The 113,005-nt window shown below is 67.6% G+C and carries 106 protein-coding genes and 5 tRNA genes (1 of these 111 cut by a window edge); 61 read left to right on the top strand and 50 right to left on the bottom strand.

Annotated elements, in window-relative coordinates; translation table 11 throughout:
* The 5 genes from infB to pnp form a co-directional block, all read left to right on the top strand.
* Positions 1–456 carry the end of a translation initiation factor IF-2 gene (infB, locus tag FHY09_RS04420; protein ID WP_166924576.1) on the top strand. 2,184 nt of this gene lie to the left of the window's left edge, so only the last 456 of its 2,640 coding nucleotides appear in the window; its start codon lies off the left edge, out of view; it ends in the stop codon at positions 454–456.
* Positions 457–546: 90 nt separating this feature from the next.
* Positions 547–939: a 30S ribosome-binding factor RbfA gene (rbfA, locus tag FHY09_RS04415; protein WP_166924574.1), complete on the top strand. Its 393-nt coding sequence runs from the start codon at positions 547–549 to the stop codon at positions 937–939.
* Positions 940–1,032: 93 nt separating this feature from the next.
* Positions 1,033–1,944 carry a tRNA pseudouridine(55) synthase TruB gene (gene truB / locus FHY09_RS04410; RefSeq protein ID WP_166924572.1) on the top strand — a complete coding sequence of 304 codons (912 nt, stop codon included), beginning with the start codon at positions 1,033–1,035 and terminating at the stop codon, positions 1,942–1,944.
* A gap of 169 nt (positions 1,945–2,113) precedes the next feature.
* A complete protein-coding gene (rpsO, locus tag FHY09_RS04405; protein ID WP_166924570.1) occupies positions 2,114–2,374 on the top strand; it encodes a 30S ribosomal protein S15 in 261 nt (86 codons plus the stop codon).
* A 212-nt stretch (positions 2,375–2,586) separates the two neighbouring features.
* A complete protein-coding gene (gene pnp / locus FHY09_RS04400; RefSeq protein ID WP_166924568.1) occupies positions 2,587–4,695 on the top strand; it encodes a polyribonucleotide nucleotidyltransferase in 2,109 nt (702 codons plus the stop codon).
* Between the two features lie 98 nt (positions 4,696–4,793).
* Here pnp and FHY09_RS04395 read toward each other — a convergent pair whose 3' ends face one another.
* From FHY09_RS04395 to FHY09_RS04380, 4 genes are all read right to left on the bottom strand, one after another.
* Entirely contained in the window at positions 4,794–6,173 is a 1,380-nt protein-coding gene (locus FHY09_RS04395; RefSeq protein WP_166924566.1) for an insecticidal delta-endotoxin Cry8Ea1 family protein, read from the bottom strand.
* A 332-nt stretch (positions 6,174–6,505) separates the two neighbouring features.
* A complete protein-coding gene (locus FHY09_RS04390; protein WP_166924563.1) occupies positions 6,506–8,092 on the bottom strand; it encodes a PepSY-associated TM helix domain-containing protein in 1,587 nt (528 codons plus the stop codon).
* Between the two features lie 10 nt (positions 8,093–8,102).
* Positions 8,103–8,366: a hypothetical protein gene (locus tag FHY09_RS04385; RefSeq protein WP_166924561.1), complete on the bottom strand. Its 264-nt coding sequence runs from the start codon at positions 8,364–8,366 to the stop codon at positions 8,103–8,105.
* Positions 8,366–8,764 carry a hypothetical protein gene (locus FHY09_RS04380; RefSeq protein WP_456362708.1) on the bottom strand — a complete coding sequence of 133 codons (399 nt, stop codon included), beginning with the start codon at positions 8,762–8,764 and terminating at the stop codon, positions 8,366–8,368. Before FHY09_RS04380 ends, FHY09_RS04385 begins: the two co-directional genes overlap by 1 nt.
* Before the next feature lie 291 nt (positions 8,765–9,055).
* Here FHY09_RS04380 and thrS point away from each other — a divergent pair, with 291 nt between their 5' ends.
* The 10 genes from thrS to FHY09_RS04330 all read left to right on the top strand — a co-directional run bounded on the left by thrS (position 9,056) and on the right by FHY09_RS04330 (position 17,222).
* Positions 9,056–10,957, top strand: a complete 1,902-nt coding sequence (thrS, locus tag FHY09_RS04375; protein ID WP_166924559.1) for a threonine--tRNA ligase — start codon at positions 9,056–9,058, stop codon at positions 10,955–10,957.
* A gap of 48 nt (positions 10,958–11,005) precedes the next feature.
* Positions 11,006–11,548 carry a translation initiation factor IF-3 gene (gene infC / locus FHY09_RS04370; RefSeq protein WP_166924557.1) on the top strand — a complete coding sequence of 181 codons (543 nt, stop codon included), beginning with the start codon at positions 11,006–11,008 and terminating at the stop codon, positions 11,546–11,548.
* Between the two features lie 254 nt (positions 11,549–11,802).
* A complete protein-coding gene (gene rpmI, locus FHY09_RS04365; protein ID WP_002811096.1) occupies positions 11,803–12,000 on the top strand; it encodes a 50S ribosomal protein L35 in 198 nt (65 codons plus the stop codon).
* Positions 12,001–12,011: 11 nt separating this feature from the next.
* A complete protein-coding gene (gene rplT, locus FHY09_RS04360; protein WP_166924555.1) occupies positions 12,012–12,371 on the top strand; it encodes a 50S ribosomal protein L20 in 360 nt (119 codons plus the stop codon).
* A 193-nt stretch (positions 12,372–12,564) separates the two neighbouring features.
* Complete coding sequence (pheS, locus tag FHY09_RS04355; RefSeq protein ID WP_166924553.1) at positions 12,565–13,560, top strand: phenylalanine--tRNA ligase subunit alpha; 996 nt, start codon at positions 12,565–12,567, stop codon at positions 13,558–13,560.
* A gap of 90 nt (positions 13,561–13,650) precedes the next feature.
* Positions 13,651–16,032, top strand: coding sequence for a phenylalanine--tRNA ligase subunit beta (gene pheT, locus FHY09_RS04350; RefSeq protein WP_166924551.1), 2,382 nt, complete (start codon positions 13,651–13,653; stop codon positions 16,030–16,032).
* 27 nt (positions 16,033–16,059) lie between these two features.
* On the top strand, positions 16,060–16,359 hold the full coding sequence (locus FHY09_RS04345) for an integration host factor subunit alpha (protein ID WP_166924549.1): 300 nt from the start codon (positions 16,060–16,062) through the stop codon (positions 16,357–16,359).
* Positions 16,340–16,696, top strand: a complete 357-nt coding sequence (locus tag FHY09_RS04340) for a MerR family transcriptional regulator (protein ID WP_166924546.1) — start codon at positions 16,340–16,342, stop codon at positions 16,694–16,696. The genes FHY09_RS04345 and FHY09_RS04340 overlap by 20 nt, the downstream gene beginning before the upstream one ends.
* Before the next feature lie 68 nt (positions 16,697–16,764).
* Positions 16,765–16,841 (top strand) — tRNA-Pro (locus tag FHY09_RS04335).
* A gap of 144 nt (positions 16,842–16,985) precedes the next feature.
* A complete protein-coding gene (locus FHY09_RS04330) occupies positions 16,986–17,222 on the top strand; it encodes a hypothetical protein (RefSeq protein WP_166924544.1) in 237 nt (78 codons plus the stop codon).
* A 24-nt stretch (positions 17,223–17,246) separates the two neighbouring features.
* Here FHY09_RS04330 and FHY09_RS04325 read toward each other — a convergent pair whose 3' ends face one another.
* The gene (locus tag FHY09_RS04325) at positions 17,247–18,461 is read right to left on the bottom strand and encodes a sensor histidine kinase (protein ID WP_166924542.1); all 1,215 of its coding nucleotides are present in this window, start codon (positions 18,459–18,461) and stop codon (positions 17,247–17,249) included.
* A gap of 355 nt (positions 18,462–18,816) precedes the next feature.
* On the opposite strand from FHY09_RS04325, the gene FHY09_RS04320 reads away from it, so the two are divergent.
* Positions 18,817–20,157 carry an MFS transporter gene (locus FHY09_RS04320; RefSeq protein WP_166924540.1) on the top strand — a complete coding sequence of 447 codons (1,341 nt, stop codon included), beginning with the start codon at positions 18,817–18,819 and terminating at the stop codon, positions 20,155–20,157.
* Positions 20,158–20,467: 310 nt separating this feature from the next.
* On the opposite strand, the gene FHY09_RS04315 is transcribed toward FHY09_RS04320, so the two are convergent.
* Both FHY09_RS04315 and FHY09_RS04310 read right to left on the bottom strand, forming a co-directional pair.
* A complete protein-coding gene (locus tag FHY09_RS04315; protein ID WP_456362707.1) occupies positions 20,468–21,247 on the bottom strand; it encodes a transporter in 780 nt (259 codons plus the stop codon).
* Between the two features lie 79 nt (positions 21,248–21,326).
* On the bottom strand, positions 21,327–21,560 hold the full coding sequence (locus FHY09_RS04310) for a DUF1653 domain-containing protein (protein ID WP_166924538.1): 234 nt from the start codon (positions 21,558–21,560) through the stop codon (positions 21,327–21,329).
* A 387-nt stretch (positions 21,561–21,947) separates the two neighbouring features.
* Here FHY09_RS04310 and FHY09_RS04305 point away from each other — a divergent pair, with 387 nt between their 5' ends.
* The 3 genes from FHY09_RS04305 (at position 21,948) to FHY09_RS04295 (ending at position 23,189) form a co-directional block, all read left to right on the top strand.
* Positions 21,948–22,151 carry a hypothetical protein gene (locus FHY09_RS04305; protein ID WP_166924536.1) on the top strand — a complete coding sequence of 68 codons (204 nt, stop codon included), beginning with the start codon at positions 21,948–21,950 and terminating at the stop codon, positions 22,149–22,151.
* A gap of 120 nt (positions 22,152–22,271) precedes the next feature.
* Positions 22,272–22,475, top strand: a complete 204-nt coding sequence (locus tag FHY09_RS04300) for a hypothetical protein (protein ID WP_166924534.1) — start codon at positions 22,272–22,274, stop codon at positions 22,473–22,475.
* Between the two features lie 123 nt (positions 22,476–22,598).
* Positions 22,599–23,189: a DUF3011 domain-containing protein gene (locus FHY09_RS04295; protein ID WP_166924532.1), complete on the top strand. Its 591-nt coding sequence runs from the start codon at positions 22,599–22,601 to the stop codon at positions 23,187–23,189.
* A 96-nt stretch (positions 23,190–23,285) separates the two neighbouring features.
* Here the strand turns inward: FHY09_RS04295 and dxs are convergent, their stop codons facing one another.
* Both dxs and FHY09_RS04285 read right to left on the bottom strand, forming a co-directional pair.
* The gene (gene dxs / locus FHY09_RS04290; RefSeq protein ID WP_166924530.1) at positions 23,286–25,187 is read right to left on the bottom strand and encodes a 1-deoxy-D-xylulose-5-phosphate synthase; all 1,902 of its coding nucleotides are present in this window, start codon (positions 25,185–25,187) and stop codon (positions 23,286–23,288) included.
* A 111-nt stretch (positions 25,188–25,298) separates the two neighbouring features.
* Positions 25,299–25,964: an HNH endonuclease gene (locus FHY09_RS04285; RefSeq protein ID WP_166924528.1), complete on the bottom strand. Its 666-nt coding sequence runs from the start codon at positions 25,962–25,964 to the stop codon at positions 25,299–25,301.
* 121 nt (positions 25,965–26,085) lie between these two features.
* Here FHY09_RS04285 and FHY09_RS04280 point away from each other — a divergent pair.
* Positions 26,086–26,161: transfer RNA gene (locus tag FHY09_RS04280), tRNA-Ala, on the top strand.
* A gap of 70 nt (positions 26,162–26,231) precedes the next feature.
* Here the strand turns inward: FHY09_RS04280 and FHY09_RS04275 are convergent.
* Positions 26,232–26,405 (bottom strand): hypothetical protein, encoded by a 174-nt coding sequence (locus tag FHY09_RS04275; protein WP_166924526.1) that lies wholly within the window; start codon positions 26,403–26,405, stop codon positions 26,232–26,234.
* A 277-nt stretch (positions 26,406–26,682) separates the two neighbouring features.
* On the opposite strand from FHY09_RS04275, the gene FHY09_RS04270 reads away from it, so the two are divergent.
* The 4 genes from FHY09_RS04270 to FHY09_RS04255 all read left to right on the top strand — a co-directional run bounded on the left by FHY09_RS04270 (position 26,683) and on the right by FHY09_RS04255 (position 29,965).
* Positions 26,683–26,758 (top strand) — tRNA-Phe (locus FHY09_RS04270).
* 134 nt (positions 26,759–26,892) lie between these two features.
* On the top strand, positions 26,893–27,438 hold the full coding sequence (locus FHY09_RS04265) for a lipocalin family protein (RefSeq protein WP_166924524.1): 546 nt from the start codon (positions 26,893–26,895) through the stop codon (positions 27,436–27,438).
* 206 nt (positions 27,439–27,644) lie between these two features.
* Positions 27,645–28,121 (top strand): LEA type 2 family protein, encoded by a 477-nt coding sequence (locus FHY09_RS04260; protein WP_166924522.1) that lies wholly within the window; start codon positions 27,645–27,647, stop codon positions 28,119–28,121.
* A gap of 56 nt (positions 28,122–28,177) precedes the next feature.
* Complete coding sequence (locus tag FHY09_RS04255) at positions 28,178–29,965, top strand: acyl-CoA dehydrogenase C-terminal domain-containing protein (RefSeq protein ID WP_166924520.1); 1,788 nt, start codon at positions 28,178–28,180, stop codon at positions 29,963–29,965.
* A 28-nt stretch (positions 29,966–29,993) separates the two neighbouring features.
* On the opposite strand, the gene FHY09_RS04250 is transcribed toward FHY09_RS04255, so the two are convergent.
* The 9 genes from FHY09_RS04250 to FHY09_RS04210 are packed head-to-tail and all read right to left on the bottom strand — an operon-like array spanning position 29,994 to position 37,302.
* Positions 29,994–30,431: a hypothetical protein gene (locus tag FHY09_RS04250; protein ID WP_166924518.1), complete on the bottom strand. Its 438-nt coding sequence runs from the start codon at positions 30,429–30,431 to the stop codon at positions 29,994–29,996.
* A 10-nt stretch (positions 30,432–30,441) separates the two neighbouring features.
* Complete coding sequence (fdxA, locus tag FHY09_RS04245; RefSeq protein WP_166924516.1) at positions 30,442–30,780, bottom strand: ferredoxin FdxA; 339 nt, start codon at positions 30,778–30,780, stop codon at positions 30,442–30,444.
* Positions 30,781–30,808: 28 nt separating this feature from the next.
* On the bottom strand, positions 30,809–31,555 hold the full coding sequence (locus FHY09_RS04240; RefSeq protein ID WP_208407557.1) for an SDR family oxidoreductase: 747 nt from the start codon (positions 31,553–31,555) through the stop codon (positions 30,809–30,811).
* A gap of 34 nt (positions 31,556–31,589) precedes the next feature.
* Complete coding sequence (locus FHY09_RS04235; protein WP_166924512.1) at positions 31,590–33,149, bottom strand: phytoene desaturase family protein; 1,560 nt, start codon at positions 33,147–33,149, stop codon at positions 31,590–31,592.
* Positions 33,149–34,039 carry a diiron oxygenase gene (locus FHY09_RS04230; protein ID WP_166924510.1) on the bottom strand — a complete coding sequence of 297 codons (891 nt, stop codon included), beginning with the start codon at positions 34,037–34,039 and terminating at the stop codon, positions 33,149–33,151. Before FHY09_RS04230 ends, FHY09_RS04235 begins: the two co-directional genes overlap by 1 nt.
* 48 nt (positions 34,040–34,087) lie before the next feature.
* The gene (locus FHY09_RS04225) at positions 34,088–34,354 is read right to left on the bottom strand and encodes an acyl carrier protein (protein ID WP_166924509.1); all 267 of its coding nucleotides are present in this window, start codon (positions 34,352–34,354) and stop codon (positions 34,088–34,090) included.
* Positions 34,341–35,171, bottom strand: a complete 831-nt coding sequence (locus FHY09_RS04220) for a MaoC/PaaZ C-terminal domain-containing protein (protein ID WP_166924508.1) — start codon at positions 35,169–35,171, stop codon at positions 34,341–34,343. The genes FHY09_RS04225 and FHY09_RS04220 overlap by 14 nt, the downstream gene beginning before the upstream one ends.
* Positions 35,172–35,173: 2 nt before the next feature.
* Complete coding sequence (locus FHY09_RS04215; protein WP_166924507.1) at positions 35,174–36,442, bottom strand: beta-ketoacyl-[acyl-carrier-protein] synthase family protein; 1,269 nt, start codon at positions 36,440–36,442, stop codon at positions 35,174–35,176.
* A gap of 56 nt (positions 36,443–36,498) precedes the next feature.
* Positions 36,499–37,302 carry a ferredoxin--NADP reductase gene (locus tag FHY09_RS04210; RefSeq protein WP_166924506.1) on the bottom strand — a complete coding sequence of 268 codons (804 nt, stop codon included), beginning with the start codon at positions 37,300–37,302 and terminating at the stop codon, positions 36,499–36,501.
* 623 nt (positions 37,303–37,925) lie between these two features.
* Here FHY09_RS04210 and FHY09_RS04205 point away from each other — a divergent pair.
* The gene (locus FHY09_RS04205; RefSeq protein WP_166924505.1) at positions 37,926–40,460 is read left to right on the top strand and encodes a Cache 3/Cache 2 fusion domain-containing protein; all 2,535 of its coding nucleotides are present in this window, start codon (positions 37,926–37,928) and stop codon (positions 40,458–40,460) included.
* A 119-nt stretch (positions 40,461–40,579) separates the two neighbouring features.
* Positions 40,580–42,877, top strand: a complete 2,298-nt coding sequence (locus FHY09_RS04200; RefSeq protein ID WP_166924504.1) for a TonB-dependent receptor domain-containing protein — start codon at positions 40,580–40,582, stop codon at positions 42,875–42,877.
* 48 nt (positions 42,878–42,925) lie between these two features.
* Here FHY09_RS04200 and rnd read toward each other — a convergent pair whose 3' ends face one another.
* The gene (gene rnd, locus FHY09_RS04195) at positions 42,926–43,999 is read right to left on the bottom strand and encodes a ribonuclease D (protein ID WP_166924502.1); all 1,074 of its coding nucleotides are present in this window, start codon (positions 43,997–43,999) and stop codon (positions 42,926–42,928) included.
* A gap of 81 nt (positions 44,000–44,080) precedes the next feature.
* Here rnd and FHY09_RS04190 point away from each other — a divergent pair, with 81 nt between their 5' ends.
* Entirely contained in the window at positions 44,081–45,958 is a 1,878-nt protein-coding gene (locus tag FHY09_RS04190) for an SUMF1/EgtB/PvdO family nonheme iron enzyme (protein WP_456362706.1), read from the top strand.
* A gap of 84 nt (positions 45,959–46,042) precedes the next feature.
* Entirely contained in the window at positions 46,043–46,939 is an 897-nt protein-coding gene (locus FHY09_RS04185) for a M48 family metallopeptidase (protein ID WP_166924500.1), read from the top strand.
* A gap of 525 nt (positions 46,940–47,464) precedes the next feature.
* Here the strand turns inward: FHY09_RS04185 and xseA are convergent.
* Both xseA and queG read right to left on the bottom strand, forming a co-directional pair.
* Positions 47,465–48,811: an exodeoxyribonuclease VII large subunit gene (xseA, locus tag FHY09_RS04180; RefSeq protein WP_166924498.1), complete on the bottom strand. Its 1,347-nt coding sequence runs from the start codon at positions 48,809–48,811 to the stop codon at positions 47,465–47,467.
* A gap of 57 nt (positions 48,812–48,868) precedes the next feature.
* Complete coding sequence (gene queG / locus FHY09_RS04175) at positions 48,869–49,942, bottom strand: tRNA epoxyqueuosine(34) reductase QueG (protein ID WP_166924496.1); 1,074 nt, start codon at positions 49,940–49,942, stop codon at positions 48,869–48,871.
* Positions 49,943–49,966: 24 nt separating this feature from the next.
* Here queG and FHY09_RS04170 point away from each other — a divergent pair, with 24 nt between their 5' ends.
* The 6 genes from FHY09_RS04170 to FHY09_RS04145 all read left to right on the top strand — a co-directional run bounded on the left by FHY09_RS04170 (position 49,967) and on the right by FHY09_RS04145 (position 57,565).
* Positions 49,967–51,454, top strand: coding sequence for an NAD(P)H-hydrate dehydratase (locus FHY09_RS04170; protein ID WP_166924494.1), 1,488 nt, complete (start codon positions 49,967–49,969; stop codon positions 51,452–51,454).
* A complete protein-coding gene (gene tsaE, locus FHY09_RS04165; protein ID WP_166924492.1) occupies positions 51,447–51,935 on the top strand; it encodes a tRNA (adenosine(37)-N6)-threonylcarbamoyltransferase complex ATPase subunit type 1 TsaE in 489 nt (162 codons plus the stop codon). The genes FHY09_RS04170 and tsaE overlap by 8 nt, the downstream gene beginning before the upstream one ends.
* 75 nt (positions 51,936–52,010) lie before the next feature.
* Positions 52,011–53,609 (top strand): N-acetylmuramoyl-L-alanine amidase, encoded by a 1,599-nt coding sequence (locus FHY09_RS04160; protein WP_166924490.1) that lies wholly within the window; start codon positions 52,011–52,013, stop codon positions 53,607–53,609.
* A gap of 159 nt (positions 53,610–53,768) precedes the next feature.
* Positions 53,769–55,640 (top strand): DNA mismatch repair endonuclease MutL, encoded by a 1,872-nt coding sequence (gene mutL, locus FHY09_RS04155; protein ID WP_166924488.1) that lies wholly within the window; start codon positions 53,769–53,771, stop codon positions 55,638–55,640.
* A gap of 39 nt (positions 55,641–55,679) precedes the next feature.
* The gene (locus FHY09_RS04150) at positions 55,680–56,618 is read left to right on the top strand and encodes a DUF1684 domain-containing protein (protein WP_166924487.1); all 939 of its coding nucleotides are present in this window, start codon (positions 55,680–55,682) and stop codon (positions 56,616–56,618) included.
* A 2-nt stretch (positions 56,619–56,620) separates the two neighbouring features.
* Complete coding sequence (locus FHY09_RS04145) at positions 56,621–57,565, top strand: TraB/GumN family protein (RefSeq protein WP_456362705.1); 945 nt, start codon at positions 56,621–56,623, stop codon at positions 57,563–57,565.
* A gap of 92 nt (positions 57,566–57,657) precedes the next feature.
* Here FHY09_RS04145 and phaR read toward each other — a convergent pair whose 3' ends face one another.
* The 3 genes from phaR to gluQRS all read right to left on the bottom strand — a co-directional run bounded on the left by phaR (position 57,658) and on the right by gluQRS (position 60,053).
* The gene (phaR, locus tag FHY09_RS04140; protein ID WP_166924486.1) at positions 57,658–58,230 is read right to left on the bottom strand and encodes a polyhydroxyalkanoate synthesis repressor PhaR; all 573 of its coding nucleotides are present in this window, start codon (positions 58,228–58,230) and stop codon (positions 57,658–57,660) included.
* A gap of 147 nt (positions 58,231–58,377) precedes the next feature.
* A complete protein-coding gene (gene phbB / locus FHY09_RS04135; RefSeq protein WP_166924485.1) occupies positions 58,378–59,118 on the bottom strand; it encodes an acetoacetyl-CoA reductase in 741 nt (246 codons plus the stop codon).
* On the bottom strand, positions 59,115–60,053 hold the full coding sequence (gene gluQRS / locus FHY09_RS04130) for a tRNA glutamyl-Q(34) synthetase GluQRS (protein ID WP_166924484.1): 939 nt from the start codon (positions 60,051–60,053) through the stop codon (positions 59,115–59,117). Before gluQRS ends, phbB begins: the two co-directional genes overlap by 4 nt.
* A gap of 92 nt (positions 60,054–60,145) precedes the next feature.
* Between gluQRS and htpX the strand changes: the two genes are divergently transcribed.
* Positions 60,146–61,012, top strand: coding sequence for a protease HtpX (gene htpX, locus FHY09_RS04125; protein WP_166924483.1), 867 nt, complete (start codon positions 60,146–60,148; stop codon positions 61,010–61,012).
* Positions 61,013–61,216: 204 nt separating this feature from the next.
* On the opposite strand, the gene FHY09_RS04120 is transcribed toward htpX, so the two are convergent.
* Positions 61,217–62,044, bottom strand: coding sequence for an inositol monophosphatase family protein (locus FHY09_RS04120; RefSeq protein ID WP_166924482.1), 828 nt, complete (start codon positions 62,042–62,044; stop codon positions 61,217–61,219).
* Positions 62,045–62,159: 115 nt separating this feature from the next.
* Between FHY09_RS04120 and FHY09_RS04115 the strand changes: the two genes are divergently transcribed.
* The 3 genes from FHY09_RS04115 (at position 62,160) to FHY09_RS04105 (ending at position 66,057) form a co-directional block, all read left to right on the top strand.
* Positions 62,160–62,930, top strand: a complete 771-nt coding sequence (locus tag FHY09_RS04115; RefSeq protein ID WP_166924481.1) for an RNA methyltransferase — start codon at positions 62,160–62,162, stop codon at positions 62,928–62,930.
* An 80-nt stretch (positions 62,931–63,010) separates the two neighbouring features.
* On the top strand, positions 63,011–63,943 hold the full coding sequence (locus FHY09_RS04110; protein ID WP_166925485.1) for a phosphate/phosphite/phosphonate ABC transporter substrate-binding protein: 933 nt from the start codon (positions 63,011–63,013) through the stop codon (positions 63,941–63,943).
* Positions 63,940–66,057, top strand: coding sequence for a GGDEF domain-containing phosphodiesterase (locus FHY09_RS04105; protein WP_166924480.1), 2,118 nt, complete (start codon positions 63,940–63,942; stop codon positions 66,055–66,057). The genes FHY09_RS04110 and FHY09_RS04105 overlap by 4 nt, the downstream gene beginning before the upstream one ends.
* A 70-nt stretch (positions 66,058–66,127) precedes the next feature.
* Here the strand turns inward: FHY09_RS04105 and epmB are convergent, their stop codons facing one another.
* Positions 66,128–67,156 (bottom strand): EF-P beta-lysylation protein EpmB, encoded by a 1,029-nt coding sequence (gene epmB, locus FHY09_RS04100; protein WP_166924479.1) that lies wholly within the window; start codon positions 67,154–67,156, stop codon positions 66,128–66,130.
* Positions 67,157–67,253: 97 nt separating this feature from the next.
* Here epmB and efp point away from each other — a divergent pair, with 97 nt between their 5' ends.
* The 5 genes from efp (at position 67,254) to FHY09_RS04075 (ending at position 71,488) form a co-directional block, all read left to right on the top strand.
* Positions 67,254–67,820 (top strand): elongation factor P, encoded by a 567-nt coding sequence (gene efp / locus FHY09_RS04095; protein WP_166924478.1) that lies wholly within the window; start codon positions 67,254–67,256, stop codon positions 67,818–67,820.
* Between the two features lie 128 nt (positions 67,821–67,948).
* Positions 67,949–69,292 (top strand): TRZ/ATZ family hydrolase, encoded by a 1,344-nt coding sequence (locus tag FHY09_RS04090; protein ID WP_166924477.1) that lies wholly within the window; start codon positions 67,949–67,951, stop codon positions 69,290–69,292.
* A gap of 54 nt (positions 69,293–69,346) precedes the next feature.
* A complete protein-coding gene (gene ubiG, locus FHY09_RS04085) occupies positions 69,347–70,078 on the top strand; it encodes a bifunctional 2-polyprenyl-6-hydroxyphenol methylase/3-demethylubiquinol 3-O-methyltransferase UbiG (protein ID WP_166924476.1) in 732 nt (243 codons plus the stop codon).
* A complete protein-coding gene (locus tag FHY09_RS04080; RefSeq protein ID WP_456362704.1) occupies positions 70,075–70,770 on the top strand; it encodes a phosphoglycolate phosphatase in 696 nt (231 codons plus the stop codon). Before ubiG ends, FHY09_RS04080 begins: the two co-directional genes overlap by 4 nt.
* Before the next feature lie 10 nt (positions 70,771–70,780).
* Complete coding sequence (locus FHY09_RS04075) at positions 70,781–71,488, top strand: squalene/phytoene synthase family protein (RefSeq protein WP_166924474.1); 708 nt, start codon at positions 70,781–70,783, stop codon at positions 71,486–71,488.
* A 31-nt stretch (positions 71,489–71,519) separates the two neighbouring features.
* Here the strand turns inward: FHY09_RS04075 and FHY09_RS04070 are convergent, their stop codons facing one another.
* The 3 genes from FHY09_RS04070 to yidD are packed head-to-tail and all read right to left on the bottom strand — an operon-like array spanning position 71,520 to position 74,045.
* Entirely contained in the window at positions 71,520–72,374 is an 855-nt protein-coding gene (locus FHY09_RS04070; RefSeq protein ID WP_166924473.1) for a peptidoglycan DD-metalloendopeptidase family protein, read from the bottom strand.
* Complete coding sequence (locus tag FHY09_RS04065) at positions 72,374–73,720, bottom strand: dihydroorotase (protein ID WP_166924472.1); 1,347 nt, start codon at positions 73,718–73,720, stop codon at positions 72,374–72,376. The genes FHY09_RS04070 and FHY09_RS04065 overlap by 1 nt, the downstream gene beginning before the upstream one ends.
* A gap of 1 nt (position 73,721) precedes the next feature.
* Complete coding sequence (gene yidD, locus FHY09_RS04060; RefSeq protein WP_208407555.1) at positions 73,722–74,045, bottom strand: membrane protein insertion efficiency factor YidD; 324 nt, start codon at positions 74,043–74,045, stop codon at positions 73,722–73,724.
* A gap of 278 nt (positions 74,046–74,323) precedes the next feature.
* Between yidD and dksA the strand changes: the two genes are divergently transcribed.
* The gene (dksA, locus tag FHY09_RS04055; protein ID WP_166924471.1) at positions 74,324–75,685 is read left to right on the top strand and encodes an RNA polymerase-binding protein DksA; all 1,362 of its coding nucleotides are present in this window, start codon (positions 74,324–74,326) and stop codon (positions 75,683–75,685) included.
* A gap of 142 nt (positions 75,686–75,827) precedes the next feature.
* Positions 75,828–76,808 (top strand): alpha/beta hydrolase-fold protein, encoded by a 981-nt coding sequence (locus tag FHY09_RS04050; protein ID WP_166924469.1) that lies wholly within the window; start codon positions 75,828–75,830, stop codon positions 76,806–76,808.
* 20 nt (positions 76,809–76,828) lie between these two features.
* Here the strand turns inward: FHY09_RS04050 and FHY09_RS04045 are convergent, their stop codons facing one another.
* The 3 genes from FHY09_RS04045 to cysS are packed head-to-tail and all read right to left on the bottom strand — an operon-like array spanning position 76,829 to position 79,942.
* Positions 76,829–78,076 (bottom strand): MFS transporter, encoded by a 1,248-nt coding sequence (locus FHY09_RS04045; protein ID WP_166924467.1) that lies wholly within the window; start codon positions 78,074–78,076, stop codon positions 76,829–76,831.
* Entirely contained in the window at positions 78,073–78,525 is a 453-nt protein-coding gene (locus FHY09_RS04040; protein WP_166924465.1) for a SufE family protein, read from the bottom strand. Before FHY09_RS04040 ends, FHY09_RS04045 begins: the two co-directional genes overlap by 4 nt.
* Before the next feature lie 40 nt (positions 78,526–78,565).
* Positions 78,566–79,942 carry a cysteine--tRNA ligase gene (gene cysS, locus FHY09_RS04035; protein WP_166924463.1) on the bottom strand — a complete coding sequence of 459 codons (1,377 nt, stop codon included), beginning with the start codon at positions 79,940–79,942 and terminating at the stop codon, positions 78,566–78,568.
* A gap of 184 nt (positions 79,943–80,126) precedes the next feature.
* On the opposite strand from cysS, the gene FHY09_RS04030 reads away from it, so the two are divergent.
* The 10 genes from FHY09_RS04030 (at position 80,127) to FHY09_RS03985 (ending at position 91,236) form a co-directional block, all read left to right on the top strand.
* Positions 80,127–80,687, top strand: a complete 561-nt coding sequence (locus FHY09_RS04030) for a hypothetical protein (RefSeq protein WP_166925481.1) — start codon at positions 80,127–80,129, stop codon at positions 80,685–80,687.
* A 315-nt stretch (positions 80,688–81,002) separates the two neighbouring features.
* Positions 81,003–82,013, top strand: coding sequence for an N-acetylornithine carbamoyltransferase (locus tag FHY09_RS04025; protein ID WP_166924461.1), 1,011 nt, complete (start codon positions 81,003–81,005; stop codon positions 82,011–82,013).
* A gap of 57 nt (positions 82,014–82,070) precedes the next feature.
* On the top strand, positions 82,071–83,267 hold the full coding sequence (locus FHY09_RS04020; RefSeq protein ID WP_166924459.1) for an argininosuccinate synthase: 1,197 nt from the start codon (positions 82,071–82,073) through the stop codon (positions 83,265–83,267).
* 140 nt (positions 83,268–83,407) lie between these two features.
* Positions 83,408–84,496 (top strand): acetylornithine deacetylase, encoded by a 1,089-nt coding sequence (locus FHY09_RS04015; protein WP_166924457.1) that lies wholly within the window; start codon positions 83,408–83,410, stop codon positions 84,494–84,496.
* Positions 84,497–84,570: 74 nt separating this feature from the next.
* Positions 84,571–85,899 (top strand): acetylglutamate kinase, encoded by a 1,329-nt coding sequence (locus FHY09_RS04010; protein ID WP_166924455.1) that lies wholly within the window; start codon positions 84,571–84,573, stop codon positions 85,897–85,899.
* Between the two features lie 5 nt (positions 85,900–85,904).
* On the top strand, positions 85,905–86,504 hold the full coding sequence (locus FHY09_RS04005) for a GNAT family N-acetyltransferase (RefSeq protein WP_166924453.1): 600 nt from the start codon (positions 85,905–85,907) through the stop codon (positions 86,502–86,504).
* The gene (gene argC, locus FHY09_RS04000; protein WP_166924451.1) at positions 86,501–87,454 is read left to right on the top strand and encodes an N-acetyl-gamma-glutamyl-phosphate reductase; all 954 of its coding nucleotides are present in this window, start codon (positions 86,501–86,503) and stop codon (positions 87,452–87,454) included. Before FHY09_RS04005 ends, argC begins: the two co-directional genes overlap by 4 nt.
* Positions 87,455–87,496: 42 nt before the next feature.
* Complete coding sequence (argH, locus tag FHY09_RS03995) at positions 87,497–88,795, top strand: argininosuccinate lyase (protein ID WP_166924449.1); 1,299 nt, start codon at positions 87,497–87,499, stop codon at positions 88,793–88,795.
* Between the two features lie 15 nt (positions 88,796–88,810).
* Positions 88,811–89,968: a glutamate 5-kinase gene (proB, locus tag FHY09_RS03990; RefSeq protein WP_166924447.1), complete on the top strand. Its 1,158-nt coding sequence runs from the start codon at positions 88,811–88,813 to the stop codon at positions 89,966–89,968.
* A gap of 20 nt (positions 89,969–89,988) precedes the next feature.
* Positions 89,989–91,236 carry a glutamate-5-semialdehyde dehydrogenase gene (locus FHY09_RS03985; RefSeq protein WP_456362703.1) on the top strand — a complete coding sequence of 416 codons (1,248 nt, stop codon included), beginning with the start codon at positions 89,989–89,991 and terminating at the stop codon, positions 91,234–91,236.
* 37 nt (positions 91,237–91,273) lie between these two features.
* On the opposite strand, the gene FHY09_RS03980 is transcribed toward FHY09_RS03985, so the two are convergent.
* The 6 genes from FHY09_RS03980 to FHY09_RS03955 form a co-directional block, all read right to left on the bottom strand.
* Positions 91,274–92,485 (bottom strand): CynX/NimT family MFS transporter, encoded by a 1,212-nt coding sequence (locus tag FHY09_RS03980; protein ID WP_166924442.1) that lies wholly within the window; start codon positions 92,483–92,485, stop codon positions 91,274–91,276.
* 241 nt (positions 92,486–92,726) lie between these two features.
* A tRNA-Pro gene (locus FHY09_RS03975) sits at positions 92,727–92,803 on the bottom strand.
* 82 nt (positions 92,804–92,885) lie between these two features.
* Positions 92,886–92,962, bottom strand: a tRNA-Pro gene (locus tag FHY09_RS03970).
* 62 nt (positions 92,963–93,024) lie between these two features.
* Positions 93,025–93,141, bottom strand: coding sequence for a cytochrome bd-I oxidase subunit CydX (gene cydX, locus FHY09_RS03965; RefSeq protein ID WP_166924440.1), 117 nt, complete (start codon positions 93,139–93,141; stop codon positions 93,025–93,027).
* Positions 93,142–93,184: 43 nt separating this feature from the next.
* Positions 93,185–94,336, bottom strand: a complete 1,152-nt coding sequence (gene cydB / locus FHY09_RS03960) for a cytochrome d ubiquinol oxidase subunit II (protein ID WP_166924438.1) — start codon at positions 94,334–94,336, stop codon at positions 93,185–93,187.
* Positions 94,337–94,351: 15 nt separating this feature from the next.
* The gene (locus FHY09_RS03955; protein WP_166924436.1) at positions 94,352–95,941 is read right to left on the bottom strand and encodes a cytochrome ubiquinol oxidase subunit I; all 1,590 of its coding nucleotides are present in this window, start codon (positions 95,939–95,941) and stop codon (positions 94,352–94,354) included.
* Positions 95,942–96,208: 267 nt separating this feature from the next.
* On the opposite strand from FHY09_RS03955, the gene cydD reads away from it, so the two are divergent.
* The 3 genes from cydD to FHY09_RS03940 all read left to right on the top strand — a co-directional run bounded on the left by cydD (position 96,209) and on the right by FHY09_RS03940 (position 101,299).
* The gene (gene cydD, locus FHY09_RS03950) at positions 96,209–97,948 is read left to right on the top strand and encodes a thiol reductant ABC exporter subunit CydD (protein WP_456362702.1); all 1,740 of its coding nucleotides are present in this window, start codon (positions 96,209–96,211) and stop codon (positions 97,946–97,948) included.
* Positions 97,945–99,642 (top strand): thiol reductant ABC exporter subunit CydC, encoded by a 1,698-nt coding sequence (gene cydC, locus FHY09_RS03945; RefSeq protein ID WP_166924432.1) that lies wholly within the window; start codon positions 97,945–97,947, stop codon positions 99,640–99,642. The genes cydD and cydC overlap by 4 nt, the downstream gene beginning before the upstream one ends.
* 139 nt (positions 99,643–99,781) lie before the next feature.
* Entirely contained in the window at positions 99,782–101,299 is a 1,518-nt protein-coding gene (locus FHY09_RS03940) for a S8 family serine peptidase (protein WP_166924430.1), read from the top strand.
* Positions 101,300–101,318: 19 nt separating this feature from the next.
* Here FHY09_RS03940 and FHY09_RS03935 read toward each other — a convergent pair whose 3' ends face one another.
* The 11 genes from FHY09_RS03935 to ccmA all read right to left on the bottom strand — a co-directional run bounded on the left by FHY09_RS03935 (position 101,319) and on the right by ccmA (position 109,653).
* Positions 101,319–101,645: a DUF1294 domain-containing protein gene (locus FHY09_RS03935; RefSeq protein ID WP_166924428.1), complete on the bottom strand. Its 327-nt coding sequence runs from the start codon at positions 101,643–101,645 to the stop codon at positions 101,319–101,321.
* A gap of 5 nt (positions 101,646–101,650) precedes the next feature.
* A complete protein-coding gene (metX, locus tag FHY09_RS03930; RefSeq protein WP_166924426.1) occupies positions 101,651–102,763 on the bottom strand; it encodes a homoserine O-acetyltransferase MetX in 1,113 nt (370 codons plus the stop codon).
* A 69-nt stretch (positions 102,764–102,832) separates the two neighbouring features.
* Complete coding sequence (locus FHY09_RS03925) at positions 102,833–103,855, bottom strand: c-type cytochrome biogenesis protein CcmI/CycH (protein ID WP_166924424.1); 1,023 nt, start codon at positions 103,853–103,855, stop codon at positions 102,833–102,835.
* Positions 103,852–104,286: a cytochrome c-type biogenesis protein gene (locus FHY09_RS03920; protein WP_456362720.1), complete on the bottom strand. Its 435-nt coding sequence runs from the start codon at positions 104,284–104,286 to the stop codon at positions 103,852–103,854. Before FHY09_RS03920 ends, FHY09_RS03925 begins: the two co-directional genes overlap by 4 nt.
* Before the next feature lie 49 nt (positions 104,287–104,335).
* Positions 104,336–104,953: a DsbE family thiol:disulfide interchange protein gene (locus tag FHY09_RS03915; protein WP_166924420.1), complete on the bottom strand. Its 618-nt coding sequence runs from the start codon at positions 104,951–104,953 to the stop codon at positions 104,336–104,338.
* A gap of 2 nt (positions 104,954–104,955) precedes the next feature.
* Positions 104,956–106,905, bottom strand: a complete 1,950-nt coding sequence (locus tag FHY09_RS03910) for a heme lyase CcmF/NrfE family subunit (protein ID WP_166924418.1) — start codon at positions 106,903–106,905, stop codon at positions 104,956–104,958.
* Positions 106,906–107,367, bottom strand: a complete 462-nt coding sequence (gene ccmE, locus FHY09_RS03905; protein WP_166924416.1) for a cytochrome c maturation protein CcmE — start codon at positions 107,365–107,367, stop codon at positions 106,906–106,908.
* Positions 107,364–107,552 (bottom strand): heme exporter protein CcmD, encoded by a 189-nt coding sequence (locus FHY09_RS03900; protein ID WP_166924414.1) that lies wholly within the window; start codon positions 107,550–107,552, stop codon positions 107,364–107,366. The genes ccmE and FHY09_RS03900 overlap by 4 nt, the downstream gene beginning before the upstream one ends.
* On the bottom strand, positions 107,549–108,298 hold the full coding sequence (locus FHY09_RS03895) for a heme ABC transporter permease (RefSeq protein WP_166924412.1): 750 nt from the start codon (positions 108,296–108,298) through the stop codon (positions 107,549–107,551). Before FHY09_RS03895 ends, FHY09_RS03900 begins: the two co-directional genes overlap by 4 nt.
* 33 nt (positions 108,299–108,331) lie before the next feature.
* The gene (gene ccmB, locus FHY09_RS03890; RefSeq protein ID WP_166924409.1) at positions 108,332–109,027 is read right to left on the bottom strand and encodes a heme exporter protein CcmB; all 696 of its coding nucleotides are present in this window, start codon (positions 109,025–109,027) and stop codon (positions 108,332–108,334) included.
* On the bottom strand, positions 109,024–109,653 hold the full coding sequence (gene ccmA, locus FHY09_RS03885; RefSeq protein ID WP_166924407.1) for a heme ABC exporter ATP-binding protein CcmA: 630 nt from the start codon (positions 109,651–109,653) through the stop codon (positions 109,024–109,026). Before ccmA ends, ccmB begins: the two co-directional genes overlap by 4 nt.
* Positions 109,654–109,813: 160 nt before the next feature.
* Here ccmA and FHY09_RS03880 point away from each other — a divergent pair, with 160 nt between their 5' ends.
* The 3 genes from FHY09_RS03880 (at position 109,814) to FHY09_RS03870 (ending at position 112,335) form a co-directional block, all read left to right on the top strand.
* Positions 109,814–110,962, top strand: a complete 1,149-nt coding sequence (locus tag FHY09_RS03880) for a pyridoxal phosphate-dependent aminotransferase (RefSeq protein WP_166924405.1) — start codon at positions 109,814–109,816, stop codon at positions 110,960–110,962.
* Positions 110,959–111,795, top strand: a complete 837-nt coding sequence (locus tag FHY09_RS03875) for an amidohydrolase (RefSeq protein ID WP_166924403.1) — start codon at positions 110,959–110,961, stop codon at positions 111,793–111,795. Before FHY09_RS03880 ends, FHY09_RS03875 begins: the two co-directional genes overlap by 4 nt.
* A gap of 102 nt (positions 111,796–111,897) precedes the next feature.
* Positions 111,898–112,335 carry a hypothetical protein gene (locus tag FHY09_RS03870; RefSeq protein ID WP_166924401.1) on the top strand — a complete coding sequence of 146 codons (438 nt, stop codon included), beginning with the start codon at positions 111,898–111,900 and terminating at the stop codon, positions 112,333–112,335.
* Positions 112,336–113,005: the final 670 nt, after the last annotated feature.

Below are 113,005 nucleotides of genomic sequence, written 5' to 3'. Positions count from 1 at the left end.
TCGAAGGCCACGGTCATCGGCTTCAATGTGCGTGCGGACGCCTCATCGCGCCGCATCATCGAGTCCAACGGCATCGACCTGCGCTACTTCTCGATCATCTATGACGTGATCGACCAGGTGAAGCAGGTGGCCTCCGGTCTGCTGGGCGTGGAGATCCGCGAAGAGATCATCGGTATCGCCGATGTGCGCGATGTCTTCCGCAGCTCCAAGCTGGGCGCCATCGCCGGCTGCATGATCATCGAAGGCGTGGTCAAGCGTAACAAGCCGATCCGCGTGCTCCGCGACAGCGTCGTGGTGTTCGAGGGCGAACTGGAATCGCTGCGCCGCTTCAAGGAAAACGTCGAGGAAGTCCGCAATGGTACCGAGTGCGGTATCGGCGTGAAGGCGTACAACGACGTCAAGCCGGGTGACCAGATCGAGTGCTTCGAGCGTATCGAAGTGCCGCGCACCCTGTAAGGCTGCAAGGGACCGGGCCGAAAGGCCCGGTCCTGCTTTGAGACCCACCCGCTAGACTGCTGTCATCATCCCCATAAAGAGCCAGACCGCGTGCCCAAGACTTTCCACCGAACCGACCGTGTCTCCGCCCAGCTCCGCCGTGAACTCGGCACCCTGGTGCACAGCGCCGTGCGCGTGCATGGCCTGCCCTCGGTAAGCGTGTCCGACGTGGAAATCACCCGCGACATGGCGCATGCCAAGGTCTTCGTGACGGCGCTGATGCCGGAGCGTTCGAAAGAGGCGATGGAAGGGCTCAAGGAGCTGGCCTGGTCGCTGCGCATGGAACTGGCCAAGGCCATGAAGCTGCGCCATGTACCCGAGCTGCACTTCCATTACGACGAATCCGTCGATCGTGGCGAACACATCGACAACCTGCTGCGGGCCCTGCCGGACACCGTCGCAGCAGAGAAGAAGCGCGAAGAAGGCGAGACGGGCGAAGAATAAGCCTGCCGCGTGTCCAGGGGCAGTGGCCGGGCGTCACCCGGAGCGGCCCGTTTCCAGCGCTGCGTCGAGCGCACCGATTGCTGATGTCTTTTGATGAAACCACGTATCCCGTTCCGTCGTCTCGACGGCATCGTCCTGCTCGATAAACCGGGCGGCATGAGTTCCAATGCGGCGTTGCAGATCGCGCGCCGCCTGTTCCGTGCCGAGAAGGGCGGCCACACCGGCAGCCTGGATCCGCTGGCGACCGGCCTGCTGCCGCTGTGCTTTGGCGAGGCGACCAAGATCGCCGGGCTGCTGCTGGGCTCGGCCAAGGCCTACGACGCCGAGATCGTGCTGGGACAGACCACCGACACCGACGATGCCGAGGGCCAGGTGCTGCTCCAGCGCCCGGTCCCGGCCATCAGTGCCGAGCAGCTGCAGGCGGCTTTGGTGCCGCTCACCGGTGCCATCGTCCAGCGTGCGCCCATCTATTCGGCGCTGAAGCAGGGCGGGGAACCGCTGTATGTGAAGGCGCGGCGCGGTGACCTGATCGAGGCCCCCGAGCGCGAGGTGCAGGTTGAATCCATCGAGGTGCTTGAACAACAGCCCGAACGCCTGCGCCTGCGAGTCACCTGCGGATCGGGTACCTACATCCGCAGCATTGCCCGGGACCTGGGTGAGGCATTGGGCTGCGGCGCCCACATCAGCGCCCTCCGGCGGCTGTGGGTCGCGCCGTTCGAATCGCCCGCCATGGTCACAGTGGAGCAGCTGCAGGCGTGGGCCGCGGACGGTGACGAAGCCGCGCTGCAGGCCCATCTGCTGCCACTGTCGGCCGGCCTGACCCAGTATCCGCAGGTGCGGCTGGATACTGAACAGGCGCCCCGCTTCGGCATGGGCCAGCGCCTGCGCGACCCGGCATGGCCCGCGGGCCTGGTGGCCGTAACCGGCCCGGGCCGCGCGCTGCTGGGCCTGGGCCAGGTGGACGAGACCGGACGCTTGTCACCCCAGCGCTGTTTCAATTTCTGACCCGAACGCGTCCGGTTCACGCCGGGTCCTTGTCGCCGGGCCGCGCGCCCGGTACACTTTTACGGCCCTTTCACGGGCAGCCTGCGACCTGCAGGTTCATCATCAGCCTACGGCGAGCCAGGCGGTACGTGCACACGTTTCTGCGGGCCCCGCATCAAAAGAGAAAATCATGTCGATCGACACCCAGCAAGTCATTGAAAACAACAAGCGCAGCGACACCGACACCGGTTCCCCGGAAGTCCAGGTGGCCCTCCTGACCGCCCGCATCGAACTGCTGACCGGTCACTTCAAGACCCACAAGAAGGATCACCACAGCCGTCGTGGTCTGCTGCAGATGGTCAACCGCCGCCGCAGCCTGCTTGACTACCTGAAGAAGAAGGACGTCACGCGCTACAAGGCTCTGATCGAAAAGCTTGGCCTGCGTCGCTAAGCAACGAATCCCCCGCGGCGCAGCGATGCGCCGCGGTTTTGTTTTTGCAGCACCGTATTTCCCCGCACCGCCGTCCGCGGCAGCGCCGGCAGTGCCGGTTCCAGCCGTACCGTTGCGTTCAATTGTTTTCCGACCGGGATGACCGGTCACCCGCAGGCGGCACGGGTCGCCTCCGGTCCATTCGCAGACAGCATCCCCAAGGACACACCTCCGTGGCAAAAATCACCAAAACCTTCCAGTACGGCAAACACACCGTCACGCTTGAGACCGGCGAAATCGCGCGCCAGGCCGGCGGTGCCGTCATCGTCAAGTTCGACGACACCGTGCTGCTGGTCTCCGCCGTCGCCGCAAAGAGCGCGCGTGAGGGCCAGGACTTCTTCCCCCTGACCTGCGACTACCAGGAGAAGTTCTACGCCGGTGGCCGTATCCCGGGTGGCTTCTTCAAGCGCGAAGGCCGCGCGACCGAAAAAGAGACGCTGATTTCGCGCCTGATCGATCGCCCGATCCGTCCGCTGTTCCCGGAAGACTACAAGAACGAAGTGCAGATCATCGCCACGGTCATGTCGTTGAATCCGGACATCGACGGCGACATCGCCGCGCTGATCGGTGCCTCCGCCGCCCTGTCGCTGGCCGGCACCCCGTTTAAGGGTCCGATCGCCGCCGCCAAGGTGGGTTACAAGAACGGTGAGTACATCCTCAACCCGACTGTGACCGAGCTGAAGGATTCGGAGCTGGAGCTGGTTGTCGCCGGTACCGCCAATGCGGTGCTGATGGTGGAATCCGAAGCCGCACTGCTGTCCGAAGATGTCATGCTGGGCGCCGTGACCTTCGGTCACCGCGAGATGCAGAAGGTCATCAACGCGATCAACGAACTGGTCACCGAAGCCGGCACCAAGCCGTCGACGTGGACCGCCCCGGCCAAGAACGAAGCGCTGATCAGCGCCCTGCAGGAAGCCATCGGCCCACGCCTGGGCGAAGCCTTCCAGGTGCGCGACAAGCTGCAGCGTCGTGACGCCATCTCGGCGATCAAGAAGGACGTGGTCGAGTCGCTGGCCGGCCGCGTGGCCGCCGAAGGCTGGAACCCGGCCGAACTCTCGAAGGAATTCGGCGAGCTGGAATACAGCACCATGCGCAACTCGGTGCTCGACACCCAGGTCCGCATCGACGGTCGTGCCCTGGACACCGTCCGCCCGATCGCCGTGAAGACCGGCATCCTGCCGCGTACCCATGGTTCCTCGCTGTTCACCCGCGGTGAGACGCAGGCCATCGTGACCATCACGCTGGGCACCGCCCGCGACGGTCAGGTGATCGACGCCGTGTCCGGTGAGTACAAGGAGAACTTCCTGTTCCATTACAACTTCCCCCCCTATTCGGTGGGTGAGACCGGCCGCATGATGGGCCCGAAGCGTCGCGAGATCGGCCACGGTCGTCTGGCCAAGCGCGGCGTGCTGGCCGTGATGCCGTCGCTGGAAGCCTTCCCGTACACCATCCGCGTCGTCTCGGAGATCACCGAGTCGAACGGTTCCTCATCGATGGCCTCGGTCTGCGGCTCGTCGCTGGCCCTGATGGACGCCGGCGTGCCGGTGAAGGCACCGGTTGCCGGCATCGCCATGGGCCTGGTCAAGGAAGGCGATCGCTTCGTCGTGCTGTCCGACATCCTGGGTGACGAAGATCACCTCGGCGACATGGACTTCAAGGTGGCCGGTACGTCGGAGGGCATCTCCGCCCTGCAGATGGACATCAAGATTGAAGGCATCACCGAAGAGATCATGAAGCAGGCGCTGCAGCAGGCCAAGGCTGGCCGTCTGCACATCCTGGGCGAAATGGCCCACGGCCTGACCGCTCCGCGCGAAGAGCTGTCGGACTACGCGCCGCGCCTGCTGACCATCAAGATCCACCCGGACAAGATCCGCGAAGTGATCGGCAAGGGGGGTTCGACCATCCAGGCCATCACCAAGGAAACCGGCACCCAGATCGACATCCAGGACGACGGCACCATCGTCATCGCGTCGGTCAATGCCATCGCTGCGCAGGCTGCCAAGGCCCGCATCGAGCAGATCACCTCGGACGTCGAGCCGGGCCGCATCTACGAGGGCAAGGTCGCCAAGATCATGGACTTCGGTGCGTTCGTCACCATCCTGCCGGGCAAGGACGGCCTGGTCCACGTGTCGCAGATCTCCAGCGACCGCGTCGAGAAGGTCGGCGACGTGCTGAAGGAAGGCGATGTGGTCAAGGTCAAGGTGCTTGAGGTCGACAAGCAGGGCCGCATCCGCCTGTCGATGAAGGCCGTCGAGGAAGGCGAAGGAGCTGCCGCCGAGTAATCGGCCCAGGTGCGGCTGGTATAGCCGACCCTTTGCGTTTGTACGAAAAAGCGGGCTGTTGGCCCGCTTTTTCGTTATGCGGGAATCAGCGGGAGGCATCAGTCCAGGGGGCGTCGGACCCAGTCGACAAGGTGGGGTGCGATGACCGGAATGATCCGTGATTCGGCCTCAGGCTGGATGCGTGTCGGGCCGGGGAAATCCAGACCGAAGCCGAACACAAGCCCACTGATGGCGCCCTTGGCGGCACCGCTGTGGCTTCCTTTGCCTACGCTGCGTATGGATTGCATCCCGTGCTTGGCGTAGCCGCTTTCGACGGTGACCTCGTTGGGCTCTGGGTCGCGGCCGACCTTGTGCGTACGTCCATGGATGTCTTCCAGCGACAACAGGGCGACGCCTGCGCCAAAGCTTGTCCGGGCGCTCTTGAACCAGAATGAGGGGTCGATGCTCATCTCCGTGCGCTCGCCCCAGATTTCACCGGTCTGCAACGTCTGCTCCGTCTGGTCATAGTGCAGGGCGAGTGCGGAAAGCCACTCGGTCCGCCACTGCTCGCGGATCCAGACTTCCAGGCGGTTGATACGTGTTCCAGGCGTTTTCCAGTCCGGAATCTGATCAGGTGCACGCGACTCCAGGTCCCACCACCCGGCGATGGGTGAGAAGATTTCCCGGAGCAGCCAGACGCTCTTGCGATCCGGATACTTCTCCGCGTCGAAGGCATACCAGGTATCGCGCTGGTCGATCACTTCAAGCTGCAGCCTGGCTTTCTCGGCCAGCATGGCCGACAGCGGCTGGTTGCGCGTGGCCGGGGTATCCCGGTTCGGATTGTCCTGGCGCGCTTTGGCGATGGCCGCCTCAACGACCTGATCGACATGGCGCGTATAGGCGTCGATGCGGTTGCTGAGCTCGCGCTTGTAGCTCTGCACCGACTCCGCGCTGAAGCCCACCTCGCGACCCTTGAGGGCGATATCCCTGAGCAGTGCCAGATGGAGCGTCGCAGCCGTGGCGAAGAGTGGCAGAAGCGCTATCTTCTCTGCATTGAGCTGGAAACGCGGGATCAATGCGACGAACTCCGTATTGCAGGCGATGCTCTGGGAATGGATCGTCAGCGTGTCCTGTGCCGCCACCGCGTCCCGGTAGAGTCGTGAGACGTTGGTCAGTCCCTCAAGGTCCGCCTTCACCAGCTCGAACACGGTCTCGGAGATGCGCTTATCCGTGTATTCGCGCCACATCTGCTCGGGCGTTTTTCCTTGGGCGGGGAGAATCAGTGCGCCGATGTACGAGAGCAGGCCGCCGACCGCTGGCGCCTGGTAGAGGGCCCCCAGCGCGGATTCCCTCATCAGCTCATAGAGTTCTCCGGATGGATTTTCCGGATGCGGTGCGGTGAGTGCATGGCCTGTACTTTCGGCCGCCGCGGGCCACGGCGGGGACGCCAGCAGGTGGCCTGTTGCAAGCGATGAGCAGCCTAGTACGGCGGCGGCCATCAGTCGTCTGCGGGCGGGATCGTGCGGCCTGCAGGCCGCACCTGCAGTATGCCGGGGGATGCGATGTGTCATTGCCTGGCCTTGCGTTGGTGGGAGCGAGCTCCGGTGTGCCAATGCTCGGTCAGCTAAGGGATCGGCGGCAGGGGACAACCGCCTGTCCAATAGCGGGAGAAACGCGCGCTAATGGCTGGGGTGATGCCGACAGGCCGGTGGGCGGCTCCCGCGACAGCCGATGCGTCAACGCATGCGCCCGCGCCTCATGACCGCAAAGGTGGGCTGATCGGGACGTCATGTGGCGACAACGGGGCGTCGCCTCTGGTGTCGCCGGGTGCTCAGGGCGCGGACACTGACAGCCCGGCCGGGCGCGCCCATACGCTGTTGGGTTCGCCATGGAGGGCTCTTCGGTGGGTTGCGCGCGCCAAGGCGGCGAACCCGACGGCCATCGCCAGCGCCACCCCATCTACCCAGAACACGGGCCAGTAGCCCTGTTGCGCGCTCGTCCAGAGCCACAGCCCGCTCATGGCGCCGTGCGCGACCGGGACCAGCGCCGTGACCATTGCCGCCGCCCACGTCAATTCCCGTGCGGCCTGCCACGGCGCACGCACGGCCGCCCACAGCGCACAGCTGCCCCAGACCGTGAAGCAGGTCCAGCGCACGCCCGCATCCACCTGTCCCGGTGCCACTGACTCGAGCACCTGGGCACTCACGAACGCCGCCGACACGGCCACCACAAGTCCCATACAGACACCGACCGTGGCCCGCGCCATGTTGATCTGGGCCCGGCCCTGCTGCACCTGCCGGCGCTTGCGTCGCGACTCGATCCACAGCAGATTGCCGGAATAGAACAGGAAGGCCCCGCCCAAGCCCAGCAGGAAGTAAAGCCAGGCCACTGCGCCATTGCCGAACTCACCGAAATGCAGGGCATATGCCGCACTGAGCGTGGCGTGATTGGCGTCGCGCTGCCCGGGCAGCTGGCTGGCCAGGAGTTGGCCACTGGCGACATCGAACGCCACCGCGCCGGCGGGTCCAAGCGTACCCTCCGCCTCGCCGGTGATTTCCAGGGTGGCGTTGGCATCACCGGCATGGGCCAGTTTCAGATAGACCGGTTCGAAGCCCTGGACACCCTGCGCGCGCGCCACCTGCAGGGAGCGGGCATGCAGCGCGGCCAGGTCGACGCTGCCGCCAGGACGCTGGGCCGGTGCACGCACGGGCGCCGTGTCCATGGCCGACGGTACGGCCTGCAGCAGTTTGCCGTCATAGATCAGCGGATTCAGCAGGCTCATCTGGAGGAAGACCAGGCAGAGCAGGGCACCGGTGACTGCGAACAGCAGGTGGAAGGGCAGGCTGAGCACGCCGATCACATTGTGCGCATCCTGCCAGAACTGCTTGAGATTGCGGCCCGGTCGCAGTGCGAACAGGTCGCGCGTGAGCTGGGGCAGGTGGATCACCAGGCCACTGAGCAGGGCCACGCCGTACAGCAGGCTCACCACACCCATCAGGTAGATACCGACAACGGGCAGCCCCAGCGTGTAGTGCAGTTCGTTGACCAGTTCGGCAAGGCCGGTCTGCGGGGGTGTCACGCTGCCGTTGTAGTGGTCGAGCCACGCATACTGCCAGGTGCCGTGTGCGTCCTGCCAATAAGCCAGTGGCTGCGGGTGATCGGCGCCCGGGAAGGTCATGCCGACATGCGTCCTGGCAGCCGGGTGACGTTCAAGTACGCCGTCCAGCAGCCGCTGTGCATCGGCCAGGCTCGCCGCCGGCTGGTTGATCGCCGAGGGGGTCTGCCAGAGCGGGATATCGTGGTGGAAGACAGTCAGGGCACCGGCGTAGAAGGCCACGAACAGCGCCATGCCCGTGACCAGTCCGAGCCAGCGGTGCAGGGTGGTGAACGTGCGCAGGGTCTGTGAACTGAATTTCATGCCAGGCGCCTCAATGCACCGCGCCGGAGACGCGCAGTCCCCAGAGCAGCAGGAAACCCGCCACCGCACTGCCGCCCATGACGGCCCAGGCGCGCATGGCGGTGCGGAAGCTGAAGGCCCAGACGGCAGCGAGCATCCAGGCCGGGATGAAGGCGATCAGGCTCGGCACCAGTGCCGAGGTCCAGGGGCCGGGCGCCAGCCACGTGGCCAGGCCGGTGGCTGCGGCAGCGAGGAAAAATCCGACGAGCAGGCCTGCCCAGGCACGCGCCCACATCAGCGCGGCGACCGCGCCGGTACGGTCGCCGGGCGATGCCACGCGGCCAGCAGCGGCAGCAGCGTGGCCACCCCCATCCAGCCGCACAGCGCCACCACCAGGCCTGCGCCCACCCCGAGATCGGCCATCCACAGCCAGGCGGCCGCGACCGCCGCGACGGTACCCAGTTCGCGGCCAAGCTGTCCGGCGCGCCGCAGACGTGCCCAGCGACAGTGGGCCGAGGCGGCGTAGAAGCCGACCACGGACAAGGCCGTGCTCAGCAGCGCCAGGCAGCTGAAGCCGAGCGAGGACAGGCCGATCGAAGGGATGTGGATCACCGGGGCGAGGCCGGGAGCAGACGAGATCAGGAGCGGGAAAGGCACGGCAGTGACCGGCTTCAGGGCAGGGGTGCAGTGCATATGGTAATCATTGTCATTTCCGCGATCCAGCGTCGGCTGCGCCACATGCGTGCTGCCCTTGGGCTTTGCCGCAGGCTGGTTTAAGATCGCAGGCAGTCTTTCTCCATCGGATCCAGGTGGCCCGCGCCAAGCGCCGGCCGAGCGTGTGACATGAGTACTACCATCGCCCACTGCTGACCTGCCCCGACGGCTCCTGATCCAAGGCGCCCGCGTGGCGCTTTTTTATTGCCCGGGCGTTGCCCGGACCCGCATCCCAGCCCGCCCGCACGGGCCCCGCATGAAGCCATTCCGATGATCACGATCACCCTTCCCGACGGCAGCCGCCGTGAGTTCGAACAGCCCGTCAGCGTCATGGACGTGGCCCAGTCCATTGGTGCCGGCCTGGCCAAGGCCACCATCGCCGGTGCGGTGGATGGCGTGCTGGTGGATGCCAGCGACGTCATCGACCATGACGCCAGCCTGCGCATCATCACCGCCAAGGACGAAGAAGGCGTGGAGATCATCCGCCACTCGACCGCGCATCTGGTTGGCCACGCGGTCAAGCAGCTGTATCCGGACGTCAAGATGGTCATCGGTCCGGTCATCGCCGAGGGCTTCTACTACGACATCCAGTCCGATCGTCCGTTCACGCCTGAGGACATGGCGGCCATCGAAAAGCGCATGGGCGAGCTGATCGCGCAGGACTACGACGTCATCAAGAAGATGACGCCGCGGGCGGAGGTCGTGGAGATCTTCCGGGCCCGGGGCGAGGACTACAAGCTGCGCCTGATCGAGGACATGTCCGATGACATCCAGGCGATGGGCATGTATTACCACCAGGAATACGTGGACATGTGCCGCGGCCCGCACGTGCCCAATACGCGCTTCCTCAAGGCTTTCAAGCTGACCCGGATTTCCGGCGCGTACTGGCGCGGTGACGCGCAGAATGAACAGCTGCAGCGCATCTACGGTACCGCCTGGGCCGACAAGAAGCAGCTGGAGGCGTACATCAAGCGCATCGAGGAAGCCGAGATGCGCGACCATCGTCGCATCGGCAAACAGCAGGACCTGTTCCACCTGCAGGAAGAAGCGCCGGGCCTGGTGTTCTGGCACCCGAAGGGCTGGGCGCTGTGGCAGGTGGTCGAGCAGTACATGCGCAAGGTCTACCGCAGCACCGGCTACGGCGAAGTGCGCTGCCCGCAGATCCTGGACGTGTCGCTGTGGCAGAAATCGGGCCACTGGGACAACTACCAGGACGCGATGTTCTTCACCGAGTCGGAGAAGCGCACCTACGCGCTGAAGCCGATGAACTGCCCGGGCCACGTGCAGGTGTTCAACCAGGGGCTGCACAGCTATCGCGATCTGCCGATCCGCTACGGTGAGTTCGGCGCCTGCCACCGCAACGAGCCCTCCGGTGCGCTGCATGGCATCCTGCGCGTGCGTGGTTTCACCCAGGACGACGGCCACGTGTTCTGCACCGAGGGCCAGATCGAAGCAGAGGTGACGGCCTTCCATCAGCAGGCGCTGGCCGTGTACCAGCACTTCGGTTTCGAGGAGATCCAGGTCAAGATCGCGCTGCGCCCGGAATCGCGCCTGGGCGACGATGCGACCTGGGACAAGGCCGAGGCGGCACTGCGCTCGGCACTGGCCACCTGTGGCGTGGAGTGGCAGGAGCTGCCGGGCGAGGGCGCCTTCTACGGACCGAAGATCGAGTACCACCTGAAGGATGCGATCGGCCGCACGTGGCAGCTGGGCACCATGCAGGTCGATTTCATGATGCCCGGCCGCCTCGGCGCCGAGTACGTGGACGAGAACAGCCAGAAGAAACACCCGGTCATGCTGCACCGGGCGATCGTCGGCTCCATGGAACGCTTCATCGGCATCCTGATCGAGCACCACGCCGGCCAGTTCCCGGCCTGGTTGGCACCGACCCAGGTGGTGGTGGCCAACATCACCGACGCCCAGGCTGAATACGTAAGCGACGTCCGCAAAGCCCTTGCGGATCAAGGCTTCCGGGTGGCGGCCGATTTGCGTAACGAGAAGATCGGTTATAAGATTCGTGAGCATACCCTGCAGCGTGTTCCGTATCTGCTGGTCATTGGTGACCGCGAGAAGGAAAATGGCGCTGTGGCGGTGCGTACGCGTTCCGGCGAAGACCTCGGCAGCATGAGCCTCCAGGCCTTCATTGAACGGCTGCAGGCCGAGGGCGCGTAATCAAAGGTCCGGTCCGCGCGCAGTGGCGTGCGGGCCGGTTCGACACCCTTGGGAGATTGCAATATCAGTACGCCTGACAACAAACAGAACCGCAGGAATCAGGAAATCCGTGTGCCGCGCGTCCGCGTGATCGGCAGCGACGGTGAGATGATCGGCGTGCTCACGCGCGACGAAGCCCTGGCGATGGCCGAGGAAGAAGGCCTGGACCTGGTCGAGATCCAGCCGCAGGCCGATCCGCCGGTCTGCAAGGTCATGGATTTCGGCAAGTTCAAGTTCGAAGCGCAGAAGAAGGCCAGCGAGGCCAAGAAGAAGAGCAAGCAGGTCGAGATCAAGGAAGTGAAGTTCCGTCCGGTCACGGACGAGGGCGACTACCAGATCAAGCTGCGCAAGATGCGTGGTTTCCTTGAAGAGGGCGACAAGATCAAGGTCAACATCCGCTTCCGTGGCCGTGAGATGAGCCACCAGGAGCTGGGTCGCGAGATGGCGGGCCGGATCGAAGCCGATCTGGGCGAAGACATCGTGATCGAATCCCGTCCGCGTCTGGAAGGCCGTCAGATGGTGATGATGATCGCGCCGAAGAAGAAGACCTGAGGCAGGTCGGCTGCCCTGCGTGGGCGCCGGCGGCTGGAGGTGAAGGAGAAGGGCGCCACCGGCGCCTTTCTGCTTTTCCGGGGCCGTGCTTTTCCGGTAAACGCGCGCTACCCATCAGCAGCGATTGGCTGTATGATTGCCGGCTCGACCCATCAGGAGGGGTCGTACGCGGATCATGGCAGGACGGAAAGTGTGGCCCAGGCCACCGCCAGATCAGTCAGAAACCAGGGTCAAATCCCATCAAGGACATAGCAATGCCCAAGATCAAGACCAACCGGGCGGCGGCCAAGCGTTTCCGCAAGACCGCCTCGGGCAAGTACAAGTGCGGCCACGCCAACCGTAGCCACATCCTCACGAAGAAAGCGACCAAGCGGAAGCGTAACCTGCGTCAGACGAACCACGTCCGCGCAGAAGACGCCGGCCGTCTGGACCGCATGCTCCCTTACCTCTGAGGAACTGACACATGGCACGAGTAAAGCGTGGCGTACAGGCGCGTCGCCGTCACAAGAAAATCCTGACTCTCGCGAAGGGCTACTACAACGCCCGTCGCAAGGTCTTCCGCGTAGCCAAGCAGGCCGTCATCAAGGCGCAGCAGTACGCCTACATTGGTCGTAAGCAGAAGAAGCGTAATTTCCGCTCGCTGTGGATCGTCCGTATCAATGCTGCGGCCCGCATCAACGGCCTGAGCTACAGCCGCTTCATGAACGGCCTGCTGAAGGCTGGCATCACCCTGGACCGCAAGGTGCTGGCTGATATCGCCGTTCACGACGAAGCCGCGTTTGCGGCGCTGGCCGAAAAGGCCAAGGGCGCTCTGGCGGCGTAAGTCCATTCCCCTGCCGTTGCCGCGCAAGCGCAGCGGCCGTGGGTAAGGCACGTATGGGGAAGGGCGCAAGTCCTTCCCCATTCTTTTTTGTACGGTGGCCAGCGCAGCCTGCGCGGCGGCCGGACAGCGGTGGCGACGGGGGTCGGCCCTTCGCAGATCGCGAAGGCATTCCGACCCGAGGTTCCGGCACCCCATGAGCGACATCCAATCCCTGACGACCCAGGCGCTGGCCGACGTGGCCGCCGCGCAGAGCCCCGACGCGCTGGAGCAGCTGCGCGTGGCCCTGCTGGGCAAGAGCGGCCGCATCACGGCCCAGCTCAAGCAGCTTGGCACCCTGCCAGCCGACGAGCGCAAGGCCGCCGGTGAAGCCATCAACATCGCCCGCGATGCGCTGACCCGCGCGCTGGCCGAACGCAAGGGCGTGCTCGAAGGGGCCGCGCTGGACGCGCGCCTGGCCGCCGAGGCCATTGACATCACCCTGCCGGGACGGCGTGGCGAACGTGGCGGCCTGCACCCGGTCACCCGTACGCTGGAGCGCATCACCGAGATCTTCGGCCGCCTGGGCTACGAGCTCGCCGAGGGTCCGGAGATCGAAGACGACTGGCACAATTTCGAAGCGCTGAACTTCCCGCCGCACCATCCGGCGCGGGCGATGCACGACACCTTCTATTTCGGGGATGGTCGGCTTCTGCGGACCCACACGTCCGGCGTCCAGGTGCGTTACATGGGGGAGCACGCGCCGCCACTGCGCATGATCGCCGCCGGCAAGGTCTATCGCAGTGACAGCGACCAGACCCATTCGCCGATGTTCCACCAGGTGGAAGGCCTGCTGGTGGACGAGCATTCCAACTTCGCCGACCTGAAGGGCACGCTGTCCGAGTTCGTGCGTGCGTTTTTCGAGCGCGATTTCGAGATGCGCTTCCGGCCGAGCTATTTCCCGTTCGTCGAACCTGGCGCCGAGGTGGACATCGCCTGGCAGCAACCGGACGGCAGCACGCGCTGGCTCGAAGTGCTCGGCTGCGGCATGGTGCATCCCAACGTGCTGCGCAGTGTCGGTATCGATCCGGAGCGTTACACCGGCTTCGCATTCGGGCTGGGCGTGGAACGCTTTGCGATGCTGCGTTATGGCGTCAACGACCTTCGCGCGTTCTTCGAGAACGACGTGCGGTTCCTGAAGCAGTTCGCCTGACCCCCGCCACGCCGCACCGGACCCTTCTGCCCGGCGGCAGGCATGACACATACGGCCCAGGCGCCTGCGCCGGCCCTCCAGGAAAACATCATGAAGTTCTCTGAAAACTGGCTGCGCAGCCATGTCCCCACCCCGGCCAGTCGCGACGAACTCAGCGCCGTGCTGACCGCCATCGGACTGGAAGTGGAGGACGTGACGCCGCTTGGCGGCGGCCTGGACAAGGTCGTGGTGGCGCGCATCGTGGAGGCGGTGCGCCATCCCGAAGCCGACCGGTTGCAGATCTGCCAGGTTGATGCAGGGCAAGAGACGCTGCTGCAGATCGTCTGTGGCGCACCGAATGCGCGTCCGGGCCTGTTGGCGCCCCTGGCGCTGGTGGGGGCGCGCATCGGCACGCTCGACATCGCGCCGGCCCGGCTGCGCGGCGTCGAATCCAACGGCATGCTGTGCTCGGCCAGGGAGCTGGGCCTGGACAGCGACGCGTCAGGCCTGTTCGAGCTGCCGGACGACGCGCCGGTGGGGCAGGGACTGGTCGACTATCTCGGACTGCCTGACGCCAGCATCGAGATCAAGCTGACCCCTAACCGTGCCGACTGCTTCAGCCTGCGCGGAATCGCGTTCGATGTGGCCGCCGCGACGCGCTGCGAGGTGCTGCCGCTGGTGGACGAGGCGATGAGGGCGGTGGGCAGTCGTGAACTCGCCATCGACCTGCAGGCGGGCGCCGAAGCACCGCGCTACCTCGGTCGCGTGATCGAGGGCGTCGATGCCCGCGCGAAGACCCCGCTGTGGATGGCCGAGCGCCTGCGCCGCAGCGGCGTGCGCCCGGTGTCGCTGCTGGTCGACATCACCCAGTACGTCATGCTGGAGCTGGGCCAGCCGATGCACGCCTATGACCTGGACACGCTGCAGGGACCGATCGGTGTACGCCGATCGCGCGCTGGTGAGCGCCTGACGCTGCTCGACGGGCGCGATGCCGCGCTGGATGAAAGCTTCCTCGTGGTGACCGACGCCGACCGTCCGGTCGGCCTGGCGGGCCTGATGGGGGGCATGGACACCCGCGTCACCGATGCAACCACCGCCGTGTTCCTTGAGGCGGCCCACTTCGCGCCGGCCGCGATCATGGGGCGGGGCCGCAAGCTGGGCCTGCACACCGATGCCGGCCATCGTTTCGAACGCGGCGTGGATCCGGCCCTGCCGCGCACCGCGATCGAACTGGCGAGCCGGCTGGTGCTGGAACTGGCCGGCGGCACGCCGTCGCCGGTGACCGAGGCCGTGCGCGAAAGCGACCTGCCGCAGCCCGCGCTGATCACGCTGCGTCGTGCGCGTATCCAGCGCGTGCTCGGGATCGCCATCGCCGATGCGGAAGTCGAGCGCATCCTGCGCGCGCTGGGCATGGAAGTGGACGCGGTGGCCGAGGGCTGGCGGGTAACGTCGCCAAGCCGCCGCTTCGATATCGCCATTGAAGAGGATCTGATCGAGGAACTGGCGCGCATCCATGGCTATGACCAGATTCCGACCACGCTGCCCGGTGGCGCCTCCCGCGTGGCGATGCCCACCGAAACCCGCCTGGACGAGCTCAGCGTGCGTCGCCAGCTGGTCGCGCGCGGCCTGCAGGAAACGCTGAACTTCGCCTTCGTCGACGCCCAGCTGTTGACCCACTGGCAGTTCACCGAACACCTCGTGCCGCTGGCCAATCCGCTCTCGGCCGAACTGGCGGTGATGCGCCCGGCGCTGCTGCCGGGTCTGGTCGCCACCCTGGGCCGCAATGCGGCGCGCCAGGCGGGCCGGGTGCGGGTGTTCGAGCTCGGACGGGCGTTCTCGGCGCAGGCTGGCGAAGGCCAGCCGGCGCCGCTGGAAACCCAGCGCGTGGCGGCCGCCGTCTGTGGCGACGCCGATGCCGAGCAATGGGGCCTGCCGGCACGCAAGGTCGATTTCCATGACCTGAAGGGTGACCTTGAAGCCTTGGCCGCCGCCTCGGGCGCGGAGCTTGAGTTCCGGCCCTCGTCACGCCCATCCGGTCATCCGTCGCGTTCGGCCGACATCCATCGCGATGGCGTCTGTATCGGATGGATCGGCCAGATCCACCCGCGTCTTGCAAAGGCCATGGATATCGATGTCGAGGTCTATGGCTTCGAACTGGATCTGGCGCCGCTCACCGCCCGGGCTTTGCCGCGCGCTGGGGAGCTGTCGCGCTTCCCCGCCGTCCGTCGCGATCTGGCGGTCCTTGCGCCCGAAGCGGTGGCATGGGCCGATCTGGCGGCCTGCGTCCGGCGCGCGGCCGGCCCGCTGGTGCGTGAGGTGAATCTGTTTGACCGCTACGTGGGCCAAGGGGTCGAACCGGGCTTCAGGAGTCTCGCTATGGGCTTGATTTTGCAGGACAAGTCGCGCACTCTGACGGACCGCGACGTGGACGCGGTGGTGGCCGAGGTGGTCGCCGCCATCGAGCGTGAACACCACGCCCGGCTCCGCAGCTGAGCGGATGCATCCAGGGGTAAGCAGGCGATGGCACTGACAAAGGCCGAAATGGCTGAAAAACTGTTCGACGAAGTCGGGCTCAACAAGCGTGAGGCCAAGGAATTCGTCGACGCGTTCTTCGATGTGCTGCGCGATGCCCTGCAGCACGGACGTCAGGTGAAACTGTCCGGCTTCGGCAATTTCGACCTGCGGCGCAAGAACCAGCGCCCGGGTCGCAATCCCAAGACCGGTGAGGAAATTCCGATTTCAGCGCGGACGGTGGTGACGTTCCGTCCGGGCCAGAAGCTCAAGGAGAGGGTGGAAGCCTATGCTGGATCCGGGCAGTAACCGCGAACTACCGCCGATTCCGGCCAAGCGCTACTTCACCATCGGTGAGGTGAGCGAGCTGTGCGACGTCAAGCCGCACGTGCTGCGTTACTGGGAGACCGAATTTCCCAGTCTCGAACCGGGCAAGCGCCGCGGCAACCGACGCTACTACCAGCGCCATGACGTGCTGATGGTGCGGCAGATCCGCAGCCTGCTCTACGAACAGGGCTATACGATCGGTGGGGCGCGCCTGCGGCTTGAAGGGCCCGACGGGCGCGAGCAGGCGCAGTTGAGCCAGCAGATCGTCAAGCAGGTGCGTGTGGAACTGGAAGAAGTGCTGCAACTGCTCCGTCGCTGATACTTTTTTCCCGCCAATCAGCTATACTTCACGGCGCGGCTTGAACGGCGGGACACATCGCAGACATTCGGGGCGTAGCGCAGCCTGGTAGCGCATCTGCCTGGGGGGCAGAGGGTCGTCGGTTCGAATCCGGCCGTCCCGACCACTGTGATGGAGATCAAAGGCTTGCACCTCGGGGTGCAGGCCTTTTTCTTTGGGCGCCTGCAATGCGCTGCCGCGATTGGCGCCCAGTCAGCTGGCGTTGCCTGCGTATCCCTTCGTGCGACGCGCGAAGCGGATCATGGCCGGCATGACAAAAACAGACGGCGGCAAGGCACGCTGGGCGCAGGCGCGCAGCGCGTCACTCGAGGAGCAGGCACGGATCCTGGTGCAGGAACGCGGCGGTGATTGGCAGGCCCGCGAGCGACGGCGGCGTGCGGCCGACGGGCTGCGCAACCAGGCGGCGCACATGCGGCAGATCGCGCGTCGTCTTCTTCCCGGGGCCGAGCACGGCGACGACCTGTCTGCCGTCGATTTCGTGTTCTGAGTAGCCCCGTGGGCTGCCGTCTGCTCAGGCCGGCAACGGAAGCCGCAGCGTGAAACAGGTGCCGTCCACGACGTTGGAGGTGACGCTCAGCTCACCCTCGTGCGCGCGGGCGATCTCCGAGGCGATGTAGAGACCCAGTCCGAGGCCGCTGTCCAGACGCTGGGCAGGCGTGCGGTGGAAGGGCTCGAACAGCACGGCGAGGGTCTCGTTGGACATGCTGCCCGCGTTGGATAGGTGCAGCTCGAGCGCATCGTCGGTGCAGTGTCCACGCAGGCGGATCGGCTCGCCGCGCTGGCCGTGGATCGCTGCATTGATGACCAGGTTGCTCACCAGCTGGCACAACCGGTCGGCATCGCAGGTGACCACTTGCGGCAGCGCCATCGCATCGACCTGCAACGGTGTTTCAGGATAGGGCAGGAGGGCCTGCTCGCAGGCACGGACCAGAATGCCGGCCAGATCGGTCCAGGGCTGCAGGCGCAGGGCGACCCCGGCGCCGAGACGCCCGCGGGCGAAATCCAGCGTGGTGTCGATCAGTTCGGCGATGCGCTGGGTACTGTCCTCCACGTGCCGCAGCAGATTCTGCTGGGCCGGTGCGGTGGCACTGAAGGACAGCAGCTCGGACGTCACCCGGATCGTCTGCAGCGGGTTGCGCAGGTCATGGGCGAGGACGGCGATGAACTCCTCGCGCTGGCGACGTTCGCGCAGCAGCTCGGCATTGTTGGACTCCAGGGCCTGCAACTGCTGCTGGGAGGCGGTCGGCCCGGCACTGCCGTTCTGGGCGTTGACGCGGTCATGCTGCCGGGCGAGCAGACCATCGATCTGCGTGGCGACCAGTCCGGACAGCGTGGTGATCATGCGCACCATATCCTCGGTCACCTCCCGCACGGCCGGATCCAGCGTGCACAGCGTGCCGTAGACACTGCCATCGCCCAGTACCACCGGCACGGAGATGTAGCTGCGGAATCCATACAATGCAGGGATCGGACTGTCACGCAGCTGCGCATCCACAGCGTGGTCCCCGAAGGCGACCGGTTCCCGTCGCGCGCACACGTCGCGGCAGAAGGTGGTGGCCAGATCAAGTTTCAGCCCGGCGCTGAGTCCCAGGCCGGAGCGGTCGAGCACATGCATCGCTTCGTAGGTGGTGGCATCCACGCGTCCGAGCAGCGCGACCCGCATGCCGGAAACGGCACACGCCAGCTCCAGCGTCGAGCGGAACGGCGCTTGGCGAATATCGGGCATCCTGCAGCAACCTCTTGCCAGTGACATCGGGCCCAGGCACACGGCGGCCAGGCAACACCGTCATAGTGACATGTGACAAGGCCTGCCGCCATCTGCTTCGATGGTGCGGTGGCGCCGGCCGTGCATGCAGAGACGTGCCAGCCCCCTCCTGCAGTCGGGCGACACCCGGAGTCGTCCCGCACCTCATGCACCGGCAGACCGCCATAGCCCGATGGTGTAACAGTGTTTCACGCCCGCCTCAGGTAAGGTACGTCCCTCGGCAACCATCGGCCGCTCACGCCCCCGCGCGTCAGTGCCCGCTGCCGGTTCCATGTCCCCGTTTCAAGGGACTCAACCCGAGGGCCCCGTTTCCCCCATGAGTACTTCCCACACCTTCGCCAAGGCGGACGCCACCGAGCGCGCCGCGCTGAAGCGTTCGATCTCCAATACCCTGAAAGGGTCTGCCGGCAATCTGGTCGAGTGGTACGACGTCTATGTCTACTCGGTCTTCGCCAAATACTTTGAATCGCAGTTCTTCTCGGCCGACGACAAGAATTCCACCCTGTACATCTGGGCGATCTTCGCCGCCACGTTCCTCATGCGCCCGATCGGTGCCTGGTACTTCGGCCGCTTCGCCGACCGGCATGGCCGCCGCCTGGCGCTCACCGTCTCTGTCAGCGTGATGGCGGCCTGCTCGTTCCTGATCGCCATCGCGCCCACGGCGGCATCCATCGGCATCTGGGCGGCGGTGATCCTGCTGATGGCCCGCCTGCTGCAGGGCTTCGCCACCGGTGGTGAATATGGCGCCAGCGCGACCTACATGTCCGAGACGGCCGTGCCGGGCTGGCGTGGCTTCCTGTCCTCGTTCCATTACGTGACCCTGGTGGGCGGCCACGTACTGGCCCAGGCCGTCCTGCTGGTCATGCTGCTGACGTGGGATACCTCGCACGTGACCGAATGGGGCTGGCGCGTGGCGTTCGGCATCGGCGGCATCGGCGCGCTGGTGGTCTTCTACCTGCGCCGGACCATGGATGAAACGCTGGAAACCAGCTCGATCGAGGCGGTGAAGGACGGCAAGGCCAAGGCGTCCGGGTCCATGCGCGAGTTGTTCGTGAACCAGTGGCGCCCGCTGCTGCTGTGCTTCCTGATCACCGCCGGCGGCACGATCGCGTTCTATACGTACTCGATCAACGGCCCGAAGATGATCCAGACGGCATTCGCCGGCGATGACGTGATCACTGGCACGATCCTCAACCTGGTACTGCTGACCTTCCTGATGGTGCTGCAGCCGGTGGGGGGCTACCTGTCCGACCGCATCGGCCGCAAGAGCCTGCTGGTGTTCTTCGGTGTGGGTGGCGTGCTGTACACGTGGTACCTGGTCACCGCCCTGCCGCAGCAGACCAATGCCTGGTCAGCCTTCCTGATCCTGGGCATCGGGTTCATCATCCTCACCGGCTATACGTCGATCAATGCGGTGGTGAAGGCCGAGCTGTTCCCGACCCACATCCGCGCACTGGGTGTCGGCCTGGGCTACGCGTTGGCCAATTCGCTGTTCGGCGGCACCGCGCCGCTGCTCTACCAGGGCGCCCTCAGCGGCGGTCACGTGGATCTGTTCATCATCTACACGACGGCGGTCATCGCGTTGTCGCTGGTGGTCTACATCTTCTTCCTGAAGAACAAGGGCCCCAACTGGCTTGACGGCACGCGCTCGCACTGACTCCGCGCCGCAGGACAACGACCCGAGGCCCGCATGGCGACATGCGGGCCTTTTTTCGCCTCGTCATCTTCGTGACGCGCCCTGCACAACCCGTGCACGGCGTCGATGCTGCCGTACGGGCAGGCTGAACACGTCCGCCAACCCCATGGCGCCCATCTATCCAGGAGTCCACATGAACACACCCGGCAAACCCAAGCCTACGTCCCGCCAGGGGCGCTACCTCATCATCGCCTTCGCGGTCATCCTGGTGATCCTGTTCATCACCCTGTTCGCGCCCTGGTGAGGCTCGGCCGAGGCACGTCGGCGTGCCTCAGCGCAGGTAGAACGACACGCCCAGCCCTGCCTGAAGGTCCGGGCTGTCGGCGTCCAGGCCCAGGTCAACGGATGCATCGAACTGCAGCCCGGCGCGTGGTGCCCAGATCACACCGCCTCCTGCGACCGATGTTTTCGGCTGTCCCCGTTCGCGGGTGAAGCCCGCCTCGAGGAAGCCTGACCAGCGCGGGTTGAACGTCATCGTCAGGCTGGGCGACCAGACCCCGGTCCAGTCACCATCGCCGCGGCTGTATCGTCCGTACAGGGCGCCGGTGATGCGTTCGCTGAAGGGGTACTCATAGGTGGCGGCCAGACTGTAGCGGCGACCGTCCGAAAATGCAGCCTCGCCCTTTGCCAGCGTCGTGCTGGCCAGCGCGGCCCAGCGTCCCGTATCGCCACTACCGGGCGCCCATTTGACACCGATTTCGCTGTCCCCGGCGCCCTCGATGTGCTGGCGTCCCGGGCCGCGCGCGTGCTCGCGCAGGCGCTGCCATGGCGTCAGCATCAGCTGCAGCTCCAGGGTCTGCGAAAGGCCTGTGCGCAGGGTCGCATCGGTTCCCAGCAGATCGCTGCGCACGCCGTCGCGATCACGGTCCCGCTCCCAGTCAGGCAGCCCCATTTCCACGGCCCAGGCGCCGCGCGCAACGGTGTCGGTGCCGATGCCCAGGCCGGGCCTGTCGAAGGACGGTGTCGCGTCAGCATCCTGCGCGGCGGCAGCGCAGGGAAGCAGGGGGGCGATCACCATCATGAGGCGGAGCAGAGGGGCGTGTGGGTGCATGTCGGTGCCTGTGGGCCAGCCGGGCCCGTGGGCGCCGAGCATGGTCCGTAGCGGAGCATGCGTCAACGCGCGTCCGTTTTCAGCCGGCGACAAGCGCGAAGCGTGGCTGTGGGCCATCCGGCCCGGTCACGGTTTCCACGAACATGGCGTAGGGGCGGACCCAGAGACCGCCCTCCCCGTAGAGTGCGCGGTAGAGCACCATCGGCTGCAGGGTTTCACTGCTGCGGACGATATCCACCACCTCGTACAGGCCGCCTTTGAAATGGCGATAGCGGCCGGGTTCGAGGTGGGGCAGGGGAGTCAGGTCGGACATGGCATGGACGCGCGTGGGGAACGAGGCCGGATTATTGCCGGCACCGCGCACGCGGTCCATCCGCGCACCGGGTCAGAACAGCGTGGCGCGCAGCAACTCTTCCATCAGGATCAGGTAACTGGCGACAAAGTAGAACTTGAGCAGCGAAGGACGCTGGAGCAGGTACGTACGCATGTGGAAGGGCCCCCTGTGTGACAGCAGTGTGAAGCGAGATTCTCACTGTGACAAGCGTCACGCAAGGGCCGTTCGGTGAACGCGTCAGCGAGGTGAGGACGCCGGCCGCCTTGACGTTTCCGACCCGTCCGATGGGGCCCACGCGGGCGGGTCTCTAGGCTGGATCCACGGTCGGAACGATTGGTCCACCTGCTTACCTACAAGGAGATTGCCGTGAATGTCATCGTTGAGCTCGTAGGCCCCTGCTGGCATGTCGTCGAAGCAGGCACGGACAGCCCGAGGCCGTTCAATTCCGGCGCCGAGGCGTTCGAAGCCGCGTCGCGCCTGGTGCGCGCAACCCCGCATCCGGCTGACAGCGGCGGTCGGATCACCGTTCGCGCATTCGGCGCCTCGGTGGAGGCGCTGGCAGTTGTCTGAGCATGTGATCAGAAAAACCTGATGGCGGTCACAAGTTGGGAGAGTTAGTGTTCGCTGCGGGCGCCGTGCGAGGCGCACGTATCCGCCCCTACTCCAACTCAATGCTCAAGGAACGAGACAATGCTGATCAGGGTCTGCAGTGAGGAGCGCCACTGGCGCGTGATGCATCCGGATCGCCCGGAAAGCCTCTCTTTCCACGATGGTACGGTCGCCTTTGACTTCGCTGACGCGATGGCGCGGACGCTGCACGAGCAGACCGGGCAGGCATGCGCTGTGCGCGTGGAAGTTAGCGAAGCGTACGTGGACACCGTCTGCTACGGGTGATGCCGGGGCCCATTCAGGTTCGGATCGGCTAGTTGAATGGCGGACGACCAGCGACCGATGTCGCGCTGGGCGTCGGGCGGAAGATCGTAGATGCTTTGCGCACTCTCCACGAAGGACGTTCCGATGCTCAAGGACATTGTTTCCCAACCTCGCCGCCCACACCTGCTGCCGGCACTCGCCGTGTCCCTCGTGGCCGGACTGGGAGCTGTCGGCGCGGCGCACGCGCAGTACTACGGCGGCGACCGCCATTACCAGGACGATCGGGACGGCGCGGTGCGCTGCGAATCGGTCGACCGCCGTACCCGTGAATGTCAGCTTGCAGGGCGTCCGCGGCTGGTGCGCCAGCTTTCGGGCACACCGTGCGTGGAGGGGCAGAGCTGGGGCTCCACGCGCAACGGCGTGTGGGTCAGCAATGGCTGCCGCGCGGAGTTCGTCGGTGAAGGGCGTGGGCGGCCCGGCCGTCCGGGACACGGCAACGGCTGGGGCGGCGGTCACGGTGGCAATGGCTGGGGCGGTGGCAACGACCGGGTGCAGCTGATCGACTGCGATTCCAATGACCGGCGCCAGCGCCGCTGCGGCGTCACCATCCGACAGGATGCCCGGCTGGTCCGTCAGAAATCCGGTTCGCCCTGCATCGAAGGGCAGACCTGGGGCTGGAACCGGGATGGCGTCTGGGTCAGCAATGGCTGCCGCGCGCAGTTCCAGGTGCGCTGAGCCGCGCCTCGCCTCGATCCGCCACTCCTACGGGCCGCGCGGTGCGGCCCGTTTCAGTTGCAGCGAAAGGCCGGTCCTCCTGGACCGGCGGGATCTTCAGCCTGCCGCGCTGAGAGGCACCTGCTGCAGCACCGGCCAGCGTTTGAGCACCGCCGCGCGGATGCCGGCTTCATCGATGCCCGCCTCCGCAAGAAGGTCCTCACGGCTGGCATGCGGCTGGTAACTGTCGGGCAGGCCCAGGTGCAGGAACGGCCGCAGCACGGCTTCGGCGCTGAGCAGCTCGGCCACCGCCGAACCGGCACCGCCGGCCACCACGTTGTCTTCGATGGTCACAAAGCCTTCGTGGCGCTCGGCAAGCGACAGCACGAGCGCGCGATCAAGCGGCTTGATGAAGCGCATGTTGACCACGGTCAGGCCCAGTTCGCGGCCGACTTTCTCGGCTGCCGGAACGGCACTGCCGAAGGCCAGCAGGGCCACCCGGCTGCCCTCGACCCGCAGTTCGCCCTTGCCGATCGGGAGGGTGGACAGATCGGTTCCGGCAGCCACGCCGGTGCCACTGCCCCGCGGATAGCGGACCGCGGCAGGACCGGGATACTGCAGTCCCGTGCTGAGCATCTGCCGGCACTCGCGTTCATCGGCCGGCGCCATGACCACCATGTGCGGCACGCAGCGCAGGTAGCTCAGATCGAGGTTGCCCGCGTGCGTGGAGCCGTCCGGGCCGACCACGCCCGCGCGGTCGATGGCGAACAGCACATCCAGCTTCTGCGTGGCGACATCGTGGATGAGCTGGTCGTAGGCGCGCTGCAGGAACGTGGAGTAGATCGCCACCACCGGCTTGCCGCCCTGCGTGGCCATGCCGGCGGCCAGGGTCACGGCATGCTGCTCGGCAATCGCCACGTCGAAATAGCGCTCGGGGTATTCCTTGCTGAAACGCACCAGGCCAGAGCCTTCGCGCATGGCCGGCGTGATGCCGAACAGGCGCGGCTCGGCGGCAGCGGCATCACACAGCCAGTCACCGAACACATCGGTATAGGTCGGCTTCTTCACGCCGCCCTTGGCGACCAGGCCCTTGACCGGGTCGAACGGCCCCACGGCGTGGTAGCCGATCTGGTCCCCTTCGGCCGGCTCGTAGCCTTTGCCCTTGGTGGTGAGGATGTGCAGCAGCTTCGGGCCCTTCAGGGTCCGCAGCGTTTTCAGCGTGGACACCACCGCCTGCATGTCGTGGCCATCGATGGGCCCGGTGTAATGGAAGCCCATTTCCTCGAACATCGTGGACGGCACGAACATGCCTTTCCAGTGTTCTTCCCAGCGCTTGACGAAGCGGGCGGGGTTGTTCCGTTTGTCACCGAGGATTTTCTTGCCACCCTCGCGCAACGCATTGAGCGTACGGCTGCCGGTGGCACGGCCGAGCACCTTGGTCAGGCCGCCGACCGCCTCGCTGATGGACATGTTGTTGTCGTTGAGGATCACCAGCAGGTTCGGCTCGGGCTCCATGCCGCCGGCGTGCATCAGCGCTTCGAAGGCCATGCCGGCGGTCATCGCACCATCGCCGATCACCGCCACCACGCGTCGCTCGTCGCCTTCACGCTGGCGGGCGATGGCCATGCCCAGCGCGGCTGAAATCGAGGTGGATGAATGACCGACGCCAAAGGTGTCGAATTCGCTTTCCTCGCGCTTGGGGAAGGGCGCCACGCCGTCCTTCTGCTTGACGGTGTGGATGGTGTCGCGACGACCGGTCAGGATCTTGTGCGGATAGGTCTGATGGCCCACATCCCACACCAGCTGATCGTGTGGTGTCTGGTACAGATAATGCAGCGCGACGGTCAGTTCGATCACGCCGAGCCCGGCGGCAAAATGCCCGCCGCTCTTGCCGACCGATTCGATCAGGTAAGCACGCAGCTCGTCGGCGATCGCCCGAAGCTCGGTTTCTTCGAACGTGCGAAGGTCATCCGGCGTCTGGATGCGCGAAAGGCGGGGATAGCGGGCTGAGTCGATCATTGGCTTCGGGCGGTAACTGACGACCCATTTTCACCGTCATTGGAGAGTGGGGCAAGCAAACGCCTGCGCGCGTGAGTACGCGGTGAGGAAACGCGGTTTTCAACGCACGATCTAGCGCTGCAGCTTGGAGCGCTTGGGCAGCTGGGCTTTCAGGAAGGCCATCTGGTCGGCAAGGATGTTTCGATTCGACAGAATCAGGTGCTCGATCCAGCTGGGCCTGAACGGCACGGCAAGCAGGGGCATGCCGGCCTGCTGCGGCGTGCGGTTGCTCTTGCGCGAGTTGCAGTGGAAACAGGCGGTGACCACGTTCTCCCAGACGTCGAGCCCGCCTTTGGAAAGCGGCATCACGTGATCGCGCGTGAGCACGGGGCGGGTGCCCTGCTGGCCGCAGTAAAGGCACAGGTGGGCATCGCGTGCGAACAGCGCCGTGTTGGTCAGCGTGGGCGTGGGATCCGGCGCCCGCGAGCGGGCGTGTCCCCGGGCAGCGATGATCGGATGCAGGTCCAGGCCGCTGCGCAGGCCACTGAGCCGGTTGGTGCCCCCGTGGATGTGCAGGCAAGGGTCGCCCAAGGTCCAGGCCACCGCATCGCGCGCGTAGAGGCAGGAGGCATGCTGCCAGTTGATCCAGTCCAGAACGCGACCGTGGGCGTCCAGGGAGAGCAGCCGCACGGTGCCGGGGGCATGGAGCGCGCCCGGGTCGGGCGAAGCGTCGGCGTCCGGAGCGGGAAACGCAGCTCCGGTATCGATCAGACCTGCTTGCGAGGTGTCTGTCTCCATCGGGAAAACAGCTTATACCTGATCCGTGACACTTTGTATAACCACCGCGTTGGCGCCTGCGTGCGGCGTGCAGGAGCACTTGGCAATGCGTGGGGGCTTGGTTATCATGGTTGCCTGCCGCGGGGCCATAGCTCAGCTGGGAGAGCGCGTCGTTCGCATCGACGAGGTCAGGAGTTCGATCCTCCTTGGCTCCACCACGGCACACAGTCAAGGCCCCGGGATCCCTCCCGGGGCTTTTTCATTTCCAGCGTGCCGGCGCCGCCTGGCTCAGGCCGGCTCGCCGCTGCCGTCCTTGCGATCCGGCCTCTTGGAATGCTCGTCGATCACGCGCTGGTCTTCCTGTCCGGGGCGCTGCTTGGCGACGTCCTGGTGATCCTGTGTCTGGCGGCTTTCCTGCACGCCGGCTTCGGCTTCTTCCTGGTTGTGCTTTTCATCGGGCATGGGAGATTCCTCGAGGTGCGGCGACCGGATGCCGCCGCAGGGTCCCGACGCTAGCGGGCCGAGCGTGATGCGGTGATCATGGCGACTGCGCGATCCGGCTGCGGTGATGCACCGCCGGCGTAGTCCGCGTGCAGAGGCGCAGGATCAAGCACTTGCCTTCAGCGCGCGGGCGCGAAGACACGGATGTGAAATTTTTTGTTCAAAAGGCTTGCCCAATCTGCGCAACCTCCGTAATATGCGCGTCCTCGGCAGCGACATCGCTGCCTGCAAAACAAGTGGCCGAGTAGCTCAGTTGGTAGAGCAGGGGATTGAAAATCCCCGTGTCGGCGGTTCGATTCCGTCCTCGGCCACCATCGTTTTTGAAGGGTCTGCAGAAATGCAGGCCTTTTTTTTTGCCTGCATGCCTACAGCTCTGCGTGCTGTCTTTCACGCATCGTGGCCGGTCCCGCGCCTACGCTCGATCCACCGGTTCCTGGAGCGCCCTGCGATGGACAACACACGCCTTTCCGCTCGCCTGGCGGCTGGGTTTTTCGTGGCAGCATGCAGCGCGCACGCGGCCGGCCCGGTGCGTTCGGTCGAGTCGCTGCAGATGGATCGTTACGCCGGGCAGTGGCATGAGATTGCCCACCTGCCGGTCTCGTTCCAGAAGAAATGCGTCGGTGACATCACCGCGACCTACAGCCTGCGCAGCGATGGGCGCATCACCGTGCGCAACGGCTGTCGCGTGGAAGACGGCGGCCGCGTAGAGGCCGAAGGCGTGGCGCGCCCGGTCGCCGGTGCGCCGGGCCAGCTGCAGGTGCGTTTCGCACCGCAATGGTTGTCGTGGGTGCCGCTGGTGTGGGCCGATTACTGGGTCATCGCGCTCGATCCCGAGTACCAATGGGCGATGGTCGGCGAACCGGACCGCAGATACCTGTGGATCCTCTCACGCGCACCGCGTATGCCGCGTGCCCGGTTGGACGCTTTGAAAGCGCGCGCTGAGGCAATGGGCTATGACCTGGCACCGCTGCGCGTCATGGCGCCGATCGACTGAGCCCGCCTGCGGGGCGCGATACCGTACAGAACGGCCTACGGTCCCAGCCGCCGATCCTGAGCGCACGCCGCGTCGCGCGCCGAGGCACGCACTGCTGCGGCGATCGCCCGAGTTACCCTTGAGCGACCTCCAGCGGTATCCGTGCAAGTCACCATACGCCGTAGTATCTTTCCCCCACGCACCTTCGTTCCAAAGGAAATGCGCCCATGTTCCACCGTGTCCGCACTGCCCTGTTCGTCCTCTCCGTGCTTGCACTGGCTGCGTGCAGCCAGGGGGTGGTCAAGCGGGTCTCAGAGCCCGCCGCCAGCCTGCAGCAGCTCACCGTCAATGCCGATGGCAGCTGGCAGGTGGCGCTGCGGCTGCAGAACTTCAGTTCCATGCCGATGCGCTTCGATGACGTGGCGCTGCAGCTGCGGATCGGCGACAGCCCGGCCGGCACCCTGGCAACGCGGCCGGACGTGTCCATCAGCGGGGTGTCGGCCGATGTGGTCCAGGTCACCTTGACGCCCAGTTCGGCCGCGCGCCTGGTGGTCGCCGACGCGCTGGCGGGCAACCGCACCCTGGCCTATTCGCTGGTGGGCACCGTGGCGGCCACGCCGGAAGATCGCAAGCAGCGCACCTTCCAGATCAGCAGCCGCAGCACCCTGAACCAGGCACCGGGCCTGCCCGGCGTACTGCGCTGACCCACGCACCGCCGCGGCGATCGGCCGCGCACCCACCTTTACCGAGGCACCTTCCGATGAGCAGTTACACCGCCCCGCTGACCGACCTCCGTTTTGCCCTGCATGACGTGCTGGAGGTCGAGCCGCTGTTTGCCCGCCTGGGTTTCACCGATGCCACCGCCGATGTGGTCGACGCGGTGCTGGAGGAAGCCGGGCGCTTCAGTGCCAGCGTGCTGGCGCCTCTCAACAGCATCGGCGATGAGATCGGCTGCGTGCTCGACCAGGCCACCGGGGAGGTCACTACGCCGGCCGGATTCAGGCAGGCCTACGATCAGTTCGTCGAAGGCGGCTGGACCGGGCTGACCGCGGCGCCGGAACTCGGCGGGCAGGGCCTGCCGCATACGCTGGGCGTGCCGCTCAACGAAATGATCAACGCGGCGAACCTGGCGTGGGGCAACTTTCCACTGCTTTCCCACGGCGCCATCGAGGCGCTCAAGCACCACGGTGAAGCCTGGCAGCACGAGGCCTTCCTCAAGCCGCTGATCGACGGGCGCTGGACCGGCACCATGTGCCTGACCGAGCCGCATTGCGGAACCGATCTGGGCCTGCTGAAGACCCGCGCCGAACCCAACGCCGATGGCAGCTACGCGATCACCGGCACCAAGATCTTCATCACCGCCGGCGAGCATGATCTCACTGAAAACATCGTGCATCTGGTGCTGGCCAAGCTGCCCGACGCACCGGCGGGCGCCAAGGGCATTTCGCTGTTCGTGACGCCGAAGTTCAAGGTCGACCGCGACGGTCGCGTCGGGGACCGCAATGCGCTGCGCTGCGGGTCCATCGAGCACAAGATGGGCATCAAGGGATCAGTGACGTGCGTGATGAACTTCGACGGCGCCGAAGGCTACCTCGTGGGCGAGCCGCACAAGGGTTTGCAGGCGATGTTCACCATGATGAACACAGCGCGCCTGGGCGTGGGTCTGCAGGGTATCGGCCTGTCCGAGCGCGCGTATCAGAATGCGCTCAAGTACGCCCGCGAGCGCCTGCAGTCACGCGCGCTGAGCGGTGCCAGATTCCCGGACAAGCCGGCTGACCCGATCCTGGTGCATCCGGACGTGCGGCGCATGCTGCTGACGATCAAGTCGCTGGTGGAAGGCAGCCGGTTGCTCGCACTGCACGCGGCCACGCTGATCGATGTCGCCCAGCGTGCGGAGGATGCCGAAGAGCGCCTGCGTGCGGACACGCTGGTGAGCTTCCTGACGCCGATTTCCAAGGCCTGCCAGACCGAGTGGGGCATCGAGAACACCTACAACGCGCTGCAGTGCTTCGGTGGCCACGGCTACATCCGCGAGCATGGCATGGAGCAGCTGGCCCGCGATGCGCGCATCACCACGTTGTACGAAGGCACGACCGGCATCCAGGCTCTGGACCTGATCGGGCGCAAGACTGCCGCCAGCCAAGGTGCGGGACTGAAGCTGTTCCTGGCCGAGATCGAAACGTTCGCGCAGGCGCACGCAGGCGATGCGTCGCTGGCCGAGTTCATCGCGCCGCTGCGGGAAAAAGCGACCGAGTGGGCGGCGCTTACGCGGCAGACCCTGCAGCGGGCCGCCACCAACCCGGACGAGCTGGGCGCGGCAAGCCACGATTACCTGTTCTATTCCGGCTATGTGGTGCTGGCGTACTGGTGGGCCCGCAGCGTAGCCGCCGCCGATGCCAGCGCACAGCCGGAGGCTTTCCGGCAGGCCAAGCGGGAGACGGCGCGCTTCTACTTCGCGAGGGTGCTGCCACGCACGCTTGCCCACGCGGCGGCGATCCAGGCCGGCGCCGAGAGCCTGATGGCCATGGACGACCTCCGTTTCGGCTGAGCCGCCGGTGCGCAGCTTCCTGGCCGCATCAGCCCGGAAGCTGCGCCCATCGGCCGACGACGCCGATCAGGAACACCCCGCCATACAGCAGGCAGACCGCCGAGCTGGTCCAGGCGAAGCGTTTGCTGCGTCCGTTGCCTGCCAGCACGAACGGCCCGATGACAGCGCGCAGCAGGAACACGCCGGTGATGGTCACCAGCACCGGCCGCAGGAAGGGTAGCGGGGCGATGAGCCCGGCCCCGGACAGTGCGTACGCGGACCACACGGCGAGCACCAGCGCGATCAGCGTGGTGGCCACCGCAGGGTAGCAATGCCCCGCCCGTGCCGCCGCCACGATTCGGTCGCCGGCGCCCGCCCACTGATAGCCGCGGGGACCCTGCAGGATCACCACCAGGTGCAGCAGCGCGGCGGCTGCGGTCAACGTGGCGGCGAGCACGAGTGCGGTTGCGCCAGGCAACAGGATCATCTGCGTGCCCTCAGTCCTGCATCGGCCCGTCATCGAGCAGCGCGAGGCGATCGCTGCGCCCGTGCCATTCCGCGTGTCCCGGCAAGGGCGCGAGGCGCTCCAGGATCACCGGCCAGCGTTGCGCCAGCGCCGCATTGAGCGCGAGGAACGGCTGGTTGCCGGCGTGCAGCGCGGTATCCGGCACGATCGCCTCTTCCGGGCACTCCGGCACGCACAGGGCACAGTCGATGCACTCGCGCGGATTGATGGCGATGAAGTTGGGTCCGATGTGGAAGGCATCGACAGGGCAGATGTCCACGCAGTCGGTGTGCCGGCACTGGATGCAGTTTTCGGTCACGACGTGGGTCATGGGCACTCTCCTGGACGTGGACGGTTTCTCATGCGGTCAGGCCTCCATCGATCACGAACGTCTGTCCGGTCAGGTAGCCGGCATTGGGCGAGAGCAGGAAGCTGGCCAGGGCTGCGACTTCGCTCACCTGGCCCAGGCGCTTGAGCGGAATGGAGGCGGTGATCGACTTGCGTATCGCAGGATCGATCTGTTCGACCATCTCGGTTGCGATGAACCCGGGGGCGATCGCATTGACGGTGATCCTGAAGCGCGCCAGTTCCACGGCAAGGGTGCGGGTGATGCCGATCATCGCGGCCTTGGTCGCCGCATAGCCGACCTGTCCCTTGTTGCCCTTCAGGCCGGTGACCGAGGACATCTGGATGATCCGGCCCGCGCGCGCCGGGGCCATGGCCGGCGCCATGCAGCGGCTGAAGAAGATCGCCGAATCCAGGTTGGTTGCCACTACATCGCGGTAGCGGTCGGTATCGAGCGTGAACAGCAACTGGTCACCGGTGATGCCCATGTTGTTGATCAGTCCGTAGGGCTCGCCGAAGCGTTCGATCAACTGGCTGCACGTGTGCTCGACGACGGCGGGATCGCGGCCGTCGCACCGCACGCCATGCGCTGTGCCGCCGGCCGCGGCCACCTCGTTTTCAAGGTGTCTGGCGGTGTCTTCGGAGGCATGGTAGGTGAAAACGACGCGGTAGCCTTCGGCGGCAAGCGCCTTGACCATGCCGCTGCCGATGCCCCGGCTGCCGCCGGTGACCAGCACCCATCGGGTCTCTGCTGAAGTCATGTCTTGCATCTGGATTTCCTGGTTGGACGCTGGATCAAAGCGGGGTGCGCGGCGCCTGGCGTGCGCCCGGGTCTGGCCGCACCCATTGCCCGGCTTTCATTTCGGCGTAGCCGAAGGCGGCTTCGTAGCTGGGACCGGCCACCCAGGCGCTGAGGAAGTGCACGCCCTGCACGGGGAAGCCATGGTGGAAGGTGTGGCCGGTCAGGCGGGTGCCGACCATGGCCCCGTAACCCGAACCGTCGGTGTTGTTGGTGAAGCGGGTATAGGTGTGCGGCGTGGCGACCTCGGTGTGCAGCACGCGGCCGCGCAGGCCGGGCGCGTGCTGCAGGAGGCGCTCGACCAGCACGGCGGCGGCACGGGCCTTTTTTTCCCGATAGGCCGGCGTGCGCCGTTGCGGCCAGTGGGCCGCCATGTCCAGGACGTTCAGGCAGAGCACGTTGCCGCCCGCCGGATCGAGGGCTTGATAGTTGGTCACCTCCATCGGTGAGCACGCCCAGAACGCATGCTCGCTGGCCGCTTCGGGCGCATGCGGAGCACGGGCCGCACTGCGCGCGGCGGCCGCCGCGCCCGGGTCCTCGGCGAACAGCATCGATTCGGTGTGCGGCAGGCCCAGCTCTCCCGGTGCCACGTCGGTGACCAGGTAGACCGTCGTGGTGGAGCGGGCGGGCGTGAGGGCCTCCAGCCTCGCGCGCGTGGCGTCCAGCGCCACCTCGTCACCGAACAGGCGGGCGACGGAGTAATGCGGGCAGGCGTTGACGTAGACCCGGTCGGCATGGAAGGTGCCGCGGCGGGTGCGGACCCCGGTGACCTGGCCGCCGCCTTCGGTGAGGATCTGTTCAACCGCCGTGCCGAGCAGGATCTGGCTGCCTGCATCGGTGATCTGTCGTGCCAGCAGATTGGACAGGTGCTGCGAGGCGCCGGTGACGTAGGCATTGCCGCGGCACAGCGTGGCGTACACCACGTGCAGGTAATACAGATAGCCGAGATCTTCCGGATGGCCGCCGACATAGATGCCCGGGGCAGCCAGCACTTCGATCAACAGGGGATCATCGACCAGGGCACGCAGCCCCTCGTAGACCGTCCTGGACTTGAGGTGGCGGTGGGCGTAGCGCAGTTGCGCCATGTCCGGCTCGAAGCTGCCGTCCTGGATCTGGAACTGATGGTAGCCTGTGCGACCGTGGGTGAGCACATGCTCGAAGAACGTGGCGATGCCGGCGGCCTCGTGTGGAAAACGCGCCGTCAGCAGCGCCTGCACGCCGTCCCCCTCGTTGGGCAGTACCAGCGTCCGGCCTGCACAGCAGGCCTGGAAGTAATCTGCCGGCCTGATCAGTCCCAGCGCGTCCTCCAGCCCCAGCTCGCGCAGGATGCGCAGCAGATTGCCTTCCTCGTCCATGCCGCTGAGTTTGTGCAGGCTGCAGTCGAAGGTCGCCTCCACCCGTGGCCGGGAGAAGGTGGAGGCGTATCCGCCCGGTACGATGTGCTTGTCGAGCAGGAGCAGGCGCAGCGCGGGGTCGCGCTTCACCAGCAGGGCCGCGCACGCCAGGCTGGTGATGCCGGCGCCGACGAAGATGGCGTCCCAGCGTTGCGTGGTCATCAGCGCAGGCCCAAGGTGTCCATCCACGCATACAGCGCGGAGAACCGCTCGGTGTTCAACCGCGCGTTGTGCTCCGAACGCCACACCGACTCGATCGCCTCGGCATCATCGGTACGGATCGGAAATTCGAACGAGGTGTGCAGCGCGATTTCGGGATTGTAGGTGTACATGTCGATCAGGCGCGGAAAGATCTGCCGGCACATCGCCCGCACCTGGTCGGCCTCCTGCGGGGGCGCCGCCTCGAAGTACGACTCGGCGATCCAGCGGCCGAAGGCGATATGGCGTGCTTCATCGTGATGATGCTCGCGGAACAGGGTGCGGGTCATCGGCTCGATGCCGGCCCCCTGGCTGGTGTGCATCGCCCCGATTTCCGCCACCCATTCGATCAGCAGCGTGAACAGGACGCCGACCGGCGGCGGCAGCGTGGGCAACGTCTCGGTCAGCAGCACGTACAGTCCCTGCGGCGGCTGGAACAGGGGCAGGCCGGCCTTTGCCATGAACCGCTTGAAGGTCAGCGTGTGGACGATCTCCTCTTTGGAGAAGATCATCAGGTACTCCTGCAGGTCCGGCGAGATCCGCGCGTGGTCACGCGTGATGTAGCCCATGTAGAGAGGCGGAATCGCCTGCTCCAGCCAGATGAACATGGAGATGTCACGGGCCGTTTCCAGCCAGGCCAGTTCGAGTCGCTCGCGTTCGCCCAGCGCCGAGGCGAAGGGGGTGCCGGCGATCCAGAGGTGATCCAGGTTCTTGGGTGCCAGTGCCTTGTCGATCGGCTCGTTCCACGGCAGCACCGTGGCATGGTCCATTGTCTGCAGGTGCGAGGCTTCGCTGAGCCGACGTACTTTCTCGAGCCGGGACGGCATCAGCGGGAGGAGGGGCTGGGTCTGCATGGGAGTCCTTTTGTGGCGCGTCGGGGGATCGGGGGGTGGCACCCGCGCTCAGGCGGGCGTGTCGGCGGCCCGGCCCAGTTCGAGGATGTACTCGCAGAGCGCCCTGAGCGTGCTGATGTCGCGGCTGGCGAAGGCCGCCGGGTCCATGACCACGTTGAGTTTCTTTCGTGCGACCACCTGCATTTCGACGAAGTCCAGGCTGTCCAGGTCCAGCGACTCGATCGTGCTGTCCAGGGTGATGGGCCCGATCTCGTCGTCCTTCAGTTCCAGGATCAGGTCGCGGATGACATCGAAAACGGATTCAAGCGTGTTCATGGGTAAGTTTCTCAGGTGTGGGAGCCAGCTTTCTGATCAGCAGGCCCAGGGTGATGGTCATGACGTGGCGCTGCTGCAGGAAGACGCCGAGCTCCAGCGTGCCTACCGCTTCTTCGTCATGTTCGATCAGGTCGATGTTGTCGATCTGGTAATCGACGATGGGAGGAAGTTCGCCGGCCACGCACAGGTGATCGGCGAATACGGTCTGGTGCGTGGTCTGCACCAGCAGGTGGCTGGTCAGGTCCTGGATGTGCTCCAGCTGTTCGTCCAGTCGCAGTGCCGGTCCCAGCTGGTCGAACACGGCGCCGATGCGATAGCGCACGAAGTCACCGAAGACCAGGGCATCCAGCGCCACCCAGGGATCCAGCTGCCGGCCCAGGCCGCCGTAGAACTGACGCAGCCAGGCCTGTGTTTCGCTGACCAGCAGGGTGATCCGCCGCGCGTCCGAATCCCACGCCGGGCGCTCGACGCGGCGCACGTTGCCGGTGAAATTGTCGGCCTGCGTTGCGCCGGGCTGCAGCTTGAACGCGATGCGATCGGCGCGGTGGGTCATGACCAGGTTCACCGGGCGGTCGCGCAGCACCGGTGCCTTCAACAGCGATCTGAACTGGATCCAGGTCGCGTTCTCCGGGCCGGGTTCGGACGCTGCTGCACGCCCCAGCGCCTGCTTGACCGGCAGCATCGCCAGCATGCCGTGGACCACCACGTCGGCGGCGTGCATGCGCCTGGCGGCCGCACGATCGAAGTGGATCGGATTGCGGTCGCCTGACAGGCGCGCCCAGTCCTCGATGGCCTGGCTGTCGAAACGAAGGTCCATCGTTACTCCGCCCGGGCGATCATCACGCCCGCGTTGGCGCCGCCAAAGCCGAAGCTGAGGTTCAGCGCGTGGTTGATGGACTGGCCGGTCAGGTGGGTGTTGGCCACATAGTTCAGGTCGCACTGCGGGTCGGGACGGTCCAGGTGGATCGTCGCGGGGATGGTCTGGTGTTCGATGGCCTTCAGGCACAGCACCGCCTCCAGGGAGCCGGCCGCACCGATCAGATGGCCGGTATAGGACTTGGTGCTGGACATGGGAATGCCATAGGCGGCCTGTCCCAGCGCCTCCTTCACCGCATTGGTTTCATTGACGTCGTTGAGCGGGGTGGAGGTGCCGTGCAGGTTCACGTAGTCGATGTCCTCGGCCGCGATGCCCGCCTGCTCGCATACGCGTCGGATCACGTGCACACGGGCCTGGAGGTCTTCGGCCGGGGCGGTCATGTCGTAGGCATCGGAATAATTGGCATACCCGGTGATCTCGCCAAGAATGCGCGCGCCGCGCTCGCGTGCCAGTTCGTAGTCCTCCAGGCACAGCACCGCCGCGCCTTCGGACAGCACGAACCCGCTGCGATCCAGGCTGAAGGGACAGCAGGCGCGCCGGATATCGTCCTGCTCCTTGCTGAGCGCCTGCATGACATCCACCGACCAGACGTTGAACTGTTCCTTCAGCGATTCGCTGCCGCCGGCCAGCATGATCCTGGCGCGTCCGCTGCGGATCGTCTCGTAGGCCTCGCCGATGGCGACGGTGCCGGTCGCGCATGCGGCCACCGGACTGTTCTGCACGCCACGGAAATTCCAGTTCATGGTCACGCCGGCGGTAGCGGCGTTGCACATGGACATGACCGTGGCGAAGGACGTCGCGACCCCGGTCTGCTGATAATCGTTGTTGTTGGCGTTGGCGGTATCCAGGCCGCCCCAGCCGGTGCCCAGGATCACCCCGCGCTCGAACGGCGAGGCGATCTCGTCAAGGTTCGCCTCGCCAAAGGCCATGCGCAGCGCTTCGTCGCTTGCGACCAGACAGTATTTGGCGAAGAGCGGCAGCATTTTCGAGGTCTTCTTCGGAAACCGCCGCATCTGCTCACGACCGAACGCGTCGATGAAGCCGAAGTAGCGTGCGGTGATGCTCGGGTCGGCCAGCGTGTAGCGCTTGTAGCCCACGCGATAGGCCATGATGTTTTCCCAGATTTCATCGGCCGTAGCGCCGAGGGCGCACATCGCGCCGTAACCGGTGATGGCGACCCGGCGTGGGGACTGTGTTGCGGAAATAGGCATGAGGTTTATGTCCTGCGATGAGAGCACGGGGGGCGCCACGCCGGTTGGAACCGGCATCAGGCGTCGGCGAAGGCGCGTTCGACCACGTAATCGCCTGCAACGCCGCGACCCGGGGAAATACAGAAGCCGCGGGCATCCAGCAGCGCCCGGGTATCTGCCAGCATGTGGGGGCTGCCGCACAGCATCAGCCGGTCGGTGGCGGGCGACAACGCAGGCAGGCCCAGGTCGTCGGTGAGCCTGCCACTGGCGATCAGATCGGTGATGCGTCCCTGGTGGATGAAAGGTTCGCGGGTGATGGTGGGGTAATAGTCGAGTTTCCGGCGCACCGCTTCGCCGAGATACTCGTGCTGCGGCAATACCGTCTGCAGATAATCCCGGTAGGCGAGGTCGCTCAGGGTGCGGGTGCCATGTACCAGGACGATTTTCTCGAAAGCGTCATAGGTTTCCGGCGCACGGACCAGGCTGAGAAACGGGGCCAGCCCGGTCCCGGTGGCGAGCAGGTAGAGCACGCGGCCCGGGCGCAGGTCGGAAAGCACCAGCGTTCCGGTCGGCTTGTTGCCAACCACCACCGGATCCCCGGGCTGCAGGCATTGCAACGCGGTGGTGAGCGCGCCGTCCGGCACTTTGATGCTCAGGAATTCCAGATGGTCTTCGTAGCTCGCACTGGCAACGCTGTAGGCCCGCCGCGGTGTCTGTGCCGGGGACGGCAACCCGAGCATTACAAACTGACCACTTTCAAATCGAAAAGAAGGCGACCGCGTCGTGGTGAAGCTGAAAAGGCTCTCATTCCAATGGTGGACGGTCAGCACGGACTCGATTCGATTCGACGTTCCTGCAGCCGAGACCGAAGCGGCGGCCATTGTCGCGCTGTTGGCGGGTTCAGTGCGTAAAGCGTCTTGAGAGCGCATCAAAATGTGACTTCATCAATGCAGGGAATGAGACCTTAGTGCTGCAATTGAACTAAAAGTGGGCTGTCAGTCACATTATCGGAGGTTAATATCACGACGTAATGTTCAAAGCGTCATGAGTGGTTTTTAGTAAAACAATATGTCGCATTATCCTGCGCTGCTTGACTGACCGATGCGCGACGACAAACGGGCGTCTGATGTGAATACGTCACACGTGGTCAATGGCGATCTACGTGCGGGGTCCTGGCGGAGGTCATCGCCTTGGACAGGGAGCGCCCGACGTGGCCAGCCCGGAGAACGCGGGGCTGGGCGCAGGAGCCCGTCGTCGAATGCGGCGCGCAGTCCGCTGCACGCTCCGGGGTGCGGCGGATCGGCGGGGTCGTGCAGCCTCCAGATGGGTTCATGCTGAATCGACGTTCCGCTTTGTGATCAGTCTTCGCCGCAGACCACTTGAAGAACAAGGAGTTGCGTGCCGGCTGCAGGGAAGCGTCCGCCATCAGGCCGGGGTAAAGAGGACAAGATCGGTGCCGATAAATTTGTGACGCAACGCACCCTTCCACTTCCCAGAGCCTCCGATGACGACGCCTGCCGCCACCGCTTCCTCCTGGTCCATCTCCCGACGCCTCGCGGTACTGATCGCACTGGTCACCGCCGTGGCGTTCCTTCTCCTGGCCCTGCTCATCTATCGCCAGACGGCTGCCAGTTACCAGGCACGCGTAGAGGCAGGGCTGGCCACGGCGACCGCCCTGATGCGCGATTCGGTGGCGCTCTATGACCGCAGCCTCACTGACAGCACCCGCGATATGGCCGAACTGTTCGTGGCCTCGCTGCCGCAGGGCGAGCCCTCGCTGGATGCTTCGGCCCCGGTCACGGTAGGCGAGCGGACGCTGCCCGCCCTGCGCCTGGGCGCCACCACGCTGGCGCTGGACAACGCGGCAGTAGACGCCTTCGCCAAAGCGACCGGCGGGGTGGCCACGGTCTTCGTGCGCGATGGGGACGACTTCGTGCGCATTGCCACCTCGCTGCGCGATGCCGCTGGCGAGCGCGTGCTGGGGACGGCGCTGGATCCCGCCAATCCGGCCCTTGCGCGCGTGAGCGCGGGCGAGGACTTCAGCGGGCCGGCACACCTGTTCGGTGCCGATTACATGACCTACTACAAGGCGCTGAAGGATGCTTCGGGCGCGGTGGTCGGGATCGCATTCGTGGGCCAGGAGCAGGGCACCGGGCTGGCCGCGCTGAAGGCCAGCGTGCGCGCCGCCACCCTCGGCCACGAAGGCTATTTCATGGCCCTCGACGTGCGTCCGGGCGCCAATTACGGCAAGGTCGTGGCCGCCGAATCCGGCGAAGGCAGCACGCTGCTGGAGCGCATCCCGGCCGACCAGCAGGCCGTGCTGGCGTCCCTGCTGCAGGGGCAGCGGCAGCAGGGCACGCTGACCCTGCGCGATGGAAACGGCGTGCCGCGCACCTATTTCGTCTCGGCCCAGGGGCATGCACCGTGGCGCTGGATGGTGCTCGGGCTGGAGCCGCAGTCAGTGCTGCAGGATGTGCTGCGCACGCTGCTGCTGAAGATCGCGCTGATTTCGGTGCTGGCGCTGCTGGCGGTGGTGGCGGTCACCACGCTGGTGATGCGGCGCCTGCTGACCCGGCCGCTGCTGCAGGCCGAGCAGGTGGCCCGTGACGTGGCGGCGGGACGCCTGGACCGTGATGTTCCGGTACGTCGCCAGGACGAGGTCGGCCGGCTGTTCACCAGCCTGCAGCAGATGCAGCACAAGTTGCGGGAGATCACCGTAGAGCAGGACGCCATGGCACGGCTGCATGCCGGCGGCACCATCAGCCATCGCATGGACGCCACGCGTTTCGACGGTGCGTTCCGCCGCATGGTGGAGGGCAGCAATGCGCTGGTGGACGCCCACATCCGCACCAAGTTCGACATGGTCGAGCTGGTGCAGGCGTACGCCGAGGGCGACCTGTCGCGCTCGATGGAGGCGCTGCCAGGTGAGAAGGCGCGCATCAGCACGGCCGTGAACGGCGTGCGTGATCGCCTGCACGGGATCAATGGCGAGATCCGGCGACTGGTCACGGCGGCGGCCAATGGGGACTTCAGCGTGCGCGGCGATGCCATGGCCTTCGACCACGATTTCCGCCGCATGATCGAAGGGCTCAACACGTTGATGACCACCTTCGACCACAACCTGTCACGGCTCTCGGACCTGCTCGGCAACCTCTCCCGGGGCGACCTGCGCCACCGCATGGAAGGGGATTTCCGTGGTGTCTTCGCCGGCATGCGTGATGATGCCAATGAAACCGTGGCCCAGCTGGGCGGCATCATCGCGGGCATCCAGGCATCGGCCGATGGCGTGGCCTCGGCGGCGGGCGAGATCGCCGCATCGAGCGAAGACCTTTCGCGGCGGACCGAGCAGCAGGCCGCCAGCCTGGAAGAGTCGGCCGCTTCGATGGAGGAAATGACCTCCGTCGTGCGGCAGAACGCCGGCCATGCCGAGCGTGCCGATCGCCTTGCGCAGCAGGCCAGCAGCGTGGCAGTGGACGGGGGCAATGCCGTGCAGCAGGTGGAACGGACGATGGGCCAGATCCAGGTCGCGTCGCGGCGCATCGGCGACATCACCGCGGTCATCGATGGCATCGCGTTCCAGACCAACATCCTTGCGCTCAATGCGGCCGTCGAAGCCGCGCGCGCCGGTGAAGAAGGCCGTGGTTTCGCGGTGGTGGCCAGCGAAGTGCGGTCGCTGGCGCAACGTTCCGCGCAGGCCGCCAAGGAGATCAAGACGTTGATCGAGGATTCGCTGTCCAAGGTCGACGCGGGGACCGGACAGGCCGCGCAGGCCGGCCAGACCCTGCGCGAGGTGGTCGGCGCGGTGGACGAGCTGAGCCAGGTGATCGCGGAAATCGCCGCGTCCTCGCGCGAGCAGGCGGCGGGCATCGAACAGGTCAACCAGAGCATCGTGCAGATGGACAGCGTGACCCAGCAGAATGCCGCCCTGGTGGAGGAAGCGTCGGCCTCGGCGCGCGCGATGACCGAGCAGGCCGGACGGTTGCGCCAGGCGGCCTCACGCTTCCGGCTGGCGCGCACCGGGGCGGCGGCAGCGGTCTGATCTCCAGGCGGCTGCAAAGAAACTGCAATGCAGTCGCCCTACCGTGCACGCTGCGCGCTTTGTTCCTTTTTCCGCCCGGCTCGCGCAGGCCGCACGGATGCTCCCGAGTCCCTACGTACATGTACGCACCCCATTCCGTTCTCCGCCGTCACCCGCTGGCGCTGGCCTGCGCTGCCCTGGGCCTGGCGGTGGCCACCCCCGCCGTGGCCCAGCAGGCCACCGCCCCCAGCGCCACGGCGCTGGACACGATCACCGTCACGGCCGAGCGCCGCGAGCAGAACCTGCAGGAGGTGCCGGTGTCGGTGGGCGTGGTACAGGGGGAAACGCTCCGTGACTACACCGCAGGCGGCGACGACACGCTGCTGGCGCTGTCCGGCAAGGTGCCCAGCTTCTATGCCGAAACCACCACCGGGCGCATCTTCCCGCGCTTCTATATCCGTGGCCTGGGCAACATCGATTTCTACCTCGGCGCCTCCCAGCCGGTGTCGATCATCCAGGACGAGGTGGTCCTGGAGCACGTGGTCCTGAAGTCCAACCCGGTGTTCGATGTCGATCAGATCGAAGTGCTGCGTGGTCCGCAGGGCACGCTGTTCGGCCGCAACACCACGGCCGGCATCGTGAAGTTCGACAGCATCAAGCCCAGCCAGGACTACAGCGGTCGGGTCAACGCCAGCTACGGCAGCCACAACAGCGTGGCCGTGGACGGCGGCTTCGGTGGCCCGATCAACGATGTCGCCGCGTTCCGCATCTCCGCGCTCTACCAGCACCGCGATGACTACGTGGACAACACCTACCGGGGCCCGAGTGCCGACGGCACGGTGAGTCCGCAACGCGATGCGATGGGGGGCTTCGACGACCGCAACGTCCGTGCGCAGCTGCTGCTGACGCCGACCGAGGCGTTCTCGGTGCTGGCCTCGGCGCATGCCCGCGACTATGACGGCACGTCCACGCTGTTCCTGCGCGGCGGCCTGCAGAAGGGCTCCAACCAGCCCACCGCTGCGCGTGACCGCGTGGCCTACGATGAAGCCGCCAACAACCCGCAGGCGTACAAGACCTACGGCGGCTCGGTCAAGGCGACCTATGATTTCGGTGCCACCGAGCTGACCTCCATCACCGCCTACGAGACCACCTCCGGCTACAGCCGCGGCGACACCGATGGCGGAGCCGCTGCGGATTTCCCGGTCAACGGCGTGGCCAACGGGTATGGCCAGTCGATGGGGCAGGTGCGTGACCTCGACCAGTGGACGCAGGAAGTGCGTCTGGCCAGCGCGGGCGATGACCGGCTGAAGTGGCAGGTCGGTGCGTTCTATTTCGACGGCCGTGATACCACTGATTTCTACCAGCGCGCGTGGTTCCTGCAGGGCGCAGCGCGCAATCCGAACAACTGGGTACGGCTGCGCAATACCAACACCTCCTTCGCCGGTTTCGGGCAGCTGACCTACGCGGCCACCGACAGGCTGACCCTGACCGCCGGCCTGCGCCAGACCCGTGACGAGAAGCGCACGCGCCTGCTCAAGACCGCCAACACCGCCGCAGGCGTGGTGACCTACCGTGGCCGCACCGACGTGGAGATGAGTGACACCACGCCGAGCTGGGACCTCAGCGCGATGTACCGGATCAGCAAGCAGGTAGGCGTGTACGCGAAGGTCGCGCGGGGCTTCCGCGGGCCGACCATCCAGGGGCGTTCGGCGGTGTTCAACTCGGACTTCACCACCGCTGATTCGGAGACGATCCTGAGCTGGGAAGCCGGTGTGAAAAGCACGCTGTGGGATGACCGCCTGCGCCTGAACGCCACGGCGTTCACGTATACGGTCAACGACATCCAGCTCAACGGTAATGATTCGGATGGCAATGGCGTGCTGTTCAACGCCGACAAGGCCAAGGCCTACGGGCTGGAGGCGGACATGGAACTGCGGCCCATCCCGAACCTGACCCTCAGTGCCGGCGTGAGCCTGCTGCACAGCGAAGTACAGGATGACCGAGTGTATGCGCAGGTATGTGCGCTGAACGGCGCGGTGGTGTGTACGGTCAATGATCCGACCCTCCGCGTGGGGGCCAACACCTTCGCGCAGATCAACGGCAATCCGCTGCCCAATGCCCCGAAGTATGCGTTCAACATCGCTGCGCGCTACGACGTCCCGGTCAGCGATGCGGACACGATGTTCGTCTCCACGGACTGGAACAAGCAGGGTTACACCAGCTTCGTGCTCTACGATTCGGCCGAATTCAATTCCAGAGGCGACTTCGAGGGCGGCCTGAAGGTCGGCTATTCCGCGGACTACGGTGCGTGGGAAGTGGCGCTGTTCGCGCGCAACATCACCAATGAGAAGAACCTCAAGGGCGTGATCGAGAACTACATGGCGGCGGTGTACAACGAGCCGCGCACCGTGGGTGTGTCGTTGAACGTCAACTGGTGAACGCCCCGGACGCAGGTGTCGGCCAGAGCCGGCACCTGCGTCGTGCCGTCAGGGCAGCAGGGAATACAGCCGTGATTCGAGTTCGGCCTGGCGCCAGCCCGCGAGTGCCGCCGGCCACTCACGTGTGCCGAGGTAGCTTTCCAGGTGCTTGCGCGAGGCCAGCACGCCGTCCGGCAATTCCAGCTCGGCCGCCCGTCTGGCCACCGCGTCCTGCATCTTCTTCAGCGCCTGCTTGTTGGCATCGGTGGCCTGCAGGGCCTGCGGCGCCTGGTCTTCGTCCGCCAGCGGCGTCATCAGGGCCTCCCAGACCGCCGCGGTGAGCTTGCGCGGGGCCTTCGGGAACTGCTCGAACAGCACGCCGAGGGCGGCTTCGTCGGCCGGTGGCACGCGCGCCAGCGTGGCCGCCAGCTCGTTGTCCAGGATCCAGCTGCGCGGACGGTCGCTGGCACGCGCCTGCTGGTCACGCCAGCGCAGCAGCCGCAGCAGGCGGCGCTGCGAAGCCGCGTCCAGGAACTGCGAGGCGCGCATGGACAGGTGGGGCCAGCGCTCCTCATCGTTGGCTACCGCCGCGATCAGCCGCTGCGCATCGTCCTCCAGCCACTGCCGGCGCCCCTGTGCCTCCAGGCGCGCACTGATGGCATCGTGCAGGGCGAACAGGTGCTCCACGTCATCGGCGGCGTACTGCAGCTGCGCCTCGGAGAGCGGCCGGCGCATCCAGTCCGAACGGGTTTCGCCCTTGGCCAGCGCCACGCCGGTGATCTCCTGCACCAGCTTCTGGTAGCCCATGCCACCGCCGATGCCGGCCAGTGAAGCGCCGATCTGGGTATCGAACAGGGGCTGTGGCATGGCGCCGCAGGTATGCTTGAACGCAACCAGGTCTTCGCTGGCACTGTGCATGACCTTGGTGATCGTGGTGTCGGTCAGCCACGGCGCGAGCGCCTGCGGCATGCCGGGCGCGAGCGGATCGATCAGCAGGATTTCATCGCCCACCGCCATCTGCACCAGTGCCAGCTGGGGCCAGAAGGTGCGCTCGCGGATGAACTCCGTGTCCAGGCCGATGCGGGTGGGACGCTGCTGATGGCGAGCGTGCAGTTCTTCGGGGGTGTTGATCCAGATGGCCACGTCGGGTTGGACTACTCGGGTTTGCTCAGGCAGGGGAGAATAGCCTAACGTCGGCCCGCACCGGGTTGAAGGAGGTCTGTCTTGCGTCTGCCGTGCCTGTATCTGCTGTCCGCACTGGGACTGCTGGCTCTTTCCGGCTGCGATGGCGCTGCGCCGCCGTCGGCCGGGGCTGCCTCGGCGGCGGCCGGACGCACACCGCCTGCGGCGCCGGCCGCTGCGCAGGGCCCGGGCACGGTGACCATCGGCGGGCAGGACGCGGCGGAAACGGTGCAGCGCTGGACCCCGCCCACTGCCGTCATCGATCCGCAGCAACGTACCCGGGCGCGTCGCGCGGCCGAGACGGCCTACGCGCAGGGTCGCCTGTTCGCCAGCGCCGAAGATGCCATTCCGCTGTGGCTGGGACTGCTGCAACTGGATCGGGATGATCGTAGCGCGCGCGAGGGCCTGCAGCGTGCGCGCAGGGCGCTGATGCAACAGGCCGACGCGCTGTTGCAGCGACCGCAGCAGCAGCGGCAGGCGCTCACGGAGGCCGCTGGCATCGCGCTGGTGCTGCTCACCCTTGCGCCCGATGACGCGCAGGTCCGGGCGCTGCAGGGGCGCGTGGAGACCGCCCAGCGCGTGGTGGCCTTCAACCGGGCCGGGGAGGAGGACCTGCGGGCCGGGCGCATCGGCGACGACGGGGATGGCGCCATCCCGGCGTTCCGCGAGGCCCTTGCGCTGGACAAGGACAATGCCCGGGCCCGGCAAGGACTGGCAGCGGCGGAGAGTGCGCTGATCCGGCGGGCCGAGGAGGCGGCGTGCGCGGCGGATTTCGCTGGCGCGGGCGCTGCCCTGGCCGAGGCAAGCAAGGTCCGCGATGCCTCGCCGATGATGGCTGATGCCTTCGAGCGCGTGGAAGCGATCCGGCGTACCACGCTGGAGAAACTGCGCGACGATGGCCTCAGGCACCTGACCACGCCGCAGGGCCTCAAGCCGGCGCGCGAGAAGCTGGCCGAGGCGATGCGGATCGCACTGCCCGGCGACGCCGACGTGGCCCTGCTGCGCGAGCGGATCGATCTGGCCACCTACTACGGCAACTTCGCGCCGGGACAGACCTTCAGCGATCCACTGCGCGAGGGCGGGCGCGGCCCGGCGATGCGGGTGGTGCCGCATGGGGGTTTCCAGATGGGCGCAGGGGACAGCGAACCCGGTGCCAGTGATGCGGAGCGGCCATCGCATTACGTGCGCTTCGAGCGTGGCTTTGCGATGGCGGTCACCGAGGTCACCGTGGCCGACTTCGCGCGGTTCGTGAAGTCCGCCAATGCGCGCCCCCGCGCTACCCGGCGTGGCCATTCAATCGTCTATGACGAACGCAGCGGCAACTTCATCCGGCGCAGCGGGGTGGACTGGCGCTCGGGCTATGACGGCAACCGGGCCTTCGCCAATGATCCGGTGATGCATGTCAGCGTGCGCGATGCCGAGGCCTATGCGGCATGGCTGTCCGAGCAGACCGGGCGTGCCTACCGGCTGCCCAGCGAAGCGGAGTTCGAGTACGCGCTGCGCGCCGGCGGTTCTGGACGCTATTCATGGGGCAACGACGGTGTGCCGCCCAAGGGCGCCGGCAATTTCACCGGCAGCCTCGACCGTTCGCCATCCGGGCGGCACTGGGCCAACGCCTTCATCGGCTACGGCGATGGCTACTGGGGCGCTGCGCCGGTCAGCACGTTCGCGGCCAATGCGTGGGGGCTCCATGACATGGACGGCAACCTCAGCGAATGGGTGGCCGATTGCTGGCATTCCAGCTACCGGCGGGCGCCGTCCGATGGCGCGGCGTGGTTCAATCCGGGCTGCCGCGCGCGCGTCATCCGTGGCGGAAACTGGGCCAACGCCCCGCAGCAGTCACGCGCGGCCTGGCGCCAGTCGCAGGATTCGGACACCACCAGCGCGCGGATCGGTTTCCGGCTGGTGCGCGGGATCTGACCACACGCCCTGCGCACGGAAAGTGGGCTAGGATGCCGCCGCGACCGCCGCGCCACGGCGGATTCTGGCCAGGAAGCAGCCCCGATGCGCAACGATTCCGATACCCGTTCTCCCCGCCAGGGCCGCCGCGGCGGCGGCCTGCGCCTGTGGGTGCTGCTCGTCTTCGCCCTGTACGGTGCGTATTACTGGTTTTCCAACCGCAGCGTGGATCCCTACACCGGCGACAAGGTGTTGATCGACGCCTCGCTGGATGCGGAGCAGGAAAAGGCACTTGGCCTGCAGGCTTACCAGCAGATCCTGGCGGAGGAAAAACCGCTTCCCGCTGATGCTCCGATGTCACGCGACGTGCGCGATATCGCCCAACGCCTGATCGCGAAGGTGGACGTGGTGGAGACCGCGCTGGCCGAGGAACACAAGCTGCAGGCAACCCATTTTTCGCGCGGGTTCGAGTGGGACGTCAACGTGATCGAGTCCGACCAGGCCAACGCGTTCTGCCTGCCCGGCGGCAAGATGGCCGTCTATACCGGACTGGCGCCGGTAGCGAAAACCCGCGATGCGATGGCGGTGGTGATGGGCCACGAAATCGCCCACGCGCTGCTGCGCCATGGTGCGCAGCGGATGGCGCAGCAGAAGCTGACGCAGATCGGCCAGATGGCCGGCGCGGCCAGTGGCATGGACCCGCAGCAGCAGCAGATGGTGATGGCGGCGATGGGCTACGGCTACCTGCTGCCGTATGCACGCAGCCATGAGACACAGGCGGATGAGGTCGGGCTGATGCTCGCGGCGGCGGCGTGCTTCGATCCACGCGAGGCGGTGCCGTTGTGGGAACGCATGGAGCAGGCCAGCGGTGGCCGGTCGCAGCCGGAGTTTTCATCCACGCATCCCAATCCGGGTACGCGCATCCAGAATCTGCAGGGATTGATGCCGAAGGCGATGCAGTACCGGGAGCGTTTCTGCGAGCAGGCGCGCACGGCGGGCTGAGGCGGGGGGACCGGCGAACGGCTGGGCCCCTCCGTGGTGGCGCTGGGGACGGCTGGGCCCCTCCGTGGTGGCGCTGGGGCTGGGTTACTGGGATTGGGCTGGGCGGTGGGGTTGGGCGGGGGACGGCAAAAGCCGCTCCTGCGGGCCTCGCTTCGCGCCATCCATGGCGCTCAACGCCCCCACCCAACCCCACCGCCCAGCCCTGTGACAGGTCTGCATCCACCACGGGAAAAAAATAAAAAGCAAAAGCAAAAGCAAAAGCAGGCCTACAGGCTGCCGATGCTTTTGCTTTTGCTTTTGCTTTTGCTTTTTATTTTTTTTCTTCCGTGGCGGCGCACGGAGCGTGTCGGGGGGCTGGGCGGGTGGAGGCGGCGGGGGCGTGTCGCGCCATGGATGGCGCGACGCGAGGCCCGCATGGACGCAGCTCTTGCCGCCCCCCGCCGCCTCCATCCGCCCAGCCAAACCACAGAAACTCAGAAAGCCCGCGCCACCACGAGGGGGCTCAGCCGTTCGCCGACCCGCCGCTCATTCCCGGCGCGTTCCAGTGACCGTCAGCGCGACCACACCGTCACCCACGCGCGCCTGCACGGCGTCACCCGGCTGCACCTGGCTCGTACGACGCACCAGCTGGTCGTCGTCAGCACGGGTCAGGATGCTATAACCGCGTGCCACCGTGGCCAACGGGCTTACCGCTTCCATAGAGCGCGCCAGTCCACGCAGACGCAGCGCCTCCTGCTGCAGGCGGCGCGTCATCACGGCCTCAGGACGGCCACGCAGCGTCAGCAGGCGCTGGCGCAGGGCGTCGAGGCCTCGCTGCGGGTGGCATCCACGCAGTACCGCGGCCGCATGCCGCAGACGCGCGGACTGGTGCTGCAGCTGCTGGGTCCAGGTGCCGTGCAGGCGCCGCCCCAGCTCGGCATGGCGCCGCTGCAGCAGGTCCAGGCGTGCCTGTGGGCTGCAGGCGGTGAGTCGCAGCATCAGGCGGTCCGCGCGCTGCATCGCCTGGGTCAGGGCGTGCCGGTGCAGCTGCTGCAGGCGTGCCGCATCGCGCCGTAGCCGGCGCGCCAGGTCCTGCTGGTCAGGTACCAGCAGTTCGGCGGCGACCGATGGCGTTGGCGCGCGCAGGTCGGCTGCGAAATCGCTGAGGCTGAAATCCGTTTCGTGGCCCACCGCCGACACCACCGGCGTGGTGCTGGCCGCGATGGCACGGGCAAGGGCTTCATCGTTGAAGGCCCAGAGGTCTTCCAGCGAGCCACCGCCGCGCGTGAGCAGGATCACGTCGTAGCGTCCGCTTGCATCGGCGGCCTGCAGCAGCCGCGTGATCTGCGCGGCGGCCGAATCGCCCTGCACCAGGGTGGGCAGCAGGTCCACTTCCAGCAACGGGAAGCGGCGCGCCAGCACGCTCAGCACATCGCGCACGGCGGCGCCGGTGGGCGAGGTCACCACCGCCAGGCGTCGCACGTGCGTGGGCAGCTCGCGCTTGCGCCCGGCAGCGAACACACCCTCCGCTTCCAGGCGCGCCTTGAGTTCTTCGAAGGCGCGTCGCAGGGCGCCTTCGCCGGCTTCCTCCATATGGTCGAGCACCATCTGGTACTCGCCACGCGCGTCGTACAGCGTGACGCGCCCACGCACCAGCACGCGCATGCCCTCACGCGGGACGAAGCGCAGCCCCGAGGCCTTCATCCTGAACATCGCCGCACGCAGCTGCGCGCGCGCATCCTTCAAGGTGAAGTACATGTGGCCAGACGCAGGGCGCGAGACGCTGCCCAGCTCGGCTTCCACCCAGATCGCCGGAAAGCTGCCTTCCAGCAGATCGCGTGCCAGGGTGTTGAGCTGGCTGGGGGTGAGGACATCGACTGTGCGCTGCTGCATGGTCACGGTGAGACGGTGGAAAGGCGAACACCATGGTCGCATGCCCACGCGATGCGATCATCCCCGGTGCTGCGCCAATGCCCACTGCACATGTTCGCGCACCACCGGCGAAGGATCCTCGGCGCGGCGGTGCAGCGCGGCGAGCACGTCCGGCGAGCCGGGCGCATTGCCCAGCGCCACGGCGATGTTGCGCAGCCAGCGCTCATGGCCGCTGCGGCGGATCGGGCTGCCTTCGGTGCGCTGCAGGAATTCATCCGCGTCCCAGGCGAAGAGCGTGTCCAGCCGTGCGGTGTCGAGGTTGTTGCGGGCGCGGAAATCGGCCTCGTCGGTGCGCTGGGCGAACTTGTTCCAGGGGCAGATCAGCTGACAGTCATCGCAGCCGTAGATGCGATTGCCGATCAGTGGCCGCATCGGCTCGGGAATGGCGCCTTCATGCTCGATGGTCAGGTAAGAGATGCAGCGGCGCGCGTCCAGCCGCTGCGGGGCGGTGATGGCCTGGGTGGGGCACACGTCGATGCAGCGCGTGCACGTGCCACAGTGCGCAGTGGCCGGGGTGTCGATCGGCAGCGGGATGTCGATGTAGATCTCCCCGAGGAAGAACCACGAGCCGCCACGGCGATCGATCAGGCAGGTGTGCTTGCCGATCCAGCCCAGGCCCGCATTGCGGCCCAGCGCGCGTTCGAGCACGGGCGCGGAGTCGACGAACACGCGGTACCCCATCGGCGCGACTTCCGTGCTGATCTGCGTGGCGAGCTTCTGCAGCCGGTTGCGCATGAGCTTGTGGTAGTCGCGGCCAAGGGCATAGCGCGCCACGTAGGCGCGGCCGGGATCGGCCAGGGTGGCCCAGGCCTCGGTATCGTCCCGCTGGCTGTAATCCATGCCGAGGGAGATCACCCGCACCGTGCCCGGCAGCAGCTCGGCCGGGCGGGCGCGCAGCGTGCCATGCCGTGCCATCCAGTCCATCGTGCCGTACAGCCCCTGGCCCAGCCAGTCGGCCAGGTGGGCTTCGTCCTCGGAAAGATCGATGCCGGCCACGCCACAGCGCTGGAATCCGTGCGCGCGCGCAAGCTCCCGGATGCGCTGCACGGCGGCGGTGGGATCGATCGGAAGGGGGGAGGGCGGGGCACTCATGTCGGCCAAGTATAGAATCCCCCCATGCACGCGCTTCCCAACCTGTTCGATTCCGCTGCCGCACGTTCACTCGACGCACGCGCGTGCGCGCTGCAGGCAGACGGCGGCTGGAGCCTGATGGCCGCTGCCGGCGGCAGTGCCTGGCAGTGCGCGCTGCAGCATTGGCCGCAGGCGCGGCAGCTGTGCGTGGTGGTGGGCAACGGCAACAACGGCGGCGATGGCTGGGTGCTGGCCACGCTGGCCCTGCAGGCCGGCCGTCAGGTGCAGGTCGTAACGCTGCCCGGCGATGGACCCGGTACCGCGCTGGCCGCCCGCGCGGCGGCCGGTTTCGCGGCAGCGGGCGGATGCGCGACGGTGTTCGACGGCTCGTTGCCCGCAGCCGATCTGCTGGTGGACGCCCTGGCCGGCCTTGGGCTGCGCGGCGCATTGACCGGCCCTGCGGAGGCTGCAGCGAAGGCGCTCAATGCGCATCCCGCGCCGGTGCTGGCGCTGGATGTGCCCAGCGGCATCGACGCGGACCGTGGCGCGCTGCCGGGCACGGCCGTACAGGCCGCGCGGACCTTGCAGTTCATCGTTGCCCATCGCGGTCTTTATACCGGCGACGGCCTGGCCCATGCAGGCGCCCTGCAGCTGGCGCCGCTTGCACTGCATGCCGCTGCGTGGGGCGATATCGCGCCAGCGGCGCAGTGGTGGCGGTGCGAGCGTCTGGGTGCATTGCTGCCGCCGCGGCCGCTCAACGCGCACAAGGGCACCTCCGGCCATGTGCTTTGCGTCGGCGGCAACCACGGCAGTGGCGGGGCGCTGCTGCTGGCGGCACACGCGGCCCTGCGGGCCGGTGCCGGCTTGACCAGCCTGGTGACCCGCAATGCACACGTCAGCGCTGCGATCGCGCGGCTTCCCGAGGCGATGTGCCATGGCGTGGAGGATGGCCCGGTGCCAGCGCCGCTGCTGCGTCGGGCCAGCGTGCTGGCCATCGGCCCGGGCCTGGGCCAGGACGATTGGGCGAAGGGGCTCTGGCGGCAGGCGCGCGACAGCGGCACACCCCTAGTGGTGGATGCCGATGCCCTGAACCTTCTCGCGGCCGAACCGTGCCCGCTCCACGATGCCGTCCTGACCCCGCACCCCGGCGAGGCCGCGCGGTTGCTGGACTGCACCACGCGCGCGGTCCAGCAGGACCGCTTCGCCGCCGCCGCCGCACTGGCGGCGCGCTTCGCGGCGGTGGTGGTGCTCAAGGGCGCGGGCACGATCGTGGCTGCCCCCGGGCGGCCGCCGGCGGTAATCGGCGCGGGCAATCCCGGCATGGCCGTCGGTGGCATGGGCGACCTGCTCACCGGCGTCATCGCCGCGCTTCGCGCGCAGGGCCTGCCTGCCTTCGAAGCGGCCGCCGGCGGTGCGCTGCTGCACGGCCTGGCCGGCGATGCAGCGGCGGCGGACGGCGCGCGCGGCCTGCTTCCCACTGACCTGCTGGCGCCGCTGCGCCGGCTCTGCAATCCGGACCTGCCCCATGCGTGAGTTCTACCTTCCCGATCCCGCCTCCACCGATCTACTGGGCGAGGCCCTGGCGGACACCCGGCCGCCGCGTGCGCTGATGGCGCTGCAGGGCGACCTGGGCGCGGGCAAGTCCACCACCGCGCGTGCGCTGCTGCGGGCACTGGGCGTGACCGGCGCGATCCGCAGCCCCACCTATACGCTGGTGGAACGGTATCCGCTGGGCGACGGCGGCGAAGCATGGCACCTGGACCTTTACCGGATCGGCGGTGCGGCCGAACTCGATTTCCTCGGGCTGGACGACGACGCGGCGACCCTCTGGCTGGTCGAGTGGCCCGAACGGGGCGAGGGCGCGTTGCCGCCGACCGACCTCGTGCTCGAACTCGCGATCCACGGCCAGGGGCGCAAGGCCCGTCTCATTCCGGTAAGCGATGAGGGTGAAGGCTGGGTGAAGCGTGCTGCCGCTGCGGAGCAGTTGCGTGGTTTTTCTGTTGATCGGCAGTAAGAATGCCATCAAAGTTACGGATTATTAAGGGAAAAGGTTTGCATTTCGTTCAGCGCGGTGATTGAATCCTGAGCCATGCGATCCAGCCTGCGCCCCGCCGCCCTCCTTGCCGCTCTCGGCCTCGCCGTCGCGAGCGTCACTGCGTGGGCGGGAGAGATCCGCGAAGTGGCGCTTGCCACGGGCGCCACGGGTACGCGCGCGGAAATCGCCCTCGTGGGCAGTGGCGGTTACAAGACGCTTACGCTGCACGGCCCCAACCGTCTGGTGATCGATTTCCCCGATTCCAGCGCCATCCGCACGCTCAAGCTGCCCAACCCGCAGGGCGTGGTCACGGCAGTGCGCACGGGCCAGCCGGTGCCGGGCACCTTCCGCGTGGTTTTCGACCTCGCCGAATCGGTGGCGCCGTTCCGTCCGAACATGCAGCAGCGTGGCAACGAATCACGCCTGGTCATTGAATGGCCCGGCGATGGTGCGGCAGCGCCGGCGCGAGCGGTCGCGACCGTGCCGACTGCCTCGTCCGGTGCAGCGGCCGCGTCGACGCCGTCGGCCATGCCGCCGCCTGCTGCCGTGGCGCGCCAGGATGCGGCACGTGCCACAGCGCTGCTGACCGCGCAGGTGCAGCAGCAGGCCAGTGTCACGGCCGCCGCTCCCGCCAGTCCGGCACCCACGCCGGTGGCAGTGTCCGGCAACGTGGCCGCCGCCGGCACCGCTGCCGCGACGGATGACGCCACGGCATCGCCCGCCGCGATCCTGGCTGGCCGCGCCGGCCCGCCGCCGCCGGCGACCGGTGCCACCACCACGACCACCGCCACCGGCGCTCCTCTTGCCAGCACGCCGCCGCCGCCACCGCCGCCGGTATCGCCACGCCCCGCGCTGCCGAGCGATCCCTCGCGCGTGCGCATGCAGCCGGGCATGCGGCACCTCGTAGTGGCGATCGATCCCGGCCACGGTGGCCAGGACCCCGGCGCCATCGGGCCCACGGGGAAACGCGAGAAGGACATCACCCTCGCCGTGGCCCGTGAGCTGGCGCGGCAGGTCAATGCGACCCCCGGGCTGAGGGCGTTCCTGACCCGCGACACCGACGTCTTCATTCCCCTGCCGATGCGCGCGCAGAAGGCACGCGCCGCCAAGGCGGACATCTTCATCTCCATCCATGCCGATGCGGCCGAGAACCGCAACGCCCGGGGTTCGTCGGTCTATGTGCTGTCCACCAAGGGCGCCTCCTCGCAGCGTGCCCGCTGGTTGGCGGACAAGGAGAACGCGGCCGATCTCATCGGCGGCGTGAGCCTGCAGCGTACCGAGGGCACGCTCGCCAATGTGCTGCTGGATCTGGCCCAGAGCGGCTACATGAAGGCGTCCGAGGACGCTGCCGGACATGTGCTGGGCGGACTCAAGGACATCGGCAACAACCACAAGCCCAACATCGAGCGCGCCAATTTCGCGGTGCTGCGCACCTCGGACATGCCGGCGATGCTGGTGGAAACCGCCTTCATCTCCAACCCGGACGAGGAGCGCCGCCTGCTGGATCCGGCTTACCAGCGCAAGATCGCCGGTGCGGTGCTGGACGGGGTCAATACCTTCTTCACCCGCCAGCCGCCGCCGGGCACGCTGTTCGCCGCGCGCGCGCAGGCCGAGATGGATGCCGGGGCCACCGTCGCCGGTGGCAGCAAGTAAAACGCTCGGCCGCGCCGGAGCCCCGCTGGTCACTGCGTCACCAGAGGTGCCGCGCACGTGGGGTCCGGCTATCATCCCTGCCATGACTGTCGTACTCCGCTCCCCGTTTCGCGCGCCCGCCTACCGCCCTGCCACAGCCGCTGACTGCGGGGCGTGGGCGTGAGTGCGGAGATCCGTCCGCTGCCGGACATCCTGATCAACCAGATCGCCGCCGGGGAAGTGGTGGAGCGGCCCGCCTCGGTGGTCAAGGAGTTGGTGGAGAACGCGATCGACGCCGGGGCGACCCGGGTGGACATCGACCTGGAGGAGGGCGGTGTCCGCCTGATCCGCATCCGCGACAACGGCAGCGGCATCGCGCCGGAACAGCTGCCGCTGGCGGTCAGTCGCCATGCCACCAGCAAGATCGCCAGCCTGGATGACCTGGAAGCCGTGGCAACGCTCGGCTTCCGTGGCGAAGCGCTGCCGTCCATCGCCTCGGTCAGCCGGTTCACGCTCGCCTCGCGTCGCGCGGTGGACGCGCACGGCGCGGCGTTGCAGATCGAGGGCGGCAAGGTCGGCGAGGTGGCACCGCGCGCGCATGCGCCAGGCACCACGGTCGAGGTGCGCGAACTGTTCTACAACGTGCCGGCGCGGCGCAAGTTCCTGCGTGCCGAACGCACCGAACTGGGTCATATCGAAGAATGGTTGCGCTCGCTGGCCCTCGCGCGGCCCGACGTGGAGCTGCGTGTCTCGCACAATGGCAAGGCCTCGCGCCGCTACAAGCCCGGCGATCTGTACTCGGATGCACGCATCGGTGAAACGCTGGGCGAAGACTTCACCGCGCAGGCCCTGCGCGTGGACCACAGCGGTGCCGGCCTGCGGCTGCATGGCTGGATCGCGCAGCCGCATTACTCGCGCGCCAGCACCGACCAGCAGTACCTGTATGTCAACGGCCGTTCGGTGCGTGACCGCAGCGTGGCGCATGCCGTGAAGATGGCCTACGGCGATGTGCTGTTCCACGGCCGTCAGCCCGCCTATGTGCTGTTCCTCGAACTCGACCCGACCCGCGTCGATGTCAACGTGCACCCGGCCAAGCACGAAGTACGTTTCCGTGATTCGCGCCTGGTCCACGATTTCGTCTACCGCACCCTGAAGGATGCGTTGGCGGGCACGCGTGCGGGCGTGGCGGCCGGCGACATCGCGGCCATCGATCCGGGCGCGCCCTACGCGGCCCCTGGCAGGGAGGCGGCGCGTTATGACCTGGCCCAGTCGCCGGGCGTGTGGCCTGGGGCCGGCATGGGCGGGCAGGCCAGCAGGCGCCCGCAGCAGTCACCCCTCGGCCTGCAGGTGGCCGATGCCCCTTCTGCGTATGCAGCGCTGTACGCCACGCCCCAGGGCAGTAGCGCCGCGGGCGGCACCGCGCAGACGCCGGGTCAGGGCCTGCCCGTGACCGATGCCGATGCCGGCGTGCCGCCGCTCGGTTACGCCGTCGCCCAGCTGCATGGCATCTACATCCTGGCCGAGAACGCCGAAGGCCTGATCGTGGTGGACATGCACGCGGCCCACGAACGCATCGGCTACGAGCGCCTGAAGAATGCCCACGATGGCATCGGCCTGCAGTCGCAGCCACTGCTGGTGCCGTTCACGCTGGCGGTCGGCGAGCGCGATGCGGATACCGCCGAGCGCGAGGCCGACACGCTGGCCCAGCTGGGCTTCGAGATCACCCGCGCGGGTCCGGGCGCCCTGCATGTGCGCAGCATTCCCGCGCTGCTGGCCCAGGCCGAGCCGGAAGCCCTGCTGCGCGATGTGCTGGCCGACCTGCGCGAGCATGGGCAGAGCCGCCGCGTGGCCACCGCCCGTGACGAACTGCTGTCCACCATGGCCTGCCATGGCGCGGTGCGCGCCAACCGGCGCCTGACGGTGCCTGAAATGAACGCGCTGTTGCGCGATATGGAGCACACCGAGCGCTCGGGCCAGTGCAACCACGGGCGTCCTACCTGGGCCCGTTTCTCGCTGGCGGAGATCGACCGCTGGTTCCTGCGTGGTCGCTGAGCGGCGACCGCCTTTCACGCAAACGGAGCAGGACTCGGGATGAGAAGGGTGAAGACAGGCCTGGTGGTGCTGCTGGCACTGCTTGCCGTGGCCTGCAGCAGGGCGGTGCCGGACACTGCGGCAGGACCGGCGGCCGGCGACGCGGCGTTCGCCGCCGCCCAGCAGCAGTGGCGGATGCAGCGCTACCAGTCGCTTACGGCCGCCGACGGCTGGACCACATTGGTCGGTTTGCACTGGCTGCAGTACAACGCGCATTACATCGGCAGCGGGGCCGACAGTGGCATCCGCCTGAGCGTGGGACCTGCCAAGCTTGGCCTGCTGAGCCGGCAGGGCGGGCGCTGGTTCTTCGTGCCCGAACGCGGGGCCGGGGTCAGCCATGACGGCGCGGCGGTGAACGGCCGGATCGCCTTCCATTCAGACCGCGAAGCATCGCCCACGCTGCTCGCCTTCGACCAGGGCAAGGGCCAGCTCAGCCTGATCCAGCGGGGGGCCCGGTTCGCGCTGCGGGTCAAGCACGCCGAGGCGCCCTCGCGTCGTGGATTTGCCGGCATCGACTACTGGCCGGGTGGACCGGCCTGGCAGGTGCGCGCGGTATTCGAGCCGCACCCGCCCGGCCGTATCCTGCCGATCGTCGACATCACCGGCTTGACCACGCCGATGCCCAACGCCGGTTCGGTGTCGTTCGAGCACGACGGCCAGCGCTATCGCCTCGAGGCCATCGCCGCGCCCGGCCAACCGCTGTTTCTGATCTTCGCCGACCGCACCAGCGGCCACGGCAGCTATCCGGCCGGGCGTTATCTGGATGCCGAAGCGCCCGACGGCGACGGCACCGTGCTGCTGGACTTCAATCACGCCTACAACCCGCCGTGTGCGTTCACGCCGTTCGCCACCTGTCCGCTGGCTCCGCCGGAAAACCGCCTGGACCTGCGCGTGGAAGCCGGTGAGCGGGCCTACCATCCTCCTGCTGGAGCCCTGTGAACATGTCCCTGTTGCTGCGTTTCCTGCTGACCGCCACCGTGCTGGCCAGCACCTGTATCGTGCCGCCTGCGCACGCGGCCACGCCTTCGGCCCCCGTCTCTGCGTCGACGGCTGCCGCGCCACCGGTACCGCTGCTGTGGAAGGTCACCGGCAAGGGAGATGCGCAGATGTATCTGCTGGGCTCGTTCCACCTGCTTCGCTCGACGGACTATCCGCTGGCGCCGGAAGCGGAGAAAGCCTTCGAGGTGTCCCGTCGCACCGTGTTCGAGCTCTCATCGGACGACATGAACGCCCCCGCGCTTGCGGGCAAGCTGGTCCAGGCCGCGGTCCGCACCGACGGCAGCAGCCTGCGCGATGACCTCGACGCCCCCACCTGGAGCCGCCTGCAGGCCTGGACCACGGCCAATGGCACGCCGCTGGCCCAGCTGCAGACCATGCGGCCGTGGTTCGTCGGGCTGACGGTGAGCATCGCGCAGATGCAGAAGCTGGGGCTGGATGCGAAGCTGGGGCTGGACCAGCACTTCATGCAGCGCGCGGCAACGGCAGGAAAACCGGTGATCGGGCTGGAAGACATCGATACCCAGGTGGCGCTGCTTGCCGGCATGTCTGCCACCGAGCAGCAGCAGATGGTGGCCGAGGCGCTGGAGCAGGCGGAGAAGGGCGATGCGGAAACGCGCGCGCTGCACGATGCCTGGCGCCGCGGCGACGATGTCCTGCTATGGAACCGCATGGCCGGTGAAATGAAGGCGCGCTATCCGCAGTTGTACCGGCGCATCAACACCGAGCGCAACGACGCGTGGCTGCCGCGCCTGGAACCCTACCTGCGCGAAGGGCAGGGGGGCACACTGGTCGTGGTGGGTGCGCTGCATCTGCTGGGAGGCGATGGCGTGGTGGAGAAACTCCGCGCCAGGGGCTACAAGGTGGAGCGGGTGCGCGCCCGGCGTTGACGCATCCAGGGAACGTCCTGGCCGGTGATGGCAGAACGGCGCACCACAGGGCGCGCCGTCGATCGTGCAGCAATGCGTTGACCGGTCACGCCTCAGCGGTTGCGGTTCCGGCCGCCAACGCCGCTGGCCGGCTCCTGCGGCTTGGTGCCGGACCTGCCGGCGGTACCGCCCGGTCCTGCACCCGGCGCACCGCCGGTGCCGGTGCCCATGCCGCCAGGGCGGCCGCCGAAGCCGGTGCCCATGCTGCGCTGGAACTCCTGCCACAGCTCCATGTTGCGCTCGGTCAGCTGGTTCATCATCGCCCACGGCGTCTGCCCGAGCAGGTTGCCCATCTGCGTGCGGAACTGCGCCTGCTGGTCGAGGAAGACCTGCATGCTGCGCTCCAGGTAGTTGCCCATGAAGCCCTGCAGCGAATCGCCATAGAAGCGGATCAACTGGCTCAGCAGCTGTGTGGAGAGCATCGGCTCGCCGTCCTGTTCCTGGTCGGCGATGATCTGCAGCAGCACCGAGCGGGTCAGGTCGTTGCCGGTCTTGGCATCGCGGACTTCGAAGTCCTCGCCGTCCAGGATGAGCTGGCGGACATCCTCTATCGTGATGTAGCTGGAAATCTCGGTGTCGTACAGCCGGCGGTTCGGATACTTCTTGATGATGCGGGTCGCAGCCATGAAGCCATCACTCGTCAACGTAGGCGGGCAGCATGGCGCAGCGCAGCAGCAGTTGCAACCGCAACAGCCTCTGCAAAACAGGGAATTACGCGTTGATCGTGTTGCGCAGCAGGGATCGGCATGCTGCGCAGCATTTTCATGAGCGGATTACCATCCCATGTGGTGGCCGCCGTTGATGTCCAGGTTGCTGCCGGTGATCCAGGCCGCCTCTTCGGCCACCAGGAAGGACACGCCGTAGGCGATCTCTTCCGGCTTGCCCAGGCGGCCGGTGGGAATGTCGGCGATGATTTTCGCGCGGACTTCTTCCGGAACCGCCATCACCATGTGGGTGGCCACGTAACCCGGCGAGATGGTGTTGACGGTGATGCCGAAACCCGCATTCTCGCGTGCCAGGGAAATGGTGAAGCCGTGCATGCCGGCCTTGGCTGCGGCGTAGTTGGCCTGTCCGTACTGGCCTTTGAGGCCGTTGATCGAGCTGATCTGTATCACCCGGCCCCATCCGCGCCGACGCATGCCTTCGATGACCGGGCGGGTGACGTTGAACACCGAGTTGAGGTTGGTGTTGATCACCTCATGCCACTGTTCGGCGCGCATGCGGTGGAACGTGGTGTCGCGGGTGATGCCGGCATTGTTGACCAGGATCTCCACCGGCCCCAGTGCCGCCTCCACCGCCTGCACCAGGGCCTCGGCGCTGCCGCTGTCGGACACGTCCCCGGGAAAGATCGCCACGTCCACGCCCTGTGCGGCCATGGTCTGCTGCCACGCGCGCGCCCTGGCCTCGTCACGGTAGTTGGTGGCGACCTTGTGGCCCAGGCCGGCCAGGCGCTGGCAGATGGCGGTGCCGATGCCGCCGGTGCCGCCGGTGACCAGTGCGACGCGAGGAGTCATGCTGTGGTTCCGAGATCAGGGGGGAGTAGGGGATTCTGCAACATCAGCGCGTCCTGTGCGCTGTCGGGCAGCAGGATGTCCTGGCGCGGAATGAGCGCAGGATCGAAGGCGGCGGCGGCCGCGTCGAGCAGTTCGTGCAGGGGCATGGCCTGCGACAGCAGGCGTGGCGGCTGGCCCAGCAGTCCCCAGAGGCCGCACAGCAATGCCGTGGGGCGTGCGCTCGCCACGGCCGGCGCGGCCTGGGATTTGGACAGCTTGCCGCCGTCGGCCCCGAGCAGCAGGGGCAGGTGCGCGTAGCGGGGCACCGGCAGGCCGAGCGCACGCTGCAGCAGGATCTGGCGCGCGGTGGAGTCCAGCAGATCGGCCCCGCGGACCACTTCGGTCACGCCCTGTGCGGCATCGTCCACGACCACGGCCAGCTGGTACGCCCAGCAGCCATCGGCGCGGCGCAGCACGAAATCGCCGACGGTCGCGTGCACCTCCTGCGATTGCGAGCCGCGCACCGAATCGTCGAACGCGATGCGCGTGCCGGGAGGCACGCGGAAGCGCACCGCAGGGTCTGGGCGTGGCGCGCGTGCCACGCACGCGTGATGGATGCCGCCGTTGCCCGCCAGGTCGCTGCGGCTGCAGTGGCAGATGAACGCGTGGCCGCGCAGCAGCAGGGTGTCCAGGGCCTGCTGGTAGGCCGGGCCGCGCTGGCTCTGCCACATCACCGCGCCGTCGCCGTGCAGTCCGACGTGGTGCAGCGTGCGCAGCTGCGCAGCGGCGGCCCCGGCAACCGTGCGGGGCGGATCCACATCCTCCACGCGCAGGCGCCAGCCCGCGCCCCCGTGACGGGCGTGCAGCCAGCTGCCGAAGGCAGCCAGCAAGGATCCGGCATGCAGGGGGCCGGTGGGGGAGGGCGCGAAGCGTCCGTAGTGAGCGGTGGGTGCCATGCTGGCTGAATCGTCTTTCAGGTTGCTGCTTGAATTCAAGCTGAAGTCACCGCAGATTGCGTGCATTGCCCCTCTTCGAGCGTAGAAGTCCCATGTTCAGTCGCATAGCCCTGTTCCTCGTGACCAACCTTGCGGTGCTCATCCTCGCAGGCATCGTCATGTCGCTGATCGGCGTGGACGCCCGGTCCGTGAGCGGCCTGCTGGTGATGGCGGCGATCTTCGGCTTCGGTGGGTCGCTGATCTCCCTGCTGCTGTCCAAGTGGATGGCCAAGCGCTCCACCGGTGCGGTGGTGATCACCCAGCCGCGCAACGATACCGAGCGCTGGCTGCTGGCGACCGTGCAGCGCCAGGCAACGGCCGCTGGCATCGGCATGCCCGAAGTGGCGGTGTATGACGGTCCGGAGATCAATGCCTTCGCCACGGGTGCCAACCGCAACAACGCGCTGGTGGCGGTTTCCACCGGACTGCTGCACCACATGAGCGAAGACGAAGCCGAGGCCGTGCTCGGCCATGAGATCGCGCACGTTGCCAACGGTGACATGGTGACGATGGCGCTGCTGCAGGGTGTGCTGAACACGTTCGTGATCGTGCTGGCGCGCATCGTCGGTGGCTTCATCGACAGCGCGCTGTCGGGCAACCGCGAGGGCGGTGGACGCGGCATTGCGTACTTCGTGATCGTGTTCGTGCTGGAAATGGTGTTCGGCATCTTCGCGACGATGATCGCGATGTGGTTCTCGCGCCATCGCGAGTTCCGCGCCGATGCAGGCGGTGCGCAGCTGGCGGGTCGTCAGAAGATGATCGCGGCGCTGGAGCGGCTGAAGGTCAACCATGGCCAGAGCACGCTGCCGACCCAGGTGGCGGCGTTCGGCATTGCCGGGGCGACGGCGAAGAAGCTGTTCCTGAGCCATCCGCCGCTGGATGAGCGCATCGCCGCGCTGCGCGCGTCCACGGTGGTCTGAGGCGGTCGCAGCGTTTCTGCTCGCCGCGCGGTAACCGTGCGCAGCCGTGCACGGCCGGGCGGTTCGTTCCAGCCGCAGGAAAGGTTGGTCCCGCACGCACTGCCAGGGGCTGCGCTCGCCTGGCAGCCGGGGATCAGGCAAGAAAAAACCCCGCCGGGGCGGGGTTCTTCACAGCGGGGCGGCCGAAGCTCCCCCGCGCTGAACTCAGAACTTGGCGTCGAACTCGGCGGCGTAGCCGGTGTTGACCAGCACCTTCTGCAGTGATTCGGCCACCTTCAGGTTGCCGGCCACCACCTGGTGGTTCTCCGGGCCGCGGCTGTCCAGGCGGCCCAGGGTGGCCCCCTTGAAGTCACAGACCTTGCCACCGGCTTCGCGGACCAGCAGCACGCCGGCAGCGATGTCCCACGCCTTCACGCCGGCCTCGAAGTAGGCATCGGCGCGGCCGCAGGCCACGTAGGCCAGGTCCAGGGCCGCCGAACCGGTACGGCGCACGTCCTCGGCCTGCACCAGCAGCGTATCCAGGGCCTTGAGCTGCGCACTGGCGCGGCCGCGTTCGCGCGGGGCGAAGCCGGTGTGGATCATCGTGCCGTCCAGATCCTTGCGGTCGGTGACGCGGATGCGGCGGTCGTTGAAGACCGCACCGGCACCGCGGCTGGCCGTGAACAGTTCATTGCGCAGCGGGTCGAAGATGACCGCATCGGTCGGCTCGCCGTTTTCAACCAGCGCGATGGACACGCAGTAGTGCGGGAAGCCGCGCAGGTAGTTGCTGGTGCCATCCAGCGGGTCGATGACCCACATGTGGCGGTTGGCGCCCTGCACGCCGCCTTCCTCGCCGATGATCCCGTACTCGGGGTAGGCGCGCTTGAGTTCCTTGATGATCACCTTTTCCGCATCGGCATCGACTTCGCTGGCGTAGTCCATGCGCCCCTTCTGCACGACGTTGAGTGCCTCGAGCTTGTTGATGTTGCGCAACAACACGTTGCCGGCGAGGCGGGCGGCCTTGACCATGACGGTGACGGCGGGTTTCTGCATGGCGTGAGCTCCCGGAAGGGCAGAGGGGGGATTGGGCGGGGAAAAGAGCAGGTCCGGCGCAGTGGCCGGCCGCACAGTTTACCATTGCAGGCCGTCCAGCTCGACATCTGTGTTCATGTCCGATCTCCGCATCACTCCCCGCATCCGTTTCGTGCTGGTCGGGACCCAGCACCCCGGCAACATGGGCGCCGCCGCCCGTGCGATGAAGACCATGGGCCTGGCCCGGCTGGTCCTGGTGGCGCCGGAGAAACCGCTCGACGAAGAGGCCTTCCGCCGCTCGGCCGGGGCCGAGGACGTCCTCGGGCAGGCCCCGGTCGTGGCCACGCTGGCCGAAGCGGTGGCCGACTGCACGCTCGTGCTCGGCTGCACGGCCCGCGCCCGGCGCGTGCAGCTGGAAGAGTTCGTGCCCGCCGAGGCCGCCGCGCGGGTAGTGGGCAAGGCCGCCGAAGGCGCGGAAGTGGCGCTGGTCTTCGGCCGCGAGCGCACCGGCCTCAGCAATGAAGAGCTGCAGCTGTGCCATGCGGCGGTGCACATTCCATCCGATCCTGCGTTCAGCTCGTTGAACCTGGCTGCCGCTGTGCAGGTTCTGGCCTATGAGGTCCGCATGCGGGTGCTGGCCAGCGGCGCGGCGGTGCCGGCCCCGGCGCCGCCCGCAGGGGATGAAGCCCCGGCCAGCCATGAGCAGCTGGAGAGCTTTTTCGGTCAGCTCGGGGCCACCCTCGATGAGATCGACTTCCACAAGGGGCGCGCACCGGATTCGGCCATGCGCAAGCTGCGCCGGTTGTTCCTGCGCGCCGAGCCCAGCGAGCAGGAAGTGCGACTGTTGCGGGGCATCCTTGCCGATGCCCAGCGGATGGCCCGGCTGGCCGCCGGCAGCCCGAAATAAAGTCCGACGAAAGTCTCGTTTTTTCAGGTAATCTGTCGCGGTCTTGCAGGGGAATTCACGTGACCGGTTGGCTGGGACGCATGCAGTGGGGACTGCTGAGCCTGGCGTGCCTGCTTTCGGCAGGTACGTCGGCGGCGGCGACGCCTCCCGGCAGCCCCCCGGCCGTTTCCCCACGCCATGTCCTGGTGCTGGGGCGGATCAGCGACGATCCCCGGGCCCATCACGCCCAGCTGCAGCCCCTTCTTGATTACGTGGTGGCGCGCATGGGCGATGTCGGGATCCGCGAGGGACGGGTCCTGATGGCGCGTGACGTGCAGCAGATGTCGAGCTACCTGCGGCGTGGACGCGTCGACTGGGTCACAGAAACAGCCGGTACCGCCGTGGCCCTGGGCCAGCGTGCGCACGCCGAGCCCCTGCTGCTGACCGAACGCAGCGGCGTGCGTGAGTACCACAGCGTGGTGTTCGTGCGCAGCGACAGCCCGATCCGCCACCTGGACGACCTGCGCGGGCATACGCTGGCACTGCAGAGCGTGGCCTCCACCAGCGCCTACCTGGTGCCGGTGATGACCCTGCTCCAGCACGGCATGGCGCCGCAGATCCTGCAGAGTCCGGACGATATCCCGCCGGCCGATTCGGTCGGCTATGTCTTCGCCCGCAGCGAACTCAACATCGCCACGTTCGTGCACAAGGGACTGGTCGACGCCGGTGCGGTGAGCAGCGTGGACTGGGGCGACGAGCGCCGCGTGCCCCCGGCCTTCAAGCGGGACCTGCGGGTGATCCTGCGCAGCGAACCTTTCCCGCGCGCGGTGGAGCTGGTGCGCGGTGACCTGGAACCCCGGGTGCGTGCGCGCCTGCAGCAGGTGCTGCTTGAAGCGGCCAGTGACCCGGCGGCCCGCGAACCGTTGCGGAAATTTTTTGGAACCTCCGGCTTCCATCGCGTCGATGCGCGCATGCGTAAACGGCTGGATGACCTGGGGCGAGGGTTGGCGCGCGTGCGGATGGAAGTGGAATGAAGCGACTGGGTACGGGTCTGCAGGCGCGTTTCGTGCTGGCGATGGGAGGGGCGATGCTGGTGGTGGTGGCCATCCTGCTGGTCCTGCTCGGGCGCCAGGCGGCGATGCAGCGGGAGGTCGTCCAGCTCAGTGGCGGGGTGATCCACGAGCTGTTCGACCGCAGCATGCACAACCGGGGCGAGGCCATGGCGCGGGAGCTTTCCGATGCGCTCGCCAACCCCCTCTACTACAACGACATGGAGCAGATCGGCGCGCTGGTCCGCAATGCCGCCCGGCAGCGCGTGGTCAGCTATGTGCTGGTGTTCGATGCGCGTGGGCACCTCATCCACGACGGCTCGGTATCGGTCGCCGACTATGGTCGGCCGATGTCCGATCCGCTGGCCGCTGCGGCCGTGGCGGCGACCGGGCTGAAAGTGCAGCGCTCGCCCCGCGTTCTCGAAAACAGCATGCCGGTGATGGTCGGCGACCAGCGCCTGGGCGGGGTGCGCGTGGGCATGGCACTGGATGAAGTGCAGGCCCTGGAAGCGGATGCCAGCAGGACCCTGGCGCAGCGGCTGGACCAGGTGGCGACGCGGCACCTGGGGTGGCTGCTGCTGATGCTGGGGCTGCTGGTGGCGATCGGTGCGATGGTGATCATCTACGTGCAGCGCACGTTGGTGGCGCCCATCCGCGGGCTGGCCCTGGCGGCGCGTCAGATCGAGGCTGGCGATTACCACGTGCCGGTGCGCGAGAACCTGCGGCATGACGAAGTGGGCGAACTGGTCCGCGAGTTCGCGCGAATGCGCGATGCGATCGCCCGCCACGACCGCGAAGTGCGCCGCATGGCCTATACCGATGCGTTGACCGGCCTTACCAATCGGCTGGCTTTCCGTGAAGCACTGGACCACCGGCTGGCTTCGGCGCGTGTTTCCGGGCGGCAACTGGGACTGTTGTTCGCTGACATGGATGACTTCAAGCGGGTCAACGATTCACTGGGCCACGAGGCCGGTGACGAGGCGTTGCTGCAGTTTGCCCAGCGCATCAGCGCCGCCGTGCAGCAGGCCGGTGGCGAAGAGGCGCTGCTGGCGCGGTTCGGTGGCGACGAGTTCGTGATCCTGGTAGGTGCCGGCGACGTACCGGCGCAGGCGCGCACCCTGGCCGAACGCCTGGTGCACGACCTCGGCAAGCCGCTGAACGTGCAGGGCAAGGAGCTGTTCCTGGGGTCTTCGATCGGCGTGACGCTGTTCCCCGACGACGCGGCCGATGCGAGCACGCTGCTGAAGAACGGCGACATTGCCATGTACCAGGCCAAGATGGCGGGCAAGAACTGCTACCGCTACTACAGCCGGGCCATGGACCATGCCGTGGAACGGCGCGTGCACATGGAGCAGGAGCTCCGCGGTGCCTGGGAGCGCGGTGAGCTGCGGCTGGCGTACCAGCCGATCTTCCGCACGCGCGACCGGCGCATGGTCGGCGTGGAGACCCTGCTGCGCTGGCAGCACCCCACGCTGGGCACCATTCCGCCTTCGGTGTTCATCGAAGTGGCTGAAAAGAGTGGGCTCATCGAAGTGATCGGACCCAAGGTGCTGCGTGCGGCCTGCAGGGAGGCCGCGCAGTGGCCCGCGAGCCGGGAGGGCGAGCACCTGTTCGTCTCGGTGAACGTCTCCCCGCGCCAGCTGCGCGGTGGCGAGCTGCCCGAACTGGTGGCGCAGTGCCTGCAGGACACCGGCCTGCCGGCCTCGCGCCTGCACATCGAGCTGACCGAGACCGCGGTGATCGGCGATGAGATGGTTGCCGCGCAGCTGTTGGACAAGCTGCACCGGACCGGCGTGAAGGTGTGGCTGGACGACTTCGGGACCGGTTTCTCCGGGCTCAGCCACCTGCGCCAGGTGCCGGTGGACGGTGTGAAGATCGACAAGAGTTTCGTGGCCGACATGCAGCGCGACCCGGACGATCTGGCGCTGACCACGGCGATCATCGCGATGGCCCACGCGCTGGGCATCACGGTGGTGGCCGAGGGCATCGAGCAGGAAGTGCAGTTCGACCTGCTGGCCCAGCGCGGGTGCGACCTTGGCCAGGGCTACTGGCTGAGCCGCCCGGTCACCGCCACCGCCATCGTCCAGATGCTCCAGTGAAAGGAGCGAGGGAAGGGAACCCGGCGCGAGCGGTACCAAGGTGTCGTGATTGCCTCGATCCGTCCTGGCGTCAGAGGGGCCGTTTGCTGGGGTCGCCGGGGAGTTCGCGGACGAGTCTGGGCACCAGGTAGCCGGACAGGCGCGCGGTCAGCTGGGCCACCAGCGCCCTGGCGCGCGCGTCATCCACTTCGAAGTGGGCCACGCCCTCGACCCGGTCGATCTGGTGCAGGTAGTACGGCAGCACGCCGGCGGCGAAGCTGCGCTCGCTCAGCGCAGCCAGCGCTTGGACGCTGTCGTTCACCCCACGCAGGAGCACCGCCTGGTTCAGCAGCTGCGCGCCGGTGCCCCGCAGGCGCGCCATGGCGTCATCCACGCTGCCGTCGAACTCGTTGGCATGGTTGGCGTGCACCACGATCGCCAGGGGCCAGGGCAGGCTGGCCAGCCAGTCGATCAGCTCATCATCCACCCGCTCGGGCAACACCACCGGCAGGCGGGTATGGATGCGCAGGCGACGGATGTGCGCGATGCCGCGCAGCGCGTCGGTCAGCTCCACCAGCTTGTGCGTGGCCAACGAGAGTGGGTCGCCGCCCGAAAGGATCACCTCGTCCAGGCTCGGATCCCCGGCGATGGCCTGCACGGTTTCCGTCCAGCTCCCTTTGGCCGCGTTTTCGGTGCCGTAGTCGAAGTGGCGGCGGAAGCAGTACCGGCAGTTGATCGCACAGCTGCCCGTGGCCACCAGCAGGGCACGCCCCTTGTATTTCTGGATCACGCCGGTGGCTTTCTTCGCCGCGCCATCGCCCACCGCATCCAGGCTGAACCCTGCCACGCGCTGCATTTCATCGTCGATCGGCAACACCTGGCGCAGCAGCGGGTCGTGCGGGTCGCCGTGCCGCATGCGGGCCACGAAGCCTTCCGGTACGCGCAGGGCGAACTGGGCCAGCGCCGCGTCGGACAGGGCCATCGTGGCCGGATCCAGTCCCAGCCGCTGCAGCAGCTCCCGCGGATCGCGCAGCGCTTGCCGCCACAGCTGCTGCCAGCGCGTGGCGACGGGGCGGGGAGAGGCGGAAAGCTGCATGGACAGGGGGCCTGCGGTTATCATGGGGACAGAAAAACAGTGCCCACCGGCCGCCGGTGGGTTTTCCATTCTATCCGGCTCGCCGCACAGACGGCGGTTTCGCCATTTCAGGAGTTTGAGCATGGCCACTGCGGGCATGAACGATGTCAAGAACGGGATGAAGATCCTGGTCAACAATGAACCGGCTGTCATCTCCGAGACCGAGTTCATCAAGCCCGGCAAGGGCCAGGCCTTCACCCGCGTGCGCTACCGCTTCATCAAGTCGGGCCGCACGGTTGAAATGACCATGAAGGCGACCGACGACGTCGAAGTGGCCGACGTGGTCGACACCAACATGAACTACATGTACAGCGATGGCGAGTACTGGCATTTCATGGATCCGGAAACCTTCGAGCAGGTGCAGGCCGACAAGGCCGGCATGGGCGGGGCCGAGAAGTGGCTCAAGGGTGAGGAGTCGTGCATCGTGACCCTGTGGAACGGCGCGCCGATCTTCGTGCAGCCGCCGAACTTCGTCGAACTGAAGATCGCCGAGACCGATCCGGGCGTGCGCGGTGACACCTCCGGCGGCGGCGGCAAGCCGGCCACGCTGGAGACCGGCGCGGTGGTCCGCGTGCCGCTGTTCGTCAACCAGGACGAGATCATCAAGGTCGATACGCGTTCGGGCGAGTATTCCGCGCGCGTCAAGTAACCCGGGTGCGCGCCAGCGCGTTCGCGCTGGCGCTCCCAGAGCTCGGCGGCAGCCGTCCGACCGGCGACCCGTCGCCAGGCCGCAGCCAGGGCTGCGCACGGTCCTTCCCCCCCTAGCAGTGAGCCCGCATGAGCGATAGCGTGAACCTCCCCGAAGCCTGCGATCTGCTGATCGAAGCCGGTTACGTGGTCCCGATCGAGCCGCATGCGGTGGTGCTGGAAGACCATGCCGTCGCGGTGCGTGGCAGCGAGATCATCGCCGTGCTGCCGCGCGCCGAAGCCCGCGCGCGCTTTGCGCCGGCCCAGGTGGTCAGCCGCCCGGACGCTGCGCTGATGCCCGGCCTGGTCAATGCGCATACGCACAACCCGATGACGCTGCTGCGTGGCGTGGCCGATGACCTGCCACTGATGACATGGCTGCAACAGCATATCTGGCCGGTGGAAGCGGCGGTGATCGGGCCCGAGTTCGTGGCCGACGGCACCACGCTGGCGATCGCCGAGATGCTGCGTGGCGGCACCACCTGCGCCAACGAAAACTATTTCTTCGGCGACGTGCAGGCGGCGGTCTACAAGAAGCACGGTTTCCGCGCGCTGGTGGGCGCGGTGATCATCGATTTCCCCACCGCCTGGGCGAAGAGTGACGATGAATATTTTGCCAAGGCCGGTGACCTGCATGATCAATGGCGCAACGATCCGCTGATCGGTACCGCGTTCGCGCCGCATGCGCCCTACACGGTCAACGATGCCAATTTCGAGCGCGTGCGCATGCTGTCCGACCAGCTGGACATGCAGGTGCACCTGCACACGCATGAGACGGCGCAGGAAGTCCGTGATTCGCTGAGCCTGCACGGGCAGCGTCCGCTGGCGCGCCTGGATCGCCTTGGGCTGGTCAATGACCGCCTGATCGCCGTGCACATGACCCAGCTGACCGAGGCCGAAATCCACCTCTGCGCCGAGCGCGGCGTCAGCGTGGTGCATTGCCCGGAGTCCAACCTCAAGCTGGCCTCGGGCTTCTGCCCGGCCTGCGCGCTGCAGCGCGCCGGGGTCAACCTGGCGATCGGCACCGATGGCTGCGCCAGCAACAACGATCTGGACATGTTCAGCGAGAACCGCACGGCCGCGATCCTGGCCAAGGCCGTGTCCGACGATGCGACTGCCCTCGATGCACCCACCACGCTGCGGGCGGCCACCCTCGGGGGCGCCCGCGCGCTGGGGTTCGGCGAGCGCATCGGGTCGCTCGAACCGGGCAAGCAGGCCGACATGATCTGCGTGGACCTGTCCGCGCTGGAGACCCAGCCGCTGCACAACGTGCTCTCTCAACTGGTCTATGCAACGGGCCGGCAGCAGGTCACCGATGTGTGGATCGCCGGGCAGCCCCGGCTCGTCCAGCGCGAGCTGGTCGGCATGGACCTGCCGGGCATCATCGCCAATGCCCGCCAGTGGCGCGATCGCATCCGCCACGTCCGTGCCTGACATCCGCATCCGAACGACTTACCGGCGCGCCTGGCGCGCTGCAAGGACCCTGCCATGAATGCTCCCCACGCTTCCTCGAATTTCGACCAGTCCGAGCTGGACAAGTTCGCTGCCCTCGCCAACCGCTGGTGGGACGTCGACGGCCCGCAGCGTCCCTTGCACGCACTCAATCCCGTGCGCCTGCAGTACGTGGCCGACCGTGCGCCGCTGCGCGGCCTGCGCGTGCTCGACATCGGCTGTGGTGGCGGACTGCTGAGCGAAGCGCTGGCCCAGGCCGGCGCGGACGTCACCGCGATCGACCTGGCGCCCGAGCTGGTCAAGGTGGCGCGCCTGCATGCGCTGGAAACCGGCGTGAGCGTCGATTACCGCGTGCAGGCTGCCGAAGACCTTGCCGCCGAGCAGCCGCACAGCTTCGATGTGGTCACCTGCATGGAAATGCTGGAACACGTGCCTGATCCGTCCGCGATCATCGCCGCCTGCCGCACGCTGCTCAAGCCCGACGGCCAGCTGTTCCTGTCCACGATCAACCGCACTCCGGCCGCGTTCGCAGTGGCCATCGTGGGTGCCGAGTATGTGGCGCGGCTGCTGCCCAAGGGCACCCACCACTACCAGGAATTCATCAAGCCGGCCGAGCTTTCGCGCTGGCTGCGCGAAGCGGGCCTGCAGCTGCAGGATGTCAGCGGCATGGCCTACGAGCCATGGCGCAACCGTGCGCGCCTGAGCCGCCGCACCGACATCAACTACCTGGCGCATGCCACGCTGGCCGTACAAAGTCCCTCGGCGTGACGTGCCAGCATTTTCCCCGCGTAGCGCTGTTCGACCTGGACGGCACGCTGCTGGACAGTGCGCCGGATTTCCTCGCTACCCTGGCGGCCATGTGCGCCGAACGCGGGCGGCCCGCCGTGGCGCCCGGCACACTGCGGCCGGTGGTGTCGAAAGGTTCGCGTGCGATGCTTTCGGTGGCTTTTCCAGAGCTTGACGAGGTGGCGCGGGACGCTTTGGTGCCGGAGTTCCTGGAGCGCTACGAAACCCTGATAGGCACCCGCGCGACGCTGTTCGACGGCGTGGCGGCGATGCTGGAGGTGATCGAGGCCGATGGCGCCCGCTGGGGCATCGTCACCAACAAGCCGCACCATCTTGCGCAGCTGATCCTGCCCCAGCACGGCTGGCAGCACCGTTGCGCTGTACTGGTCGGCGGCGACACGCTGGCCGAGCGCAAGCCGCATCCGCTGCCGCTGCTGCATGCCGCGCAGGTGCTCGGCGTGGCGCCGGGGCAGTGCGTGTACGTTGGCGACGACGAGCGCGACATCTTGGCCGCGCGCGCGGCCGGCATGCCCTCCGTCGCGGCATTGTGGGGCTACCGGCTGCAGCATGACGATCCGTCGGCGTGGCGCGCCGAGGCCAGCGCGCAGCTGCCGCAGGATCTGCTCGATCCGGCGTTCTGGCCGGCACTGCCGGCGGCGCCGGTTCTGAACTGAGGACGATGTAGTGAACAGCAGTGCGTTGGACAGTTTCCTGGACAAATGGCGGACCCGCTGGCCGGAATGGTCGGTGGCCGAGCCGTTCATCGCCGAACCGGAGCGCGCCCGCGTGGCGGCCTGGTTTGCGCTGCTGCAGGAATTCGATGACATGCTCAACGCAAGCGGTGATCCCCTGCCGGCCAACGCCAAGCTGGCCTGGTGGGGCGAGGAACTGCGCAGCTGGGAGGCACGCCGGTCGCGGCATCCGCTGGGTCGCCTGCTGGAGCCGGTGCGCGCCCCGTGGGCGCAGCTGGCGCAGGCGCTGCCGGCGCTGGCGGAGGCGCGTGGCGCCGCCCAGGATCCAGCCGCCGCCCACCGTGCCCTGAAAGATTATGCCGAGGCCGTGGCGGCGGTTGAGGTGGCGCTGTTCAATGGTGCGCCGCGGGCGGGCGCGGACGATGCGGTCCGGCTGCAGACGCTGGCCCAGCGCCTGTACGAGGCCGGTGTGGCGGCTGTGCCGCGCAGCCTGCTGGATGCTGCTGACGGCGATCCGGTACAGCGTTGGGCGGCTGAACTGCTGCGCGCATGGCCGGCTCGCGTGCCCGGCCCGCGACCGCGACGGGTGTGGTCGACGCTGGCGCGTGCGCGCCTGGCGGCGGTCGCGGCGGGCGTGCCGATCGAGGCCACGCCGGTACGCACGCTGCTGCGCGTATGGTGGGCGGCACGCGGCCCCTGAGGCCGGCGACCAGGCCGGGCGGCGCCCGGCACTACCGGCTGGACGCGTCCCGTTCCAGCACGAGCAACGGGTCGATCCGCGTATCGAACCAGTTCATTCCCCAGTGCAGGTGCGGACCGGTCGCGCGACCGGTAGCCCCTGCCGCGGCGATCACCTGGCCCTGTTCCACGCGGTCGCCGACCTTGACGTCGATGCGCGAGAGGTGGAGGAAGTTCGAGCTCATGCCGAAGCCGTGGTCGAGCAGCAAAGTGCCCCCGGTGAGATACAGGTCCGGCGCGGCAAAGGTCACCACGCCTGCCGCCGGCGCTTTCACCGGCGTGCCGGTGGGCACCGCGATGTCCATGCCGGAATGGCCGGCGCCGGGCTGCCCGTTGTACACGCGCGCGTTGCCGAAACGTCCGCTGATGCGGCCCTGCACCGGCCACACGAAGGCCTGGGCGAAGTCCGCACGGTTGTCGTCGCGTGCGCGTGCCGCGGTGACCTGCGCCTGTTCGCGCTTGATCCGTTCGGCGATCGCGGGCGGGGGATTGACGGTCTTCGGCGGCACGCCGTTGACCCGCTCGACGGGCCAGTCACGCGGCGTCACCACGATGGCCACGGTTTCGCGCGTGCCGTCAGCACGGGAAACGTCCACCTGCAGCGGTCCCTTCTCATCACGGCCCACGCCGAACACCACGCTGCCATAGCCGCTCACGCGCAAGGTGCGGCCTGTATAGCGCACGGTGCTGCCGGCGGGCACCTTGCCGATCACCATCGCGCCCTGCGAGGCACGCGCGGGGAACACCACGCGCGTGTCGTCCGCCTGCGCCGCCGCCGGCGTCGCCGGCAGCATCCACAACGTCGGCAATGCGCATGCCAACAGCGCCCCCAGTACTACCGCGCGCATCAGCGATTGAAGCCCAGGCGCTGTCCGGCCGGCGCGCCGACGACATGGGTGCCGTCCCACGCCAGCTGGCCGTTGACCCAGGTCGAGGCGATGCGCGACTGGAACGTCATGCCTTCGAACGGCGACCAGCCGCACTTGGAAAGCACGTCCTCACGCTTGACGGTAAACGGCTTGTCGTCCACCAGCACCAGGTCGGCGAAGTAGCCCTCGCGCAGGAATCCGCGCTCGGCGACGTCGAACAACTGCGCCGGTGCGTGGGCGAACTTCTGCACCACCCGGGCGATGTCCAGCTTGCCCTCATGCACCAGTTCGAGGGCGGCGGTCAGCGCGTACTGCACCAGCGGCAGGCCCGACGGTGCCTGCGCGTACGGCTTCTGCTTCTCTTCCCAGGTATGCGGCGCGTGGTCGGTGGCGAGAACATCGATGATGTCCTCCACCAGCGCGGCCGTCAGGGCCTGGCGATCGGCCACGTCCTTGATCGCCGGATTGCACTTGATCAGATTGCCCAGCCGGGCGTAATCGGTGCGGTCAAAGCGCAGGAAGTGGATGCAGGTCTCTGCGGTGATCAGCTTCCGGCTGCCGTCGGCGCGGATCAGCGGTCCGCGTTCGAACAGTGCCAGTTCGTCGGCGGTGGAGATGTGCAGCACGTGCAGGCGCGTGCCGTGCTTGCGTGCCAGCGAGACGGCCAGCTGCGAGGATTTGAGGCAGGCCTCGCGTGAACGGATGTCAGGGTGCTGCTCCGCGCTGAGGGTATCGCCGTACTGCGCCTGATACTGCTTCATCAGCGCGTCGATCATCGGCGTGTCTTCGCAGTGCGTGATGATCGGGGTCGGCGCGTCGCGGAAAATGGCGTCCAGGGTTTCCGGATTGTCGACCAGCATGTTCCCGGTCGAAGCGCCCATGAACACCTTGATGCCGGGCGCGGTTTTCGGGTCCAGGCGCTGGATGTGCTCCAGATTGTCATTGCTCGCGCCCATGTAGAAGCCATAGTTGGCGCGCGCCCGGCCTGCGGCGGCATCGTACTTGGCCTGCAGCGCGTCGGCGTTGAGCGTGGGCGGGTTGGTATTGGGCATGTCCATGAAGGTGGTCAGGCCACCGGCCACGGCGGCCGCCGATTCGGTGGCGATGTCGCCCTTGTGGGTCAGCCCGGGTTCGCGGAAGTGCACCTGGTCATCGATCATGCCGGGCAGCAGCCAGCGTCCTGCGGCGTCGACGACCTGCTCGCCTTCGCGGGCGGACAGACCGGCGTCGATGCGCGCGATGCGGCCGTCCTCGATGCGCAGGTCCGCTTCCACGACGCGGCCCTCGTTGACCAGGCGGGCGTTGGTGATCAGGGTCGATGACATGTCAATGTTTTCCTGTGCAGCGGCAAGAAGAGGAGTGCAGATCGTCCGGGACCGGATCCAGCCCGCCGGGGTGGAACGGGTGGCAGCGGCCGAGGCGCCGGGTCGCCAGCCAGCCTCCGCGCAGGGTTCCGTGACGGGAAATGGCCTGCATGGCGTATTCCGAGCAGCTTGGATGGAAACGGCAGCGCGGCCCCAGCAGAGGGCTGATGAAGCGCTTGTAGAAGCGCAGCAGGGCGATGAGCAGGCGGGAAATCACCGCGTCATAGTAAAACGTCACCCGTGGTTTGGGGTGAAACGGCCAGGCCGGCCGTCCCCTTCGGCGCATTCATCCCGGGTGCTGGACGTGGACAGGTTGGCAGCGAAGGACATTTGACGCAGGATGGGGCGTTGGCTGTCGGTTGCGCCCCGCACGACCGCCATGCCGGAGGCTTCCGCCACCGGCCAGGTTCCCTGCCACACGGCTGGCGGACCGCGTCCGGTATGCCGTCGGGCCAACGCAGTACGGGCCTGGTGAGCATCCTGTCACGAGGTTGCTGCTGCATGCAGGGTAGGCTATAAAGGCCCGCCTTTCCGGGCCCCGGTGAATCCAAGGAAGAGCGTTTCGTGGCTGCTAAAAAATCTGCGAAGAAGGCGGCCAAGGCCGTCAAGAAAACCGCCAGGCCTGTTGCAACCAAGAAGGCCGCGAAGACCGTGTCACGCGCGGCGCCCAAGCCGGCGGCTAAGAAGGCTGCAGGTCAGGCGACGGCCAGGAAGGCCGCCCGGCCCGCATCTGCGGGCGCCGTGAGCAAGGGTGCTGCGAAGAAGGCAGCGGTGTCCAAGGCATCGCCGGTCAAGAAGGCGGCCGTTTCGAAGGCGGCGCCAGCGAAAAAGGGGGCAGGTGCCAAGGCAGCGCCCGCTTCAAGAGCCACTGCCTCGAAGGCGGCTGCTTCGAAGTCCACTGCCGCGAAGACCACGCCGGTGAAAAAGGCAGCCGTTGCCAAGGCCGCGCCAGGCAGGAAGACGCCCGTGGCCAGGTCTGCGGCAGTGAAAAAGGTTGCCGCCGCCAAGGCAGCACCTGCGAAGAAGCCGTCACCGGCAACGTCGGCCACCCGCAACAACAACGTGCAGAAGTCAGCGTCGACGCCCAAGGCCAAGACCGCGCCGCCTGCGAAGAAACCTGTTTCCAAGGCTGCCGCCGGTTCCGTCCCGGCAGCGTCCAGCAGCAAGCAGTCCGCTGTGGCCCGTCCGGCCGCGGTGGCTGTCGTGAAGTCCGCACCGAAACCGGCCAAGCCGGCTCCGGCCAAGTCTGTCCCGGCCGCGGACGCGGCGACCTCTTCCTCCTCGGCGCCTGCGCCGAAGTCGGAAAAGACCGTTGCCACCCCGGCCCCGCAAATCAAGAATCCCGTGCCTGTTTCGAAATCGACTGCAAAGACCCCAGTGAAAAACGAATCCGCCCCGAAGACCCCCCCGCGTCCTGTTGGCAAGGTCGCCGTGGCCGTCACCGCGCGCTCGACCGCGCCCGCGCCGCGCAGCAAGTACAAGGTCGTTGATTACAAGACCGACGAAGCCACCGGCCGCCCGATCCTGCCTGAAGGCTACAAGCCGGCGGCGGATGAGGAATACATGAGCCCGCTGCAGCTGGAGTATTTCCGCCAGCGCCTGCAGGACTGGCGGGCCGACCTGGTGGAGGAATCCAAGCAGACCATCGAGAACCTGCGCGAGGAAGTGCGTGACATCGGCGATGAGGCCGAGCGCGCGACCCGTGAGACCGAAAACTCACTGGAGCTGCGTACCCGCGACCGCTACCGCAAGCTGATCGGCAAGATCGACAGCACGCTCAAGCGGCTCGACGGCGGTGACTACGGCTACTGCGTGGATACCGGTGAAGAAATCGGCCTGGACCGCCTCGAGGCACGCCTGACCGCCGAGCGCACCATCGACGCGCAGGAACGCTGGGAGCACATGCAGAAACAGCAGGGCGACTGATCGCGCTGCGGTAATGCACGTTCACTGGAAACCCGGCCTCGGCCGGGTTTTCTTTTGCGTGCAGGCAAGCGCCGCCCCGGTCGTGCATGGCATCATCCGGGGCCGCTCTGGTGTTGAAAGGAATGCACGCTTGAAGGGATACATGACCTGCCGCCCATGGACCCTGGGAACGGCACTGCTTTTGCTGCTGCAGGGGTGCGCGCCAGCGCACGAAGCCGCGCACGCCGTGCAGGTGGCCGGCGCGCCGGTGGCTTCATCCGCGCACGCGCCGTCGCCGCCCATGGCCACGGCGACGGGCGGACAGCGCGGCAACGGCGCGCCTTACGAAGTGGTCGGCAGTGAAGTCTGGAACGTGGCCGATCCGGCGTCCGGCCGTGATTACCAGGTGTTCGTTGCGCTGCCTGCCTCCTACGCGGACAATCCGCAGCGTCGCTATCCGGTGCTGTACGTCACTGACGCCGACTACGCGTTTCCACTGGTCCGGCAGATCGCGCGGCGCCTGAACGGCGAGGGTCCGGCGGTGGAGGAGTTCATCCTCGTCGGCCTGTCCTATGCGCTGGGCGAGGACGGCATGACCAGCCGCCGCCGCGATTACACGCCGATCCCCTTGGCCGCCGGAGAGGGACCCGCCGGGGCGGTGCATGGCGGCGGCGGCGCCTACGCCGGCTACCTGCGCGACCAGGTGCTGCCGTTCGTGGCCGCACGCTACCGCAGCGATGAGCGCCGCCGCCTCTTCCTAGGGCATTCCTACGGCGCGCTGCTGGGCACGCAGATCCTGTTCACCGAGCCAGGCCTGTTCGCCGGCTACGTGCTGGGCAGCCCGTCCTACTGGTACGGCAAGCGGCACATGCTGGGCGTGGAGAAAGCCTATGCCAGCGACCATGCCGACCTTCCTGCGCGCGTGTATATGTACGTGGGCGAGTACGAGCAGCGCCGTTTCGGCAAGCAGGCGGACATGGTGACCGATGCGCGGACGATGACTGAGGCGCTGCACTCGCGGGGCTACCCGTCGCTGCAGCTGCAGTTGGACGTGCTGCCGGACGAGGACCATCTCAGCGTGGCGCCGCGCGGTTTCATCCACGGGCTGAAGCATCTGCTGGCCGATCCGGCGGCCTCGCCCTGAGGGCGCGGCCGCGGCGCGCCTCATTGCAGGTCGCGCAGGTCCAGGCGGCGCAGCGTGGGGTTTTTCCAGGCGGTGATGCCGGCCACGCTGAGCACCGCGAACCCCCCCAGGACGACGGCCGGAACCAGGCCGAGCAGGCGGGCCATGGTGCCTGCATAGAACGCGCCGAGCTCGTTGGAGGAGCTGATGAAGATGCCATTGATCGAGGACACGCGGCCACGCATTTCTTCGGGCGTGGCAAGCTGCAGGATGGTCGAGCGCACCACGACCGAAACGCCGTCGAAGGCGCCGTAGAACAGCAGGATCAGCGCGGACAGCCAGAAGTGGTGCGACAGCCCGAAACCGATCACGCACAGGCCGAATCCGGCCACCGCGCACAGCAGCACGCGACCGGTATGCTGCTGCAGGGGATGCCGCGCCAACCACACGCCCACCACGATCGACCCCAGCGCCGGCGCCGCGCGCAGGATGCCCAGCCCTTCCGGACCGTAGTGAAGGATCTCCTTCAGGAACGCCGGCAGCATCGCCACTACCCCGCCGAGCAGCACCGAGAACATGTCCAGCGCCATCGCACCGACCATGATCCGGTTGCCCAGCACGAAGCGCGCGCCTTCGGCGATGCTGCGGAAGATCGGCGCGGCAGGCCCGGCATGCACCGGTTCGCTGACCTTCAACGTGGCCAGGCACCCGATCGCGATCAGCGCGAACAGCGCGGCGACGCCGTATGCCGTGCCCTTGCCGCCCCAACCGACCAGCACGCCGCCCAGCGCAGGACCCACGACCATGCCGGCCTGGAAGAACACACTGCCCAGCCCAGCGCCGCGGGCGTATTGGCCGCGGTCGAGCACGCGGGCGAACAGCGCGTTGTAGATGGGCGAGAGAAACGCCCGCACCATGCCGGTCAACGCGATGGCCGCATAGATCGGCCACACCCCGTCAAAGGGCAGCCAGTGCAGGGATACCGCGCACAGTACCAGCGCGGTGGCGACCAGCCCCGTGCACGCGGCCATGCCCAGTCGACGGCGCGGCAGGTGATCCACCAGATAGCCGGCGAACGGTGCCACGCAGAAGAACGGCACCACCTCGGCCAGCCCGATCAGGCCGAGCGAGAAGGGATTGCGGGTGATCTCGTAGATATGCCAGCCCACGCTGACCGCGACCACCTGGTAGGACAGCATCGCGAAGATGCGGTACGCCAGCAGGCGTGAGAATCCGGGCCGCCGCAGCAGTGCCAGCGCCCCCTCGTCGACCAGCGCCGCAGGACTCACGAAGGGTCGCGCTGGAGCTGCGCCTGTGCCGTTTCGCGGATGAAGGCCAGCATCGCAGCGACGCCGTTGCTGCGCGTGGGCGAGAGGTGGCGTGCCAGGCCGATGTCCTGGATGTAGGTCGGCTCCGTATCCAGGATGGCCTGCGCCGAACGGCCGGAATACACGCGCAGCGCCAGGTAGATCAGCCCGGACACGATCGCCGAATCGCTGACTGCGCGGAAGTGGAGTGCGTGCGCATCGCCTTCCGGCACGATCCACACCATCGACTGGCAGCCGAGCAGGCGATGCTCTTCGGTTTTCCAGGCATCCGGGAACCCGGGCAGCTTGCGGCCCAGGTCGATCAGGTACTGGTAGCGCTCGGACCAGTCGCTGAAGAAACCGAACTCCTCGGCAATGGCGGCCTGGGCCTCGGCGGGTGTGGCTTCAAGCGGGAAGGGAGCGTCGGTCATCGGGGTCTTCAGGCAATCGGGGGAGGGGAGCGGCGAGCGATCAGGCGCGGCGGCGGATCCAGCGCACGCCGCTGGCGGTGTCTTCCAGCACGATGCCCTCGGCGGCAAGTTCCTCGCGGATGGAATCGGCGCGGGCGAAATCCCGCGCGGCCTTGGCCGCGCCGCGGGCATCGATCAGCGCCTGGATCCGCGCATCCTCATCGCTGTCCGCGCTGGTACGACCGAACCACGCTGCGGGCGCCTGCTGCAGCAGGCCCAGCGCCAAGCCGGCGCCGAGCAGTTCGGCTTTCAGCCGCGCACGCTCGGCCGCGGTGCCCGCGCGGCGCGCCTCCGTGCCGATGCGGGCCAGCTCGGCCAGCGCCAACGGGGTATTGAGGTCATCGTCCAGCGCCGCTTCCACGGCGGCGGGAATGTGTGCCTCGGCCTCGACATCGGCCAGGTCGCGCAGCGTCCCGTAGAGCCGGTCGAGCGTGCGCCCGGCCTGCTCGATCACGCCGTCGGACCAGTCCAGCGGCTGCCGGTAGTGGGCCGAAAGCAGCGCCAGGCGCAGCGCTTCCGGCGGATGCTGGCGGACCAGGTCGTGCACGCGCTCGATGTTGCCCAGCGACTTGCTCATCTTGGCGCCACCGAAGTTGAGCATGCCGTTGTGCAGCCAGAACCGTGCGAACACCTTGCCGCCGTGCGCGCACTCGCTCTGGGCGATTTCGTTTTCGTGGTGCGGGAACTGCAGGTCGACGCCACCGGCGTGGATGTCGATCGTTTCACCCAGGTGCGCGGCCGCCATCGCCGAGCACTCGATGTGCCAGCCCGGCCGGCCACGGCCCCACGGCGAATCCCAGCCGGGCAGATCCGCGGCGGAGGGTTTCCAGAGCACGAAATCACCCGGGTCGCGCTTGTACGGGGCCACGTCCACGCGGGCGCCGGCGAGCATCTCGTCCGGATCCCGGCGCGACAGGCGCCCGTACCCGGCGAAGGAGGTGACAGCGAACAGCACATGGCCTTGCGCCGCGTAGGCGTGGCCGTTGTCGATCAGCTGCCCGATCATCGCGATGATCTGCGGCATGTGCGCGGTGACTTCCGGTTCGATGTCCGGCGGGACCACCCCCAACGCGGCCATGTCCTCGCGGTAGGCTGCGGCGAAACGGTCGGTGATGGTGCTGATCGGCACGTTCTGCTCACGCGCGGCGGTGTTGATCTTGTCGTCCACGTCGGTGATGTTGCGCGCGTAGCGCAGCTGGCCGAAGCGACGCCGCAGCAGATCGGCCAGCACGCCGAACACCACCGGCCCACGGGCGTTGCCGATGTGCACGTAGTTGTAGACCGTCGGGCCGCACACATACAGGGTCGGACAGGCCGGGTCGAGCGGGATGAACGGTTCGAGCTGGCGCGTCAGGGTGTTGTGCAGACGGAGGGTCATGGCGGGGAGGGTGGGGGACAGGCCCTGATTCTAGCGCCGCACGCGCCTTCGGGCACGTTCGGCAGGCGTGCGCCCGCCCCGGAGTGACGCCACGCACTGGCCGGATGCGCGGCGGACGGGTAAGGTTCAGCCCCTTGCCACCTGCGCTGCCTACACTATCGCTGTGCACCGCCTCTCCCGCCCGATCAGAGCGCTCTCCCTGCTGCCGGCCTGCCTGCTGGCCGGCGTGGTCGATGCGCAGACGGTGGACGCCGAGCCGCGCAACCGCGTGGTCATCGTGGAGAACCTGAAGTTCGACTATGCCCAGGTGCTCAACGTCGAGCCGGTGTTCCAGACGCTGCGGGCCACGCGCACCGAGGAGCATTGCGAGCCGGTCACCACCCGCACGCTGGCCCCGGTCAACGTGACCGGCGAGGAGCCGGTGGAAGAGAAGGGGCGCTTCGGTCGGCTCTGGGAATCGGTGCGGTCCATTTTCAAGACAGGCGAGGGCGAGGCCACGCCGGGCCAGCCTGTCGCCGAGGTTCCGGCAACGGCCGCGCCGACCGGGCCGATGCTGACCCGCGACTGCCGCATCGTACCGGTCGGGCGCGAGTTCCGCCGTCCGATCGCCTACGACGTGGACTACGTCTACAAGGGCACCAAGTACCGCTCGCGGCTGCCGGATGATCCCGGCAACCGGCTGAAGATCCGCGTCTCGATCACTCCTTGGGTGGGCGAGGAGCAGGGGGGCCCGGGCAGCCCCTGACAGGCCCCGGCTGCTGCGCTCCTTGCAGCGCACCATCGTCCGTGTCACCATGTCCGGAATGAACGCAACCGACTTCCAGCACGAGACCAGCGCCGCCCGTCAGGCGACCGGCATGACCTCGCGTGCCCGCCGACCGGAACCCCACATTTCCGCTGGGTAACCGGAGCCTCGTGCTGTCTGTTCGGTAAAAAACCCAGCCTCCCGGCTGGGTTTTTTCGTTTCCGCGTTCCGTGAGTTCCATCTGCAGTTGTTCTTGACCTCCACCGAGCACCGTCCGCCCTCCGGCAGCGGCGCCGCCCACGCAAGGAATGATTGATGTCCCACAAGCACTTCCTGAACACCCAGGACTGGAGCCGCAGCGAGCTCGACGCGCTGTTGACCCAGGCGGCGCTGTTCAAGCGCAACAAGCTTGGCGACCAGCTCAAGGGCAAGTCGATCGCGCTGGTGTTCTTCAACCCCTCCATGCGCACCCGCACCAGCTTCGAGCTCGGCGCGTTCCAGCTGGGCGCCCATGCCATCGTGCTGCAGCCGGGCAAGGACGCGTGGCCGATCGAGTTCAACCTCGGCACGGTGATGGACGGGGATACGGAAGAGCACATCGCCGAAGTGGCGCAGGTGCTGGGACGCTACTGCGACATGATCGCCGTGCGCGCCTTCCCGAAGTTCGTGGACTGGGCGGTGGACCGCGAGGACACCGTGCTGAAGAGCTTTGCGAAGTACTCGCCGGTGCCGGTGATCAACATGGAGACCATCACCCACCCGTGCCAGGAACTGGCCCACGCGATGGCGCTGCAGGAGCACTTTGGCACGCAGGACCTGCGCGGCAAGAAGTATGTGCTGACCTGGACCTACCATCCCAAGCCGCTGAACACCGCCGTGGCGAACTCCGCGCTGACCATCGCCACGCGCATGGGCATGGACGTGACCCTGCTGTGCCCCACGCCGGACTACGTGCTGGACGAGCGCTACATGGGCTGGGCCGAGCAGAACGTGGCCGAGAACGGTGGCTCGCTGCAGGTCAGCCATGACATCGACAGTGCGTATGCCGGTGCGGACGTGGTGTATGCCAAGAGCTGGGGCGCCCTGCCGTACTTCGGCAACTGGGCGCCGGAGCAGCCGATACGCGATCAGTACAAGCACTTCATCGTGGACGAGCGGAAGATGGCGCTCACCAACAACGGTGTCTTCAGCCATTGCCTGCCGCTGCGCCGCAACGTCAAGGCCACCGATGCGGTGATGGACTCGCCGCAGTGCATCGCCATCAGCGAGGCCGAGAACCGCCTGCATGTGCAGAAGGCGATCATGGCCGCGCTCGCCGGGCGCTGACGCGTCACATTCCCTTCCAGCCGGGCAGTGCCCGGCTCTACCCACGGATACTTCCCCATGAGCAACAAAGACGTCGTTCTCGCATTCTCCGGTGGCCTCGACACCAGCTTCTGCGTGCCTTACCTGCAGGAGCGAGGCTACAACGTGCATACCGTGTTCGCCGACACCGGTGGCGTGGATGACGAGGAGCGCGATTTCATCGAGAAGCGCGCCGCCGAACTGGGCGTCACCAGCCATGTCACCGTCGACGGCGGTCCTGCGATCTGGGAAGGCTTCGTCAAGCCGTTCGTATGGGCCGGCGAAGGCTACCAGGGCCAGTATCCGCTGCTGGTGTCGGACCGTTACCTGATCGTCGATGCCGCGCTCAAGCGTGCCGCCGAACTGGGCACCAACATTATCGCCCACGGCTGCACTGGGATGGGCAACGACCAGGTGCGTTTCGACCTGGCGGTGAAGGCCCTGGGTGATTACCAGATCATCGCGCCGATCCGCGAGATCCAGAAGGAACACACCCAGACCCGCGCCTACGAGCAGAAGTACCTGGAAGAGCGTGGCTTCGGCGTGCGCGCCAAGCAGCAGGCCTACACCATCAACGAGAACCTGCTGGGCCTGACCATGTCCGGCGGCGAGATCGACCGCTGGGAAGCCCCGGGCGAGGGCGCCCGCGGCTGGTGCGCACCGCGCAGCGAATGGCCGGAAGCACCGCTGACCGTGACTCTGAATTTTGTCGAAGGCGAAGCCGTGGAGCTGAACGGCAAGGCACTGCCGGGCGAGCAGATCCTGGCCCAGCTCAACAAGCTGTTCGCCCCCTACGGCGTCGGCCGTGGCGTGTACACCGGCGACACCGTGATCGGCCTGAAGGGCCGCATCGTGTTCGAGGCGCCCGGACTGGTGTCGCTGTTGGCCGCCCATCGCGCGCTGGAAGATGCCGTGCTGACCAAGCAGCAGAACCGCTTCAAGCCGGACGTGGCGCGCAAGTGGGTGGAACTGGTGTATGAAGGCTTCTACCACGATCCGCTGAAGACCGACATCGAGGCCTTCCTGAAGTCCTCCCAGGCCAAGGTCAACGGCGAAGTCGTGCTTGAGACCCGGGGCGGCCGCGTGGACGCGGTGGCGGTGAAGTCGCCGCACCTGCTCAACACCAAGGGCGCCACGTATGCGCAGTCGGCGGACTGGGGCGTGGAAGAGGCCGAAGGCTTCATCAAGCTGTTCGGCATGAGCTCGACGTTGTATGCGCAGGTCAACCGCGGCTGAGCCGCGATCGACCTGCCCGCGCATTCCTCCTTAACCCCGCGCCGTTGGCGCGCCCCCTTCAACAAGAAGGGGGCTCTCCTCCAGACGCGTTCCGGTAGCGCCGGGCCATGCCCGGCGGAAATCCACAGGATTGTTGATTCATGCTTGAACAGACGCTCGATCACCTGCAGGCGCTGGTGTCCTTCGACACCCGCAACCCGCCGCGTGCGATCACCACCGGTGGCATCTTCGATTACCTGCGCGACAACCTGCCCGGGTTCAATGTCGAGGTGATCGACCATGGCGCCGGCGCGGTCAGCCTGTACGCCGTGCGCGGTACGCCGAAGTACCTGTTCAACGTGCATCTGGATACCGTGCCGGACTCGCCGCACTGGAGTGCCGACCCGCACGTGATGCGCCGCCTGGACGACCGCGTGGTCGGTCTCGGCGTGTGCGACATCAAGGGCGCGGCGGCAGCGCTGGTGGCGGCCGCCAATGCCAGCGATGGCGATGCCGCGTTCCTGTTCTCCAGCGATGAGGAAGCCAACGATCCGCGCTGCATCGCGGCGTTCCTGGCCCGGGGCATCACGTACGAAGCGGTGCTGGTGGCCGAACCGACCATGAGTGAAGCGGTGCTCGCGCACCGTGGCATCAGCTCGGTGCTGATGCAGTTCGCCGGCCGTGCCGGCCATGCGTCGGGCAAGCAGGATGCCACCGCCAGCGCGCTGCACCAGGCCATGCGCTGGGGCAACCGCGCGCTGGACCATGTGGAATCGCTGGCTTCGGCCCGCTTCGGCGGCCTGACCGGGCTGCGCTTCAACATCGGCCGCGTGGACGGGGGCATCAAGGCCAACATGATCGCGCCGGCGGCCGAGGTGCGCTTTGGCTTCCGGCCGCTGCCGTCGATGGACATCGACGCGCTGCTGGCGACCTTTGCCGGTCTGGCCGAACCGGAAGCGGCGCTGTTCACCGAGACCTTCCGCGGCCCGAGCCTGCCTGCCGGTGACATCGCCGAGGCCGAAGAGCGTCGCCTGCTGGCACGCGACGTGGCCGACGCGCTGGACCTGCCCATCGGCAACGCGGTGGACTTCTGGACCGAGGCGTCGTTGTTCTCCGCCGCTGGCTACACCACGCTGGTGTTTGGCCCGGGCGACATCGCCCAGGCGCATACCGCCGATGAATTCGTGACGCTTGAGCAGTTGCAGCGCTACACCGCCGCCGTACACCGGATCATCGCCGCCGGCGCCTGATCGACCCACAACGCCGCTGCGCCTGTGCGCGGCGGACCTGCAACGCGGCGACCGCCGCCTGTGACGAAACCGAAATGTCTCCTGCCCTCCAGCCCCACCGCCAGACCCGCCAGACCATCGTGCGCCTGCTCTCCAGCATGGCCAGCGCGAAGGAGATCAGCCAGTACCTCAAGCGCTTTTCGCAGCTGGACGCCAAGCGCTTTGCCGTGGTCAAGGTCGGCGGCGCGGTGCTGCGCGACGATCTTGATGCATTGACCTCCTCGCTCTCGTTCCTGCAGGAAGTCGGCCTGACGCCGATCGTGCTGCATGGCGCCGGCCCGCAGCTGGACGCGGAACTGTCGGCCGCCGGCATTGAAAAGCAGACCGTCAACGGCCTGCGGGTGACATCGCCGGAAGCACTGGCGATCGTGCGCCGGGTGTTCCAGCAATCCAATCTACGCCTGGTCGAGGCCCTGCAGCAGAACGGCGCGCGCGCCACGTCCATCACCGGGGGCGTGTTCGAGGCCGCATACATGGACCAGGCCATCTACGGCCTGGTGGGCGAGGTCAGGAAGGTCAACCTGGCGCCGATCGAAGCCAGCCTGCGTGCGGGCTCGATCCCGGTCATCACCAGCCTCGGCGAGACGGCCGGCGGGCAGATCCTCAACGTCAATGCCGATTTCGCCGCCAACGAACTGGTACAGGAGCTGCAGCCGTACAAGATCATCTTCCTGACCGGCACCGGTGGACTGCTGGATGAAGCAGGCACGGTCATCGATTCAATCAACCTCTCCACTGAGTACGAAGACCTCATCCAGCAGCCGTGGATCCACGGCGGCATGAAGGTCAAGATCGAGCAGATCAAGAACCTGCTGGACCGGCTGCCGCTGGAATCCTCGGTATCGATCACCCGCCCGGCCGACCTGGCCAAGGAACTGTTCACCCACAAGGGCTCGGGCACGCTGGTGCGCAAGGGCGAGAAGGTGCTGCGTGCCACCGCCTGGAGCGCGCTGGACCTGCCGCGCCTGAAGGGCCTGATCGAATCCAGTTTCGGACGCACCCTGGTGCCGGACTATTTCGAGAGGACCACGCTGCTGCGCGCGTACGTCAGCGAGAACTACCGCACGGCGGTGATCCTCACCGATGAGGCCGAGGGCGTGTACCTGGACAAGTTCGCCGTGCTCGATGATGCGCAGGGCGAAGGCCTTGGCCGCGCGGTCTGGAACGTGATGCGCGAGGAAACACCGCAGCTGTTCTGGCGCTCGCGCAACGGCAATCCGATCAACCATTTCTACTACGCCGAGTCCGATGGCTGCTACAAGCAAGGCCACTGGAAGGTGTTCTGGTACGGCGCCGATGGCATCGACCGGATCAGGACCTATGTCGATCACTGCGCCGTGCGTGCACCGAGCCTGGAGGGCTGAGCGCGATGAACCACGCAGACTGGACCCGGGTACCCACGCTGACCGGCACGCATGCGCGGCTTGAACCGCTGCAGATGAGCCATATCGATGGGCTGCGCGGTGCGTTGGGTGACGGTGCGCTGTCGAAGCTCTGGTACACCCAGGTGCCCGATGCGAAGACCGTGGCCGGCTACGTGCAGGCCGCGCTGCAGGCGCAGGCCGAGGGCAAGGTGCTGCCGTTCGTGGTGTTCGATGCCAATGACCAGATCGTCGGCACCACCCGCTACTACGACCTGCAGGCAGACGTGCCGCGGCTCAGCATCGGCTACACCTGGTACGGCGAGTCGGTACAGCGCACCGGGGTCAACACCGAAACCAAGCTGATGCTGCTCGACCATGCCTTCGAACGGCTGGAATGCCTGAGCGTGGTGTTTGAAACCAGCTGGTTCAACTTCACCTCGCGCACGGCGATCGCACGTCTGGGCGCCAAGCAGGATGGCGTGCTGCGCAATCACCGTCGCCATCCTGATGGCACGCCACGCGACACCGTCATCTTCTCCATCATCGACGCGGAATGGCAGGGCGTGAAACGCCACCTGCAGCACCGCCTGGACAGCCACGCATGAACCTTTCACCCTTCACCCTGGGCATCGTCGGTGCCCGCGGCCATACCGGCGCCGAGCTGATCAAGCTGGTGGCCGCGCATCCGCGCCTGCAGCCGGCGTTCGTTTCTTCGCGCGAACGCGCCGGGCAGCGGCTGTCCGACCACCATCCGGAATTCCAGGGACAGCTGCAGTACGAGAACCTGGATGCCGACGCCGTGGCGGCCAAGGGCGTGGACGCGGTCATCCTCGCGTTGCCCAATGGACTGGCCGCCCCGTTCGTAGCCGCCATCGAAGCGGCGAAGCCGGACACGGTGATCGTGGATCTCTCGGCGGACTACCGGTTTGAAGGGCGCTGGTATTACGGCCTTCCTGAACTGACCCGCGGGCAGTACGCGGGCCAGCGCCACATCAGCAACCCGGGCTGTTATGCCACCGCCATGCAGCTGGCGATCCACCCGTTGCTGGACCTGCTGGCCGGCCCGCCGCAGTGCTTCGGCGTGTCCGGCTACTCCGGTGCCGGCACCACGCCCTCGGACAAGAACGATCCGGCGCTGCTTGCCGACAACCTGATGCCGTACGCGCTCACCAACCATGTCCATGAGCGCGAAGTTTCCGCGCACCTGCGCGTGCCGGTCGAGTTCATGCCCCACGTGGCCCCGCATTTCCGCGGCATCACCATGACCGTGAACCTGTGGCTCAACCAGGTGCAGACGCGGGAGCAGATCATCGCGCGCTTCAAGCACGCGTATGCCGCCGAACCGCTCATCGAGGTCGTCGACGAAGCGCCGTGGGTCAGCCGCATCGCCGGGCGCCACGGGGTGCAGATCGGCGGCTTCACGCTGGCCCCGGGCGGCAAGCGCGTGGTCGTGGTGGCCACCCTGGACAACCTGCTCAAGGGCGCGGCCACGCAGGCCATGCAGAACCTCAACCTCGCGCTGGGCATCGACGAGCTGCTCTCGATCCCGCACTGACCGTCTTCCGAACCCTGCACTCGAACCTTTTCCGGAGCCCCCATGGCCGACCTCCTTTGGCAGAAACCCGGTGTCGCGGTGGATGCGAAAATCCAGACCTTCCTCGCCGGCGATGACGTCATCCTCGACCGCGAGTTCTTCCTGCACGACATCGCCGCCAGTACCGCGCATGCGCAGGGCCTGCAGCACATCGGCATCCTCAATGCCCAGGAGCTGGAGGGCCTGGTCGGCGAACTGCAGGTGCTGGCCGCCGATTTCAGCGCAGGACGCTTCGTGCTCGATGCGCAGTACGAAGATGGCCATTCGGCGATCGAGGCCCGCCTGACCGAGCGCCTCGGCGATGCGGGCCGCAAGATCCACACCGGCCGCAGCCGCAACGACCAGGTGCTGGTCGCCACCCGCCTGTGGCTGAAGGAGAAGCTGCAGCGCGTGGCGCAGCTCAGCCTTGAGATCGCGACCGTGGCGCTGGACCGCGCCGACGCCGAAAAGGCACTGCCGCTGCCCGGGTACACGCATATCCAGCGCGCCGTGGTGTCCTCGGCCGGCATGTGGTGGGCGGGGTGGGCCGAGGCGTTCATCGACAACGCCGTGCGTGCCCGTGATACCCACGCCCTGGTGGACTGCAATCCGCTGGGCACCGCCGCGGGCTACGGCGTGAACCTGCCGCTGGACCGCGAGCACACCACGGCGGCGCTCGGCTTCGCGCGCATGCAGGTCTCGCCGATCTACGCCCAGCTCTCGCGCGGCAAGTTCGAACTGGCGGCGCTGGAGGCATTGGGCGGGGCCACGCTGGACCTGCGCCGGATCGCCTGGGACCTCTCCCTGTTCACCAGTGCCGAATTCGGCTTCGTCGCCTTGCCGGCGCAGTACACCACCGGCAGTTCGATCATGCCGAACAAACGCAACCCCGACGTCATCGAACTGATGCGCGCCACGCACGCCAGCGTGGCGGCCGCGCGGACCGAGATCGAACAGCTGCTGTCGCTGCCCTCCGGCTACCACCGCGATCTGCAGGCCTCCAAGGGCGCGCTCTTCCATGGCTTCGCGCGCGGCCTGGCGGCGCTGGAACTGCTGCCGGCGCTGCTGGCCAACCTGGAATGGCGCGAAGACCGGCTGCGTGCGGGCATTGACTCGGGCATGTATGCCACCGACGTGGCCGTGGAAGCCGCAGTGGCCGGGGTGCCGTTCCGCGAGGCGTACAAGGCCGCCGCCGCCGGTGCCGACAGCGCAGGGCAGGGCCGCACGCCTGAAGGCAGCCTGGCCGCACGCGTATCGCCGGGCTCGGCAGCCGACCTGCGGCTGGACGTGCTGCGCGCGCGCCTGCAGGCCCTGGGCGCATGACGTGAGTCCAGCCGGATGACCTTCCACAGCAACGACGCGGCATCGCCCTTTCCCATGCAGACCGTGCCGCCGTGGCGCCGCGCGGTGCTCAAGGTCGGCAGCAGCCTGCTGGCGGCCGAAGGCGGCGGGCTGACGCCACGCCACGCTCTGGGGCTGGCCCAGTTCGTCTCGGCCAATGTGCTGGCCGGGCGCGAAGTGGTGATCGTCTCCTCCGGCGCAGTCGCCGCCGGTCGCGCCATCGTGCCCCGTGCCGACGCCCCGGGCGCGGCCATGGCCGCGCGCCAGGCACTCGCCGCGCTCGGCCAGGCGCAGCTGATCGCCCTGTGGCAGCGGTTCTTCGAGCGCCCGGTGGCGCAGGTCCTGTTGACCCACGACGACCTGCGCAACCGCCGCCGCTATCTCAACGCCCGCGCCACGCTCAGCGAGCTGATGCGGCTGGGGGCCTTGCCGGTGGTCAACGAAAACGACACCGTTTCGGTGGACGAACTCAAGCTTGGCGACAATGACAACCTCGCCGCCACCGTGGCCGCCCTGGTGGATGCCGACGCATTGTTCATCGCCACCGACATCGATGGCCTGTACAGCGCCGATCCGCGTACGGCGCCCGATGCACGGCCACTGCACGACGTGCCGGAGGTGACGGCCGCGGTGCTGGCCATGGCGGGCGGCGCGGGTACGCGCGCCGGCACCGGCGGCATGCGCACCAAGCTGGAAGCCGCCGCCAAGGCCGGCCGGTTGGGCATCCAGACCTATCTGTTCAATGGCCGCAGCAGCGAGGTCGTGCGCGCGCTGGCACAGGACCGCCTGCACGGTACCCGCATCCACGCCGCACGCAGCCGCGAGGCCGCACGCAAGCATTGGCTGCGGCATGCGCCGCTGGCCGAGGGCGCGATCATCGTCGACGCCGGAGCCGCGCAGGCACTGCGGGAGAAGGGGGCCTCGCTGCTCCCCGGTGGCGTTCTCGGGGCCGAGGGCGGGTTCCGCCGTGGCGACATGGTGCAGGTGTGCTGGAGCGACGCATCGGGCCGCGCCTGCGTGGCCCGCGGGGTCACCCAGTACGCGGCCGACGACGTGCGCCGCATAGCCGGCCGGCACTCGCGCGAGATCGAAGCGACGCTGGGCTACAACTACGGCGGGACGGTCGTCCATCGCGACGACCTGGTGCTGCCATGATCGCAATGCAGGAGTCTTCCATGAGTGAGATCGAACGCCAGGCACGCGCCTGCCGCGATGCCGCGCAGGTGATCGCGGCGCTGGACAGCGATGCGCGCGACCAGTTGCTGCAGGCCATGGCCACGGCACTGGAAACGCATGCCGGGCCGATCCTCGCCGGCAACGCACGCGATCTCGCCGCCGCACGCGCAAAGGGCGTCGGCAGCGCGATGCTGGACCGCCTGGCACTCGATCCGGCGCGCCTGCGGGGCATGGCCGACGCCGTGCGTGCGGTGGCCGCACTCGCCGATCCGGTCGGACAGATCACCCGTGACGACGTGCGCCCGAACGGTATCCGCGTGCAGAAGGTGCGCGTGCCACTGGGCGTGATCGCGATGATCTACGAGGCGCGGCCCAACGTCACCGCCGAAGCGGCCGCGCTGTGCCTGAAGGCCGGCAACGGTGTGATCCTGCGCGGTGGCTCGGAGGCCCTCCATTCCAACGCGGCCATCGCCGCGGCGCTTGGCGCGGCGCTCAAGGCGCATGGAGTGCCGGAGGCGGCGGTGACGGTGCTGACCGACCTGCGCCGCGAGGCCATGCTGGAGCTGCTGCAACTGCATGAGCTGATCGATCTGGCGATCCCGCGCGGCGGTGAAGGCCTGATCCGGTTCGTTGCAGAGCACGCGCGCGTGCCGGTGATCAAGCATTACAAGGGTGTCTGCCATCTGTTCGTGGATGCCAGCGCGGACGTCGAGCAGGCGCTCGCCCTGCTGGTGGATGGCAAATGCAGCCGTCCATCAGCGTGCAATTCTTTGGAAACGCTGCTGGTGCATCGCGACCGTGCCGCGGCCTTCCTGCCGGCTGCGGCGCAGGCACTGGCCGGGCGCGGCGTGGACGTACGTGCCGATGCGGCTGCCGCCGCCTTCATGCCGGGGGCGAAGGCGGCCAGTGAAGAGGACTATGCCGCCGAGTTCCTCGACCTGGTCATCGCCGTACGCGTGGTGGACGATGTGGAGGCGGCCATTGCGCACATCCGCCGCTACACCTCCGACCACACCGAAGTGATCGCCACGCAGGATGCCGGCAATGCCGAGCGCTTCGTGCGTGCACTGCAGTCGGCGGTGGTGATGGTCAACGCGTCGTCGCGGTTCTCCGACGGCGGCGAGCTCGGACTGGGCAGCGAGATCGGCATCTCCACCACGCGCCTGCATGCCTACGGCCCGATGGGCCTGGAAGCGCTCACCGTGGAGCGGTTCGTGGTGCGCGGGGATGGCCAGACCCGGGCATGACAGCGCGCCGCGCGTCCGCGCGCGGCGCCTTGCCGGTTCACCACACATCTTCCAGGCGGCGCGGCTGGCAGGCGAACCAGGCGGCGGTCAGCATCACCACCGCGCAGGCGAAGAGGAAGCCGAACGGCAGCTGCCAGGTACCGCTGACATCATGCAGCCAGCCCACCACCAGCGGGCCCATGCACGCGAAGCTGTAGCCCACGCCCTGCATGAAGCCCGAGAGCGCGGCCGAACCTGCGGGCGTGCGCGTGCGCAGGTTGATCAGGGTCAGGGCGAGGGGGAACGTGGACGGGCCGACGCCGAGCAGGCAGGCCCACAGCAGCGGTGCGGCCATCGGCGCGAACAGCAGCCCCGCGAAGGCGCTGGTGAACGCGGTGAAGCCGACCACCGCGAGGACGAACGGGTTGACCATGCGCGCGGCCAGCGAGGGCATCAGCAGGGACGGCAGCAGCCCGAGCGCGGAGAACACGGCCACCATCACGCCACCGAACGCAGGCGTCGCGCCGGCTTCCACCACGATGCGCGGCAGCCAGGTGAACATCGAATAGGTCATCAGCGAAGTCATGCCGAACATCAGCGTCATGCCCCAGCCCAGCGACGTGCGCCACACCCGGCCATGCGGCTGCGCAGTCGGATCCGGCAGGTCGTGGGCGGGATCGCGGCGTGGCGTGCGGCGCACCATCATCAGCCACGGCAGCGCGGCGGCGAGGGCGAGCAGGGCCCACATGCCGAGCGACACACGCCAGCCGGCCGCGTTGGCCACCGGCACCGCCAGCAGCGCGGGCAGCATGGTGCCGACCTGCAGCACGCTGATGTAAAGCGTGCTGATGGTGCCCACCTTGTTGGCGAAATAGCGTTTCACCAGGGGGGGCACCACGACATTGCCGATCCCCATGCCGGCCAGCGCGACGATCGAGCCGCACAGCAGCGTGCCCACGCCCATGGCACTGGAACGCAGCAGCAGGCCGATGGCCGCCAGCACCATCGCCAGCAGCGCCGTGCGCTCCAGTCCCAGTCGCCGCGCCAGCATCGGCGTGGTCACACCGAACACCGCGAAGGCCGCCGTGGGCAGCATGCCGAGCACACCGGTCAGCGTGGCACCGAAGCCGAACACGCTGCCCAGCAGGTCCAGCAGCGGCGTGACGGAGGTGACCGCCGTGCGCAGATTGGCGGCCGCCAGCAGTACGGCGGCGAAGGCGAGCACGCGCCCTTGGAGCAGGGAAACGCGGGGGGAGGGGAGGGGGCTCATGTCGATCCTTGCAGGAAACCTTTGCGCCACGCGCGACGCGCGACGACGGCGCCCGGCATCATCGCGGGCGCTGAAGGGGTGGGATGGCGCCTGGCACCAATGAAGGGCGTCATTGTAGGCCGGGTGCCGGGCCGGCGCAGGCACCTGATCGGGCGCGTCGCACCGGCAGGCCGGGCGCCGGACACAAAAAAACCCGGAGGACATTGATGTCTTCCAGGTTTCTTGTTCTTGACCACCGGAGTGGTCGGGGAGACAGGATTCGAACCTGCGACCTCTACGTCCCGAACGTAGCGCTCTACCAGACTGAGCTACACCCCGAAGGGAGCCGCCTATCATATCGATTCCCGCACTGGGCGGCAAGGGGAATCGCATTTCACCTTCGGATGTCCGACCACCGGAGTGGTCGGGGAGACAGGATTCGAACCTGCGACCTCTACGTCCCGAACGTAGCGCTCTACCAGACTGAGCTACACCCCGAAGGAGCCGCCTAAGATACTGCGTGAAGGGCTGGGCGGCAACTGTTTTCTTGCTTCAGGACCTCATGCCGCATCGTTGGATGGAGTCCGCTGCGCTTCGCGCGCCTCGAACCACATGCCGTTGAGAATGGCCACGACCGAGGCCAGGCCGGTGCCGAGAATCCAGGCGAAATACCACATGGTGTGCTCCTTTGAAGTGCCGGCGCGGGGCCGGCAGGAAGGGTCAGTAAGCGTTCGGGTTCTCGCCCATTTCATCCAGGGTCGTCTTGCCTTTCAGCACGCGATATACCCAGGTGGTGTAGGCGATGATGATCGGCAGGAAGACCACCGTGGCCAGCAGCATGATCCACAGCGTCAGGTGGCTGGAGGAGGCGTCCCACACCGTCAGGCTCGAGACCGGCTGGGTGGAGGAGGGCAGCAGGAACGGGAAGATCGCAAAGCCGACCGTCAGGATGATGCCGGCGATGGCCGCACCGGAGGCGATGAAGGCCGAGCCGCCGCGGCGCGCACGCAGCAGTGCCGCACTGGCAAGCAGTCCCAGCAGGCCCACCGCCGGTGCAAGCAGGGTCAGCGGCATGCTGCGGTAGTTGTGCATCCAACCGCCCACCGGCCCGATCTCGGCCGTTTTCAGCAGTGGGTTGGTCGCCCCGTCGGTCACCACCTGCGAGGTGATCTGGTAGCCCGGCAGGCCAAAGGCCACCCATGCGCCGGCGAGGGCGAACAGCGCGAAGGCGACCACCGCAGCGATGCTGCCCAGGCGTGCGGAGCGGTCGGCCACCGGACCGTCGGTCTTGATCACCAGCATCGCCGCGCCGTGGGCCACCAGCATGCTCACGCTGAGCAGGCCGGCGAGCAGGGCGAACGGGGTGAGCAGCCCGAAGAATCCGCCGGTGTAGAAGATGCGCATGCTGTCATCGAAGTGGAACGGCACGCCGAGCAGGACGTTGCCCACGGCCACGCCCATGATGAGCGCCGGAATGAAGCCGCCGACGAACAGCAGCCAGTCCCAGACCGCGCGCCAGCGCTGCCCGGGCATCTTGCCGCGGAACTTGAACCCCACCGGGCGCAGGATCAGCGCGAACAGGATCACGAACATGGCCAGGTAGAAGCCGGAGAAGCTGACCGCGTACAGCGGCGGCCAGGCCGCGAAGATGGCCCCGCCCCCCAGTACCAGCCAGACCTGGTTGCCCTCCCAGACCGGGCCGATGGTGTTGATCACCAGGCGGCGTTCCTCGTCGCTGCGGGCCACGAAGGGCAGCAGGCTGCCCACGCCGAGGTCGAAGCCATCCATCACCGCGAAGCCGACCAGCAGGATGCCCAGCAGCAGCCACCAGATCACGCGCAGCGTGGTGTAGTCCAATGCAATGAATTCCATCGTCGTTCTCCTGCCTCAGGCCTGGCCGACGGCCGGCTTGCCGAGGGATGGGTGTGCGGCCGGCGCCGGTGCCTGCAGTGACGGCAGCACCTGGTCCGGACCCTTGCGGATTGCCTTGAGCATCAGCTTGATCTCCACGATCAGCAGCACGGTGTAGATCGCGGTGAAACCGGCCAGCGACAGCAGGATCTCGTGCAGGGCCAGTCCCGAAGCCGCATAGAAGGTCGGCAGCACGCCATCGACCGCCCACGGCTGGCGACCATATTCGGCCACGAACCAGCCGCACTCGATGGCGATCCACGGCGCCGGCAAGGTCCACACCGCCAGCCGCAGGAACCACGGCTTGTCCTGGAAGCTGTGGCGGCAGGAGAAGTAGAACGCCACCGCGAAGAACGCGATCAGGTAGAAGCCCAGCGCCGCCATGATGCGGAACGTCCAGAACAGCGGCAGCACGCGGGGGACGGTATCCATGGCCGCGCGCGCGATCTCCTCCGGCGTGGCATTGCCGATGTCGTCGCGGTAGCGCTTGAGCAGCAGGCCATGGCCGAGGTCCTGCCAGTGGCGGTTGAACATCTCGCGCGCCTGGACATCGTTGCGGTCGGCACGCACGCGCTGCAGGGCGCCGTAGGCGATCTGTCCGCCGCGGATGCGATGCTCGGCGCGCTCCACCAGTTCCAGGATTCCGGGGATCGGCTGGTCCAGCGAACGCGTGGCGACCAGTCCCATCACATAGGGAATCTTCACCGCATAGTCGTTGCGCTGCGTGTTCTGGTTCGGAATGCCGAAGGCGGTGAAGTCGGCCGGCGCACGCTCGGTTTCCCACATCGCTTCGATCGCGGCCAGCTTCATCTTCTGGTGCTCGCTGGCGGCATACCCGCTCTCATCACCCAGCACCACCACCGAAAGCGAGGCCAGCAGGCCGAATGCCGAAGCCACCGCGAACGAGCGCCGTGCCAGTGCGTGGTGCTTGTCGCGCAGCAGGTACAGCGCACTGATCGACATGACGAAGACCGCGCCGGTCACGTAGCCGGCACTGACGGTGTGCACGAACTTGGCCTGCGCCACCGGATTGAACAGCACGGCCGCGAAATCCACCACTTCCATGCGCATGGTGTCGGGATTGAACACCGCACCGACCGGATACTGCATCCAGCCGTTGGCGATGAGGATCCACACCGCCGACAGATTGGTGCCCAGCGCCATCAGCCAGGTGACCGTCAGATGCTGCACACGCGACAGGCGGTTCCAGCCGAAGAAGAACAGCCCGACAAACGTCGCTTCCAGGAAGAATGCCATCAGGCCTTCGATGGCCAGCGGCGCTCCGAAGATGTCGCCGACATAATGGCTGTAGTACGACCAGTTCATCCCGAACTGGAACTCCATGACGATGCCGGTGGCAACACCCATGGCGAAATTGATGCCGAACAGCACGCCCCAGAACAAGGTCATCTGGCGCCAGACCGGCTTGCCGGTCATGACGTAGACGCTCTCCATGATGGCCACCAGGAAGGACAGGCCCAGCGTCAGGGGGACGAAGAGGAAGTGGTACATCGCGGTCAGCGCGAACTGCAGCCGCGACAGTTCTACAACTGTCGAATCAATCATGGCCTGGGCTACCTCGTAGGATAGTGGCGTAGGAAATACGCGAAGGGTGGGTCTACAGGGTGTGATGATGGGACCGACGTGTTCTGACGGCCTTGATCCAGATCAATGTGCGCACAGGGCCGGGAAGCGACCGTGTGCCTGCGGCAGGCACTGCGACAGCCTGCCGCAGGCCGCCCGCCGGGACCCTCTACACTGTGCCGCAGGGCGCACTGCGCAGCCCGCCGCCGATGGCTTCCTCCCTTCCCACACTGCGACCGCCGAGATCCCGTGAGCCCCCCGACACCCGGACCCCTTCCGCAGGACCTGTCGCCGCACGGGCAGCGCCGCCTGCGCCAGCGTTGGCTCGATGAGCTCGGCGCGGCGGCACGCGGGCGGCGGCGACTTGCCGGCGTGGCCATCACCGCCTCCGGGCTGCTGCTGATCGTGCAGGCGGCGGCCATCGCGTGGCTGGTGCAGCATGTGCTGATCGAGCGCGGTCTGCTCGGCGAGGGCGCGGGCGTGCTGGCCGGGCTTGGCGCGGTGCTGCTGCTGCGTACGCTGCTGGGCACGGTGGTGCAGGCCGCAGCCGGGGACGTGGCCGATGCAGCGCGCCTGGCGCTGCGCGAGCGCGTCTACGCCGCGCTGCTGGCGCGGGGGCCGCTGTGGCTGCGGCAGCAGCGCAGCGGCGAACTCGGCGAGCTGATGCTCACCCACGCCGATGCGATCGAAGCGTATTACACCGGCTTCCAGCCGGTCCGCGTGGAAGTGGTGGTGGTACCGCTGCTGATCGCCGTGGCGGTGGCCTGCGTGGACTGGGTGGTGGCGCTGGTGTTCGTGTTCACCGCGCCACTGGTGCCGTTCTTCATGATGCTGGTGGGATGGGGCGCCGAGGCGGCCGGCCGCGCGCAGCTGGGTGAACTGGCGCGCATGAGCGGCCACTTCGCCGACCGGATCAAGGGCCTTGGCCTGCTGCGCCTGTACGGCCGCGGCGCGGCTGAACTGCAGGGCGTGCACGATGCGGCCGAGGGCGTGCGGGGGCGCACGATGAACGTGTTGCGCATCGCGTTCCTGTCCTCCACCGTGCTGGAATTCTTCGCCTCGGTCAGCGTGGCCATTGTGGCGCTGTACCTGGGCCTGAGTTATCTCGGATTGCTTTCCGTCCACGCACAGGTGCCCACCCTGGGCATGGGGGTGTTCTGCCTGCTGCTGGCGCCGGAGTTCTATGCCCCCCTGCGGCGGCTTGCCGCGCATTACCACGACCGCGCCAATGCGCTCGCCGCGGCGGCGGAAGTGGAGGCGCTGCTGGGCGGACGGCCTGGTGAGGCCGCGCAGGATGGGGCGTCGATACCCTCGCTGGCCCCGGAGCCGGCGCAGCACCAGGCCCCTCCGGTACAGGTGCGCGCACTGACCCTGCGCCCGCTGGGCGCACGCCATGATGTGCTGCGGGATATCGAGTTCATCGTCGAACCCAACCAACGGCTGGCATTGGTCGGGCCGAGCGGTAGCGGCAAGAGCACCCTGCTCGAGGCGCTTGCGGGCTGGCTGCCACCCACCGCCGGCAGCATCGCGGTGCGGCCGGGACTGGAAATCGGCTATGCCGGCCAGCGCCCCTACCTGTTCCACGGCACGCTTGCCGAAAACCTCCGCCTCGCCGATCCCAGCGCGACCGAGGCGCGGCTGCTGGCCGCCGCCGAAGCCGCGCAGGTCATGCGGTTCGCGCGTGAACTGCCACAGGGCCTGGACACCGTGATCGGCGAGCGCGGCTTCGGGCTTTCCGGGGGCGAAGCGCGACGGATCGGCCTGGCCCGCCTGCTGATGCGCAACCCCGATGTCCTGCTGCTGGACGAACCTACCGCCTTCCTCGATCCGGCGACGGAAGCGGCCTTGCTGGAGGCGCTCGCCGTGGTTGCGCGCGGCTGCTGCGTGGTGATCGCCACCCACAGTCCGGCGGCGATGGCCTGGGCCGACCGCCAGCTGTATCTGCCCGAGGGCCATCTGCGTGATCACGCCAGGGAGGTGCGCCCATGAGGCAGCACGCTGATACGTTGCGTGGCGTGTTCCTGCGCCACCGGCCGCGCCTGCTGCTGGCGGTGCTGCTGCTGTGGATCACCATGCTCGCTGGCAGCGCGCTGCTCGGGTTGTCCGGCGGGTTCCTGACCGCTGCGGCACTGGCGGGCGTGGGCGGTATCGGCAGCGGTTTCAATTTCTTCTCGCCGTCGGCCGGTATCCGTGGGCTGACGATGGCACGCATCGTCTCCCGGTATTTCGAGAAGCTGGTCGGCCACGATGTGACGCTGCGGATCGCCCGCGATGCACGCGTCTGGTTCTTCCGTCGCGCCCTGCCGTTGGCACCGGCGCGGCTGGGCAGTACCCGCACCGCGGAACTGCTGGCTCGGCTGCTCGGCGATATCAGCGAGGTGGATGGCCTGTGGGTGCGGGCGCTCGGCCCGCTGCTGGCGTTGGCCGGGTTGGGCGTGGTCGCGATCGCAGCCGCCTGGCTGATCCTGCCGTCGGCGGCCCTGCTGCTGGCAGGGGTGGCGGTGCTGCTCGGCGCCGGCGTGCCGTGGCTGAGCGTACGGGGCCGCGCGCGCGAAGAGCGCGATCGCGCGGCGTTCCGCAGCCAACTGCGTACGCTCTCCTTCGAAGGGATCGAGGGCGCCGCGGACCTGGCGGCGCTCGGTGCGCTGGGCCATTGGCGAGGACGCGTGGACGTGGCCGCCCGCCAGTTGCGCGCGCGGGACCGTCGCCGCAGAGGGCGCCTGGTGCTGGCTTCGGCACTGCACGGCGTGGTGAGTGGCGGTGCCCTGCTGGGCATGCTGGCCCTCGCCCTGTCCGCGCATGCGCGGGGCCAGCTCGATGCGCCAATGGCCGCCGGTCTGGTCTTCCTGACGGTGGCACTGATCGAGACCTGGGCTGGTCTCGGCCTGGCGTGGCAATCGCTGCAGACGGGCCAGGTTGCCGGCAAGCGTCTGCAGTCGATCGTGGACCAGGTGCCGACCGTGGTGGATACGGAGACGCCCGTCGCGGTGCCGCGCTGGCCCTGTACGCTGCGCTGGGAGCAGGTGGGTTTTGCCTACGCGACCGGCGGGCGGGCCGTGCTTGATGGGCTGGAGCTGCAGCTGGCGCCGGGCGAACGCATCGCGATCAGCGGTGACAGCGGCAGCGGCAAGACCACGCTTTCGGCGCTGCTGCTGCGCCTGTGGGATCCCGATACCGGGCGGCTGTGCTGCGACGGTGCCGACATCAGGACGTTCGCGGTCGAAGACTGGCATCACCAGCTTGCGTGGCTTCCGCAGAATGCACCGGTGTTCGCCGGTACGGTCGCTGACAATCTTCGCCTGGGCGATCCACAGGCCAGCGACGAGCGCCTGTGGGCGATGCTGGAACGGGTACGGCTGGGCGAATGGGCGCGTGCGGTCGGTGGCCTGCAGGGCTGGGTCGGCGAGAACGGCGCCACGATGTCGGCCGGCCAGGCGCGACGGCTTGCCCTGGCGCGCGCGCTGCTGCGCGATGCGCCGATCCTGGTATTGGACGAACCCACCGAGGGCCTGGACGTGGACACTGCCAACGCACTGATGGCAGACCTGCCGGACCTGCTTGAAGGACGCAGCCTGCTGGTGATCACCCACGATGCACTGCCTTCCGGCGTGGTGGACGCGGTCTACCGCCTGCACGCCGGTCGCCTGGTGCGGGAGATGCCGTCAAGGGCCGATGTGCGCTGACCCGGATTGCGGATGCATCCGACGGTCGGGCAGGGACTGGCCCGATGGGGCGTTCGGAGCGGTTTCCGGAGACTGGGTTCGCGCCGCGTCCTGGCGCGCGCGGCCAGCCGGTCGCGCTCCCGGCACTGGAGATTTTCTGATGCGTCCCATACTGCGCTCCTGCATTCCCGCTTGTTTCGGCCTGTTCTCGTTGTCCTGCCTGGCGTCCTCGCCGGACACACGCGCCATGGCTGCGTCATCGCCGATCGAAAAACCCACCTATGTGGCGCTGGGCCCGTACGAGGCGACTGACGTGATCGAAGTGAAGTTCCGCTCCGCTGATGTCACCCGCCTGCGCGACGGCCTGTGGCACTCCCGGCGGCGTGGCGCGCTGGGTGCCCTGGCGGCGTTCGCCCCGGGACAGGGAATCATCGAGCGTGTCGAGCCGTTGTTTGCCCTGGACGCCAGTGAACGGGCCGCGTTCGAGGGACGCTCGGACATGCCGGCCCTGCATCAGTGGTTCCGTCTGCATCTTCGCGCGGGAGAAGACCTCGTCGCGGCGGTCAACCGCCTCAACGCACTCGATGACGTGGAAATCGCCTATCCCGCACCGCGGCCCGTACCGATGTCCGCAGGCCTGTCCGAGGCCGATGCCCCGACCATGTCGCCGCCGCCTGCCTCGCCCGACCTGGAGGGGCGTCAGATATACGCGCTGTCAGCGGCGCAGGGCGGCATCGATGCGGTGTACGCGCGATCCGTTGCCGGCGGCGACGGGACAGGCGTGCGCGTGGCGGACATCGAGTACAGCTGGAACTGGCAGCATGAAGACCTCAAGAAGCTGGCAGTGGAGGGCACCTGGATCCGCCAGGGCAGCCAGATCACCGACCCCTTCAATGACAATGACCACGGCACGGCTGTCCTGGGCGAGATGGTGGGCGATGCCAACGCGCATGGCGTGCGCGGGCTCGTCGATGCGGCAACGCCACATTATGTCAATGTCGTCAGTCCCGAAACCGGCTACAACGCGGCCAACGCCGTCGCGTTGGCAAGTCGCAGGCTCGCGGCCGGCGACGTGATCCTGATCGAGCAGCAGTTCCCCGGCCCGGCGCCATGCAACGGTTACGTGGCGCCGGAGTGGATCCCTTCCATCTACGATGCGGTCAGTGCCGCGGTCAGGCGCGGCATTCATGTGGTACAGACGGCGGGTAACGGCAATGTCAACCTGGACGACGCGCGCTGCTTCAAAACCCCGTTTCCCGGCGGTCGGCCCGACTCCGGTTCCATCATCGTCGGTGCAGGCGCGCCGTCGCCGACCACCTGGTGCAGCATGGGGCAGGCGGCACGTTCACGGCTCGGGTTTTCCACCTACGGCCGTCGGGTGGACGTGCAGGGCGTCGGCCAATGCGTGACGTCCACCGGTTATGGCGATATCCACAACGGAGGCCGCAACGCGCTTTACACCGGGCGGTTTTCCGGAACGTCGAGTTCGGCGCCGATCGTGGCTGCGGCCGTGGCCGCGCTGTCGGGCATTGCCAAGGCGCGGGGAAAGACGGTATCTCCGCAGGCCATGCGCGCCCTGCTTGTCGAGACAGGCACACCGCAGGTGGGGACTACGGGGCACATCGGACCGTTGCCGAACCTGCGTGCAGCGATCGAACGGCTCGATCAGCTGCCCTGAAATCGCACTGCGCGGCACTTCAACGCAGGAGCACGGCCACCGAGGCGATGTTGGCGACCACGCACAGCCAGAACACGCGCTGGAACGCCGCCTTGCGGTTCTTGTGCCGGAACGCACCCTGCGCGAGCAGGGCGCCGGGCCAGCCGCCGATGACGGCAAGACCCTGCAGCGTACGCTCCGGCGTGCGCTGCAGGCCACGGCGGGCCGCGCGCTTGTCACGTGCATACAGCCCCACGCTGACGAGACTGGCCACGGTGTAGGCGCCCGCCAGCCAGGGCGGCAGGACACCGGTCTGCGTACAGGCGATGAGAGACCCCAGCGCGAACAGGCCCAGCCAGGTATGCATGCCGGTCAGAGCGTGTCGAGAAAGCGGCGGACTGCCGGTCCGAAACGCTCGAAGTCAACGAGAAACGCATCGTGGCCCTGCGGCGAGTCCAGTCCAACGAACCGCGTTTCCGCGCCCCCCGCACGCAGGCCGTCGGCCACCTGCTGCTGCTGCTGTACGGGGAACAGGATATCGGTGTTGGCACCGATCGCCAGAGCCCGCTCCAGGTGGATCGTGGCAAGGCCTGACATGACATCGCCGTCGCCATACTCGGCCATGTCGAACCAGTCCATGGAGCGGCTCAGGTAGAGGTAGCAGTTGGGATCGAAAAACCGCACGAAACGCCGCGCATGCCCTTCGAGGTAGCTCTCGACCTGGAATTCCAGCCCGAAAGGGTCGTCATCGGCCTGATCCGAATCCAGCCGCACACGGCCGAAACGGCCATCCCATTCAAGCGCCGAGCGGTAGGTGATGACCCCCAGCTTGCGCGCCATGCGCATGCCCGATTCCGGATACGCCGTTTCGTCGTAGTGGCCACCGCTCCACTTCGGGTCGAGCCGGATCGCCTCGCGCTGCAGGGAACGGATGGCGATGGAAAACGGAAGGGCCTGCGCGCTGCCGGAGATGTTGACATGGCTGCGGGCAATGCCCGGATGCAGGTGCAGCAGGGCGAGGGCGGTCATGCCGCCCATCGAGTTGCCGATCACGCACGCGAGCTGGTGGATGCCCAGCGCCCGCACCACCTCCACTGCTGCCCGGGCGCCGTCTTCCACCGACAGTTCCGGGAAGTCGAGGCGATAAGGTTGGCCTGTCGCAGGATTCGCCGAGGCCGGGCCGGTGGAGCCCTTGCAGCTGCCCAGCGAGTTGACGCACACCACGAACCAGCGGTCGGTATCGATGGCTTTGCCGGGCCCAAGCATCGCCTCCCACCAGCCCGCGGCAGCATTGCCCGCGTTGCGCGCGGCATGTGCGTCCGGCGACAGGCCGGTGACGATGAGCACGGCATTGCCGCGGTCGGCGGCGAGGGTGCCCCAGGTTTCGTAGGCCACGCGCGCTCCGTGCAGCGCGCCGCCGCGCTTGAACGCGAACGGTGAGGGCAGTAGATGGAAGCGCGTGCCGGGGGGAATGAATTCAGTCATGCACGGATTCTAGCGAGTCCCCCCTGAGGCGTGCGTTCAAACCGCGAAGGGGCGCGGTCATTGCCGTCATCAGTCGCCGCTGTCGGGCCAGCCGACCGTCAATACCCCCGTAAAGGGCAGCGTCACGCGTACCGGTACGCTCTGCAGATCCCCTTCGCCGCGCGTGGCCGAGCCCTCGCGGGACAGACGCACCTGCACCTCGACCTGTGCATGCGCGGACAGCGGGCCGGTCGGCATGGGGCTGTCCGCGTCGGTCAGGGTCACGGTGGCCGGTAGAGCGCGCAGGGGTAGCCTACGCGCCGCGACCGGCATGGGCGGTCCCTGCGGCACACGGACGATGACGAAGACCGCGGCCTGGGCGGGCCACTGGGAGACGTCCACTCCGGCCGGCAGCGTCACGCTCACCTGCAGATCATTTGCGCCGGATGCCGCCCCTGGCGCGCTGCCCGCCGCGGCCTGCGCCACCGCAATCTGCTCACGCAGGGCCGCCGCTGCCGCCGGCTGCAGCCGCGGCAGCAGGGGGGACCACACGGCAACGGCTTCGGCGTCGCGACTGCGCTGGCGCAGCGCGATGCCGAGCAGCCAGGCGGCGCGCTCTGCCTCGGGCTGCAGGGCCAGGGCGTGCTGCAGCCACTGCAGTGCGATGTCATCGAAGTGCTTGTCCGGACGGGCCTGGGCACGGGACTGCGCGGCCTCCACCAGCAGCCCGGCGTCGTCCGGCGCCAGCTGCGCGGCACGCGCGAATGCGCTGGCGGCGGCATCGAGCTGTCCCAGCTCCGCGCGCGAGCGTCCCAACAGGGCCCAGCCATCGGCGCGCTGCGGATCGTCGGCGAGCGAGCGCTCAAGCGCCGCGATGCCCTCGCGCAGGGGCTGCGCGGAATCGCCAGGCGCGTTGTCGCGCATCGTCGCCGCCTGCGGCATGCCGATGAGCAGGTAGAGACACGCGGCAGCGGCCCCTACGCTGGCGCAGGTGAGCGCGAAGCCTGCATGCCGCCGCGGACCGCCGGCGCTGCTCCGCCGCAGCGGCCACAGCACGACGGCCGCCACCAGGCTCGCCACGAGCGCGGCCAGCCACGGCAGCAGGGAACTCATGCGTCTGACCCGTCATCGCGCAACGGCATGCCCAGCGCCTTGCTGCGCCGGCGCACCAGCCGCCAGAGCAGCACGCCCCCCGCGCCCATGAACAGCAGCGGGCCGCCCCAGAGCAGCCATGTCGCGGGTTGCACCGGTGGCTGGTACAGCACGAACTGGCCGTAGCGCTGCACCAGGAACTGTTTGATGCGTGCGTCGTCGTGGCCCTCGTGCATGAGGTCCAGCACTTCGCGGCGAAGATCCTGGGCGATCTGCGCATTGGAATCAGCCAGCGACTGGTTCTGGCACTGGACGCAGCGCAGCTCGGCGGCCAGCGCATGGAAGCGGGCCTCTTCGGCGCCGCTGTGGAAGGTGAGGGGGCGCGCATCGTGCACCGGGTGGCGGGTCTGCGCGGCAACGCTGGAAAGGCACAAGCACAGTAAAGCGAGCAGCCCTGCGTGCTGCCAGCACGTGCGCGCACGGTGCACCGGACGTTGCCGGTCAGGGCGCCGTGCGCGCCGCATCGCCTGCACCGGACTGCGCCTTCTCGATCTTCTCCAGCATCGGCAGCAGCTTTTCATCCACCACCTGCTGGGTCATCGCACCGCTGTACTTCCAGCGGACCACGCCACTGCCATCGACCAGGAACGTCTCCGGCGCAGCAGTGACGCCCCAATCGATCGCCGTGCGGCCTTCGACATCGCTCAGCACCACCATGAAGGGGTTGCCCAGCTGTTCCAGCCAGTGCAGCGCGTCGGCCGGTTCGTCCTTCCAGTTGTAGCCGATCACCCGTACGCGTTTGCTCTCGGCGAAGCGGGTGAGCACCGGATGTTCTTCGCGGCAGGCCGCGCACCAGCTGCCCCAGACGTTGAGCAGGTAGGGGGCCCCGCGCAACTGGTCGCTGCGCACGAGCATGTCCGGATCGTGCAGCACCGGCAGCGAGAACTCGGGCGCGGGCTTGCCGATCAGGGCCGAGGGCAGGACGTCGCGCTGCGGATCGCCGCTCTTCATCACCCCGTACACCATCAGGCCCAGCAGGCCGAGGAAGAACAGCACGCCGATGGCGATCGCCACGGGCGGCAGGGGACGGGACGGGCGAGGCGTGGGGGACGAAGACATGGTTACTCCTGCTTGCTGCGGGTCGTGCGGCGGGTCGTGTCGCGGAAACGGCGGTCGGCGGCGGTGATGAATCCGCCCAGCGCCATCAGCAGCGCGCCGAGCCAGACCCAGCGCATGAAGGGTTTGACATGCACGCGCACCGCCCATGCATTGTTGCCCAGTGGTTCGCCCATTGCCACGTATACGTCGCCGGACAGCCGCGCATCGATGCCGGCTTCGGTCATCACCTGGCCGCCGCTGGCGTACTGGCGCTTCTCCGGATGCAGCAGGGCCAGCTCACGGCCATCGCGCAGCACGCGCAGGTGGCCGCGGTCAGCCGTGAAGTTGGGACCCTCGCGGTGGTCCACGCCTTCGAAGCGCACTTCATGGCGGCCCACGCTCACGCGCTGCCCGGGCGCGAGCGCGACTTCCCGCTGCACGTTGAGCGCCTCCACCAGCAGCGCACCGACCAGGAACACCGCCACACCGGCATGCGCCAGCAGCATGCCGGCCATCTCGGCGGTGATGCGGCCGTTGCCGCGCAGCCGCAGCCACGCAAAACGCACGGTACCGAAGGCCACCCAGAGCGCCCCGGCCACGCCCAGTCCGACCTTCCAGCCATTCTGCGGGGCGCGCCACCAGGCCAGCAGCCCCAGCGCCAGCGCCAGCGCCAGCCACGGCGCAAGCGTGGCCAGCACGCGCGAGGGCTGGTCGCGCTGCCAGTTCACCAGCGGGCCGAAGGGCAGCAGCAGCACCAGCGGCGCCATCAGCAGCAGGAACAGGCTGCCGAAGTAGGGCGGTCCCACCGAGAGTTTGCCCATGCCCAGTGCATCGGCCAGCAGGGGATACAGCGTGCCCAGCAGCACCATCGCGCAGGCACTGGCCAGCAACAGGTTGTTGAGCAGCAGCAGGGTCTCGCGCGAGGTGGCGGTGAAACCACGCCGCGGATCATCACCGTGGCTGCCCAGCTGGCCGGCACGCAGCACATAGAGCAGCAGCGCACCGCCGACCACCACGGCCAGGAACACCAGGATGAACAGCCCGCGCGAGGGATCGGCGGCGAACGCATGCACGCTGGTCAGCACGCCCGAACGGACCAGGAACGTGCCGAGCAGGGACAGCGCGAACGCGGCGATGGCCAGCAGCAGGGTCCACCCGGCGAAGGTGCCGCGCTTTTCGGTAACGGCCTGCGAATGCAGCAGCGCCGCACCGGCCAGCCAGGGCAGGAAGCTCGCGTTTTCCACCGGGTCCCAGAACCACCACCCGCCCCAGCCGAGTTCGTAATAGGCCCACCAGCTCCCCAGTGCGATGCCGAGGGTGAGGAAGCCCCAGGCGATGTTGGTCCAAGGCCGCGTCCAGCGGACCCAGCGTGCATCCAGGTGGCCGTCCAGCAGCGCGGCCATGGCGAAGGCGAAGGGCACCACGAAGCCCACGTAGCCGATGTAGAGCAGCGGCGGATGGATGATCAGGCCGGGGTCCTGCAGCAGCGGGTTGAGGTCGCGGCCCTCCAGCGGGGCCGGCAGCAATCGCGTGAAGGGGTTGGAGGTGAACATCAGGAAGGCCAGGAAGCCCAGGCTGACCAGCCCCATCACCGCCAGCACGCGGGCCTGCACCGGCAAGGGCAGGCGGGGCGAGGCGAGCGCCACGGCGGCCGTCCACAGCGCCAGCACCAGCGACCACAGCAGCAGCGAGCCCTCGTGGGCGCCCCACACCGCGGACCAGCGGTAGACCGTGGGCAGCAGCGTGTTGGAATTCTCGGCCACGTAGCGCACCGAGAAGTCCTGTTGCAGGAAGGCGGCGGTCAGCACGGCGAAGGCCGCGCCGACCAGCACCAGCTGCACCAGGGCCGCCGGCCGCGCGACCTGCATCCACGGGGTCTGTCCACGGTGCGCGCCGAGCAGCGGCAGCACCGTCTGCAGCAGGGCCGTCAGCAGCGCGGAGGCGAGCAGGATCTGCCCCAGTTCGGGCAGCACTCAGTCCACCCTGCGCGCGGTGGCGGGCACATCATGCTTCACGTGGGCCTTGCCCATCTTCTCGGCCAGCTCGGCCGGCATGTAGGTTTCATCGTGGCGGGCGAGCACTTCTTCGGCGATGAACGCAGCGCCTTGGCGATGCCCGGTCACAACCACGGCCTGCCCTTCACGGAACAGGTCCGGGAGGATCTGGTCACTGCGCACGCGCATCCTGGCATCGCCATCGGTCACGGTGAACCAGGCCACCAGCGAACCGGCCTCGCGCTGCAGTGAGCCGGCTTCCACCATCCCGCCCAGGCGGAAGCGTTCGGCAGTCCCGGCCTCGCCTGCGAATACTTCCGAAGGCGTGTAGAGGTAGGCGACGTTGCGCTGCAGGGCCACTGCCACCAGTGCGGTGGCCAGCCCGGAAGCGCCGAGCGCGAGCAGCACCCACAGCAGGCGTCGGCGTCGCTGCGGGTTCATCGGCTGAGCTCCACCGGTGTATCGGCACGACGTGCAGCGGCCATGCGCCGTGCCTGCTGACGCTCGACGCTGCGGCGCGCGGCCTGCAACGCCCAGCGCAGGCGCAGCCAGGAGCCCAGTGCATCCAGCGCCAGCACCAGCACGAACACGGCATAGGCGGCGATGACATAACCGAGATAACTCATGCGTCCTCCTGCACCTGACGGCGCAGCCAGTCCTTGCCCGCTTCGCGCTGCAGGTTGTCAGCCCGTGCCTTGGCCAGCAGCGAGCCGACGAACCACAGTTTGGTGGCCACCACCATCAGCCACAGCGGCGCCTGCATGCTGGCGTCCAGCGTGGTGGGGCCGAACAGGCGGATGCTGGCCCCCTGGTGCAGGCTGTCCCACCACGTGACCGAGTACCGGATCACCGGCAGCAGCGCGACCCCGACGATGGCGAGCAGTCCCGCGGCACGCGCTGCGCTGCGGCGGTCTTCGATGGCCATGTACAGCCCGATCACGCCCAGGTAGAGGAACAGCAGGATCAGCTCGGTGGTAAGGCGGGGATCCCAGTCCCACCAGGTGCCCCACATCGGGCGGCCCCAGATGCTGCCGGTGAGCAGGGTGATCACGGTGAAGCCGGCGCCGATGGGCGCACAGGCCATCGCCAGTATTTCGCACAGTTTGATCCGCCAGATCAGCCCGATCGCCGCGTAGAGCGCCATCAGTGCGAACACGAACAGGCTCATCCACGCGCTGGGCACGTGCACGAACAGGATGCGGAAGCTGTCGCCCTGCTGGTAATCGGCGGGCACCACGAACAGTGCCTGCCACAGCGCCAGCGCGAAGACGGGCAGGGCCGCCAGGTAAGCGATGCGCGAACCTCGACGTGCGAAGCGGTCGAAGGTGGGCGGCGAGCCAAGTTGGTGGAACCAGCGGACGATCGGTTGCATGCAGAGGTGGCTGTCCCGGTGGGTCGGTGTGGCTCAGTCCAACGATATGCGGATCGCCGCGGCGGTGGCCAGCGGTGCAAGCACCAGCGCCACCACCAGTCCGGCCGCCAGCAGCAGCAGCGCACCGACCGGGTCCTGGCCGCGTGCGGCCGCTGCAACACTGCCTGCGCCGAACACCAGCACGGGAACATACAGCGGCAACGACAGCAGCGCCACGAGGATACCAGAGCGGCGGATGCCCACCGTCAGCCCAGCGACCACGCCGCCGACCAGGCTCAGCAACGGCGTGCCCAGCAGCAACGATGCCAGCAGCACCGGCAGTTGGTCACGCGGCAGATGCAGCATTTCCGCCAGCAGCGGCGTCACCACGATCAGCGGCACCGCCGTGGTCAGCCAATGCAGCCCGACCCGCACGAGCACCAGCCAGGCCAGCGGTACCGGTGCCAGCAGCCATTGCTCCAGTGACCCGTCCTCGGCATCGGAGCGGAACAGGGTATCGAGCGCGAGCTGACCGGCCAGCAGCACCGCCAGCCACAGCACCGGTACGGCCGTGGCGGCCAGTCGCTGGGGATCACGGCCCTGTGCGAGGGCGAACAGCACCACGACCAGCACCGCGAACAGCACGGGCTGCAATGCATCGCCCCGACGGCGCCACACCAGGCGCAGATCGCGCGCGGCCAGGGCACGGGCGCTGCGCCACAGCCCGGGTTCGGTGCCCGGCGCGATCATGCGCGCGCCTCCAGGTGCAGCTGGCGTGTACGCACCGGGGGCGCTGCATAGGCCCCGTGCGTGGTGACCAGCGCGCCGCCGCCGCCGCGCAGGTGCGCGGAGATCATCCGGTTGACCAGGTTGATGCCCTCCAGATCGAGATTGGCGTAGGGTTCGTCCAGCAACCACAGCGGCGCCGGCGAAAGCCAGATCCGCGCCAGCGCGAGCCGCCGTTTCTGCCCGGCCGAGAGCTGACGCACCAGCGTGTCCTCGTAGCCGGCCAGGCCCACCACGGCCAGCGCGCTGCCGGGCATCTGCCGCGCCCGACGGCCCTGCAGTCCGCACAGGAAGTGGAGGTTCTCCAGCGTGTCCAGATCGGGCTTGAGCGCCGGCTGGTGGCCGAGATAGGCCACGTAACGCGCCCGTCCGGCAGCGCCTGCGGCGCGTCCGTCGATCTCCACGCGCCCCTGGGCAGGCCGCACCAGTCCGGCCAGCACCCGCAGCAGGCTGGTCTTGCCGGCGCCGTTGCCGCCCTGCACCAGCAGGGCTTCGCCTGCATCGACATGGAAATCGAGCGGGCCGAACACCGGCTCGTCGTTGCGGGTGAAGGCCAGGCCATGCGCGGCCAGCAGCGGAGGAATGCTCAAAGGGGCGGGCTTTGACCGGGAACAGGCCGCGATTGTATCGGGCCCGTTCGCCGTGGCGCGCGTGAGCACGCTGGCGGGGGCCGGTGGCGGGGCAGGCGGTCGTCACGTCCCCCCGCATTCCGTACACTCGGTCATCTCCTTTTTTCTGCCGCCAGGTCTGATGCAACCGCAAACCAAGCTTCCCAAGGTGGGCACCACCATCTTCACCGTGATGTCGCAGCTGGCGGCCGAGCACGGCGCCGTCAACCTCGGGCAGGGCTTTCCCGACTTCAATGCGCCGCAGCGGCTGATCGACGCCACCACGCAGGCGATGGCGGACGGGCTCAACCAGTACCCGCCGATGACCGGCGTGGCGCCGCTGCGCCAGGCCATCGCGCAGAAATCGCTGGACCTGTATGGCGCGCAGGTGGATGCGGATACCGAGATCACAGTGACCAGCGGCGCCACCGAAGCGCTCTTCAACGCCATCCATGCCGTGGTCCGGGCCGGCGAAGAGGTCATCGTGCTGGACCCGGCGTACGACTGCTACGAGCCGGCGATCGAGCTGGCCGGCGCGCGTGCGGTGCACGTCCCGCTGGACCCGCAGACCTTCGCGGTGGACTGGGACCGCGTGCGTGCGGCGATCACCCCGCGCACCCGCCTGTTGATGGTCAACACACCGCACAATCCGTCCGGCGCCATGCTAGATGCGCAGGACATGCAGGCGCTGGCGGACCTGCTGCGCGGTACCGGCATCTACCTCATTTCTGATGAGGTGTACGAGCACATCATCTACGACGGCCGGCGCCACGAGTCCGCCCTGCGGCACCCCGAACTGCGCGAGCGCGCGTTCGTGATCTCCAGTTTCGGCAAGACCTACCACTGCACCGGATGGAAGATCGGCTATGCGATCGCGCCGCCGGCGATGAGTGCCGAGTTCCGCAAGGTGCACCAGTACAACACCTTCACCAGTTTCGGCCCGGCACAGCATGGTTTCGCCGCGATGATCCGCGACGAGCCGACGCACCACCTGGAACTGGGTGCCTTCTACCAGGCCAAGCGCGACCGTTTCCGCGAACAGCTCGCGCAGACCCGTCTGCGGGCTTTGCCAGTGCCGGGTGGTTACTTCCAGCTGGTGGACTATTCGGCGGTCAGCGACCTGCCTGACCACGAGTTCGTGAAGTGGCTGACCATCGAAAAGGGCGTTGCAGCGATTCCGCTGTCCCCCTTCTATGAAACACCTCCTGCCGGGCAGCGGATCGTGCGGCTGTGTTTTGCCAAGAACGATGCCACGCTGGACGCGGCCATCGAACGGCTGCGCGCGCTGTGAACGGTGCTGCCGCTGCCACGGGTCCGCAGCAGGACCTCCGCGTCTCCTTGGTGCAGGGGGACACCCGCTGGCACGACCCCGCCGGCAACCGTGCCTACTACGGGGCGCTCATGGCGCCGCTGGCCGGCATCACCGATCTGGTGATCCTGCCGGAAACCTTCACCAGTGGCTTTTCCAACGACGCCATCGCCCAGGCCGAGGACATGCAGGGGCCGACCGTGGCATGGATGCGCGAGCAGGCGGCCCGGCTCGGCGCTGCCGTCACCGGCAGCGTGCAGCTGCGCGACGGGGACGGCGTCTACAACCGACTGTTGTTCGCCACGCCGGACGGGGCGCTTGCGCAGTACGACAAACGGCACCTGTTCCGCTACGGCGGCGAGCATGAGCGCTACGCCGCAGGCGATGCCCGCCTGTGTGTGTCGTGGAAAGGATGGCGGATCAATCCGCAGATCTGCTATGACCTGCGCTTCCCGGTGTTCTGCCGCAACCAGTTCGACGTCGAGCGCCCGGGGCAGATGGATTTCGACCTGCAGCTGTTCGTGGCCAACTGGCCGTCCGCACGGGCGTATGCGTGGAAGACGCTGCTGCGCGCCCGGGCCATCGAGAACCTGTGCTTCGTGGCGGCGGTGAACCGGGTGGGGGTGGACGGCAATGACCTGCATTACGCGGGCGACAGCGTCGTGCTGGATTGCTTGGGGCAGCCGCAGGTGGAGATCCGCGAGCGCGAACAGGTGGTGACCAGCACGCTGGATGCGCAGGCATTGCGACGTCATCGCGAGCGCTTTCCGGCAATGCTGGACGCGGACGGCTTCACGCTCGATCCGCTGGCCTGAGGCGGTGGCTGAACGGCGCGCCTTCGTGGCGCGTTGTGCACTTAACGCGTTGTTGGCGACGCTGCTAGATTCGGCCGTCAAACGACTGCGGAGTACACCCTCATGATCAAGACTGTTTCACTGGCTGCGTTGATGGCTGCTGCCTCACTTGCTGCCGCTCCGGTGCAGGCCGCGGGCAACATCGACTGTCGCCTGGAGTATCAGATGTCGGGCTGGTCGCTCATCTACAAGACCGCCTCTGGCACGGGCACCGTGAGCTGCGACAACGGCACCCGTATTCCGGTGCGGATCGGGCTGAAGGGCGGCGGACTGACGGTCGGACGCTCCAAGATTGTCGATGGCAAGGGCCGCTTTACCGGTGCGTACACGGTGGACGAGCTGTTCGGCACGTATGCGGCGGTCGGCGCGCATGCCGGGGCGTCGCGTTCGAGTGGCGCGACGGCGATGACCAAGGGCGATATTTCGCTTGCCCTGGTGGGGACCGGCGAGGGCTGGGACCTGGGCGTGGACGGCGCGGCGTTCACTATCGAACGGCGTTGAGGTTGCGCGTGCCGGGTGCAGGGTGGGCGAACGGCTGAGCCCCTCGTGGCGGCGCGGCTGGGTAGGTTCCCTGGAGTTGGCTAGGCGGGTGGAGGCGGCGGGGGACGGCAAAAGCTGCGTCCATGCGTGCCTCGCGTCGCGCCATCCCTGGCGCGACACGCCCCCGCCGCCCCCACCCGCCCAGCCCCCGACACGCTCCGTGCGCCGCCACGGATGAAAAAATAAAAATCGAAAGCAAAAGCAGAAGCGTCGGTCGTCGGTGGAGTGACGGCGAACGGCTGAGCCCCTCGTGGCGGTGCGGGATTTCAGGTGCACATGGTTTGGCTGGGCGGGTGGAGGCGGCGGGGGACGGCAAAAGCTGCGTCCATGCGTGCCTCGCGTCGCGCCATCCCTGGCGCGACACGCCCCCGCCGCCTCCACCCGCTCAGCCCCCGACACGCTCCGTGTGCCGCCACGGATGAAAATTAAAAAGCGAAAGCAGAAGCAGAAGCGTCGGTCGTCGGTGGAGTGACGGCGAACGGCTGAGCCCCTCGTGGCGGCGCTGCTGGGTAGGTTCCCTGGAATTGGCTGGGCGGGTGGAGGCGGCGGGGGACGGCAAGAGCTGCATCCTGCGTGCCTCGCGTCGCGCCATCCTTGGCGCGACACGCCCCCCCCGCCTCCACCCCCCCCG

The organism is Xanthomonas sp. 60 (assembly GCF_011761925.1).
Note: the sequence above shows the minus strand (reverse complement) of the source record. Positions and strands in the feature narration are given on the sequence as shown.

Bases quoted from the DNA above. Each gene is read 5' to 3' on its own strand.
- FHY09_RS04200 (WP_166924504.1), top strand. From the start codon at position 40,580: ATGTACGCACCCCATTCCGTTCTCCGCCGTCACCCGCTGGCGCTGGCC.
- FHY09_RS04385 (WP_166924561.1), bottom strand. From the start codon at position 8,366: ATGTGGGCGCGTGCCTGGGCAGGCCTGCTCGTCGGATTTTTCCTCGCT.
- epmB (WP_166924479.1), bottom strand. From the start codon at position 67,156: ATGATAACCGCAGGCCCCCTGTCCATGCAGCTTTCCGCCTCTCCCCGC.
- queG (WP_166924496.1), bottom strand. From the start codon at position 49,942: ATGAGTGCCCCGCCCTCCCCCCTTCCGATCGATCCCACCGCCGCCGTG.
- FHY09_RS04145 (WP_456362705.1), top strand. From the start codon at position 56,621: ATGTCCCTGTTGCTGCGTTTCCTGCTGACCGCCACCGTGCTGGCCAGC.
- FHY09_RS04040 (WP_166924465.1), bottom strand. From the start codon at position 78,525: ATGACCGACGCTCCCTTCCCGCTTGAAGCCACACCCGCCGAGGCCCAG.
- FHY09_RS04170 (WP_166924494.1), top strand. From the start codon at position 49,967: ATGCACGCGCTTCCCAACCTGTTCGATTCCGCTGCCGCACGTTCACTC.
- FHY09_RS04220 (WP_166924508.1), bottom strand. From the start codon at position 35,171: ATGGACCTTCGTTTCGACAGCCAGGCCATCGAGGACTGGGCGCGCCTG.
- FHY09_RS04020 (WP_166924459.1), top strand. From the start codon at position 82,071: ATGAGCAACAAAGACGTCGTTCTCGCATTCTCCGGTGGCCTCGACACC.
- htpX (WP_166924483.1), top strand. From the start codon at position 60,146: ATGTTCAGTCGCATAGCCCTGTTCCTCGTGACCAACCTTGCGGTGCTC.
- proB (WP_166924447.1), top strand. From the start codon at position 88,811: ATGACCTTCCACAGCAACGACGCGGCATCGCCCTTTCCCATGCAGACC.
- cydC (WP_166924432.1), top strand. From the start codon at position 97,945: ATGAGGCAGCACGCTGATACGTTGCGTGGCGTGTTCCTGCGCCACCGG.
- argH (WP_166924449.1), top strand. From the start codon at position 87,497: ATGGCCGACCTCCTTTGGCAGAAACCCGGTGTCGCGGTGGATGCGAAA.
- phbB (WP_166924485.1), bottom strand. From the start codon at position 59,118: ATGACTCCTCGCGTCGCACTGGTCACCGGCGGCACCGGCGGCATCGGC.
- FHY09_RS04395 (WP_166924566.1), bottom strand. From the start codon at position 6,173: ATGGCCGCCGCCGTACTAGGCTGCTCATCGCTTGCAACAGGCCACCTG.
- rpsO (WP_166924570.1), top strand. From the start codon at position 2,114: ATGTCGATCGACACCCAGCAAGTCATTGAAAACAACAAGCGCAGCGAC.
- FHY09_RS04065 (WP_166924472.1), bottom strand. From the start codon at position 73,720: ATGTCATCGACCCTGATCACCAACGCCCGCCTGGTCAACGAGGGCCGC.
- FHY09_RS04235 (WP_166924512.1), bottom strand. From the start codon at position 33,149: ATGACCACGCAACGCTGGGACGCCATCTTCGTCGGCGCCGGCATCACC.
- yidD (WP_208407555.1), bottom strand. From the start codon at position 74,045: ATGCGCCGAAGGGGACGGCCGGCCTGGCCGTTTCACCCCAAACCACGG.
- thrS (WP_166924559.1), top strand. From the start codon at position 9,056: ATGATCACGATCACCCTTCCCGACGGCAGCCGCCGTGAGTTCGAACAG.
- cydB (WP_166924438.1), bottom strand. From the start codon at position 94,336: ATGGAATTCATTGCATTGGACTACACCACGCTGCGCGTGATCTGGTGG.
- ubiG (WP_166924476.1), top strand. From the start codon at position 69,347: ATGAATGCTCCCCACGCTTCCTCGAATTTCGACCAGTCCGAGCTGGAC.
- FHY09_RS03985 (WP_456362703.1), top strand. From the start codon at position 89,989: ATGAGTGAGATCGAACGCCAGGCACGCGCCTGCCGCGATGCCGCGCAG.
- FHY09_RS04005 (WP_166924453.1), top strand. From the start codon at position 85,905: ATGAACCACGCAGACTGGACCCGGGTACCCACGCTGACCGGCACGCAT.
- fdxA (WP_166924516.1), bottom strand. From the start codon at position 30,780: ATGACCCACGTCGTGACCGAAAACTGCATCCAGTGCCGGCACACCGAC.
- FHY09_RS04255 (WP_166924520.1), top strand. From the start codon at position 28,178: ATGAGCAGTTACACCGCCCCGCTGACCGACCTCCGTTTTGCCCTGCAT.
- cysS (WP_166924463.1), bottom strand. From the start codon at position 79,942: ATGACCCTCCGTCTGCACAACACCCTGACGCGCCAGCTCGAACCGTTC.
- FHY09_RS04120 (WP_166924482.1), bottom strand. From the start codon at position 62,044: ATGCAGAAACCCGCCGTCACCGTCATGGTCAAGGCCGCCCGCCTCGCC.
- FHY09_RS04240 (WP_208407557.1), bottom strand. From the start codon at position 31,555: ATGACTTCAGCAGAGACCCGATGGGTGCTGGTCACCGGCGGCAGCCGG.
- FHY09_RS04300 (WP_166924534.1), top strand. From the start codon at position 22,272: ATGCTGATCAGGGTCTGCAGTGAGGAGCGCCACTGGCGCGTGATGCAT.
- FHY09_RS04265 (WP_166924524.1), top strand. From the start codon at position 26,893: ATGGACAACACACGCCTTTCCGCTCGCCTGGCGGCTGGGTTTTTCGTG.
- FHY09_RS03870 (WP_166924401.1), top strand. From the start codon at position 111,898: ATGATCAAGACTGTTTCACTGGCTGCGTTGATGGCTGCTGCCTCACTT.
- FHY09_RS04345 (WP_166924549.1), top strand. From the start codon at position 16,060: ATGGCACTGACAAAGGCCGAAATGGCTGAAAAACTGTTCGACGAAGTC.
- phaR (WP_166924486.1), bottom strand. From the start codon at position 58,230: ATGGCTGCGACCCGCATCATCAAGAAGTATCCGAACCGCCGGCTGTAC.
- FHY09_RS04310 (WP_166924538.1), bottom strand. From the start codon at position 21,560: ATGTCCGACCTGACTCCCCTGCCCCACCTCGAACCCGGCCGCTATCGC.
- FHY09_RS04025 (WP_166924461.1), top strand. From the start codon at position 81,003: ATGTCCCACAAGCACTTCCTGAACACCCAGGACTGGAGCCGCAGCGAG.
- FHY09_RS04320 (WP_166924540.1), top strand. From the start codon at position 18,817: ATGAGTACTTCCCACACCTTCGCCAAGGCGGACGCCACCGAGCGCGCC.
- dxs (WP_166924530.1), bottom strand. From the start codon at position 25,187: ATGATCGACTCAGCCCGCTATCCCCGCCTTTCGCGCATCCAGACGCCG.
- FHY09_RS03915 (WP_166924420.1), bottom strand. From the start codon at position 104,953: ATGTCTTCGTCCCCCACGCCTCGCCCGTCCCGTCCCCTGCCGCCCGTG.
- FHY09_RS04215 (WP_166924507.1), bottom strand. From the start codon at position 36,442: ATGCCTATTTCCGCAACACAGTCCCCACGCCGGGTCGCCATCACCGGT.
- cydX (WP_166924440.1), bottom strand. From the start codon at position 93,141: ATGTGGTATTTCGCCTGGATTCTCGGCACCGGCCTGGCCTCGGTCGTG.
- FHY09_RS04115 (WP_166924481.1), top strand. From the start codon at position 62,160: ATGTCCGATCTCCGCATCACTCCCCGCATCCGTTTCGTGCTGGTCGGG.
- FHY09_RS04295 (WP_166924532.1), top strand. From the start codon at position 22,599: ATGCTCAAGGACATTGTTTCCCAACCTCGCCGCCCACACCTGCTGCCG.
- FHY09_RS04210 (WP_166924506.1), bottom strand. From the start codon at position 37,302: ATGGCCGCCGCTTCGGTCTCGGCTGCAGGAACGTCGAATCGAATCGAG.
- FHY09_RS03925 (WP_166924424.1), bottom strand. From the start codon at position 103,855: ATGAGTTCCCTGCTGCCGTGGCTGGCCGCGCTCGTGGCGAGCCTGGTG.
- ccmB (WP_166924409.1), bottom strand. From the start codon at position 109,027: ATGATCGCGCCGGGCACCGAACCCGGGCTGTGGCGCAGCGCCCGTGCC.
- pheS (WP_166924553.1), top strand. From the start codon at position 12,565: ATGAGCGACATCCAATCCCTGACGACCCAGGCGCTGGCCGACGTGGCC.
- FHY09_RS04160 (WP_166924490.1), top strand. From the start codon at position 52,011: ATGCGATCCAGCCTGCGCCCCGCCGCCCTCCTTGCCGCTCTCGGCCTC.
- xseA (WP_166924498.1), bottom strand. From the start codon at position 48,811: ATGCAGCAGCGCACAGTCGATGTCCTCACCCCCAGCCAGCTCAACACC.
- FHY09_RS04330 (WP_166924544.1), top strand. From the start codon at position 16,986: ATGACAAAAACAGACGGCGGCAAGGCACGCTGGGCGCAGGCGCGCAGC.
- rpmI (WP_002811096.1), top strand. From the start codon at position 11,803: ATGCCCAAGATCAAGACCAACCGGGCGGCGGCCAAGCGTTTCCGCAAG.
- FHY09_RS03980 (WP_166924442.1), bottom strand. From the start codon at position 92,485: ATGAGCCCCCTCCCCTCCCCCCGCGTTTCCCTGCTCCAAGGGCGCGTG.
- FHY09_RS04285 (WP_166924528.1), bottom strand. From the start codon at position 25,964: ATGGAGACAGACACCTCGCAAGCAGGTCTGATCGATACCGGAGCTGCG.
- FHY09_RS03895 (WP_166924412.1), bottom strand. From the start codon at position 108,298: ATGCAACCGATCGTCCGCTGGTTCCACCAACTTGGCTCGCCGCCCACC.
- FHY09_RS03900 (WP_166924414.1), bottom strand. From the start codon at position 107,552: ATGAGTTATCTCGGTTATGTCATCGCCGCCTATGCCGTGTTCGTGCTG.
- FHY09_RS04205 (WP_166924505.1), top strand. From the start codon at position 37,926: ATGACGACGCCTGCCGCCACCGCTTCCTCCTGGTCCATCTCCCGACGC.
- FHY09_RS04105 (WP_166924480.1), top strand. From the start codon at position 63,940: ATGAAGCGACTGGGTACGGGTCTGCAGGCGCGTTTCGTGCTGGCGATG.
- FHY09_RS03935 (WP_166924428.1), bottom strand. From the start codon at position 101,645: ATGCATACCTGGCTGGGCCTGTTCGCGCTGGGGTCTCTCATCGCCTGT.
- FHY09_RS04250 (WP_166924518.1), bottom strand. From the start codon at position 30,431: ATGATCCTGTTGCCTGGCGCAACCGCACTCGTGCTCGCCGCCACGTTG.
- tsaE (WP_166924492.1), top strand. From the start codon at position 51,447: ATGCGTGAGTTCTACCTTCCCGATCCCGCCTCCACCGATCTACTGGGC.
- gluQRS (WP_166924484.1), bottom strand. From the start codon at position 60,053: ATGGCACCCACCGCTCACTACGGACGCTTCGCGCCCTCCCCCACCGGC.
- FHY09_RS03880 (WP_166924405.1), top strand. From the start codon at position 109,814: ATGCAACCGCAAACCAAGCTTCCCAAGGTGGGCACCACCATCTTCACC.
- FHY09_RS04380 (WP_456362708.1), bottom strand. From the start codon at position 8,764: ATGCACTGCACCCCTGCCCTGAAGCCGGTCACTGCCGTGCCTTTCCCG.
- FHY09_RS04185 (WP_166924500.1), top strand. From the start codon at position 46,043: ATGCGCAACGATTCCGATACCCGTTCTCCCCGCCAGGGCCGCCGCGGC.
- truB (WP_166924572.1), top strand. From the start codon at position 1,033: ATGAAACCACGTATCCCGTTCCGTCGTCTCGACGGCATCGTCCTGCTC.
- metX (WP_166924426.1), bottom strand. From the start codon at position 102,763: ATGACTGAATTCATTCCCCCCGGCACGCGCTTCCATCTACTGCCCTCA.
- ccmE (WP_166924416.1), bottom strand. From the start codon at position 107,367: ATGAACCCGCAGCGACGCCGACGCCTGCTGTGGGTGCTGCTCGCGCTC.
- FHY09_RS04010 (WP_166924455.1), top strand. From the start codon at position 84,571: ATGTCTCCTGCCCTCCAGCCCCACCGCCAGACCCGCCAGACCATCGTG.
- FHY09_RS04110 (WP_166925485.1), top strand. From the start codon at position 63,011: ATGCAGTGGGGACTGCTGAGCCTGGCGTGCCTGCTTTCGGCAGGTACG.
- efp (WP_166924478.1), top strand. From the start codon at position 67,254: ATGGCCACTGCGGGCATGAACGATGTCAAGAACGGGATGAAGATCCTG.
- FHY09_RS04275 (WP_166924526.1), bottom strand. From the start codon at position 26,405: ATGCCCGATGAAAAGCACAACCAGGAAGAAGCCGAAGCCGGCGTGCAG.
- FHY09_RS04225 (WP_166924509.1), bottom strand. From the start codon at position 34,354: ATGAACACGCTTGAATCCGTTTTCGATGTCATCCGCGACCTGATCCTG.
- FHY09_RS04325 (WP_166924542.1), bottom strand. From the start codon at position 18,461: ATGCCCGATATTCGCCAAGCGCCGTTCCGCTCGACGCTGGAGCTGGCG.
- FHY09_RS04150 (WP_166924487.1), top strand. From the start codon at position 55,680: ATGAGAAGGGTGAAGACAGGCCTGGTGGTGCTGCTGGCACTGCTTGCC.
- FHY09_RS04050 (WP_166924469.1), top strand. From the start codon at position 75,828: ATGACCTGCCGCCCATGGACCCTGGGAACGGCACTGCTTTTGCTGCTG.
- rplT (WP_166924555.1), top strand. From the start codon at position 12,012: ATGGCACGAGTAAAGCGTGGCGTACAGGCGCGTCGCCGTCACAAGAAA.
- argC (WP_166924451.1), top strand. From the start codon at position 86,501: ATGAACCTTTCACCCTTCACCCTGGGCATCGTCGGTGCCCGCGGCCAT.
- pheT (WP_166924551.1), top strand. From the start codon at position 13,651: ATGAAGTTCTCTGAAAACTGGCTGCGCAGCCATGTCCCCACCCCGGCC.
- FHY09_RS03955 (WP_166924436.1), bottom strand. From the start codon at position 95,941: ATGATTGATTCGACAGTTGTAGAACTGTCGCGGCTGCAGTTCGCGCTG.
- FHY09_RS04230 (WP_166924510.1), bottom strand. From the start codon at position 34,039: ATGCAGACCCAGCCCCTCCTCCCGCTGATGCCGTCCCGGCTCGAGAAA.
- FHY09_RS04015 (WP_166924457.1), top strand. From the start codon at position 83,408: ATGCTTGAACAGACGCTCGATCACCTGCAGGCGCTGGTGTCCTTCGAC.
- FHY09_RS04340 (WP_166924546.1), top strand. From the start codon at position 16,340: ATGCTGGATCCGGGCAGTAACCGCGAACTACCGCCGATTCCGGCCAAG.
- FHY09_RS04070 (WP_166924473.1), bottom strand. From the start codon at position 72,374: ATGCGCGCGGTAGTACTGGGGGCGCTGTTGGCATGCGCATTGCCGACG.
- FHY09_RS04315 (WP_456362707.1), bottom strand. From the start codon at position 21,247: ATGCACCCACACGCCCCTCTGCTCCGCCTCATGATGGTGATCGCCCCC.
- FHY09_RS04090 (WP_166924477.1), top strand. From the start codon at position 67,949: ATGAGCGATAGCGTGAACCTCCCCGAAGCCTGCGATCTGCTGATCGAA.
- FHY09_RS03940 (WP_166924430.1), top strand. From the start codon at position 99,782: ATGCGTCCCATACTGCGCTCCTGCATTCCCGCTTGTTTCGGCCTGTTC.
- FHY09_RS04260 (WP_166924522.1), top strand. From the start codon at position 27,645: ATGTTCCACCGTGTCCGCACTGCCCTGTTCGTCCTCTCCGTGCTTGCA.
- FHY09_RS04390 (WP_166924563.1), bottom strand. From the start codon at position 8,092: ATGAAATTCAGTTCACAGACCCTGCGCACGTTCACCACCCTGCACCGC.